This is a genomic window from Flavobacterium sp. KH_001, from assembly GCF_057840745.1.
This window is the reverse complement of sequence record NZ_CM174520.1, coordinates 2,364,529-2,479,871: the sequence shown is the minus strand read 5'-3', so window position 1 is coordinate 2,479,871 and position 115,343 is coordinate 2,364,529. Positions and strand designations below refer to the sequence as shown.

85 protein-coding genes, 2 tRNA genes, 3 rRNA genes, 1 pseudogene and 1 riboswitch (2 of these 92 only partly in view) are annotated in these 115,343 nt (G+C 34.5%); of the genes and pseudogenes, 50 read left to right on the top strand and 41 right to left on the bottom strand.

What is annotated here, in order from left to right; translation table 11 throughout:
• The 4 genes from AC3ITQ_RS10670 to AC3ITQ_RS10655 all read left to right on the top strand — a co-directional run.
• Nucleotides 1-378 carry the 3' end of a hypothetical protein gene (locus AC3ITQ_RS10670; protein ID WP_489238647.1) on the top strand. 867 nt of this gene lie to the left of the window's left edge, so 378 of the gene's 1,245 nt are visible here — the last part of the coding sequence; its start codon lies off the left edge, out of view; the stop codon is at nt 376-378.
• Between the two features lie 11 nt (nt 379-389).
• Nucleotides 390-1,262: a DUF2911 domain-containing protein gene (locus tag AC3ITQ_RS10665; RefSeq protein ID WP_476019380.1), complete on the top strand. Its 873-nt coding sequence runs from the start codon at nt 390-392 to the stop codon at nt 1,260-1,262.
• Nucleotides 1,263-1,681: 419 nt separating this feature from the next.
• On the top strand, nt 1,682-1,906 hold the full coding sequence (locus AC3ITQ_RS10660) for a DUF305 domain-containing protein (RefSeq protein ID WP_291286684.1): 225 nt from the start codon (nt 1,682-1,684) through the stop codon (nt 1,904-1,906).
• 25 nt (nt 1,907-1,931) lie between these two features.
• Complete coding sequence (locus AC3ITQ_RS10655) at nt 1,932-4,439, top strand: multicopper oxidase domain-containing protein (protein WP_489238645.1); 2,508 nt, start codon at nt 1,932-1,934, stop codon at nt 4,437-4,439.
• A 442-nt stretch (nt 4,440-4,881) separates the two neighbouring features.
• Here AC3ITQ_RS10655 and istB read toward each other — a convergent pair whose 3' ends face one another.
• Both istB and istA read right to left on the bottom strand, forming a co-directional pair.
• On the bottom strand, nt 4,882-5,619 hold the full coding sequence (istB, locus tag AC3ITQ_RS10650; RefSeq protein ID WP_489238643.1) for an IS21-like element helper ATPase IstB: 738 nt from the start codon (nt 5,617-5,619) through the stop codon (nt 4,882-4,884).
• Between the two features lie 12 nt (nt 5,620-5,631).
• A complete protein-coding gene (gene istA / locus AC3ITQ_RS10645) occupies nt 5,632-7,179 on the bottom strand; it encodes an IS21 family transposase (RefSeq protein ID WP_291286681.1) in 1,548 nt (515 codons plus the stop codon).
• Nucleotides 7,180-7,333: 154 nt separating this feature from the next.
• On the opposite strand from istA, the gene AC3ITQ_RS10640 reads away from it, so the two are divergent.
• A complete protein-coding gene (locus AC3ITQ_RS10640) occupies nt 7,334-7,975 on the top strand; it encodes a sensor histidine kinase (RefSeq protein WP_291286680.1) in 642 nt (213 codons plus the stop codon).
• Here AC3ITQ_RS10640 and AC3ITQ_RS10635 read toward each other — a convergent pair.
• The 15 genes and pseudogenes from AC3ITQ_RS10635 to AC3ITQ_RS10565 all read right to left on the bottom strand — a co-directional run bounded on the left by AC3ITQ_RS10635 (nt 7,966) and on the right by AC3ITQ_RS10565 (nt 26,244).
• Nucleotides 7,966-8,307: a hypothetical protein gene (locus tag AC3ITQ_RS10635; RefSeq protein ID WP_291286679.1), complete on the bottom strand. Its 342-nt coding sequence runs from the start codon at nt 8,305-8,307 to the stop codon at nt 7,966-7,968. The genes AC3ITQ_RS10640 and AC3ITQ_RS10635 overlap by 10 nt on opposite strands.
• Nucleotides 8,308-8,347: 40 nt before the next feature.
• A riboswitch (Fluoride riboswitch) is annotated at nt 8,348-8,419 on the bottom strand.
• A gap of 358 nt (nt 8,420-8,777) precedes the next feature.
• Nucleotides 8,778-10,871, bottom strand: a complete 2,094-nt coding sequence (locus AC3ITQ_RS10630; RefSeq protein WP_291286678.1) for a heavy metal translocating P-type ATPase — start codon at nt 10,869-10,871, stop codon at nt 8,778-8,780.
• A 20-nt stretch (nt 10,872-10,891) separates the two neighbouring features.
• Nucleotides 10,892-11,569, bottom strand: a complete 678-nt coding sequence (locus AC3ITQ_RS10625) for a DUF1345 domain-containing protein (RefSeq protein ID WP_291286677.1) — start codon at nt 11,567-11,569, stop codon at nt 10,892-10,894.
• A 259-nt stretch (nt 11,570-11,828) separates the two neighbouring features.
• Nucleotides 11,829-12,728 (bottom strand): bestrophin family protein, encoded by a 900-nt coding sequence (locus tag AC3ITQ_RS10620; RefSeq protein WP_291286676.1) that lies wholly within the window; start codon nt 12,726-12,728, stop codon nt 11,829-11,831.
• A 90-nt stretch (nt 12,729-12,818) separates the two neighbouring features.
• Nucleotides 12,819-13,286 (bottom strand): MgtC/SapB family protein, encoded by a 468-nt coding sequence (locus tag AC3ITQ_RS10615; RefSeq protein ID WP_291286675.1) that lies wholly within the window; start codon nt 13,284-13,286, stop codon nt 12,819-12,821.
• A 198-nt stretch (nt 13,287-13,484) separates the two neighbouring features.
• Nucleotides 13,485-14,117, bottom strand: a complete 633-nt coding sequence (locus tag AC3ITQ_RS10610) for a phosphatase PAP2 family protein (RefSeq protein ID WP_291286674.1) — start codon at nt 14,115-14,117, stop codon at nt 13,485-13,487.
• A 261-nt stretch (nt 14,118-14,378) separates the two neighbouring features.
• Entirely contained in the window at nt 14,379-15,095 is a 717-nt protein-coding gene (locus AC3ITQ_RS10605; RefSeq protein ID WP_291286673.1) for a hypothetical protein, read from the bottom strand.
• Nucleotides 15,096-15,238: 143 nt separating this feature from the next.
• Nucleotides 15,239-15,571, bottom strand: a pseudogene (locus tag AC3ITQ_RS10600) (YnfA family protein).
• The gene (locus tag AC3ITQ_RS10595; protein WP_366046704.1) at nt 15,568-16,095 is read right to left on the bottom strand and encodes a class I SAM-dependent methyltransferase; all 528 of its coding nucleotides are present in this window, start codon (nt 16,093-16,095) and stop codon (nt 15,568-15,570) included. The pseudogene AC3ITQ_RS10600 and the gene AC3ITQ_RS10595 overlap by 4 nt, the downstream one beginning before the upstream one ends.
• A gap of 99 nt (nt 16,096-16,194) precedes the next feature.
• Nucleotides 16,195-17,463 carry an efflux RND transporter periplasmic adaptor subunit gene (locus AC3ITQ_RS10590; RefSeq protein WP_291286672.1) on the bottom strand — a complete coding sequence of 423 codons (1,269 nt, stop codon included), beginning with the start codon at nt 17,461-17,463 and terminating at the stop codon, nt 16,195-16,197.
• 11 nt (nt 17,464-17,474) lie between these two features.
• Complete coding sequence (locus AC3ITQ_RS10585) at nt 17,475-21,797, bottom strand: CusA/CzcA family heavy metal efflux RND transporter (protein WP_291286671.1); 4,323 nt, start codon at nt 21,795-21,797, stop codon at nt 17,475-17,477.
• Between the two features lie 101 nt (nt 21,798-21,898).
• A complete protein-coding gene (locus AC3ITQ_RS10580) occupies nt 21,899-22,225 on the bottom strand; it encodes a DUF6660 family protein (RefSeq protein ID WP_366046701.1) in 327 nt (108 codons plus the stop codon).
• A 396-nt stretch (nt 22,226-22,621) separates the two neighbouring features.
• Nucleotides 22,622-23,503 (bottom strand): diacylglycerol/lipid kinase family protein, encoded by an 882-nt coding sequence (locus AC3ITQ_RS10575; protein ID WP_291286670.1) that lies wholly within the window; start codon nt 23,501-23,503, stop codon nt 22,622-22,624.
• On the bottom strand, nt 23,503-25,383 hold the full coding sequence (locus AC3ITQ_RS10570; protein ID WP_291286669.1) for an LTA synthase family protein: 1,881 nt from the start codon (nt 25,381-25,383) through the stop codon (nt 23,503-23,505). Before AC3ITQ_RS10570 ends, AC3ITQ_RS10575 begins: the two co-directional genes overlap by 1 nt.
• Nucleotides 25,384-25,920: 537 nt before the next feature.
• A complete protein-coding gene (locus AC3ITQ_RS10565) occupies nt 25,921-26,244 on the bottom strand; it encodes a DUF6660 family protein (RefSeq protein WP_366046699.1) in 324 nt (107 codons plus the stop codon).
• Between the two features lie 304 nt (nt 26,245-26,548).
• On the opposite strand from AC3ITQ_RS10565, the gene AC3ITQ_RS10560 reads away from it, so the two are divergent.
• The 3 genes from AC3ITQ_RS10560 to AC3ITQ_RS10550 are packed head-to-tail and all read left to right on the top strand — an operon-like array spanning nt 26,549 to nt 29,391.
• Nucleotides 26,549-27,718, top strand: coding sequence for a di-heme oxidoredictase family protein (locus AC3ITQ_RS10560; protein WP_395433569.1), 1,170 nt, complete (start codon nt 26,549-26,551; stop codon nt 27,716-27,718).
• 3 nt (nt 27,719-27,721) lie between these two features.
• A complete protein-coding gene (locus AC3ITQ_RS10555; protein ID WP_291286666.1) occupies nt 27,722-28,162 on the top strand; it encodes a Rieske (2Fe-2S) protein in 441 nt (146 codons plus the stop codon).
• Nucleotides 28,159-29,391, top strand: coding sequence for a hypothetical protein (locus tag AC3ITQ_RS10550; RefSeq protein WP_291286665.1), 1,233 nt, complete (start codon nt 28,159-28,161; stop codon nt 29,389-29,391). Before AC3ITQ_RS10555 ends, AC3ITQ_RS10550 begins: the two co-directional genes overlap by 4 nt.
• A gap of 74 nt (nt 29,392-29,465) precedes the next feature.
• Here the strand turns inward: AC3ITQ_RS10550 and AC3ITQ_RS10545 are convergent, their stop codons facing one another.
• The 3 genes from AC3ITQ_RS10545 to AC3ITQ_RS10535 form a co-directional block, all read right to left on the bottom strand.
• Nucleotides 29,466-29,633: a heme-binding domain-containing protein gene (locus tag AC3ITQ_RS10545; protein ID WP_291286664.1), complete on the bottom strand. Its 168-nt coding sequence runs from the start codon at nt 29,631-29,633 to the stop codon at nt 29,466-29,468.
• A gap of 307 nt (nt 29,634-29,940) precedes the next feature.
• Nucleotides 29,941-30,558 (bottom strand): heavy metal-binding domain-containing protein, encoded by a 618-nt coding sequence (locus AC3ITQ_RS10540; RefSeq protein WP_291286663.1) that lies wholly within the window; start codon nt 30,556-30,558, stop codon nt 29,941-29,943.
• An 8-nt stretch (nt 30,559-30,566) separates the two neighbouring features.
• Nucleotides 30,567-31,007 carry a DUF3347 domain-containing protein gene (locus AC3ITQ_RS10535; protein ID WP_291286662.1) on the bottom strand — a complete coding sequence of 147 codons (441 nt, stop codon included), beginning with the start codon at nt 31,005-31,007 and terminating at the stop codon, nt 30,567-30,569.
• Nucleotides 31,008-31,113: 106 nt separating this feature from the next.
• Here AC3ITQ_RS10535 and AC3ITQ_RS10530 point away from each other — a divergent pair, with 106 nt between their 5' ends.
• The 8 genes from AC3ITQ_RS10530 (at nt 31,114) to AC3ITQ_RS10495 (ending at nt 36,239) form a co-directional block, all read left to right on the top strand.
• Nucleotides 31,114-31,446 carry an ArsR/SmtB family transcription factor gene (locus AC3ITQ_RS10530; RefSeq protein WP_291286661.1) on the top strand — a complete coding sequence of 111 codons (333 nt, stop codon included), beginning with the start codon at nt 31,114-31,116 and terminating at the stop codon, nt 31,444-31,446.
• 10 nt (nt 31,447-31,456) lie between these two features.
• Nucleotides 31,457-31,942, top strand: a complete 486-nt coding sequence (locus AC3ITQ_RS10525; protein WP_291286660.1) for a GNAT family N-acetyltransferase — start codon at nt 31,457-31,459, stop codon at nt 31,940-31,942.
• Between the two features lie 93 nt (nt 31,943-32,035).
• Nucleotides 32,036-32,509, top strand: coding sequence for a DUF6428 family protein (locus AC3ITQ_RS10520; RefSeq protein WP_291286659.1), 474 nt, complete (start codon nt 32,036-32,038; stop codon nt 32,507-32,509).
• Nucleotides 32,510-32,554: 45 nt separating this feature from the next.
• Nucleotides 32,555-33,169: an arsenate-mycothiol transferase ArsC gene (locus AC3ITQ_RS10515; protein ID WP_291286658.1), complete on the top strand. Its 615-nt coding sequence runs from the start codon at nt 32,555-32,557 to the stop codon at nt 33,167-33,169.
• Between the two features lie 2 nt (nt 33,170-33,171).
• Nucleotides 33,172-34,248, top strand: coding sequence for an ACR3 family arsenite efflux transporter (arsB, locus tag AC3ITQ_RS10510; RefSeq protein WP_291286657.1), 1,077 nt, complete (start codon nt 33,172-33,174; stop codon nt 34,246-34,248).
• Between the two features lie 20 nt (nt 34,249-34,268).
• Nucleotides 34,269-35,003, top strand: a complete 735-nt coding sequence (locus tag AC3ITQ_RS10505) for a metallophosphoesterase family protein (protein ID WP_476019350.1) — start codon at nt 34,269-34,271, stop codon at nt 35,001-35,003.
• A 138-nt stretch (nt 35,004-35,141) separates the two neighbouring features.
• The gene (locus AC3ITQ_RS10500) at nt 35,142-35,603 is read left to right on the top strand and encodes a Crp/Fnr family transcriptional regulator (protein ID WP_489238639.1); all 462 of its coding nucleotides are present in this window, start codon (nt 35,142-35,144) and stop codon (nt 35,601-35,603) included.
• Nucleotides 35,604-35,666: 63 nt separating this feature from the next.
• On the top strand, nt 35,667-36,239 hold the full coding sequence (locus AC3ITQ_RS10495) for a hypothetical protein (protein ID WP_291286654.1): 573 nt from the start codon (nt 35,667-35,669) through the stop codon (nt 36,237-36,239).
• A gap of 514 nt (nt 36,240-36,753) precedes the next feature.
• On the opposite strand, the gene AC3ITQ_RS10490 is transcribed toward AC3ITQ_RS10495, so the two are convergent.
• The 8 genes from AC3ITQ_RS10490 to AC3ITQ_RS10455 all read right to left on the bottom strand — a co-directional run bounded on the left by AC3ITQ_RS10490 (nt 36,754) and on the right by AC3ITQ_RS10455 (nt 51,701).
• Complete coding sequence (locus AC3ITQ_RS10490) at nt 36,754-37,185, bottom strand: hypothetical protein (RefSeq protein WP_291286653.1); 432 nt, start codon at nt 37,183-37,185, stop codon at nt 36,754-36,756.
• A 1,169-nt stretch (nt 37,186-38,354) separates the two neighbouring features.
• On the bottom strand, nt 38,355-38,522 hold the full coding sequence (locus tag AC3ITQ_RS10485) for a hypothetical protein (protein WP_489238637.1): 168 nt from the start codon (nt 38,520-38,522) through the stop codon (nt 38,355-38,357).
• Between the two features lie 122 nt (nt 38,523-38,644).
• Entirely contained in the window at nt 38,645-39,343 is a 699-nt protein-coding gene (locus tag AC3ITQ_RS10480) for a DUF1826 domain-containing protein (RefSeq protein WP_489238635.1), read from the bottom strand.
• A 260-nt stretch (nt 39,344-39,603) separates the two neighbouring features.
• Nucleotides 39,604-40,158: a porin family protein gene (locus AC3ITQ_RS10475; protein ID WP_489238633.1), complete on the bottom strand. Its 555-nt coding sequence runs from the start codon at nt 40,156-40,158 to the stop codon at nt 39,604-39,606.
• Between the two features lie 371 nt (nt 40,159-40,529).
• On the bottom strand, nt 40,530-41,039 hold the full coding sequence (locus AC3ITQ_RS10470; protein ID WP_489238631.1) for a DUF3575 domain-containing protein: 510 nt from the start codon (nt 41,037-41,039) through the stop codon (nt 40,530-40,532).
• A gap of 119 nt (nt 41,040-41,158) precedes the next feature.
• Nucleotides 41,159-42,295: a helix-turn-helix domain-containing protein gene (locus AC3ITQ_RS10465; protein ID WP_489238629.1), complete on the bottom strand. Its 1,137-nt coding sequence runs from the start codon at nt 42,293-42,295 to the stop codon at nt 41,159-41,161.
• A gap of 340 nt (nt 42,296-42,635) precedes the next feature.
• Nucleotides 42,636-43,793 (bottom strand): type IX secretion system outer membrane channel protein PorV, encoded by a 1,158-nt coding sequence (porV, locus tag AC3ITQ_RS10460; RefSeq protein ID WP_489238627.1) that lies wholly within the window; start codon nt 43,791-43,793, stop codon nt 42,636-42,638.
• 141 nt (nt 43,794-43,934) lie between these two features.
• On the bottom strand, nt 43,935-51,701 hold the full coding sequence (locus AC3ITQ_RS10455; protein ID WP_489238625.1) for a S8 family serine peptidase: 7,767 nt from the start codon (nt 51,699-51,701) through the stop codon (nt 43,935-43,937).
• A 596-nt stretch (nt 51,702-52,297) separates the two neighbouring features.
• Here AC3ITQ_RS10455 and AC3ITQ_RS10450 point away from each other — a divergent pair.
• The 4 genes from AC3ITQ_RS10450 to AC3ITQ_RS10435 all read left to right on the top strand — a co-directional run bounded on the left by AC3ITQ_RS10450 (nt 52,298) and on the right by AC3ITQ_RS10435 (nt 57,563).
• Nucleotides 52,298-53,893, top strand: coding sequence for a tetratricopeptide repeat protein (locus tag AC3ITQ_RS10450; RefSeq protein ID WP_489238623.1), 1,596 nt, complete (start codon nt 52,298-52,300; stop codon nt 53,891-53,893).
• A 166-nt stretch (nt 53,894-54,059) separates the two neighbouring features.
• Nucleotides 54,060-55,304, top strand: a complete 1,245-nt coding sequence (locus AC3ITQ_RS10445) for a hypothetical protein (protein WP_489238621.1) — start codon at nt 54,060-54,062, stop codon at nt 55,302-55,304.
• A 14-nt stretch (nt 55,305-55,318) separates the two neighbouring features.
• Complete coding sequence (locus tag AC3ITQ_RS10440) at nt 55,319-56,329, top strand: NHL repeat-containing protein (RefSeq protein ID WP_489238619.1); 1,011 nt, start codon at nt 55,319-55,321, stop codon at nt 56,327-56,329.
• A gap of 214 nt (nt 56,330-56,543) precedes the next feature.
• On the top strand, nt 56,544-57,563 hold the full coding sequence (locus AC3ITQ_RS10435) for a proline-specific peptidase family protein (RefSeq protein ID WP_489238617.1): 1,020 nt from the start codon (nt 56,544-56,546) through the stop codon (nt 57,561-57,563).
• 514 nt (nt 57,564-58,077) lie between these two features.
• Here the strand turns inward: AC3ITQ_RS10435 and rrf are convergent.
• From rrf to AC3ITQ_RS10405, 6 genes are all read right to left on the bottom strand, one after another.
• Nucleotides 58,078-58,187 (bottom strand): 5S ribosomal RNA (rrf, locus tag AC3ITQ_RS10430).
• Between the two features lie 128 nt (nt 58,188-58,315).
• Nucleotides 58,316-61,196: ribosomal RNA gene (locus AC3ITQ_RS10425) — 23S ribosomal RNA — on the bottom strand.
• A 136-nt stretch (nt 61,197-61,332) separates the two neighbouring features.
• Nucleotides 61,333-61,406, bottom strand: a tRNA-Ala gene (locus AC3ITQ_RS10420).
• A gap of 108 nt (nt 61,407-61,514) precedes the next feature.
• Nucleotides 61,515-61,588, bottom strand: a tRNA-Ile gene (locus tag AC3ITQ_RS10415).
• Between the two features lie 123 nt (nt 61,589-61,711).
• A 16S ribosomal RNA gene (locus AC3ITQ_RS10410) occupies nt 61,712-63,225 on the bottom strand.
• Together the 16S, 23S and 5S rRNA genes with 2 tRNA genes alongside form the textbook arrangement of a ribosomal RNA operon.
• A gap of 1,031 nt (nt 63,226-64,256) precedes the next feature.
• A complete protein-coding gene (locus AC3ITQ_RS10405) occupies nt 64,257-65,270 on the bottom strand; it encodes an LLM class flavin-dependent oxidoreductase (protein ID WP_489238615.1) in 1,014 nt (337 codons plus the stop codon).
• 172 nt (nt 65,271-65,442) lie between these two features.
• Here AC3ITQ_RS10405 and AC3ITQ_RS10400 point away from each other — a divergent pair, with 172 nt between their 5' ends.
• The 4 genes from AC3ITQ_RS10400 (at nt 65,443) to AC3ITQ_RS10385 (ending at nt 70,710) form a co-directional block, all read left to right on the top strand.
• A complete protein-coding gene (locus AC3ITQ_RS10400) occupies nt 65,443-65,958 on the top strand; it encodes a DUF2975 domain-containing protein (RefSeq protein WP_489238613.1) in 516 nt (171 codons plus the stop codon).
• A 2-nt stretch (nt 65,959-65,960) separates the two neighbouring features.
• Nucleotides 65,961-66,167, top strand: coding sequence for a helix-turn-helix domain-containing protein (locus tag AC3ITQ_RS10395; RefSeq protein ID WP_072975024.1), 207 nt, complete (start codon nt 65,961-65,963; stop codon nt 66,165-66,167).
• Nucleotides 66,168-66,284: 117 nt separating this feature from the next.
• Nucleotides 66,285-67,169: an ABC transporter ATP-binding protein gene (locus tag AC3ITQ_RS10390; RefSeq protein WP_489238611.1), complete on the top strand. Its 885-nt coding sequence runs from the start codon at nt 66,285-66,287 to the stop codon at nt 67,167-67,169.
• Between the two features lie 4 nt (nt 67,170-67,173).
• Nucleotides 67,174-70,710, top strand: coding sequence for an ABC transporter permease/M1 family aminopeptidase (locus AC3ITQ_RS10385; protein WP_489238609.1), 3,537 nt, complete (start codon nt 67,174-67,176; stop codon nt 70,708-70,710).
• A 28-nt stretch (nt 70,711-70,738) separates the two neighbouring features.
• On the opposite strand, the gene AC3ITQ_RS10380 is transcribed toward AC3ITQ_RS10385, so the two are convergent.
• Entirely contained in the window at nt 70,739-71,974 is a 1,236-nt protein-coding gene (locus tag AC3ITQ_RS10380) for a polysaccharide deacetylase family protein (RefSeq protein WP_489238607.1), read from the bottom strand.
• 210 nt (nt 71,975-72,184) lie between these two features.
• Here AC3ITQ_RS10380 and AC3ITQ_RS10375 point away from each other — a divergent pair, with 210 nt between their 5' ends.
• Nucleotides 72,185-72,970: an alpha/beta hydrolase gene (locus tag AC3ITQ_RS10375; RefSeq protein ID WP_489238605.1), complete on the top strand. Its 786-nt coding sequence runs from the start codon at nt 72,185-72,187 to the stop codon at nt 72,968-72,970.
• Here AC3ITQ_RS10375 and AC3ITQ_RS10370 read toward each other — a convergent pair.
• Nucleotides 72,967-74,940, bottom strand: a complete 1,974-nt coding sequence (locus tag AC3ITQ_RS10370; protein ID WP_489238603.1) for a sigma 54-interacting transcriptional regulator — start codon at nt 74,938-74,940, stop codon at nt 72,967-72,969. The two genes, AC3ITQ_RS10375 and AC3ITQ_RS10370, sit on opposite strands and share 4 nt — an antisense overlap.
• 209 nt (nt 74,941-75,149) lie before the next feature.
• Here AC3ITQ_RS10370 and AC3ITQ_RS10365 point away from each other — a divergent pair, with 209 nt between their 5' ends.
• The 11 genes from AC3ITQ_RS10365 to AC3ITQ_RS10315 all read left to right on the top strand — a co-directional run bounded on the left by AC3ITQ_RS10365 (nt 75,150) and on the right by AC3ITQ_RS10315 (nt 89,356).
• Nucleotides 75,150-77,591: a tetratricopeptide repeat-containing sensor histidine kinase gene (locus AC3ITQ_RS10365; protein WP_489238601.1), complete on the top strand. Its 2,442-nt coding sequence runs from the start codon at nt 75,150-75,152 to the stop codon at nt 77,589-77,591.
• 51 nt (nt 77,592-77,642) lie between these two features.
• The gene (locus AC3ITQ_RS10360; RefSeq protein ID WP_489238599.1) at nt 77,643-78,986 is read left to right on the top strand and encodes a sigma-54-dependent transcriptional regulator; all 1,344 of its coding nucleotides are present in this window, start codon (nt 77,643-77,645) and stop codon (nt 78,984-78,986) included.
• Between the two features lie 385 nt (nt 78,987-79,371).
• The gene (locus AC3ITQ_RS10355; protein WP_026985832.1) at nt 79,372-79,653 is read left to right on the top strand and encodes a DUF7674 family protein; all 282 of its coding nucleotides are present in this window, start codon (nt 79,372-79,374) and stop codon (nt 79,651-79,653) included.
• A gap of 151 nt (nt 79,654-79,804) precedes the next feature.
• Complete coding sequence (kdpF, locus tag AC3ITQ_RS10350; RefSeq protein WP_072975519.1) at nt 79,805-79,882, top strand: K(+)-transporting ATPase subunit F; 78 nt, start codon at nt 79,805-79,807, stop codon at nt 79,880-79,882.
• 129 nt (nt 79,883-80,011) lie between these two features.
• Complete coding sequence (kdpA, locus tag AC3ITQ_RS10345; protein ID WP_489238597.1) at nt 80,012-81,733, top strand: potassium-transporting ATPase subunit KdpA; 1,722 nt, start codon at nt 80,012-80,014, stop codon at nt 81,731-81,733.
• A 7-nt stretch (nt 81,734-81,740) separates the two neighbouring features.
• Entirely contained in the window at nt 81,741-83,774 is a 2,034-nt protein-coding gene (kdpB, locus tag AC3ITQ_RS10340; RefSeq protein WP_489238595.1) for a potassium-transporting ATPase subunit KdpB, read from the top strand.
• Nucleotides 83,775-83,868: 94 nt separating this feature from the next.
• On the top strand, nt 83,869-84,420 hold the full coding sequence (locus tag AC3ITQ_RS10335) for a K(+)-transporting ATPase subunit C (RefSeq protein ID WP_489238593.1): 552 nt from the start codon (nt 83,869-83,871) through the stop codon (nt 84,418-84,420).
• Nucleotides 84,421-84,833: 413 nt separating this feature from the next.
• The gene (locus AC3ITQ_RS10330; RefSeq protein WP_489238591.1) at nt 84,834-85,910 is read left to right on the top strand and encodes a porin; all 1,077 of its coding nucleotides are present in this window, start codon (nt 84,834-84,836) and stop codon (nt 85,908-85,910) included.
• A gap of 151 nt (nt 85,911-86,061) precedes the next feature.
• A complete protein-coding gene (locus AC3ITQ_RS10325) occupies nt 86,062-87,189 on the top strand; it encodes a sensor protein KdpD (RefSeq protein ID WP_489238589.1) in 1,128 nt (375 codons plus the stop codon).
• 203 nt (nt 87,190-87,392) lie between these two features.
• On the top strand, nt 87,393-89,111 hold the full coding sequence (locus tag AC3ITQ_RS10320) for an ATP-binding protein (protein ID WP_489238587.1): 1,719 nt from the start codon (nt 87,393-87,395) through the stop codon (nt 89,109-89,111).
• 50 nt (nt 89,112-89,161) lie between these two features.
• Nucleotides 89,162-89,356 (top strand): hypothetical protein, encoded by a 195-nt coding sequence (locus AC3ITQ_RS10315; RefSeq protein WP_489238586.1) that lies wholly within the window; start codon nt 89,162-89,164, stop codon nt 89,354-89,356.
• A gap of 306 nt (nt 89,357-89,662) precedes the next feature.
• Here AC3ITQ_RS10315 and AC3ITQ_RS10310 read toward each other — a convergent pair whose 3' ends face one another.
• Entirely contained in the window at nt 89,663-90,436 is a 774-nt protein-coding gene (locus tag AC3ITQ_RS10310; protein ID WP_489238584.1) for an XRE family transcriptional regulator, read from the bottom strand.
• Between the two features lie 84 nt (nt 90,437-90,520).
• Between AC3ITQ_RS10310 and dinB the strand changes: the two genes are divergently transcribed.
• The 7 genes from dinB (at nt 90,521) to AC3ITQ_RS10275 (ending at nt 98,933) form a co-directional block, all read left to right on the top strand.
• Entirely contained in the window at nt 90,521-91,702 is a 1,182-nt protein-coding gene (dinB, locus tag AC3ITQ_RS10305) for a DNA polymerase IV (protein WP_489238583.1), read from the top strand.
• 2 nt (nt 91,703-91,704) lie between these two features.
• Complete coding sequence (locus AC3ITQ_RS10300) at nt 91,705-94,764, top strand: DNA polymerase III subunit alpha (RefSeq protein ID WP_489238581.1); 3,060 nt, start codon at nt 91,705-91,707, stop codon at nt 94,762-94,764.
• A 50-nt stretch (nt 94,765-94,814) separates the two neighbouring features.
• Nucleotides 94,815-96,194 (top strand): exonuclease domain-containing protein, encoded by a 1,380-nt coding sequence (locus AC3ITQ_RS10295; protein WP_489238922.1) that lies wholly within the window; start codon nt 94,815-94,817, stop codon nt 96,192-96,194.
• A gap of 69 nt (nt 96,195-96,263) precedes the next feature.
• Nucleotides 96,264-97,040 carry an exodeoxyribonuclease III gene (gene xth, locus AC3ITQ_RS10290; protein ID WP_489238579.1) on the top strand — a complete coding sequence of 259 codons (777 nt, stop codon included), beginning with the start codon at nt 96,264-96,266 and terminating at the stop codon, nt 97,038-97,040.
• A gap of 9 nt (nt 97,041-97,049) precedes the next feature.
• Nucleotides 97,050-97,676 carry an alpha-ketoglutarate-dependent dioxygenase AlkB family protein gene (locus tag AC3ITQ_RS10285; protein WP_489238577.1) on the top strand — a complete coding sequence of 209 codons (627 nt, stop codon included), beginning with the start codon at nt 97,050-97,052 and terminating at the stop codon, nt 97,674-97,676.
• 156 nt (nt 97,677-97,832) lie between these two features.
• Nucleotides 97,833-98,294 (top strand): DUF1810 domain-containing protein, encoded by a 462-nt coding sequence (locus tag AC3ITQ_RS10280; protein ID WP_489238575.1) that lies wholly within the window; start codon nt 97,833-97,835, stop codon nt 98,292-98,294.
• 234 nt (nt 98,295-98,528) lie between these two features.
• Nucleotides 98,529-98,933, top strand: coding sequence for an MFS transporter (locus tag AC3ITQ_RS10275; RefSeq protein WP_194659027.1), 405 nt, complete (start codon nt 98,529-98,531; stop codon nt 98,931-98,933).
• A gap of 242 nt (nt 98,934-99,175) precedes the next feature.
• Here the strand turns inward: AC3ITQ_RS10275 and AC3ITQ_RS10270 are convergent, their stop codons facing one another.
• Nucleotides 99,176-100,594 (bottom strand): APC family permease, encoded by a 1,419-nt coding sequence (locus tag AC3ITQ_RS10270; protein ID WP_489238573.1) that lies wholly within the window; start codon nt 100,592-100,594, stop codon nt 99,176-99,178.
• Nucleotides 100,595-101,312: 718 nt separating this feature from the next.
• On the opposite strand from AC3ITQ_RS10270, the gene AC3ITQ_RS10265 reads away from it, so the two are divergent.
• The 5 genes from AC3ITQ_RS10265 to AC3ITQ_RS10245 all read left to right on the top strand — a co-directional run bounded on the left by AC3ITQ_RS10265 (nt 101,313) and on the right by AC3ITQ_RS10245 (nt 105,356).
• The gene (locus tag AC3ITQ_RS10265; RefSeq protein WP_489238572.1) at nt 101,313-101,696 is read left to right on the top strand and encodes a DUF5958 family protein; all 384 of its coding nucleotides are present in this window, start codon (nt 101,313-101,315) and stop codon (nt 101,694-101,696) included.
• A 103-nt stretch (nt 101,697-101,799) separates the two neighbouring features.
• On the top strand, nt 101,800-102,234 hold the full coding sequence (locus tag AC3ITQ_RS10260) for a hypothetical protein (protein ID WP_375031189.1): 435 nt from the start codon (nt 101,800-101,802) through the stop codon (nt 102,232-102,234).
• A 206-nt stretch (nt 102,235-102,440) separates the two neighbouring features.
• The gene (locus AC3ITQ_RS10255; protein WP_194659038.1) at nt 102,441-102,779 is read left to right on the top strand and encodes a hypothetical protein; all 339 of its coding nucleotides are present in this window, start codon (nt 102,441-102,443) and stop codon (nt 102,777-102,779) included.
• 767 nt (nt 102,780-103,546) lie between these two features.
• Nucleotides 103,547-104,971, top strand: a complete 1,425-nt coding sequence (locus tag AC3ITQ_RS10250; RefSeq protein WP_489238570.1) for a sensor histidine kinase — start codon at nt 103,547-103,549, stop codon at nt 104,969-104,971.
• Nucleotides 104,961-105,356 carry a response regulator gene (locus tag AC3ITQ_RS10245; protein ID WP_489238568.1) on the top strand — a complete coding sequence of 132 codons (396 nt, stop codon included), beginning with the start codon at nt 104,961-104,963 and terminating at the stop codon, nt 105,354-105,356. Before AC3ITQ_RS10250 ends, AC3ITQ_RS10245 begins: the two co-directional genes overlap by 11 nt.
• Here AC3ITQ_RS10245 and AC3ITQ_RS10240 read toward each other — a convergent pair.
• Nucleotides 105,353-106,495, bottom strand: a complete 1,143-nt coding sequence (locus AC3ITQ_RS10240; protein WP_489238566.1) for a C40 family peptidase — start codon at nt 106,493-106,495, stop codon at nt 105,353-105,355. The two genes, AC3ITQ_RS10245 and AC3ITQ_RS10240, sit on opposite strands and share 4 nt — an antisense overlap.
• Before the next feature lie 246 nt (nt 106,496-106,741).
• On the opposite strand from AC3ITQ_RS10240, the gene AC3ITQ_RS10235 reads away from it, so the two are divergent.
• Nucleotides 106,742-108,133: a Kelch repeat-containing protein gene (locus tag AC3ITQ_RS10235; protein ID WP_489238564.1), complete on the top strand. Its 1,392-nt coding sequence runs from the start codon at nt 106,742-106,744 to the stop codon at nt 108,131-108,133.
• Between the two features lie 129 nt (nt 108,134-108,262).
• Here the strand turns inward: AC3ITQ_RS10235 and AC3ITQ_RS10230 are convergent, their stop codons facing one another.
• Complete coding sequence (locus tag AC3ITQ_RS10230; protein WP_489238563.1) at nt 108,263-110,527, bottom strand: aconitate hydratase; 2,265 nt, start codon at nt 110,525-110,527, stop codon at nt 108,263-108,265.
• Nucleotides 110,528-110,648: 121 nt separating this feature from the next.
• A complete protein-coding gene (locus AC3ITQ_RS10225) occupies nt 110,649-113,420 on the bottom strand; it encodes a bifunctional aconitate hydratase 2/2-methylisocitrate dehydratase (RefSeq protein WP_489238561.1) in 2,772 nt (923 codons plus the stop codon).
• 434 nt (nt 113,421-113,854) lie between these two features.
• Between AC3ITQ_RS10225 and AC3ITQ_RS10220 the strand changes: the two genes are divergently transcribed.
• Nucleotides 113,855-115,343, top strand: the 5' portion of a protein-coding gene (locus tag AC3ITQ_RS10220; RefSeq protein WP_489238559.1) for an XrtN system VIT domain-containing protein. Its footprint extends 1,007 nt past the window's final position; 1,489 of the gene's 2,496 nt are visible here — the first part of the coding sequence; the start codon lies at nt 113,855-113,857; its stop codon lies beyond the right edge, outside the window.

The window sequence follows — 115,343 nt, the reverse complement described above, 5'->3', positions numbered from 1 at the left end:
CTTGGGAAATTCCCTGAGCTGCCTACTGACAAGGACACTCAAAATACCATCAAGCTAATTGATGTGCTGTGGTTCGAAAAAGGCACAAACAAAATTATAGGAGCCTTTGAAGTAGAAAAGAGCACTAGTATCTACTCCGGCATCCTTCGCCTGTCTGATCTGTATTTCAGTATTTCCAGCGGTCATGAAGTTTTTTACATAATTATACCAAATAACCGTGAAAAAGATGTAGTTCTCCAACTAAATAGACCCGTAATTAAAAACTCAAGAATGAACATAAAATATATCCTGTTTTCCGAATTAAGAGCCAATTGCGATGCAATATGCAAATTTGGTACAGACCATTCAATAATGGAAAAAATAGCAAAATCAATTTAAAATTAAAAACTATGAAAAAAATAATTCTAATCAGCTTTATTGTTCTACAATCATTATCTCTTTCTGCACAAGAAAAAGTTCAAATTAAACTTACTCCTGCAAGTCCGTCAGCATCCTTTCAACAAGAGATAGGAAACTCAACAATCAAAATGGCCTATAGCAGGCCTTTAGTAAGAGGACGAAAAATATTTGGTGAATTGGTACCCTTTGGCAAACTCTGGCGCACAGGTGCGAGCGACTGTACGACTATAACTACCAATGAAGATATTGCCTTTGGAAATAATATTTTAAAAACAGGCACTTATTCTATATTCTCAATCCCATCAGAAAATGAGTGGACTATCATTATAAATACTGATACTGCTTTACATGGAGAAACTGGCTATGATGAGAAAAAAGACGTTATGCGTTTTACAGTTCCCTCAGAAAAGGCACCTAACTTCTATGAAACATTTACCATAGAGCTAAATGACATTAATAGCAAAGGAGAAGGTTTCCTGAAAATAACTTGGGAAAATACCATGGTTAAAATCCCAATCAAAAGTAAAGCTGACCAAGAAATATTAGCCTTAATAGACAAATATATCGTTAAAGAGAAAAGTCAAAATGCTACTTTATTGTTTCAGGCGGCAAATTATTATTCTAGTACCGGCAGAGCAAATAACCAAGCAATATCCTGGTTAGTGGATGCTGAAAAGTTGGAGCCTGAAAATTTTTATTATCCGGCTTTAAGACAAAAAATATCGATAGAGCTCAAGGACTATCCAGGAGCCATTGGAGCTGCAAAAAAAGCACTAGCGATTGCAGAACAGAAAAAAATGAAAAATGTAGAGAAATTGAAAAACCAGATTGCAGAGTTGGAGTTATTACTTAAAAATAAATAACGATAATAATTTATAACAATATCATATTAAAATGCAAAAGCATAAATAATAACCCCGTACAATTTTAAGCAGCTATCGTGTTGTATGTATTAGACTTGCTTTGCTCAGGGAGATCGATGAATTTAAGTAACTTTTAAATAAAAAAATCATGAAAACGGAACACCCGACACTGCATCATTCAAAAGAGTCAAACTCCAAAATGTACAAAAAATTAGCCCTTATGATAGTATTATCATTTTTTTCTATGTATATACTAATGTATTCGATGGTTGATGTTTTTGCTAATGTAATTCCCAATGTAAACCAGTTTTACATGGTAGCAATAATGACTATCCCAATGCTCATAATTGAGATTATTGTTATGGGCAGCATGTATATGAATAAAAAGAAGAACATAGTCTTACTTATTGCAGGCGGGGTTGCCACAATCATTTTTTTTACCTGCATCAGGCTTACAAGCTGCTGTTGGAGATAAACGGTTCTTAAAATCAATGATACCTCATCATGCTGCAGCAATTCTCATGGCTCAAGAGGCTTCTCTTCGAGATCCTGAAATAAAACAACTGGCTCAGGACATTATTAAAGCACAGCAGGCGGAAATTGTACAAATGAAAGCCAAGTTGAATGAAATGAAAAAAAAATAGAACGATATTCTCTAAAAAAAGCAAAATGAAAAATATACTGACAATACTCGTAGTTATGATGCTCCCATCCCTAATTCAGGCTCAGGATATGAAAGGAATGGTGATGGATAAAAAACAATCCAAAGAAGAGTCAAGACCCACAACCTACACCTGTCCGATGCATCCTGAAATTCACGAATCCAAACCGGGAAATTGTCCAAAGTGTGGGATGAAACTAGTTCCGGAAAAAACAATATCATCTCACAGAGACAAGCCAGAACAGGTTTCTAAAAATCAAATGGACCAAGAGCACACATCAGCACAGGACAGCAGCAATGGTACGAACACTCAAAAAAAAGTTGCAGAGAATAAATCGCAACCCCGTGTAGTCCGATATGATCTCTATATAAGAGATACAATTGTAAATTTCACAGGAAAACCCAAAAGGGCTATTGCTGTTAATGGGCAAATACCCATGCCTACCCTTACTTTTACAGAAGGTGATACTGCTGAAATTTACGTCCACAATGAGCTTGATGAAGACACTTCTCTTCATTGGCATGGCTTATTCTTGCCTAACCAATACGATGGCGTGCCAAATCTAACTCAAATGCCAATTAAACCTCATACCACCCATTTATATACTTTCCCTATTATTCAAAATGGTACGCACTGGTATCATAGTCATACGGAACTACAAGAACAAATAGGCATGTACGGCTCTTTTATTATGAATAAAAAAACGGATGATCCAACTTTCCGCAAAGGAATAGACGATTTGCCATCTGTTCCAATAGTACTGAGTGAATGGACAGATATGAAACCTGAAAATGTACACCGACTACTGCACAATGCATCAGACTGGTTTGCTATTAAAAAGGGAACCACACAAAGTTATGCAGAAGCCGTAAGACAAGGGTATTTTAAAGACAAAATTAAAAATGAATGGAAGCGCATGAATGCCATGGACGTTAGTGATGTTTATTATGATAAATTTTTAATCAATGGGAAAAATGAAAATCAGCTTTCTCAATTTAAAGCAGGTGATAAAGTCCGATTACGCGTTTCCAATGGAGGTGCATCAACCTACTTTTGGTTAACCTATGCCGGCGGAAAAATTACCGTTGTGGCCAATGATGGAAATGATGTAGAACCCGTTGAGGTCGATCGGTTAATTATTGCTGTTTCTGAAACCTATGACATAATTGTAACGGTTCCATCTGATAAAACTGCTTATGAATTTTTGGCAACACCGGAAGACCGTACAAAATCTACCTCCCTGTATATTGGCAGTGGTGTTAAGCAATTAGCGTCGCCTTTGCCAAAGCTTAAATATTTTGAAGGAATGAAGATGATGAACGGTATGATGAAAATGAATGGAGATCTGGATGATATGGGAATGAGTATGAGCCTCAATAAAATGGATATGAATGTAGTAATGTACCCCGAAATCACTGGTGAAACCAAGCCTAAAACCACTACAAAAATAGATGGTATGAAAATGGATGCTGAGCAATACAATGCCAATGCACTTTCAGATATTACAACCCTGAATTATGCAATGCTAAAATCGCCAAAAAAAACAACACTCCCTGAGAATGCCCCTGTTAAAGAACTAAAATTTGAACTTACAGGGAACATGAATCGATATGTATGGAGTCTGGACAATAAGGTGGTTTCTGAATCCGATAAAATATTAATTAAAAAAGGCGAAAATGTACGCATCGTTTTACATAATAATTCTATGATGCGCCATCCCATGCACTTACATGGACATGACTTCAGAGTCCTTAATGGCCAAGGAGAATATGCACCGTTAAAAAATGTGATTGATATAATGCCAATGGAAACAGATACGCTGGAATTTAATGCTAACGTAGATGGGGACTGGTTTTTTCACTGCCATATTTTATATCATATGATGAGCGGAATGGGAAGGGTTTTTACTTACGAAAATCAACCCGCCAACCCTGAAATACCAAACCCAAAATTAGCACAACGAAAACTTTTTGCAGACGACAGGAAATTTCATTTTATGGCAGAGAATGATTTTGCAACCAATGGAAATGATGGTGAAGCAATGTATCAAAGCACGCGTTGGAATATTGGAACAGAATGGAGATTAGGATACAATGACATGCATGGTTATGAAACTGAAACACATATTGGACGCTATATTGGAAAAATGCAATGGTTAATGCCTTTTATTGGATTTGACTGGAGATATCGAAGAATGGGAGAAGATGTACAGGAAAGAAATCTCTTCGGACAAAACAATACAAAAGATAAACGTGCAGTAGTAAGTCTGGGTGTTAACTACACCCTTCCTATGTTAATAGTTGCGCAAGCTGAAGTTTTTACTGATGGTAAAGTCAGATTACAGTTTGAACGTAAGGACATCCCTGTTTCTAAAAGACTTAGAATGAATTTAATGTGGAATACTGACAAGGAATATATGGCAGGACTACGCTATATAGTTACCAGATGGGGTTCCCTATCCTCGCATTATGATAGTGATATGGGCTTTGGTGCAGGTTTTATTTTAAATTATTAAACTTTTCAACTAAAAAAAATAGCAAACAACTTTACTTGACCAGCCTTAAAAGGGCTGGTCTCTTTTTATAACTAAATACATTTTTTAACTGCAAGTATATTGTCATAAAAATATTTTCAAATACAATAGAACGTTACTTCTCTTAGAACTCTTTAAGACCAGATATTGTCCTATAGACAGGCCGACCGAGAGCTGTATACAGAGTTTTGTCCCATGGCTCCAAATGATAGGGCGCATCATGGATCAGTTCCACCAAAAAAGTTCATAATCCTTATTTAGGCTGTAAAAACCAGTGATATTGACCACCTATTTTCAATTTAAAGTGACCACCAAGTTTCAGTTTAAATTGACCACCTAATTTCGGTGCAAAGTGAGCACCTCTATTTATTTCAAAAAACTACTTTTTTCATTTGTTAATTTATATTCAAATATAGATAAATAACTATCCCTTATTTATGCTTTTTTTCTTCCTCATAGATTCTCCGTGCAATTCAACCCTGTACGATTGATGTATTAACCGGTCTAAGATCGCATCTGCTATGGTTTTCTCCCCAATGATATCATACCATCCCTGAACTGGTATTTGTGATGTTACTATGATAGAACCGTTATTATGCCTGTCTTCAATGATCTCTAAGAGTGTAATTCTGTTATGATTGTCGAGCGCTTGCAGTCCAAAATCATCAAGTATTATAACATCCTGTCTTTGTATTTTAGCAAGTTCTCTTAAGTAAGTGCCGTCTGCTTTTGCCATTTTTAACTTTGCAAACAGTTTTGAAGTATTAAAATAACTTACTTTATATCCTTCTATACAGGCCTGATAACCCAGAGCTGTTCCTAAAAAACTTTTGCCTACACCAGTACTTCCGGTTATTAAGACATTTTCGTTCTTTTCAACAAAACTGCACTCTGCAAGACGAAGTATAAGGTTTCTGTCAATATTGCGTGACTCATCAAAATTAATACTCTCAATATTGGATTTGTAGTGGAAACGTGCATTTGCAATACTTCGTTCAATGCGTCTGTTATGTCTTTCATCCCATTCGGCATCTATCATCATTGATATAAACTGATCAAGTGTGTAATGATCAGTTTTACCACTTTCAAGGGCTGTTTTAAATGCATTATGCATTCCATGAAGCTTCATTTGCTTCATTTTTGTTACAGTAGATTCATTCATTGTATATTGATTTTAGTTAAAATAATGTTTTCCTCTAATGTTATTGTGCTCAGGAAGATCCTGCTCTTTTTCCTGTTCAAATGGTATTTTATCCAGACTGTTCTCTAAGATGTTGTTTATAGTTTTAAAATTGTAAATTTTAAAGTCCAGTGCGCGTTTACAGGCATTTATTAATCTTTCTTTGCCTACCTTTTTTTCAAAAGATAATATTCCTAAACAGCTTTTATATGCCTGTTCAGGATGGCTTCTGCTATCGAATATATGCATAATATATTCTCCTACTGCCGGATCAATGCTGTTGGCCCATTCAATAAATCTAAAGGCACTCCATTCTGATACAAATTGATGTGTACTTGCAAGATGTTCAGGATTTGTAGTATAGATATAGGGTTTAGGATTTCTGCTGTGAGTAGCTATACGATTGTATTTGAAGTAAATTTCAACTGTTGATTTTGTGTACAACAGCTTTACTTTTTTCTTTAAATATTGATAAGGTACACTATAGTAGTTTTTGTCCTGGCTTAATTGGACGTGTCCGTTTTGCATAACTGTTGCCATTGAATGATATTTAATTTCAAAGCGTTCCTGAGGGAGTGGCTGTAATTCATGCTTCTCGTCTTCAATAAATAGCTCAAAACGGGAGTATGGACGCCCTGTAAGTTTTCTGTTATTATGATCATCAAGTAAGTACCATATAGTTTGATTTAACTCTTCTATGCTAAAGAATTCTATGTCCTTTAAATTTGCATAAATTCTTCTATAGAGTATTTTAACTGCTCCTTCAACCAGAGACTTATCCCTTGGCCTATAGGCTCTAGCAGGCAGAATAGTGGTTTCATATTGTTCTGCTAAATCTGCAAGAGTTTCGTTAATGGTGGGTTCAAAGCGACTGCTTTTGATTACGGCAGATTTTAAATTGTCTGGCACAATTGCAGCAGGAGTACCTTCAAAAAAGCGTATCGCATTTTCTACTGAAGCAACAAAATCTTCTTTTTGCTGGCTCATAGAAGCTTCAGCATAAGTATATTGACTTGCACCAAGAATAGCTACAAAAAACTGTACTTCCTTGACTTCAGATGTTGATTTGTCAATAATTGAGAGTGTCTTTCCGGCATAATCCACATACATTTTATCTCCAGCTTTGTGAATCATATGCATCACAGGATTGACTTTATTACTCCATTTGAAGTAATGGAATCTAAATTGAGAGATTCTAAATCCATCCGGATTTAAAGAGAGATAACGCTCCCACATGCCATACATGGTTACGCCTGTTTTCTTTAATTCCCGTTCCATTTGTGGAAAGAACTCATAGACCTTTTGCATCCTTGGAGTGGTAATCTCTTCTGTGCTTTGAGAAAAAAGAGTATCTAATTCTGCATCTGTTTTTTGATTAATCGATTCAAGACTTAATCCAAGTACTTCAAATAAAGAGATGTATTTCTTTACGGTATTTCTGGAAAGAGATAAATACTTGCTAATAAACAATTTGCTCTTACCGCCACAATGTAATTTAATTACTTTTCTAATTTTATTCATGTTTATTGTATTATTTGCCATAGTCTGTAGTTTTATTACAGATCCATGGTTAAACAACATGAAAAAGAAGTAGTTTTTTGGTGGTCACTTTGCACCGAAAATAGGTGGTCAGTTTAAATTGAAATTAGGTGATCAGTTTGCTCCGAATCGGGTGATCATTTTAAACTGAAAATCTATGGTCAATTTGACCGTTTTTTCCAAATTTGTTGAGAATGCTGCACATGAGCCCCAGACACCTCTTGCTTTGTTTCAAAACAAAATCGATGTTTTATTTCAGATGGAACTCAATAAGGAACAGACACAGGTCTTGGGATCGTTAAGCAGGGATGTGGCCAAGTTAAACCGATTGAACAAGAACCTGCTGCTGCTTTCCAAAATTGAACACGAAATTTATCTGGAAAAAAATATAATTTCGATTAACGATCATATTGAAAAACACCTTGAATTTTTTACCGAACAGGCAGATCTTAAAAATATAGCAATAAATCTGCAGACTTCCGAAAAACTACAGATCAGCGGAAATCCAATCCTTACTGAAATTTTAATTAACAACCTTGTACATAACGCTATAAGACATAATCGAAGTAACGGCACCATAATCATAAGAATAATAAAAAATGAACTGCTTGTCTTAAATACAGGTGATGATAAGCCGTTTCCTATTGAAAAACTATTTAATCGCTTCTTTAACAGTGGATCCCCTTCCAAGGGCAATGGACTTGGGCTCTCCATCATAAAAAAGATTTCTGAGCTTAGCGGCTGGAAAGTCAATTACTCCTTTTACAATGATTTTCATTCTTTCATCATTCATTTCTGACGATCAGTTTCATATCCCAGACGGCAGAAACATATATCTGGACTGAGATTGTAAAATTCTTCCAGCAGCTGGTTGTTCCCTTTTACTACACTGGTGCCCAAATAATGATAAGTAAATCCGATAATAAGACCTCCTAAAGGAAGCAGCGCCATAATCCAGAGATGATTTTCACGATAATTGGTAACGAAATCTAAACTGACAAGAAAAAAAGCAGAGGCAGATCCTACGCATATACTAATTACAGCAGCAAAGAAAATCCATTTGAAAAGAAAAAAAAGATAAGGAATTTGTTGTATTGAAATAATACGGCGGGAGAAATTTTGTTGGGTCATATTCTCTTGAATAAAATGAATACATATCTAGTGGCATAAGCAATTACTAGACGTCATCAGCTCCAATAATATTGGTGGGCGGTTCAAGGCAGACATCATTGCCGTATTGTGCTGTGAAAATAATCTTTTATTTTGATTTAAGGCAATTATCGATTTTAAATTAATAACTTTTTTTACAGAAAGAAAACAACAACATTAAAATAACTTTACCCGATCATAGGCAGAAAAATCAATAGAAATAAAGGGACTGAAGATTTGCCGAATCATCAATAAAAATCTATACTACCAAACCTACTGAACTTGTCAAACTCCATGAGTACTGTTTTGGCAGGTATCTTCTTTTTCTTTTTTGGACAGCATTTCTGCCTTTCTTGAATGTTTTTCTGATTTATTGCCCAGCGGATAAAATAAAACAATCCGTGCCATAAGTAAATGACACGGATTGTTTTGAAAATAGATTTCCTGATGTTCTAGAATTTCATCCTCTGAATCCTTACTGCGTTAAGTATTGCCAATAGTGCCACACCTACATCTGCAAATACGGCTTCCCACATGGTAGCCAGCCCGCCGGCACCCAGAATTAAAACGACCGCTTTTACGGCAAATGCCAGACCAATATTCTGATAGACAATCTGTTTGGTCTTTTTACCGATGTTTATAGCTGTGTATATTTTAATAGGCTGGTCGTTTTGAATTACAATATCAGCCGTTTCAATAGTAGCATCACTGCCTAAACCGCCCATTGCAATTCCGGCATCTGCTAAAGCCACAACAGGTGCATCATTTACACCATCGCCGACAAAAGCAATTTTTAAATTTTGAGATTTAAGTTCCTCTACTTTTTCGACCTTATTTTCAGGCAGCAAATCGCCATAAGCCTGATCTATATTTAATTCTTTGGCAACAGCTTCTACAACTACTTGTTTATCGCCCGACAGCATTACTGTTTTTACATTTATGCTGTGCAGACTTTGAATTGCTTGTTTTGCATCTTCCTTGATTTCGTCTGCAATTAGAAAATAGCCGGCATATTTTTGATTGATGGCAACAACAATAATTGTAAACGGTGTATTATCAATTTCGGCATCATAGCTGATATTGAATTTTTTCATCAATTTTACATTTCCTGCCAGGATTTCGTTTCCATCCACTTTTCCTTTTAGTCCGTGTCCTGCAATTTCTTCCACATCGGTGACATTCACATTTTTTTCAGCACCTTTAGCATATTCTATAATTGCTGTTCCAACAGGGTGTGTTGATTTGGTTTCGAGTGCTGATGTGTATTTAATTAAATCAGCTTCGGGAACACCAACGGCTATTACTTTTTGAACTTTGAAAACACCTTTGGTCAGCGTTCCTGTTTTATCCATTACTACTGCTTGAATAGCTGCCATTATGTCGAGAAAACTAGATCCTTTAAATAATATTCCGTTTTTACTTGCTGCGCCAATTCCTCCAAAATATCCTAATGGAATTGAAATTACTAACGCACAAGGACAAGAAATAACCAAGAAAACTAATGCTCTGTACAACCAGTCTCTAAATACATAATTATCAATAAAAAGCATTGGAAGCAAACAAATTCCAATTGCTAAAAACACAACAATAGGCGTGTAAATTTTAGCGAATTTTCTAATAAACAATTCTGTTGGTGCTTTTTTAGCTGTTGCGTCCTGCACCATTTCAAGAATTTTGGATAATTTACTATCGTTGTAGGCTGTAGTGACTTCAATTTGAACAACAGTATTTAGATTAATCATTCCTGCAAGAATTGTTTCTCCTTTTTGTTTCGTGTCAGGTTTACTTTCTCCTGTTAAAGCAGCTGTATTCAAAGAAGCCGTGTCTGAAAGTAATTTTCCATCAAGAGCTACTTTTTCTCCCGGGCGCAATTGGATAATTTCTCCAATAGTTATTTCGGACGCTTTTTTAGAAATACTATTTGCCCCTTCAATTACCGTAGCGGTATCTGGTCTTTGATCCAATAATAATTTAATGTTCATTTTTGCTCTTTGTACTGCCAGTGTCTGAAATACTTCGCCAACTGCATAAAATAACATTACTGCCACCCCTTCCGGATATTCTGCAATAATGAATGCGCCAATAGTTGCAATGGACATTAACAAAAACTCTGAAAAAATATCGCCCTTACGAATGCTTTCAAAAGCTTCTTTAATTACAGGGAAACCTACCGGTGCATAGGCAACTAAATACCAAACAACACGCACCCAGCCTGTAAACCAAGTTTGTGGAAAATAGTTATCAAAACCAATAGCAATAAGCAACAATGCAAAACTTATTACAGCTGGTAAAAACATTTGAAACGCCGTTTGGTCACCACTAGAGTGGTCGTGACCGTCATCATCTGAATGTTTGTCATGGTTGTGACCATCGTTATTGCTGTGTGCGGCTTTTACTGGTTTTTCATCAGCACAGCAACTGTCTTTTTTAGTTTTGACTTTGATATTTTTATCTGCCAGATGATTTATTTTTTCTTCTTGCGTACAGCAAATTTGTCTGCCTTTTGCATCATATTTGTGTATATGATTTGAGTCTGTATTTTTCATAATTTTATTTTTTTAATTTGTTATTTTAAATTAGAAATTGCACTTATAGTGAGTGCCACTATAATTGTGTTAAATAGAAATGATATTAGGCTATGCATTAAAGCAAATCTTCTAATAGTTTTTGAAGTTATAATAACGTCAGATACCTGAAAGGTCATACCAATTACAAAAGAAAAGTAAGCAAAATCTAGATAATCAGGTTTTGTCTTACCCGGAAATTTGATTCCTCCAATGCTAGAACCTGTGTTGAGTTCGTTATGATCGTGGTATAAATGGGCATAACGAATTGTGAAAGTGGTATGCAAAAGTAACCAAGAAAATACTACTGGTGATAAGGATATAATAGAATGAAATAGTTTGTTTTCGGTTATATTACTAGTCTGATTAATAAGTGACAAAGTTCCAAAAAGACTTAATACAATAGCAATAATTACAATACTAAAAATAGTTTTGAGGTTTTCGTCTTGTTTAGCAACAATGTGACATAATTCATTTTCATTAGTTGAGAAAAAAAGTATCCAACAAAAAAACAAACTAGTCATACAAAAAGTATCCCAACTCAATATAATTTTACTTTGGTTGTCAATTTTAAAAGTGAATAATATAAAATATACAATTAATGCAAATAGTATAGAAATAATTAATCTAGTAACTCCAGAAATTTTTTCAATCCAGTGATATTTTATTTTATTTTCCATTTTAAATTAAATTATCTTTCCTGTTAAAAGGAATATTTAAAAGTGAACAAAGGCAACTATTGTAAAATACTCTAAAATCTACTAATCAAAATCCTTAAAAAATATTCATTTTTGATTTTTTTGAAAATTATTTTTGAGCTACTTAACTAAATTTGTAATCATAAAAGCGTACTTTAAAAGTTTAAATAGAAATGCTAAATGTTTTAGTTTTTTAACTGTTTTTCAAATCCTATTTTTTGATTATTTGTTTGCTATAAATTTAATTTTTATAATATTTTTCGAATCGCATATTTTCTTTTTGATAATTTACTTCTCCTATAATTTGATTGATATTATTTTCTATGGTATTACAAATTGTTGTCATAGGAATATCAGTAGGTATATTTTCAAATGGATCTTGCATTATTATAGCTGTTTTTTCAAATGCGATAAACATTAAAGGAATTAAAGAGGTTAACAAAATTTCAGTAATAATATCTATTTCACTTAAACCAAAAGGTAATAAGGTCACAAATAAGTAAATTAGACAATGAATTAAATAGCTATAATTTTTTGGGAAAACTGTATTTTTTATTCTTTCGCACTTACCCATAGCATCCGTTAATCTAGCTATCGTTGTATCTATTTGTACTTGTTGATTTGAATTTAGTGTATATTTTTCTGTGATAAAATGCAAGTTTTCAGAATGCTTTTGTATTAAAAGCAGTGGGATATTATCTGCTTGTAAATTATGTGCCGTTAAATATTGCTGCACTTTACTAGAAGTTTTTTGTACTCTCAAAGATTCTGAAAGTGTGTAGCACCATATTATTTGTCTCTCTGCAAATATTTTAATTTCAGATTTTCGTTCTTCACTATTAGGATTAGGTATAAAGAGCATTATTTGCCTAATCAAGGTTCTGGAATCATTAACAATTTCGCCCCATACTTTTCTGGCTTCCCACCATCTATCATACGATTGAGCAATTCTGAATGCCAATAATAATGATATCATTGTGGCTATAACCGTTGAAATAGTAATTGGGATATTTATTAAAACCCCAACAGGGCTGTGATCAAATAAACTTGCAATTATTGCATAGGATATGATCAACACAATTTGCCATTTGAGCCCTTTTAGAAAAAAAAGAATGGCTTTATAGTTGTTTTTTATCAGCATAAGTAGGTTAATTATATGGAAAATAAAATCTTTATAGATTTGTTAAATTCATTCCCAAGTTGATGTTGTGTTTTTTTAAGGCCTCATTTATCAGTTGTTCTCGTGCTCTTCTCCATGTTTTTTAATCATTTTTTCTTTCCATTTAATGTACCATTTCAAATGGTGTAATGAAAGTAAAAAGTACAATGCTACAGAACCAATTATTGCTATAATAAACATATTTAGCCCTATAGCAACTCCAACAGCTGAAGTACACCATACTGTTGCTGCAGTTGTTAAGCCATGCGATGTTCCTGCACTAGAATTACGATAAATAATTCCTGCACCAAGAAAACCAACACCCGTTACAATATTTGCAATTACTCTTGAAGTGTCCACTGGATTATTTACCAAATGTGCAGTTATTGATGTAAATAATGTTGCGCCAATACAAACTGCTGCATAGGTTCTTATTCCTGCATCATGACCGTGCTTTTCTCTGTCTAAACCAATAAAAGCCCCTAACAAAAAAGAAGCAATCAATTTAGATACAATAATTAATTCGGCATTTATGTCCATAAATTTATTTCTATTAATTAGTTTAATTTTTAAATGTGTATTGCTTTATTGTCCGTTGTCATGAATTTTATGATTAATTTTTATTTGAGTTTACAAACAAAGCTATTTGCCGTTTAGATCATATTTGTGTTGATGTTTTATTTCAAATAGATTATAATAAAAAATAAACTTAAAGTCTGCTAATAATCTAAATTATAATTATTCCCAGAGCTGTGGGATTTTTTTACTATGTTTTTTATTAATCCATTTATTCAATTTATAGCAAAGATAAGCTGATCCGCTTCCTATGATTGCGCCAGCTAACACGTCACTTGGATAATGAACACCCAATGCCATACGAGAATAGCTAACTGCACTTGCCCAGGCAAACGAAGGAGCAATAATGTACCATTTTGGATACGCCATACTCAAGGATGTGGCAGTTGCAAAAGCTAAAGAAGCGTGCCCTGAAGGAAAGGAAGAACCAGTTGCTGTGGTTGCTTGCTCAATATCAGAGTAAGTTTCAAAAGGTCTGTCTCTATTTACTGTTTTTTTTAAAGCCAATGTAATAAATCTTGAAACGAGCAAAGTTTCCCCAACAAAGATCGCCTTCTTTTTGACTGTACTGTCTTTCATAATCAATCCAACAGAGTACATAATAACAGGAGTCGCAATGCTTACAGGAGTTAGACTATTTGTGACTACTTTTAATGCTTGATCTTGTGATTTGTTTCGGTTTAGATTGATATTTCTTAAAAAATCAATATCTGAATTCTGTGCATTTGCAAAATTCAGCAACAACAATAATATTATTGAAGTGGTTACTTTAAACAGATATACATTGTTTCTCATTGTCTTATTTTTTTGAACAAAAAATTAAAACGCAAATGAACTAATACTAAACAGTACACATTTACTATGTCCTCTTATTAATGGTTGTTATCATCATGGTCTGAATATTTTCCTTTTTTATTATAAGTTAGAACAACAACCACTTTTATTATTTATCTTTTCTTCCTGTGTGCAACAAAGCTGTTTGCCGTTTGCATCGTATTTGTGTTGATGTGTCATAACAGTTATTTTGTTTTATGTTAAAGTGAATCAGTGAAATATTTAGTGTACATATAGAGTTAACGCATATTTATATCTGCTGTTATCAAAGGGTTTACCGTTGTATTCTCCTTTAATACCATCTTTATAATCTACATCTATAATAAACATACCTTTTGAATTTGGGATAGTAAAAAAACCATTTTTATCTGTTTTTACTTCCTCCGATTTACCTTTGTCATTAGTAATTGATATTGATTTATTTGCAAATTCTTTATTATCGAGAACTAATTGGAATTTTTCTTTTTTAACGATAATATCTATTTTTCTTGTTTCAAAATTTGCGAGTTGTGAATTTTTTATATTTCCAACATTATAATTTGCTTTTAAGTTTTCAAAAGGTCTAATAATTCCCAAGCCGTGTTTTGTCCAATCTTGAACTGCTCTTGAATTTTCTTTCATCATTATAGTGTAAATTCCATCGCTAGTTGGAACAAAACTTGCTTTGTAACAATTGCTGTCTCTTTGCAAAATCAAATCTTGTTTTACTCCTTTTGAGTCCAAATAATAGGCAGTAAACGATTCCATATTTTTAAAGAAATGTTCTTTGCTTTCTCTCAATCCCTTTTCAAATTCCCCAAAATATAAATATACCGTGGCTGTATCATTTACTTTGCCATTGCCTTTTACTTCAAGCCAATACGAATGGGCAAAACAATTTTGAGAGAATAAAAAAAGAGTTAGTGCTAATAAAACAGTTGATTTTAATACGTTTTTCATAATTTTTTTTAATAAGTTGTTATACAATTTCCGTGAAGTTTAATTTCCAAGTCCAATTACTAATCCCTCGAAAGCAAATAAGGGAAAAGTCTTATTTCTTACAATTTATCAGTATTTAACGTTAGTTTTATATTCTTATTTTGTTATTTTCTTGGCATAAATAAAATCACCGCTATACCAATGAGTATTATTGCAGTTCCTATCCAATCGTATTTGTCGGGTTTGAAATTATCAATCTTCCATGCCCACAACAGCGCCATAACAATGAAAACACCTCCATATACAACATAATATTTTCCAAAAGAGGTAGTTTACAAAGTCATTACGTATCCATATAAAGCAAGAATTATTGCTCCTGTAACACCATACCAAACGGATTTTTCTTCTTTCAGCCAAAGCCAAACAAGATAACCTCCGCTAATTTCACATACACCTGCAAGAATAAAATAGGCTGTGATTTTTATAGCAGAAATCATATCGTTTTTTTAAATCCACAAAATTGAAAATTTTGAATGGTATCAAACGGTGTAATATGATTTTCAGTAAAGCATTTTATAACTTCAAAGTTTTCTTTAAAAGTATTTTTCATCGAATTTTCAGAATATTGCTTTATTTCTAATCCGCTACATTTCAAAGGTCCATTTTCAGAAAAAGTGCCTAGTAAGAAATTTCCATTCGGAGCGATTGCATTTTCAACTAAAGCTACATATTTGCTACTACTTATTTCATCGGTCAAGAAATGAAAAACAGCTCTGTCGTGCCAAAAATCAAATTTTATATCGAATTTGAATTCGGTTATGTCTGAAACAATCCAATGCACCAAGTTGGCTTTTTCTCCTAATCTATTTTTAGCTTTTTCTAATGCTACTGCTGAAATATCCAAAACCCAAATGTTTTGATAGCCTTTTTCTAATAATGCATCTACGAAATTACTATCGCCACCGCCAATATCAATGATATTGGCGGTTTTTGATAGGTTTAAACTTTCTAAAAAATCCATTGAGATTTTGGGATACTTTTGTGTCCAACTCACTTCGTTTGTTTTTTTGTTGTGAAAACATTTTCCCAATGTGATTTTTTATTTTCCATAATACAATTACTAATGTTCGTGTTCTCCACCACCTTTCGATGCGGATAGTAAATAGAAAGCACCTTTGGTTACAATTTTTGCATCGGCAGGGATTTCTTCCACAAATTTCACTTCGGTATAACCTAAATCCGTAGTTCCAGGTACAACTTCAATTGCTTTGAAATGAATTTCGTTGTGTCCTTCTTCTTCGCCTGCTGTTTCTTCAGAATGTGCTTCGCCTTCTTTATGCGCATGAGCTTCAGGTTTTTTAGCTGTAGCCTTTTCTTCGTGTTCTTCCTGAATGTAAACAAAATATTTATCGCCATTTTTTACTACAGCATCTTTTGGCAGGGCAGGAACAGTGGCATTTTTAATACTGATATTGGCAGAAACATACATTCCCGAAATTAAATCCTTGGAATCAGCCGGATTAATTTTGGCGTGAACGGCTACGGTTTTACTTTCGTTTGAAAATGATTTATTGATCCCAAATATTTTTCCTTTTATAGATTTATTTCCTTGATTTGTTAAGATGAAGTCTATCGTTTGTCCTACGGCAATAGATCCTAAATCTTTTTCATAGACATTCAAATCCAAGTGCATTTGGCTATTATCAACTACTTCAAAAAGTGTAATTCCTGTTTCGGCAAATGCGCCTTTGGCAATATTAATTTTCCCAATATAACCTGATATCGGCGAAACTATTGGTACCACACTTGATCCTTTAGTACTCATATTCAAAGCCTGTAATTTATCTTTAGATGCTTTAGCTCTTGCTTTTTCAATTGCTAATTTTGCTTTTACTTCCTGTAGCAATTTTCTAGGATTTACATCTTGGTCGCTTAATGTTTTCTGACGATTGTATTCTAATTGCAGGTATTCAATATTGGCAATAGCCGAATTATAATTTTCCTGCATTTCAACTACTTCCAGGTTTTGAATGGTAGCCAATACTTTTCCTTTGTTTACATAAGTACCTTCAAGAACTAAAATATCTTTAACCGTTCCACCAATTAAAGTAGAAACATTTGCCATATTTTGTGGTGGAACTGTAGTGTATCCATTGGCTTTAATCACTAAATTCAAATTTCTATTTTCTACAGAACCTGTTTGAATTCCAACAGTTTTGTATTGTATAGCAGTTAATGCTACTTCATTTTCTGATTTTTCTTCTTCGTGAGCTGCTTCTTCTGTTTTCTTTTCTCCACAAGAAGTAAGAAGTAAGAGGCAAGAAGTAAGTAGTAAGAGTGTGGTTTTAATCTTGATATTTGAAATTGTATTTATCTTTATATTTTTCATTGTAGAAATTATTAATTGTTAGAAATGGATGGGAATTGTAATTGAATGGCACTTTGATTGTAAGCATTGGTAGCTTCGGCATTTTGTTTTTTGATGTCGATAGCCTGATTCAAAAAACTAATGTACATCCAATAACTCATATCGCCATTAGCATAACTTTTTTGCGCTGTTGCAATAATCTGTTCTGCATATTGCAGACCTTCTTTTTGATAGTATTCTAATGCTTTTTGTTGTTTTTCGAAATCATTTTTCAATTCCTGCATTTTTAACTTCAAAGCCAATTTATTTTTATCCAATTCTAATTGGGATTGCGAAATACTAATGGCTGATGCTTTGGCTTTAGCTGAATTTACACCACCAAATAGAGGAATTTGCAAACCTGCGGTAAATCCTTGAAAATAAGATTTGGTATCAATGGTTTGTGCAAAATAACCCAATCCTAATTTTGGAGTTCGCATTGCTTTAAACGTATTGGCTTCTTTTTGATACACCGAAATTTGTTGTGTATAATAATCACTTACTAAAGTTGCTGCTTTAGATTGGTTTTCATCCGACAGCATTGAAAACTTCATTGGTGTTGCACTATCCGGTACAATATTATCTTCGGTTTGAATAAAAAACTGCAATTGCTTTTGATAAATTGCCAAATCAAATTCGAGTTGTGCTTGCTGGGTTTCAATTTCTTTCGATTTTGCTTTGGCACTGATTACTTCAATTTTTCCACTTTCGCCTGTTTCAAAACGAAGTTCTGCATTCTTCAGAAATTTAGAATAAATATCCAATAAATCTGTATTTAGCTTTTGAATAGTAACGCCGTATAAATATTGATAGTAAGCGATTGATACCGCTTTTTCAATTTCAAATTCGGATAATGCTTTTCGCTTTTCTGCTAGCTTTACCAATTCTTCCTGCAATTGTCGGTTGGCTTTTGTAATTCTTCCTATTGGGAAATATTGTTGTATAGAAACATTACTGTCATAATACTTACTATTAAATTGCCCGCCCTGGTACTGTATTTGCAAAGGATCTGCCTGAAAGGCAGTCTTTTTCAGCACCGTTTGTTTTTCAATTTCCTTATCGGCAATTTTTAAATCGATATTGTTTGTTTTTGCCATTTCTATTGCTTTTTGAAGTGAAATAGGCTGACTGTTTTGAGCAAAAGAAAAACTACTTATCAATAAAACAATTGAGGTAACGAATGAAGTTTTTATTTTTTTTCTTCTTCCTTTAATTCCTTTCTCAAAGAGTAAATATAAAATTGGTAAAACAATCAATGTCAATAACGTGGCTGATAATAATCCGCCAATAACTACGGTTGCCAATGGTTTTTGTACTTCGGCACCACCGCTTGTTGATAATGCCATTGGCATAAAACCTAAAGAGGCTACAGCAGCTGTCATTAAAACAGGACGTAATCGTGTTTTTGTACCCATTAAAACTCGTTGCAATGGATCGGTTATTCCTTCGGTTTTTAGCTGGTTGAAATAGGAAATCAATACAATTCCATTTAGCACTGCAATTCCGAAAAGGGCTATAAATCCAATTCCTGCCGAAATACTAAAAGGCATTCCTCGCATCCACAAGGCAAAAACACCACCAATAGCTGATAGTGGAATAGCGGTAAATATTAATCCCGCCTGCTTCATACTATTGAATGTAAAAAATAAAAGAACCATTATTAATCCTAATGCAATTGGCACCGCTACCGAAAGTCTTTTAGTAGCTTCAATTAAATTTTCAAACTGTCCGCCATAGGTTACGTAATAACCTGCTGGAAGTTTAAAATCTTTGTCTAATTTTTGCTGAATCTCTTCGACAACACTTTTAATATCACGACCACGAACGTTTAATCCAACAGTAATTCTACGTCTACCATTTTCACGGGAAACCTGAACAGGACCTTGTTCATACGAAACCGTTGCTACTTGTGAAAGCGGCACTTGTTGACCATTAGGCAGAGGAATAAAAAGGTTACTTACATCAGTAATATCACTTCTATTAGTAGCATTCATTCTTACTACTACATCAAATCGTTTGCTTTCTTCATAGATTTTACCGGCACTTTCTCCTGCAAATGAGGAACGGATAATTTGATTGATATCAGTAATATTCAAACCGTATAATGCTATTTTATTATAGTCGTATTTTACAGTAATTTGCGGCAATCCGGTTACTTTATCGGCTTTTAAATCGCCCACACCTTCAATTTTATTGATTTTGCTTATTAACTCGGTAGCTTTGTTTCCTAAAGTTTCTAAATCATCACCAAATATTTTAATGGCAATATCACTTCGGCTTCCTGTCATTAATTCGTTGAATCGCATTTGGATGGGTTGCGATACTTCTATATTGGCACCTGGAATGGCTTCCATTTCTTCTTTCATTGCATTGGCTAAATCTTCCCAGTTGTCATAATCGCCAGTCCATTCACTTTTGTCTTTCAATACAATAATCATATCTCCACTTTCAATTGGCATTGGATCGGTTGGTATTTCGCCGCTGCCTATTTTAGTCACAATCGTTTTTATTTCGGGGAATTTTGCTTTTAGAATTTTTTCGTATTCTGTAGTCGTTTTTACCATTTGCGAAAGCGAACTTCCTGTCATAATAGTAGCATTAATAGCTAAATCCCCTTCCTCAATTGTTGGAATAAACTCGCCACCCATATTTTGAAAAATTACGATTGCCAGGACAAATAATCCTAATGAGATTGCCAGAACGGTTTTTTTGAAAAGTAATGCTTTTTCAAGAAATGGGGTATATATACCCTCTAACCAAGCCATCATACGGTCACTGAAATTAGATTTGTGTTCTGTATTTTTGGATAAGAACATGGCACTCATCATAGGAACATAAGTCAAAGAAAGAATAAAGGCTCCGATTACAGCAAATCCTACCGTCATTGCCATAGGTTTGAACATTTTACCTTCTGTTCCTACTAATGCCAGAATTGGCAAATAGACAATTAAGATAATGATTTCCCCAAAAGCAGCACTATTTCTAATTTTTGAAGCAGATTGATATACTTCTTCATCCATTTCAGATTGGGTTAAATCTTTTTTTCTTTTGAGTTTCTGCAAATGATGCATAGTGGCTTCGACAATTATGACTGCGCCATCGACAATAATTCCAAAATCGATTGCTCCAAGACTCATCAGGTTTCCGCTGACGCCAAAAGCGTTCATAAGTATAACGGCAACCAGCATCGAAAGCGGAATTACGGAAGCAACGATTAATCCCGCACGAAGATTACCAAGAAATAAAATCAGTACAAAAATTACGATTAATGCTCCTTCAAGTAAATTTTTCGTTACCGTTCCAATGGCATTATCGACTAATTTACTTCTATCAATAAAGGCTTCGGCAACAACTCCCTCGGGCAGGCTTTTGTTAATCTGAACCATTCTTTCTTTTACCCTTTCGGTTACGGCTTTTGAATTTTCACCTTTCAGCATAAGGGCCATACCACAAACAATTTCGCCTTTCCCGTCTTTTGTAGAAGCTCCATAACGCAAGGAAATTCCTTCTCTTACTTCTGCTACATCACGTACTAAAACAGGTGAACCATTTCTATTTTTGACTACTACATTTTCTAAATCTTTGATGCCGGTAGCCATACCAACACCACGAATAAAATAAGAATATTGGTCTTTTTCGATATAAGCACCACCTGTATTTTGGTTGTTTTGTTCTAAAGCATCAAATATTTCTGTGATGGTTACTCCAAGACTATTTAAGGTATTTGGATTTACCGCTACTTCATATTGTTTTAATTTTCCACCCCATGTACTTACTTCAGCTACGCCTTCAACTCCCTGTAATTGAGGAATGATAATCCAATCCTGAATGGTTCGCAATTTTACGGCATCGTATTTGTCTTCATAGCCTTTTTTGGCATAAACATCATATTGGTAGATTTCGCCCAAACCTGTAGAAATAGGGCCTAAATCTGGTTTTCCTGCATATGCCGGTATGTTTTCTTCGGCTACTTTTAGCCGTTGTGAAACTTGTGCTCTGGCCCAATAAATATCTACATCGTCCTTGAAAACTACGGTTACTACCGATAATCCGAAACGAGAAATGCTTCGCAATTCGATTACTTTGGGAATTGTTTTTACAGATTGTTCAAGAGGATAGGTAATTAATTGCTCTATTTCCTGACTTGCCAATGTGGGGGCAGTAGTAATAATTTGTACTTGATTATTGGTTACATCTGGCAGAGCATCCAGAGGTAAGTTTTTAAGAGAATAACTCCCCCAGGCTATAAGCACAAGGGTAAATAAAAGTATAATAAACTTGTTCTTTATACTAAATTGTATGATTTTGTCTAACATTGAAAATATTATAATGAATTAGAAATTAGCAAATAAATTATCTGCTATTATTTGTGAAAAGGTCACAAGATTCTAACCCCGTCCAAAAAGACGGGGCATCATTATGCTATTTGAGGTGGTTGCCAAATACTTCCGAAGAAATTGGAAGTAAAAATTGATTTGTATGTAGGTAATTGTGTTTTAATACCATTAGAAGGTATTGGAAAGTCAATAATTATAGATTGCAAAAAAGTTGTCATTTGTGAACCACAACAACTGCAAACACAAAACGGTGAACATAAATCATTTTCTTTATCGTGAGAATGTTTTTCGTGGTTTGAAGCTACTTCTGTTTTACCATACACTGAACTATCTACTTTTATATCTGCACAAGGCATACACGAAAGTAGAAGTAAAACAATTGATAATATGAAGATTGTAAATTTCAAGCTATAAAAGTAATAATTTTTTATTTATTATAACTAATTATTTCCAGTGAAACTCAAAATAGTGAATAACCTTTGCTACTATTCCTATTAACAATATTAAGCACACTAAAATTATCATTAAAACACGAATCACAGCGTATGCTGTAATTGGCTTTTTAGATTTAGTTTTGGGTTGATATTTTGGTTTGTTCTGTTTTTTTGTTCTTTGTTTTGCCATGTTGAAATGTGTAATTAATTTAAAATCCAAGAAAATACAGGGATTAATTTCAGCAGAATTATTTTCTTTGTCTTTACCATATCAGATGCTGAATTTTACAGGCTTTATCAGCAATCCAGGTTAATCGTGCAAAATACCTAAATATCATTTTACTTGTTATTTCTTATTTCTTTTAAAGCTTAATGCGCCAGAACCTCCAGACCGCTTTTTATTACTGCTATTTCAATTTTATTGGTTTTTAAGTTGTGTGATTCGCCGTCAATTTGTATGTCCAGGAAAATTTTCTCCGGCATCTCTATATGTAATTTCTCGATTAATATGTGTCTTGCTTTTTTGAATTTTTCAATTTTATTGGTTAGCACGCACAGACCAAAAAGTATCTTATCGAGAAAACTTAGTTTTGGGACAACCACTAAATCCAAAAGACCGTCATTTAAATTTGCATCAGGTGTAAGGGTCATTCCATATCCCATTTGATTTGAATTAGAAATAAAAAGCATAAAGGCATTTGTATCGATAATTTTACCGTTAAATGAGAGTGTTGCCTGAATTGGCTTAAACTCAATGCTGGATGCTATTGCAGCCCGGAGATAAGAAATCAAAGTTCTCTTATTGTATCTCTCATATTTCTTTATGATTAATGCATCAATTCCAACACCAGCGTTGCTGAAAAAATAGTGCCCGTTTATTTTTCCAACATCAATAAATCTTGTTCTGCCCCTGCGTATAATTTCGGCTGTTTTTTCCAGTGATCTTGAAATACTTAGATTTGAAGCCAGACCATTTCCAGAACCAACCGGAATAATTCCAAACTTAATTTCAGTATTGATCAGACAAGATGCGACTTCGTTTATAGTGCCGTCCCCGCCGCATGCTACAACATAGTGGGGCTTTTTGACAATTGCATTTTGGGTCAGTACTATGGCGTGTCTTTTATAATTTGAATAATCTACTTCAATCTTATAAATGCTCTTTGGAAAATATTTTTCTAATTCGGTTTTTCCGAAGTTGTGTTTTCCCGTACCTGATATTGGATTGAGAATAAAATGAATGGATATCATTATTTTAGGAGTTTGTTGGTAAATAAATAATCGGCAGTCTGATACCATGAAATTGTTTCATTAAGAAAAGCTTTATCCATTGGTAGTGTTTTTAGACTATTATCGGTTTTGTTCCATTTATAAAAAGTCTGCTTTTTCTGATCGGATAAAATCATTACTTTATCTTTTTTCATTAAGGCTAGTTTTCTATATGTTCCTATCAGGGCCCGTTGTTCAAAATTTGATTTCAATACATTTTTACCAAAGAAGTTGCTTTCATAGCTCCAATTCATCATTGCAAAAAAAGTTGGAAAAAAATCTATTTGAGAACATTGCTTATTCACTTTTTGATTCAGTTCTTTTGGAAAATTTACTATAAAAGCCGGAATATGGTAATTGGCCACATCTATTTCATCTTTTCCGGCACTGCTGGCGCAATGGTCCGCAATGATTATAAAGACAGTATTTTTGAACCAGGGTTTCTTTTTAGCCTCCTCAAACATTTTTTTTATGGAATAATCAGTATATTTCACAGCTCCTTCTCGGCCGGTTCCCGATGGAATATCTATAGTATTGTCCGGATAGGTAAATGGCCTGTGGTTCGAAGTTGTCATTACAAAATTGAAAAATGGTTTATTTCTCCTGTAATGTCCATCAGCTACTCTAATCATTTTAGAATAGATGTCCTGATCACAAATTCCCCAAGCGTTTTCGAATGTTACTTCATCATCGTCAATGTTATTTCGTATTGTCCTGATTTTATCACTCAATACACTGCCGCGGCCACGATCGTAAATTGTAAAGCCATTTCCTCCAAAATAGGAGTTCATATTATCAAAATAACCGTCGCCTCCATAAAAGAAATTAGTGCTATATCCTTTTGTTTTAAAAACATTTGAAATGGTGTATAAGTTTTGATTCTCAGGACGTTTGACAATACTTTGCCCCGGTGTTGGAGGAATACAGAGCGTCACTGCTTCCATACCGCGGACAGTTCTGGTTCCTGTGGCATATAAATTTTCGAAGAAGATGCTTTTTTGTGCTAAACTGTCTAAAAATGGTGTTATATTTTCTGTGTTGCCAAACTCTTTCATAAAACTTCCACTTAAGCTTTCTACCAGAATAAAAACTACATTCTTCTTACTTGGCTCTTTGTTGGTAGTGTCTGTTATTGTTCTATGAATGGATAATCCTTCTATTTCGTATTTACTATACTTATCTTTTAATTTATTTCTGACAACATTAAAAGCCTCTACATTTTTGACTGAAGTATAGAATTCATTATATGCCATTTGATTGTTTCTAAACGCTGCAAAAAAAGAATAAATACCCGATTTTGAAATTTCAGAATTATATCGGTTTTTAGACCATTCTGCCTGCTCATTTGTAATGAAAAATGTAAAAAATAATGCTATAGCAATTCCAGCGGATAAGGTAATAATTCTGTCTTTAATACTTACCCTGGATTGGAATGTGCTTTTAATAATATTTAATTTGTAAAAAACAAAAAGTATGATTGAAGTTATCATTAAAACACCAGAAACAAGCATTGGTAATGGATATGATTCCTGTATATTGGCAACTACTTCATGAGTGTAAATCAAATAATCTACAGCGATAAAGTTAAACCTTGTTTTGAATTCATCCCAAAAGGTAATCTCAGCAAAAAAAGTAAAAACTAATATAAAAATTATTAGAGAAGTGAAAAACCAAACTAAGGTTTTATCAAGCCATGATCCAATCCATTTATTAGGAACAATAAAGTAATAGAGCAGTGAAGGAATTAAAACATAGCTAATAGTGCCTATGTCATAAAACAATCCAGTTAACAATGTTCGAATAATTACAAACAAATTAAGAGAAACCTCGTCGTACTGCCAAATAATGAGTACTATGCGCATAATGAACGAGAATGCAAGGAACCAAAATAAAAATGCAAAAAGTAAATTGTAACGCGGTGATATATTGATTTTATAGAACATAATTTACAGTAGAATTATTTAAATTAAACCTTTCAGAGTTTTTTTTCTTTTCCTATTTTATCTCTTAGTTTAGGGGATTTTTGAAAGGTATATTTTTGATTATTTGAGATGCATTTCCTTTGTAATGACCGGTACAAAGGACAATAGCATTAAAATTTTCAAGATTTGTGATTTTTACTATTATTTAAAAATTAATAATCGTAAAACTGCTGTTCAATAACTTAAAAACAAGTGCTGGTATTCACGCAATAATTTTACCTTCAATTGCAATACTGCATAAGGCAAAATAGAATTAAGGCAAATAAAAATATATAAGCTTCTTGATAAAGCTCAATATTAAATTTTGCCAAAGGCTGGAAATATTACAATGAATTAAAAATCAGCTAAAGTAGCTTTGCTTTTATTTGTGAGCAATCACAATCTGACCCGGATCTCGAAGTGTCGGGACGGACTTTATTATACTATCTGAGGAGGCTGCCAAATACTTCCGAAGAAATTGGAAGTAAAAATTGATTTATAGGTAGGCAATTGTATGTTAATTCTTTTAAAAGGTATTGGAAAGTCAATAAGTACCTGCGACAAATTTACCATTTGCAAGCCGCAGCAGCTGCAGATACAAAACGGCGAACATAAATCAAGCTTATTGTTATGAGAATGATCATCATCATGGCTGAAACTGGATTCTGTTACAGTACGCGAAACAGCTGCTTTCATATCTGCACATGGCATACACGAAAGTACTAACAAGATAATTGATAATATGGTATTTGTAAGTTTCAACTTTGCAAAAGTAAGTTTTTTTTTTTAAATCCCTGATAATTATTCAAGATGAATACTAAAACATTACATTATCCTTTTCATTATCGCACGTAAATAAGATCAGCAGACAAAGGTTTCTGCGGCAATTTTTTCTTTTTTTATTTTTATATATGTGGTTTTGTCATTTGACTTTTATTATTTACAAAATATAAAATATTGTGCCTTAAAATATTTTAAGAAAAACAATATTATTCTAAATATTTTTTTAGCTTTGTCTAAAAATTAAACCATGTGTTATTTAAATATTTTTTTAAGAAAATCTTTCTTGCTGCTAATCTTATGTTTCTCACTATTATCTTGTGATACAACTTATGTTGAAATACCCGCTGATGACCAACTACTGGACGGTCCAGTCGATGGTTTGTCTTATTCTGAAGCTGCGCAGTTCTTAAGAGGTGATGCAGCTGTAAACGAAGTTTTTACACGCGAAACAGGCCTGGGACCAACATTTGTTGGAACGAGCTGTATAATTTGCCATGCGGGTGATGGAAAAGGACATTTATTTACCACCCTTACCCGCTTTGGACAAATCAATGAGACTGGAAATCTGTTTTTAAATCAAGGAGCCCCACAGCTCCAAAACAGGGCACTTCCGGGTTTTTTACCCGAACAAATTCCAGCCGGGGCAACATTCTCCAAATTTACCCCGCCGGCATTTACAGGACTGGGTTTTCTGCAATATGTTTCAGATGCGGATCTCGTAGCAATGGCAGATCCTGACGATAGTGATGGTGATGGCATTTCAGGGGCTGTAAATTGGATTACTATACCCAATTATTCCATTCCAGCCCCCACGGCAATAATCCAAAACGGTAAATACATTGGGAGATACGGAAAAAAAGCATCCGCCTTTGATTTGCTGCATCAGACAGTTAACGCCTACAATCAGGACATGGGAATAGCATCCTTTTACAATCCCATAGACCATTATTCTAATTTAGAGATTGATCCTGAGATTCCAACTTCCAAAGTCAACGATGTTGTTTTTTACCTAAGTACCTTAAAAGCCCCAATTCAGCGCAATCAGAATGATGCCGGTGTTATCCGCGGTAAAAACATATTTGCTCAAATTAATTGTGCGGCTTGTCATAAAAGTGAGCTCAAGACAAGTTATGCTCCTGTAAACTCCCTTTCTTATAAAACTTTTGCCCCTTACACTGACTTGCTTTTGCATGATATGGGAAGTGCATTAGACGATGGTTATACAGAAGGAAGCGCCAAAACCTACGAATGGCGGACACCGCCACTTTGGGGAATCGGCCTTTCAGAAAATTCACAGGGAGGAAACTTATTTCTGATGCATGACGGCCGTGCAAAAACCATTGAGCAGGCCATAACATTGCATGGCGGCGAGGCGCAGCAAAGCAGAAATGCATTTGAAAAACTTTCCACACAAGACAAAGAAGCTTTACTGAAATTTATAAAATCATTATAATCAATGGATCGAAAACAATTTTTAAAAACATGCGGTTTTGGATGCCTGGCAGCATTAACCGGAGCAACTTTATTACAAAGCTGTGCTTCTTCCCAGATTCTATCAAGAGAGATCAAAGACTCTGATCTTTTAGTTCCCGTTTCTGATTTTATAATACAAAAGGGAACAAAAACAGAATTCAAAAAATACATCATCATTCAAAATGAAATATTAAAAGCCCCGATTTGCGTGTATCGATTTAGTGCAGAGGATTATTGCGCCATGTTTATGCTGTGCACGCATCAGGGCGCAGAATTACAGGTTTTTGGAGATAAACTCCAATGCCCTGCGCATGGAAGCGAGTTTAGCAGCAGAGGGGTTTTAGAAAATGGGCCTGCTGAGAGAGATCTTAGAAAATTTCCAATAGCAATTGAAAACAACTTCCTGAAAATATCCCTGAAATGAGAATAAAACCAACTTATATATTCCTTTTTACACTTCTTTTTAATTTAACTTCTTTTGCGCAAATTGATCCCAGTTTACTTAAAAGAATACCTAAAGATACTGTAAAAAACATCTTAAACATGGATGCCCTGTACAACAGACCGGCATTGAATGCAAACAAAACACCAATTTCTATTGGTGGGTATCTTGAAATAAACTGGCAGAAACTGACCACGGACGGAGTATCGGAAGGCCATCAGTTTCAAGCCAGAAGACTGTCTGTTTTCATCTCATCAGCTATTAGCAAAAGAGTAAAGTTTTTAAGTGAAATTGAATTTGAAGATGGAGGCAAAGAGATTGCAATCGAATTTGCATCTGTAGATGTTGAATTTGATCCTCTGGTCAATTTAAGGGCCGGAATAATTTTGAATCCGATTGGCTCCTTCAATCAAAATCATGACGGGCCTAAATGGGAATTTACCGACCGCCCAATTTCATCTACCCAGATGCTGCCCGCCACCTTTAGTAATGCCGGAGTGGGGCTTTTTGGGAAAAAATACACAAAAAACTGGATGTTTGGCTATGAAGCCTATTTATCAGGGAGTTTCGATAATTCTATAATTGAGAACACCCAGAATAAAACTTTCCTGCCCGCGGCAAAAAACAACCCCGAAAGATTTGAGGAAATAAATAGCGGTGAGCCCTTATTTACTGGAAAAATAGCCCTTCGAAACAGTAAAATAGGCGAACTGGGAATTTCATATATGGGAGGGATTTATAACAAATTTCAGGATGACGGAATTGTTGTTGACCAAAAAAGACGGGTAGCTGTTTTCGCCCTGGATTTTAACACGACACTGCCAAAAATCAAAACCTTTATCACTACAGAATTTGCCTGGATTTATGTTGATGTACCCCAGACCTACTCCCAGCAATTTGGAAACAAACAAAGGGGGGGCTTTATAGATATTGTACAGCCCATCCTGAGAAAAACAATGCTGGGATGGGAAAAAGCAACCGTAAGCATCGCCTGCAGATTGGAATACGTGGATTGGAATGTGGGAAAATTTAAAGAAACCGCAGGCAATATTGGTGAAGATCTATGGAGTATAATGCCCGCCATTAGTTTTAGGCCCACCTCTCAGACCGTAATCCGCCTAAACTATCGCTATTTAAAACAAAGGGACATTTTTTCTAATCCGCCATCCATTACGGATGGGTTTAATATGGGAATATCAACTTATTTTTAAGCTGTACATAATTAAATAAAAAGCCTGTAGATTTAAAGGTATTTTGTTCACTTTTACCTGCTTTATAATTCAGTCTAATTTATTTCCTTGTTTTCGTTTCTAATAATCTCCCACTCACTAAAATTCAAATCCTTCTTCCCCTGGGGAATATGGCTTTCCATGAAAAGTCGTGCAGGCTGAATGTAGAAATACCGCGGATACTGGGTGTTATTGCTATGGCAGTAATAGCAGGAAGTCTGCAAGATTGATTCGATATTTACAGGAATTTGATAGACTTTAGAAATATGGATTGATAAAACCTGTCCGTAATCGGAATTTAGGACAGGCTAATAGAATTGCATCAGCAGAAAGATAATTAACCCAATAAAAAGAATCTTTCTGATGAATTGTTTCATTATAGAATGTTTTTTTTATTGATCCGCAGTTGCTCTTTTTTGATCTATAATAGGGTTTTGTGATCTCTTTTATTTCACTGATCCATAGAGCTCGTTTGCCATAGGGCAGTAATCCTTTATTGCTGCCATTGACAGCATTTTCGTTATTAGATTCCTATTTTTTATCCGATCCTTTTTCAATCATTTCCATTCCGCATTTTGTACATTTCCCTTGAGTTTCAGAAACCGATCCGTCCATAGGACAAACATATTTTGTCACCGTTTTACTCATAGCCTGACTTCCTTTTTGGGCATGGGTATCTATTTTTTCAGTGACTTTTACCATTTCCATTCCGCATTTGGAACATACACCGGGTTGGTCTGAAGTTGCCCCATCCTTCGCGCAGACATATTTTGTCACGGTTTTACTCATAGGCTGGCTTCCTTTTTGAGCATGGGTGTCTATTTTTTCGGTAACTTTTACCATCTTCATGGCACATTTAGAGCAGTCCCCTGTTTGATCAGAAGTTGAACCGTCCATGGGACACACATATTTTGTCACCGTTTTGCTCATAGGCTGACTTCCTTTTTGAGCATTAGTATCTATCTTTTGAGTCGTTTTTGTTAATTTCATGCCACATTTTGGACATAATCCAGAACTTGGGTTCATCGCCTCAGGATGTGAAGGGCAGATATAAACTATTTTTTGCTCCTCATTTTTTGCAGCTGTTTGTGCTGTTGCGGTTAAATTAAATGCAAAAAATGCATTTAATATGATAAGTATTGCTTTCATCTTTTTTTCTATTTAATTATTTCTACAGTTTTACCACAACCCAGCATTTGGGAACCGTAGTAAGGATTTTTAATTGTGTTCTCTTTGCTCAGCCAGTTTGTCTTTTGCATCGGGCAGTATTGGTAATAAACGGCTTCTGAAGTTTTTATCAGGGTATACATATTTTTAGACAAAGGATTGAAAAATTCACGGTGCTTTTTAATATCCTGTGTAGCTGAAATACTATTAGCTTGTTGACTCATATCTTTGGATACTTTCATCCAGACCATATGTTCTTCTGTTTTTAGCGTTTCCATTTTTACGGAAGATATTGCGGTCAATAATTCTTTTGAGGCTGACGCGGCAGCTTTACCATCTGTTTTTACCAGTGCATCTTTCAATAGGAAATAATTATCGAAAACCGCTTTGAGCTGCTCTTTATCTCTTTTTGCTAGAGTTTCTACAAACAATTGCTTTATTTTAGACTATTAAAACAAATTGACCTAAAATAAAAAATACTATAAAGGCTTATTATTTTAAATATATATCGTAATATTGCAATATAAATATAAAACGATGGGAGCTACAAAAACAGATCACTTTACAGATAATCAAAACGAATTAGCAATTTTAGCTAAAGCTTTAGGACATCCTGCACGTATAGCAATTATGGAATATCTGTTAAAGGTAGACACTTGCATTTGCGGAGATATAGTTAACGAATTACCTCTCTCTCAGCCAACGGTTTCACAACATCTTAAGGAACTTAAAAATGCTGGCTTAATAAAAGGAAGTATTGATGGTAACTCTATTTGTTACTGTATTAATGAACCAGGATTAGAAAAAATAAAAGGCTTTTTCGAACATATTACAGCTCATCTTGAAAAAAAGAGAAACGAATGTTGCTAATCTCATAAATATGAAAATCAGAAAACTATTGGATACCGATTGGCAGCAGGTTAGATTAATTTATGAAAAAGGCATAAATACCGGAAACGCTACTTTTCAGACCACTACACCAACTTGGGAAGACTGGAATAATTCGCATCTTGCTACTTGTAGAATTGTTGCTGAAAGTGATGATTTGCTTACAGGTTGGGCAGCACTTACTCCTGTTTCTTCACGATGTGTTTATGCGGGTGTAGCCGAGGTAAGCGTATACGTTGACACTGAACATTCCGGCAATGGAATAGGTCTTGCACTTTTAAATGAGCTTGTTCATCTGAGTGAAGCCGAAGGTATATGGACTTTACAGGCCGGTATATTTCCTGAAAACGCAGCAAGTCTGCGCATCCATGAGAAAGCTGGATTTAGAATATTAGGCATTCGCGAAAAAATAGGGAAACAAAATGGAATCTGGAGAGATACTGTACTTCTGGAAAGACGAAGCGAATTGATTAAATAATTACAAATAATATAAAAGCATAGATAAATCAATTTTTGCTCATGCTTTTGCTATATAAGGATAAAAGATACAAATTTTTAAAATACATAAATTATGAAACTTTCAGAAATTAAAAAAGTACTTAATACAGTTGAGGCTGTAAATTTTGAACTGCCAAACGGAACTTTTGTGCCGGAATATTTTCACGTAACAGAAGTTGGTTTGATCACTAAAAATTTTATTGACTGCGGTGGGGTAGTCAGAAAAGAAACGGTTGTGAATTTTCAGCTTTGGGATGCCAATGATTATGAACACAGACTAAAACCTCAAAAATTAATTCACATCATTGAACTTTCTGAAAAGGTTTTAGGGATTGAAGATCATGAGATTGAAGTAGAATATCAGGACACCACAATTGGCAAATACGATTTAGATTTTAATGGTAAGAATTTCATTTTATTAAATAAACAGACGGCGTGTCTGGCTCAGGATCAATGCGGAATCCCATCAGATAAATCTAAGATAAAATTATCCGAATTAAATGCTGACAGTACAAATTCATGCACACCTAGCGCAGGCTGTTGTTAATTTTTAAACTATAATCTAAATATTTATTTTCAATACAGAAAAACTATGTTATTTACAGAAATAAAAAACACGATTAATTCATTTGATTTTAATCAAATCTCCGCAGAACGTAAAACTATCCTGCAGCCATTAGTGGATTACATCCAAAACAAAGCAGAAAATAAACAAGAGATTAGACTTAATTTAATCTGTACACACAATTCCAGAAGAAGTCATTTATCTCAAGTCTGGGCACAGACTGCCGCTGCAAACTATGATATAAAAAATGTTTCATGCTATTCGGGAGGTACTGAAGCTACTGCCTTATTTCCTATGATTGCCGAAACTCTGCAGCATTCAGGATTTAAAGTAAAAAGTCTTTCAGAGGGTAAAAATCCCGTTTATTCAATAAAATACTCATCGAATGAACTTCCTGTAATCGGGTTTTCTAAAGCTTATGATGACGATTTTAATCCTGAGAGCGAATTTGTTGCTATTATGACCTGTTCACAAGCCGATGGAGGATGTCCATTTATTGCAGGCGCAGAAAAACGCATACCAATTACTTTTGAAGATCCAAAAGTATCCGATAATACTCCACAACAAAAACAAGTATATCAAGAGCGTAGTCTTCAAATCGGAACTGAAATGTTTTATGTATTCTCACAAATCAAACAATAAAAATGTCAGCAAATAACTGTGCCCCCGTTGCGGAGCGAAAGAAATTAGGTTTCCTTAATAGATTTTTAACCCTGTGGATTTTCCTCGCTATGGCTCTTGGTGTAGTAATAGGTTATTTTATTCCGTCTAGTGGAAATTTCATCAACTCCTTTTCAAGTGGAACAACAAACATTCCCTTGGCTATTGGACTTATTCTTATGATGTATCCCCCCTTGGCAAAAGTAAAATACGAGCAAATGGGACAGGTTTTTAGAAACACTAAAATTTTAGGTGCTTCATTGTTTCTAAATTGGATTGTTGGACCAATTTTAATGTTTTCTTTAGCCCTGCTTTTTTTAAATGGTTATCCAGAATATATGATCGGTGTCATTCTAATTGGATTGGCGCGCTGTATTGCCATGGTAGTAGTTTGGAATGATTTGGCAGATGGAAACAGAGAATATGCAGCAGGTCTTATTGCACTTAATAGTATTTTTCAGGTTTTACTCTACAGTGTCTACGCTTATCTCTTTATTACCGTTCTGCCTCCATATTTTGGTTACAATGGGTTTGAAGTTAACATAAGTATTGCTCAGATTGCCGAGAGTGTTGGGATATATTTGGGAATTCCTTTTGCATTAGGAATAATCAGCCGATATGTTCTAATTGCACTAAGAGGTTCAGAATGGTTTGAAACTAAATACGTACCTTTTATTTCACCAATTACACTTATTTCATTGCTCTTTACAATTATAGTAATGTTCAGTCTTAAAGGCGAGCTGATTGTTCAAATCCCTATGGATGTTGTACGCATCGCTGTTCCACTAGTAATTTACTTTACTTTAATGTTTATTATAAGCTTTTTCGTTGGAAAATATTTTGGTGCTGATTATTCAAAAGCTACTGCTATAGCTTTTACCGCTACTGGAAATAACTTTGAGCTAGCCATTGCAGTAGCAATTGGTGTATTTGGAATAAACAGCGGTCAGGCATTTGCGGGAGTTATAGGGCCTTTAGTTGAAGTGCCTGCACTTATTGCATTAGTTAATGTTGCTTTCTGGTTCAGAAAAAAGTATTATAAAAAACCAGTTACCAGCTAATAATTGTTTTAATAGTGCATATGAGAATTGCAATAATATCAGATATACATGCCAATTTTCCGGCATTAGAACAAACTTTGAAAAGCATTGAAGAGCAGAATATTGACGCTGTTTACTGTTTAGGAGATTTAGTAGGTTACAATCTATGTCCCAATGCGGTAATCAATGAAATCCGTAAAAGACATATTCCTACACTTGCGGGAAACCATGATGTAAAAGCTGTAGATATAGACAATGAAGGATACAACGACTCAGAAAGTTATGCTTATCAAATTGTTGGTAAAGAGCAGATAAAATATCTTTCTGCTCTGCCTGATCATATTAAATTGGAATATCAAGCAGCTGATAAGCTAATCAAGATTTTAATGGTACATGGCAGTCCCTATAGTAATAAGGAATATCTACTTGAGGATAAAAAAGAAAATGATTATACTAATATCTTCCTTGACTGTTGTGTTGACATAATTATCTGCGGACATTCGCACAAGCCGTATCATCGTATTATGGAAAACCCTAATAAGAAAGGCAGTTATTTCCATGCTATAAACGCGGGATCAGTAGGCAAGCCTAAAGATGGAAATCCCAAATGCTGTTATGCGGTAATAACTATCGACAAAAGCAGTAATTTCTCAAGAAAAGATGGTGTAAAAGTCGATTTTATCAGAGTTGGCTATGATATCGAAAAAACAGCCCAAGCCATTGAAGAAAGTCCACTGCCAAACGTTTACGCACTTATGCTTAGAAAAGCATATTAAGAGTTGTCATAATAAAATCATTTATGGAAAGTTTTAATTTTTTTTTTAAATAGTATTACTCCTATAAGCAATCAGGAATTTGAAAATTACAGCCAATATTTTAAAAGCCATCGTTTACCCAAAAACAGCTATTTTGCATTGCAGGGTAAAATATGTCAAGAGGTAGCTTTTATAAAGAAAGGAACATTAAGAACTTATTATACTAATGAAAAATCCGAGGAAATAACCTCTTGTTTCTGTACGGAAAATAACTTAACAACATCATATAAAAGTTTTGTTTCCCAGCAGCCTTCAGACCTATCAATTCAGGCTATTGAAGATACTGAGCTTTTGGTTATTACCTACGCGGATCTACAAAATCTGTATAGGCAAAGTAATTTTTGGCAGAATATAGGAAGAGTAATTGCAGAAAGACAATACATGGTAATGGAACAGTATGCCAGTGTTTTGTGCAATGAAACCGCAAAAGAAAAATATTTACGACTGCTAAAAGAACATCCATCAATTCTAAACAAAGGATCCATAAATGATATTGCCACTTATCTAGGAGTAACCCGCAGGACACTTAGCCGGATTCGAAAAGAAATTACTGTAAATTGAGGACATTTGTCCTTTTAATGATAATTACCAGCTGCTACTTTTGCTTTAAAATTAATTAAACAAATGGAAACAGCAATTATCATTACCACAGTTTTACTTTTACTCTTTTCAGTTCTGGCTCTCTACGACGGATTTTATCTTCACATATTAAAATATAAGCTTCATAACAATTCCGAAAGTAAAACAGAGCATTACACACATACAATTAGGGCAATATTCTTTCCTTTAATTTTGTACTTTTTATTCTCAAATCAAGACTGTAATATAAGTTTTGTAATAGGTCTAATCATTGTAACTCTTGATATTCTAGTTATGGCGATCGATGCCTTCATAGAAAAAGACAGTAGAAAATTTATGGGCGGGCTGCCACGATGGGAATATATTCTTCATCTTTTTGTCAATGGATTTCATTTTGCATCAATTGCAGTTTTCCTGTCTATTAAACTACACTATGAAAATAATCAAATGGCAATTTTATCTAATATTGTTCAATATCAAAACTATAAAATATTCCATACTATCGTTATTAATCTTTTGCCTGGTGCAATTTTGATTGCTCTGGTGCACTTGCTTTTATGTATTCCAAAAACAAGAACTCATTGGAATAACTTAAGAAATAAAATTCAATGCTGTTAGTTTATATAATCTTCTTTTAGCTATAAAAAAGTAATATCCATTCTCATTAGAAAGAACTTAAACGAGCCTCTAAAACTCGCACCAGTGGTGCGAGTTTTAAATTGAATGAATATAAATCAGTATATTTAAGCCTTACTGTCAAACGTTGAAAAATCAAATGCTTTTACTTCTAAACCTCTGTGAGCTTGCTTAAAATATGGAAATTTTGAAATAAAAGGTTTGAATTTTCACCAAAGTATTCACAGTATACTTTATCCTTTAACTTATTAATCAATAATTCAGTAAATATTTATATGGGTAATTTCTCGGTCAATAATTGACACACATTTATTTACTTCTTATCTGTGATATTGTGTTAATTTCATACCTTTGAAGTTAAGTGTTCCTATAGGCGACCGTTACTTAACCTTGTATTTACTGGATAATTCATAAAGTCATCGAACCCTCTTTCTCCACATAAAGACAAATAAAGGTACTGTCTTTTGTTTTTTATGTGATAATTATTTTATAGTTGTTACATTCTAAATCCTCTTTTTTGAGAAGAAAGTTTTTGTTGAGAAAATACTGAAACCTGAGCAATGGCTTCCTTTAATGTCGGAATTGAACTTATTGAAGGGTTTTTTAGTTCCGATTTTTTCAAAAGTTGTCCGTATCGGTCTTTACTTGTAATTTCCATTTTTTGTATATCAAAACCGTCGTTTTCTTGTCTTACCCAAAAATTGCATACAATACTCGGATTATCATCTCCTGACCATTGTAGATAAGTCGATAGTAAAAAGTTTCCGTCTCTATCAGATCTTTCTTTACCATTGTTACAGGCTTCCATATATTCGGTAATGCTTTCTTTCAACTTTCCCGGATAGGCTACTTGTGTTTGAAAGTAACCATTAAAGCCTTTGTCTATGAGAATTTTTTCGAATGCTTCTAAATCAGGTAACTGTTTCATAATTTTAAATTTTAGTTATTTACTAGATATCCTTAAACTCAAGGGGATTTATATTCCATACAATTAGATGTGCTTTGTATCAACCCCATGTAGGCTAGTTGAAACTTTTTATAAACTCCGGCAATCAAATAATTTCATTATTAAACCTCTGTCAACTCGCTTAAAACTTGAAAATCTTCAAATAAAAGGTTCGAATTTTGTACCAAGGAGTTCACATCTTGGTACAAGTCAGAAAGCATCTGATTTATCCTTTTTTTTACTATCTAGAGTCTAATAAAATAACAGCTGTAATCGAAGAGCTTCATTTATTTAGGTGATTCAACGTTCCATTCCTTCAGAAGTGAGCTTTTCTGGAAAAATTGAACCAATTATATTTCTCTTAGTTCCATTGTTTCTTCTTCATATAAAGTTGCAGTTATGAAATGAATAATCACTTTTTAGTAATAAATAGTTACTTGACTTTATTACGTTCAAATCTTATAGTTAAACTGTTAGTAGTTTATTTATTAGACGATTGATATTTATTTTATACTAAATGGGTTATGAAGTACCGAATGTAGTGTACACCCAAAACAAAGTTGATACACCTAATTTCTAAATATCAGTTAAGCATCATTAATACTAACAAATCTTTATAAAACAGATATTGGAATACTCATTTAAAAGATATTCCATATATTTACATCGTAATAATTTAATACGCTGTAAGTTAAGTGACCCTATAGGTGACCCTTGATTAAATAATATATCACAATCCTTGTCTTTGCTGGAATTGACATAAAATCAGCGGAACCTCTTTCTCCGCAAAAAGCACCTCAATGAGGTGCTTTTTACATTTTAGTACTTTTCCTTACTTTGCAAAATGTAGTTAAGACGAATCAAGTCATAAATCTGAGGAGCAGTAAAATTTACACATCCTAAAAATATCACAGACACTATTAAACTTTTGAAATTCATTCTTCCTGATCTTTTTTTAGTAGATCACTTTGAGATGGTTTTTACTAATAATTCTAAATAAACTTTAAATCTGTATTTTGAGAAAAAAGGTTAGTCAGAGGAAGAGTTCACAAAAAAAAGGAACAGAAAATTGATTCCTACTCCTTTTCATTAACAGTTAAGTCCAGAAAGACTTTTTATTTTCAGGCGTTTTTTCATAAAAACTGTAATTATTACAGTTTTACCGTTAATCCAATTCCAGGAGAGAATCCAGAAACATTACCGCCGGCAATCTCGACATAAACACCCCATTTATTGTTCCAAAACCAGCGTCCGCCAAATTGAAGACCAAGGTTAATATCACTTTCATCAACGGATATCTCCCTTTTCTTTTGTAACATGTTCCCTTTATTTAAAATTTCAAGTTTCTTTAGTCCTTAAGATATTGGTTTATTAGCAAATGAATTCAGTTTTTAAGGATTTTAAAAAAAAATCCGCCACTGAATTATCTCAACAATTTCCTTTAACAAATCAACAATAACCGATATTCTCCTTCATTTTCTAATGGCGCTCTATGAATGCAAGGTAATACTTGTTGTTTTGGGTGATCGACAGCCAGCCTCCAAAGATGTCCTACCCCTAAATTAGTCGGTTCTACATTTGCATGTACCTGATAATGTAAATCAAAATAATTCTCCTTCAAAAAGATTTCAAATTCTTCCGATGGTCCATTATGCAACTCTTTTAGCTTTGCCCGGATTTCGGGAATTAATATTTTTTGCTCAGCCTCCGAATTAGAAATAATATCACTTGCTGCTCCATGATAGGTACATAAAAAAGTGTCTGTTGCAATAGGCGAACGATCAACATGAAACGAGTACACATCAGTGGATATGAAATCAAATTCATCATCACGCTCATAACACTTTACTAAATTAAGAGAGGGCGAAGCGCCAAAATCAGTTAATAATTCTAAATCATTTAAAATTATATTCCTTGCTATATTCCCTTTTTCGGATAGTTGAAGCGCGATTAGATCTTCAGGAGAAACTTCCGTTATATTTTCCTTTAAACATAGTTGGCATACAATCTCGTTAAAATCGCCATCCAAATTTCTGTACCAGCATAACGCATTTATTTCTCCCCTGAAATCGGTATTCACAAGGTCAGAGAAAGTAGATACCATACCAATTTGACTACTGGCAGAAAAGATATTACTCATAGTATAATATTAAGAGACTAGTTACTTCATGTATTACAAAAATATATAATAGTATCTAGTTACGGTATTTTTATGGCTTTAAACTTTTGGAGTTGTTGCCTTTTTCTTTCATAAAAAGCTAAGATGTTTCTAGTATTTATAGCAATATTTATGGTCTAATCACAGAACCAATATGGATCATAAAAAAACCTTATTCAAAAAAGAATAAGTTTTTTTTAGTTTAATTATTTACATTTTTTAAGTGATGAAATTATTAAGTTTTAGAAAAAGAAATAACCCACAGATAATTGAAGTACTCCGTTTTTATTTTTAGCGGAATAACCCTCTACATTATTAATATCAGTTAATCCCAGATTATATCTTACACCAAAATTAAGACCGTTTTCAAGTTTATAGCCTAAACCAAAATTAACACCAAAATCAACAGTATTAAACGAATCTTTTACATCTGTTTTCTCATTTTTAGCAGCAAGTAAAAAACCTATTTGCGGTCCGGCTTCAACGCTCAATCCTTTTGTTACATAATATTTTCCCATTAAAGGAACATTCAGATAACTTAAGGCAATTGTATTATCATTGAAACTATACCCCTGCCCGGAATACATTAATTCAGGTTGAAAAGAAAACTTATCTGAAATAGGAATTTCTGATAAAACACCAAAATTAAATGATGTTACAGCATCGATACCATTGGTATTATCTCCGCTGATAGTTGCAAAGTTTAAACCTCCTTTGGCACCAAATTTAATCTCTTGGGCAGTAACATTTGCAAATCCTAAAACTGTAACAACAGCTAGTAATAAAATTTTTTTCATAAAAAGTAATTTGAATTATTTGAATCCAAAATTCGTTTAAGAAAAATTAGAAAAGGTTTCAAAAGCTTAAAATTGTACAAATTGGTACCTATTTGCTGGTATTTTTATATTTATTTGGTATTTGACCAGTAACTTTTAAATGTTTTATAAAAAGTTGTTTTGAAACCCAGATTCTAATTCGTCGATTGGCGCGTTGCCCCGTTAACACAAAGTTGTTTCAGGTTAGTTATCCAAAATAAAAAAGCTCCAGATTTCTCTGAAACTTTGTCTTAGTAGCGGGAAGCATTAAAATAGCTAACCAATTTATGGATGATTTTTAAAAAGTTGCAATAAGAATTTGACTTCTTTTTTACATTGATTCATACGTTTTGTTAAAATCGATATCCAGCACTCAGTCCAAATTTTGCAACAATAGTATGATCTGTTTTATCTGCATTGAATAATAGACCCCCATAACCAACATTCGCTTCAAAAAGAAATCCGCTTTTACTGACCCATTTCCAGCCTCCACCAGCACCGAAAGCAAAATCAATAACATCTGGATTTTCAGTATATATAGAATGATCTTCTGAAGCGTATATTTTTTTGCCATCTATTGAAGTCAGCATTCCAAATCCTTCAACAAACCAGCCTGATGCATATTTTTTACCGAAATATCTTCTGTAATACGGAGATATTGAATAATTTAGATCATTTTCATTCTTTGTATTGTCAAACACATAATAAAAAGAAAGTCCTAATGACGAATTATGATTTAAATGTCTTTCGTAACCAACCTGAAAAGATTGCCATAAAGGAGCAAGAGCATTTAATTTAATTTCATTATTTTTCTGATAAGGATCAGTTTCATTTTGAGCATTGACAGAATGAAAGGCAAACAAAATGATCAGTAGTAAAAAGTTTTTTTTTCATAAAAGGTGATTTGAATTATTTTAATTCAAAATTCATATAAGAAAAATTAGAAAAGGTTTCAAAAGCTTAAAATTGTATAAATTGATACCTATTTACTTGTATTTTTAAACTCATTAGGTGTCTGGCCTGTAACTTTTTTAAAGGCTTTATAAAAAGTGGTTTTTGAAGTAAACCCAGATTCTAATCCCATCGTCAATAAATTGTAGTTTTCATATTCCGAATTTGAGATCATTTCCTTGACAGCTTCAACCCGATAGTTATTTATGTAATTGGCAAAGTTGTCTCCTGTGATCGTATTTACAATTTGTGAAACATAGCCCGCGCTTATGCCTAGTTTTTCAGCAACTTTTTCTCTGTTTAATGTACTGTCAGTATAAATGTGCTGCTCTTTACAGAGAAGCTCCAGTTTTTGAAAATAAAGATTATCTGCCGTGATAGGCTCCCTATATTCTTGTAACGTACTATTGTCTACAATTTGAAGATTGCTATACGAAAGAGTTAAATCTGTATTTAGAAAATTATAAACAGCATCTTTGTTTTTGGCCAGTTTGTATTTGTAAATACCTATATAGGCTGTCCAGTGAATTAAGAATGTTGCAGATAAAGCCAAAATACTCATAGTAGAAGAAAGATCAAATGGAATAAATAAGCTGGCCAGATAGATAATAAGAAAAGCGAATAACAATGAAGTAACAATTGTTAATAAGGTAATTATCCATTTTTTTTCCTGTGTATCTTTTAAATATTTTATCATAAAATAAGAGTAAAGCGACAGGAATGGAATGAAGGTAATGGCTAAGAAAAGATGGATCAAACCAAGTATTTCGATGAGACCAATGCCTGACTCAGGAATAGTATAAATTCCGGCAACATGATCAAGATCTTGTGCAATAGTAAAGACAGCGGAATAGGCAAATGGAATAAAACACAAATATTTTTTTTGTTTGCTTTTTACAGTATCATCGATCCGGTTTATAATAAAAATAAATAGGAAAGCAGGAATTAGAAATACCCACTCGATGTGGTCAATAAAACGAAGAAATGGATAAGGAGTAAAGGCGTCTTCGACCTCAAAAACATGATTCAGTAAAATAATTGAAAGCGTAAATAGTAAGTATGCCAGATATTTATTTGAATTACTATTGAATAAAGAAGACTTTAAAATAATTAAGCCTAAGACTATCCCCTGAAAAACCGCAATATTTAAAAGTGTTGTATATATCAATTTTTTAATATAAAAGTTATTTTTAAGATTTACTTTGGGGTATAATGGTAATTAGTTGTTTTTTAAAACATAGCTTATTTCATACTAATTTATAAAGCGAATTTATATTAATGCTGATGACTTTCTTAAGGGATTAAGAAATGATTAACTAAAATGATTAATAAATTTTTATAAAAAATAATAGAGGTGATCGCTTTTTGCAACAACAGATAAAAGACTTATTCTTCAATTTTAAAAAAATACCCCCAAAATAGTCTGTAACTTTTTGGGGGTATTCATTAAATGAATCTCTTTAGAGATTATATGCTAGAATTTCAAATAAGGAGAAGAATAATCCCTTTTAATTATTTTCGCTTTTTTCCGTTTCATCTATAGGATCTGCAACTTTTTCATCTATGTTAAAAGATAGTGAAAATCGCATTACATTATCTAATGGACCATTTTGCTTAGATGTAGAGCTTAGATATGAAAAATCAAAATTGGCTTTCTTGTATTTAAATCCAGCGCCAAGAGTAAGGTATTTACGATTTCCTTTTTCACTGTTTTCATTAAAATATCCTGTTCTAAAGGCGAACCTTTTTTGGTATGAATACTCCATTCCAAGTGCCCAGGTAACTTCCTTAAACTCTTCACTTAAGCCATCCTGAGCATCGGTAAATGAACTAAACATTCCTTTTACAAAACCTGTCTCCTGATATTGCACATTCGTTTGGTTATCCTGTGGTGAGGGAACCAGCAACTTATTAAACTCTATCGAAGTTGCCAATGTATTATCCTGATCAAAGATAAAATCAAATCCTCCACCCCATTTCAAATTAGCAGGCAAAAAACTTTCAGTTGATGCATCACCATTGTATTTTAATTTTGGTCCAAGATTTGAAACATTAAATCCACCTCTCCAAATACCGTTAAATTTTTTAAAAGCCATTTCCGGCGATTGGTAGAATCCTGAAACATCTACAGCAAATGAACTTGCCGCGCGGGCATCCGGATCAGCTTCCTGAATTTCTAAATTAGAGTGAATATATCTTCCGGCAACGGACATTGCGAAGGTTTCACTTAATTTTAAGGAATAAGATCCATCAAGCGAAAATTCATTTGGCTTCACAATTTGCCCGGGATCATCCTCATTTTGTTTGAATACAGTTTCTCCTAGTCCAAAATATCTTAAACTGAATGCATAGGTACTTCTTTCGTTGATTTTATTGAAGAAGTTTAAATTTAATAAACCAATATCATTCGACAAAGAAGTCATATAGGGCGTATAACTCATTCCTATACCTAGTTTACTTTCAGAAAAAGGATATTTCGCGGCATTCCATTGCTGGGAGTAAACATCAGCTGATGTTGCCACTCCCATATCTCCCATACCAGACGCCCTGGCATCTGCAGAGATTTGTAAAAAAGGAACTCCGGTAACAATCGGCCTAATTTGTTCTTGTGCGAGTAAATTTCCAACTCCAAAGAGAAGTGAAAATAAAAGAATTATTTTTTTCATGTGTATCTGTTAATTATTTTTTTGATTGAAACTACAATATGCCCGCGATACAATTCTAAATGTTTGTAAAGAAGTGGAACGTTCTAAAAAATTAAGATTGTACCGCTAAGCATTTTGTTAATTCATCTTATTTTTACTCCTTTACCTCTTTATAAATTTGAATACTGAAGATGTACCTTCCTTTCCGCTCACATTTAAGAAATAAGCTCCTGGTGGTAACGCACTCAAGTCAAACTGACTATAGGTTTGAAGCTGTACATCAGCAACAGTAAATTTGCGAACAGTTGAACCGTTGAAGGCTACTACTTCTACAACAACATCTCCTGCCCAGCGGCTTGTCCATTTAATATTTATTGCATTTACAACCGGATTAGGGAATATGTTAAGCTCCATAACTTCTGATTGATTTACAATAACCGTTACACGTTGCTCAACACTCGCTCCATAAATATCTGTTGCTGTTAATATTAATTCTGTTTCTCCATTAGAAAGACTTTCAACTGTAAACCCATCTGCAGTTGTTACTACTGATGCAATCGAAGAATCTACCATACTTGCCTGAAAAGTCAACGCATCTCCATCCGGATCACTAAAATATTTATCAAAAGTAAAAGCCTCTTGTACAGATAATCTATTAAACATTATTGATTGTGCACCAAGTGCTAAAGGAGTTTTATTATTTACTACTGCAATTTTTATTTGTTGTACAGTACTTAATCCAAAAATGTCTGTTGCTGTTAAGGTCAATATTGTTTCACCTGCACCATGTGTTTCAATTACAAATTGACCCAACTCCTGGCCTATTGTTACAGAAGCAATATTTTCGTTTGCTACGGTAGCGTTGAATGTCATTTTATCAGCATCCGGATCCGTAAAATAATCCGCGAATTGTCTCACATCAAAATAATTCAATTTAGAATACACTAAATCTTCTGACTTAATAACTATCGGAGCTCTATTGGTTTTTAATACCTTAACTTCTAACGACATTTCTGTTGCTGCACCAAGTTCGTCAGTTGCAGTATACTTCAATGTATATGTTCCGGCAGTTTCATAACCCGGAGTCAGTTTTATTGCCATTTCTCCGGCAGTCACTTCAAATGTTGCCCATGCCGGTGCATTTGGAGATGTAACTGTAATCGCATTGCTTTCTTTATCGGCCAAGCCGATTTTTACCACTACTTCAGAAGCTTCATTAACTACAGTAACTTCTGCAGGCACATTAGAGAAAACTGGAGCTTCATTAATATGTAAAGTAACAGGAACCTGACCAACTGTATTTACAGGATCATTTGTTCTTATCTTTAAAACTGCATGTTGATCTCCACGCGCTCCATTTGCGGCAGTAAAGTCTAACTGAACTTCTTTTTTTCCGCCAGGAGCAACAGTTCCCTCAGTAATTCCATTCATAGTAACCCAGGCATTAGAAGTAAATTTCTCTTCTCCGGCTCTTACCATCCAACCAAAACCAGGATATAAGGCCGCATCCTGCAAATCATACCATTTACCTTCACTATCAACCAGTGTATATCTACCAGGCGTGTTTGTAATATTAGCAACTGCACCTTGTACAAAAGGCAATTCATATGGATAAGTGATCACAACGTAAAAATCTTCATTTGGATAAAGCCCTTTAGGCTCTTTAATAGGTAATGTTACCCATGCCCCATTTTTTCCACCTTCGTAAACATAATCAACAGAACCTTGGTCAATTATTGTTGCATCTGCAACAGAAGAACCACCTGCACGTATTTCGTAAGCAAGAGTTCCTGCTGGTTTATCCATACCAAACATAAAAGTTTGAAAATGTGACAATGTAAAACCATCTTTTCCCGCATTAAAACGTGTTGCTGCCGTAAAAGGCTCGCTACCATCATAACCAAAATGAGTATCTGCAGCAGTATTCTCTTCGTGGGCCAAAACTCTATTAAAAGTAGGATCAGCATATACAGCAGTTCCACCAGTAGGTACAGGGGAAGATCGTACTAAAGAAGCAGCTTTGGCAGTTTTTGCTTTTTTTGCCATTACTTCTGAACGTGAAGTACTACCAACTGCAGCTTTTCTTAGATAATCAATGCTCAATTCATATTTTAAAGTACCTCCTCCATTGCTATTTTCAAAAGTCGCAAATTGTGTATCTGTGTCTGTTAGATAATTAACGACACTTTTAACTTCGTTAGTTTGAACTGCTAAAGATGGCGGTAAGATAACTTCCGCTTTAATTGGAAGCAGCATTTTCGCTACAGTTGCATTGCTTTCAATAACAACATGATCACTTACAGAACCAGCTGCCGTAGGGGCATATGTAATTCTGAATTTAGAGTTTTCACCTGGCAATATCGAAGCATAAGTACCAGCAAGGTCATTTATATTTGCCCAGCTCCAATAACCTCCTCCAAACCAATCTTCAAAAAAGGCATAGGTTTCAATAGTATATTCTGCAGAACCGCTTTCTGTAGAAATAGTAGATATAGTAAGCTTTTCAGCACCTGTATTTTGAACTAAAAATTCTTTAGTATAGCTCATGGCAGGATTAACCATTATTTCGCCATAATTAATTTCTACAAGATTTGAAGCAATAATAGGCGCTCCGGTAACTGTTAAATTAATTGGTTTTTCAAGCCATTCCTTGCCTGGAACATTAGTACGTAATTTTAATTTAGAAGAATACTCTCCTGCATAGATATTACGAGCGTCAATATCAATCTGAGCATTTAAAGTAGTTCCTGCCGGAATTACTAGTTTTTCTGCTGGATTAATTATATAAGCTAAACCTGTTCCGTGATTAACATTTGCGTAATTTGAGATGGCTACAAAATCGGAATGATCACCATTCTGAAGTCCGATAGCAGTTAGATTCGTAGTTTGGTCTATAGTTCCATTCACTTTATATTGAAACTTCATCGTTCCATTTTTATAAAAGATAACTTCAGCCGAAGTTGGATCTCCCAATCCTCCAAAGAAATTAGAAAAATACTCCCATGAAATAATAATCTTTTCCGCATCGCTGTAATAGAAAACACCAACTTCATCTGCCGGATACGTTGTTGTATCAAAGGCAGCAAATGTCCAATAAGGCGCAATTAGTGTTTTAAATAAATCTGTCGGAATCATATCATTCATTGCAGCACTAGCATCTGGCGCATCAAATGTTAACAATCCGGTAGTACCAATTTGAATATCCGAATACTCTTTACCATAAAAATTAATTGGCCATGGCAAAGTCATTTTATGCCAATATTGCTCAGCATCAAATATATCATCAGCTAATGGAAGCTGAGTTCCTGTTTTACGGATATCAATCCATTGATAGTTTGTTCCATCATTAAACATTTCGTAATTATAAGTATAATTCGGAATAATCGATGAAGTAGCTATTGGTAATGAGGCAGTAAGCCAATTTGTTCCTGTTGCCACTACTTCAAGATCAGCTATACCAGTATTCTCAATTTTTAATGGAAATTTGGCAGTTTGACCGTGTTGTAAAGTTGTCGTTAGTGGATTTAAATCCGTAACATTTATACCAGGAGGATCTAATACTTTTCCAGAAAGTGTAATAGTATAACTACCTCCTTTGTTATCTGTAATTCGCAATACATCTGCTAAAGCAGCAACGACGTCTGTAGGCATACTTACATCGTATACTTTACTAAGTCCAGGTGCAATAGTTGCTGCTGTTTCTCCAGTAACCTGAAATTTATTATCGTCTAAAGCAAAGCCCGTTAAGGTTACAGCTGCTGTACCATTGTTTTTAATGCTAAATTTTCTTGACGCAATAGCTCCCTGAAATACATCGCCAAAATTAATCTCTGTATGAGACACAGTAAGTTCAGCTTTTCCTCCACTTGTGATATTAATTTGAATTAAAGGACTTACTTGCATATTTAGTGGATCTGTAGATACAACATTCAAATATCTGTTGATCATACCCTCATGCAAAGCGGCAGTCTCCATAACAACATCCAGCTTCGCAGATTCACCAGGCAATAAAATTCCGCCAGCATTACTTATAGAAGTAATCATGTCTGGTCCCGGATAATCAAATCCTAAAGCCAATCCATTATAAATTTTTGCTGGTTTAGAATAATTGCTAATTAAAATTCCATCTGTCTGTGCATAATCTTCAATCAAAATATTTAGATAAGCCAAATCTTGCTCAGAAAAAGTAATATTATCATAATAAAAACGAATATTACCATCTGCAAATAAAACCATTTGCGCTGTTAGGGTTCCTGAATATCCATCAGAAAGATTTGTGTATTGAACAATTACCTTGTCTGGTTCTACTTTATAATAAACAGCACCACCAGCAGCCAATTCAACAAAAGTCCCTAAAGGCGATATGTATCCTTTAGGCGAATATGGTGCACTACCTAAATCCGGTGCATTAACCGGCCTAATTGTATCATCAAAGGTTGTAAACCCTCTATAACTGATGAAAAGTTTATTCATTTTTTCAGCATAGTAAGGGAAATCAAATCCCATTTCAACAGGATAATATCTGTCAGCCTCTGCTTTAAAATAATTTGTAATATCAGTTCCAGAACCTGAAATATCTTGATATTGATAAGTTAACGGCGAACTCTCTGTTGGATAATTTGTACGATACTTGTACCCGTATTTATGGTAACCGCCTTCCCAAGTTTCACTTGTTCCAGATTGATCGTAAGTTGGAATAAAGTATTTAAGCGCAGCCTGACCTTCGTTTTTAACCGTAACTGAAGCAGTTACCTGATCGCCTAATGCAATATTGTCAATCAATTGTGTCATTGGTTCAACCACTATTTTGGCAGGTTCAGAACTTACTCCAAATAAAATAACTCTTAATGTTTTAGCACTACTAGTAGAGCTCAACGTTAAAAAACCATTGTCGTTTCCTATAGTATTTGGTGTATATTTTACTTTCAGCAGCACTTCACTATCTGCAGCAATTTGATATGGAACTGAACTGATAAGCTCAAAATTCGGATTAGAAATGGCAACCGCAATATTATTAAAATTACCTAATCCTGTATTTTTAACTACGAATTCCATTTCCTTGGAAGTGCCTTTAAAAACACTTGCAAAGTCTAGTTTTTCAACAGACGTAAGAACAGCTTGCTGACCAGATACATTTACAGTAACTGGAAGTCTTAATTCTCTATTTGTTCCATCATTAGATTTTAAAATAGCATTTGCATGATAAGTACCATTTATCAATTGAGATGCATCAGCAGAAAGATTTGCTTTTTGCGTAGTATTTCCGTTTAATTCTCCATTAGAAGGATCTAAAGACAAATATTCTCCTAAGTATTTATTTTGACTGCTCGCAATAGTGAACCAGGCAAAATCATTGCTATCAAGAGCTACGCTTAGAGGTCCCCAAGTTTGTCCAACATCAAACGATATGAAACTATTATCAGAGCCTTCTGCCGAATTTTCATAACCAATAGTTAAAGGATAAAGATTTCCTGCAGGAATATGCATAACCACCCAAAAAGTTTCTCCCTGCTGAAAATACAATTGCTCATCTAATGTAACATACGCATAACCTTGAGCAGCACTCCAAGGTGTATATTCCTGTGCATAAACTAGATTTTCTTTTTTAAGCTGAGTTCCTTTATAAACTTCAAAAACCACAGGACCTAATGCCGGATCTACTTGTAAATAACTCACAATTTGTGTCAGGTTGAAACCATCAGTTTCGCTTACAAAATATTTTGTAGCAGCCGAATTTGGAATATTGATGTCTGTATCCCCAATAAGATCTGTTGGATAATCACAAAAAGTTTTGTTTTGAGGAGTAAATTGAGAAGTTTTAGCAGTTACATCTTTAGATAATGATGCAGCCTTCAACTTCTTTCTACCTACTTTTCCTATAGATACAACTTTTGTTGTTTTCGCAGAAGGATATTTTATATTTGTTGCAGAATATGAAAGAGAGGTTTCTTTATGACGAGCTGAAAACTCCCATCTCAATACACCTTCTCCATTGTTTAAGATTGTCATTTCATGAGCCCCTTTAAAAGAAGTATTGGCATCAACATCAATCACTATATCTTTGCTATTGTCATCAACATTTATTTTTGGCCCATCATTGGTAGTGCCTTCAATTATATTTGACAATTCAGATAAATTATTCCATCTGTCTCCAGAAATCACGGTAAAATAATAATGAGTAAGTCCCAAAAGTCCGTTAACCGAATGTGTTATCGTTTCTCCAGGCAAAGCTGTATTTTTAATAATATCATATTGCGCCGACCCAATATTACTTTTTGTTATAGGCGAAGTACTGTAATAAATACGAAAATCAACAGGTTGCGTATCATCTGTATCTGTTGGAACGGTCCATGATAAATTGGCAAATTCCTGGGCAATTCCCGTTAAGGCTAAATCTGTAATAGCATTTGGTGCAATACCCAGATCATTTTGAATGGCCAAAAATGCATCAATATGACCTGAACCCAGCTTTCCTTTATAATCTGGATTTGGAGTATCAATATCAACAACACCCGTCACCAGTTTCTTTCTAAGAATTTCAGGAGTCATTTGACTTTTTCTATTTGCTAAAGCCAATGCTGCAATACCAGAAACGTGAGGACAAGCCATCGAAGTTCCCTGATAAAAACCATATTGATTTTTTGGCAACGTACTTAAAACTCCATTTTTAGCGCCAAGATCTGTCTCTCCTCCCGGAGCCGCAATATCAACCCAGGTACCATAGTTAGAATAACTGGCTCTTTCCCAATTAGGCCCAATTGAGCTTACGCATAAAGTATTTTCATAGTGACCAGGATACCAATCACCATCTGAGTTACTGTTTCCTGCTGCAAATATTACTATACCACCTTTCATAGGGCTATTTGCGTAATCTCCCGCTTCGGCGATAAAATAATCTATCGCATCTTTAATCGATTCATCAAAATTTCCAGGTGCAGTGTAGCCCCAACTGTTTTGAGAAATTACAGCGCCATTATCAGCTGCATAAATGTAGCTTTCTTCAAAGCTTCCGCCACCTAAAGTTTGTGTCGACATGATCTTAGATCCGTCATTATTTCCACTACCTCCTGCAACCCCTGCAACACCAATATTATTATTATTTACCGCCGCAACTGTACCCGCAACGTGTGTTCCATGAGGTTCAGGGTCTATTTTACCACTATTTTTGTCAAAGTTCCAACCATGAATATCATCTGTGTAACCATTTGCATCATCATCAACTCCGGCAACCCCGTTAAGTTCTGCTAAATTTGTCCAAATATTTGCTTTAAGATCGGGATGCTCTACGTCTACTCCCTGATCATGTATCGAAATAATAATATTCGGGTTCCCTTTGACCACATCCCAGGCTTTAAATAGATTTACATCCGAACCATTTGGATATCCAGTTTGTCCAGTATTATCATAATGCCATTGATCGCCTAGTTTAGGATCATTAAAATAAGAAGCCGCAGAAGCTTTCTTCTTATTAGTGTTAATTTTAACTGCTGTAAAATTATAATCTGACAGTACTTTTTGCTTTTCAGTTTCTGCTGTCTCTACTTCGGCAATTCCTTTATATTTTTGAACTGCTTCTTTGACACTCTGGTTAGCGTCAATATCTACAACATACCACAAATCAAGTTTGTGCTTTCGTAATTTTGCCTCCAATCTGGGATTAGGATTTTCAGGAAACAGCCTTCGCATTTTTTTTGCTCCTACATTTGCAGAAACTTTATCAAAAGCCTGAATTCCTGTAGAAAGTTTTTTCCCTGTAGTAAGATTCATTTTCTTCAAGGTCGGAGCTAACTGTTCTGAAAATTTAATTTTCACAGAACCTTGTTTGATGCCTTCCTTAAAAGTCACTTGTTGACCAAAAGAAAAAACTGACCAAAGCGAAAAAATAAAAAACGATAAAAACCGAATTCCTTTTTTGTAATAATTTGTCATTAAAGTTGTTTTTTGATTAGTTAATAATAATTTAATGTAAAGCGCAATAACCATTCTTTATACTCTTTTTCAAATAATGAAATGTTCCTAAAAAGTTAATTATTGAAGAAAAAAATTAAATCTTTGAGCGCAAGAATATGGAAAATTCAAACAGTTAAGATTTAAAGAATAGTTACATTATATATATAGCTAAAAATCAGTGATTACATTTGTATAACAACAAACACTAACTAACTATTAAACAATATATTAACAAGCACAAAATAATAATTATATACAGTTAAAAAATGGAGATCTAAAGGGTTAAAACCCTTAATTTATAATATAATATTTACTAAAAAAATCCTATTAAAAATCAAAATACGAGCTTAGGGTAAATATATAGAACTAAAGATGTGAAAGTTGCCTTGGTAGAAAAATGACCATAAAATTTTACACAAATATTTTGTGCTTTTGAGAGTAAAATGTATTTTCTTTAAAGTCTAAAGAAGTGATCAACTAAAACTCGAAAATTATTCATAGTTTAGCTAACAAAATTAATCGAATTGAAGCGTTTTTATTTTTATATAAGTTTTTTTATATTTTTCTGTGAAGCGATGTTTTCACAAGATCTTAATCGTTTAAAACTTGAATATCAGAACACTTCTGATCCTGATAAAAAAGTACGTTTACTGCTTCAAACAGGATACCTGCTCGAAAAAAAAGATTTAGATTCTGCGCTATTCTATTACAAAAAAGCTTTGCTTTTTGAAAAAAAAATTACCGATACCGTATTAGCCAGAGTATATTCCAGAATAGGAAACGCCAATCTTCTTAAAGGGAATATTGATGTTTGTCTTGATTATCAATTAAAAGCATTAAAATTCTACGAACTCTATCCGCCACAGCAGGATGTCATTCGAGTTCATAACAGTATTGCCCTTGTTTATTTTTATCAAGCCGACTTCGAAAAGGCATTAGTAAAATTTAATCAAGTCAAAGCTTTATTAGATAAAAATATTATAAACGATTCCATAAAAGCTCACCAAATTAAAGGAAAAGTACTTAATAATATTGGTATCATTTATGACAATAAACATCAGGAAGATCTTGCTCTAGAGTATTTTATGCAAGCATCAACCCATAGCAAAAAAGCACTCGACAATGAAAATTTATCTTCAGTATATTCCAATATGGGCATCATCTACCTTAAAGGAAAACGCTATGATCTGGCTGAAGCTATTTTTATAGAATCCCTTAATTTACGAAAAAAGGATAATAGCATATTAGGGTTGTGCAAATCCAATTATCATTTAGGAAGGCTTTATAAAGAAAAAAAACAGTTTGATAAAGCAGAAGAATATTTACTTACGAGTCTCAAATACTGCAAACAGGCAAATTCATCATCATCGCGCGCATCTGTATTGGATGAGCTTAGTCTTGTAATGGCAGGAAAAGGAGATTATAAAAATGCGTACAATTATCATGTTGCTTATAAATCTTTAAGCGATAGTCTATTTAATAAAGAAAACCAGCAAAAAATTACCCGTGCAGAAATGCAGTATAAATTTGATAAAGAAAGTCAATCTGCAAAAATCGCTCAAAATCACAGAGAACTTGTTTATTCGATTATTGCAATTGTTTTGATTTTAGGAATTATCATTGCAATCATTATGTACCGACTGCAGGAATCGAAGGCTAAAATTCAGCAATTAGCCAAAGAAAGTGCCGAATTGAGCAACAAAGACCTTTCGCTAAGGGAAGATAGTTTAAAAAGAGAGTTAGAATTTAAAAATAAAGAGCTTACAACCAATATCATGTATCTCTTAAAAAAGAATGAATTCAATTCTGAGATTTCAAGCCGTTTGATGGAATTGAAAAAGCAGATGAAACGAACCGATCAGGACATTATTCAAAAAATAATCGTTGACATTAAAAATGCTCAGGATGATGATATTTGGAAAGAATTTGAAGTTCGTTTTAGCCAGGTTTATAATGACTTTTACGAGCGCCTAAACATTAAATATCCCGATTTAACCCTAAATGAAAAAAGAATCTGCGCCTTTTTGAGGTTAAATATGACCACCAAAGAAATTTGTGCGCTAACGCGTCAGTCCTATAATAGTCTTAACGTGGCAAGAGCAAGGTTAAGAAAGAAGCTGAATATTCAAAATGAGGATATCAATTTGGTGACTTTCTTAGAAAACGTATAAATCATTAAACCAATCTATTATTACATTATCTTCTCTAAAAAGTTCATGAAGTAGGTATATGTGTTTTTTAGTTTTTAAACGATTTTTAATTTAACATAATTTTTATGACATTTGTCTTTTAAAAATATTTCCCAAAAAAATAAAAAAACATTTTAAACTAACCTACATGATTAAGAACGCCCACAAATGGCTTTTTAGCATTTTGCTATTAGCAAACTTCTTCTTTTTTACTAGCTGTGAAGATGGAGATGATGAGACAAATTACCAACCAAATTATGCGGCAAGTATTGACGCCACAAATTTACCTTCTGGAAATAAACCAATGACAATGTTTGAAGATACAGAAAATTCTTCAAAAATGTACGATAATAATGATCGTTGGTTTAGAGTAAATGAACCTTTACAAGTTATACAGAAAGGAAAAGATTCAGTACAAATATCGTTGTACTCTCCTGTTGGACTTAGCGATGTAAAAATTTACGCTAAATTACCCAACTACAATAAGCGATTTGTAATTTATACCTTTTCAAAAATTCCAGCTTTTCATCGCTCTTTTCACAAAATCCCTTTAACTACAGGTAAAAACGATTATTTATCTGAAACAGGAGAACCTGTTACAATAGACAAAATCGAAGGATTTTCTTCTGGAGGCATTGAGTTTTCAGTGGAATCAAGCGATCCCTTATTCGCAAAATTCAAAAAAATAAAATCTTCACGTTTGGTTAAATTTAGCGATTCTTATCATTTAAATAATCCCGCAGATGATCCAAACAAGTATTTGCCGATGAATCCGGCTTTGGCGAAAGAAGCCATCACTATGATTATTAATTTTTCATATGCCATTAGTCATCCGTTGTACTATGACACCTTTATGAATTTTGACCGATATAAAAAAGAACAAGCCGCAACAGCAGGAACTGCTATAAATGGTGCACTCAACTGGCATGGAAATGCTGATGACGTTGATGGTGTTTATGACTATTTAACCAAAACCCAAATCGAACAAGCTTATACCACTTATATTGATAAACGACAACTTAATATGGCCATGGTTGGCGGAGGTTCTGCCTGGGGAGGCGGTGCTTTAGCCTCGCAATGGGAATCTGGTTATGTTACCGGTCACTGGAAAGGAGAAATGTCAGTTTGGTCACATGAATATTCACATCACAGTGGTTACAGCCACAGTAGTAATTTAGCCAACAGTGGTGAAGGTGGTGGGCAACAGGAAATGCTAACTCACTTCTATAAGTATTTGATCTATCTAAACGATCTTCCATTCACAGATCCTGAGATACTCAAAACGTATGCAAAAACAAACTATGTGACAGGTGTCTATAAAAAGCCAGTTTTTACAATCGATCAAAAAAATCCATTTTTAATAAAATATAAAGGAGAAGGAAAATGGAACTAAAAACTAAAATAAGCATGAATAAAATACCCTTAATACTACTATTACTTTGCCTTATTACCAGTTGCAACAAAGATTCTGACTCAGAAAATAACGGTACAACGTATAACTATTATTACCCTACTGATGAAACAGTAATCACAGCAAGCGAAATTGGTGCCGGAACTGGGACTTTTGACCCAAAAGGTATTGCTGTAGCCAACAATAAATTATATATATGTAATGGTGATGTATTAGAGATTTTTGATGCTACAACTTTAAAATACATCAAAACAATTTCAAACTATACTAAAGGCACAACCACAATTGCACTTACTAAACTTTCTTCTGTATCTATTGATAATGGGAGAATTTATGTAGGAAGTGTTGATTCAAGACTTTTTGTATTTGATGAAAGTACAACTGCAGGAATTAGTACAGTTGGAAACGGAAAATGGTGGAATACCTTCGTACACGTTTTTGGCGTTGTGGTAAAAGACGGGCTAGTATTTGTTAAAGAAAAAGAAACCTCTATAAAAGTTTTTGAAACATCACAAATAACAGAAAACAGTAACTGGGATCTAAAACCAATAGCCAAATTAAATACCTTAAACGGTTTTGATCAAGTCTATTCATTAGATGTAGTCTCAGGAAATTTGATCGTTGCAGGAAGAGATGCAAAAAGCTATTTGTATTACAACATTGCAAATATTAAGGCTAATGCAGCAAATTCATTAGTCGAACCAATCAAACCGACAACTGCCCCTTTTTCTGATGCAAAACCTATTGCAATTTCTTTTAGTGAAAATTGGACTATTACAACAGAAAATGTTGGAAGCGTAAACTATCTGCGTCTTTACCCTAAAGAGGAATTTATGAATAAAAATTATTCGCCAAGGATTAATGCTAATGATATTATGGGAGCAAATCCTTTTGGAAGTGTTGTTAGTATAGCCCAATTCAATGATCGTATTTTTTTATCGGATAACACCAATAAAAGAATTAGAGTGATCAAACTTAATAGCTCTACGATTACTGAACAAAAGTAATCATGCTAAAAACATAAAAAATCAGTAAAGCATAGTAGTTATCGTTAACAATAAAACAAGCCCAAAAATATATAATATATATTTTTGGGCTTGTTTTTATTAAGGAAAGGTTTATTGTAAAACAGCAATTAATTAAGGCTATTTAGAGTTTAAATATAATTCGTAATTTAGTTACAAATCTAATTAATCGAACATCCCCTTAAACCAACAAAATATGCGTTATATTCTTTTCCTAACAATATTTCTTCTAACCATTTCATGTCAGAAAGAAAATAAATCACAAACACTTCAGGATTATTTTATGTACAATCACAAAAATGCCGTTGAATCCGCTGGCGTACAAATGATTCCTATCAAGACACCAGTTGGAGAATTTAAGGTTTGGACAAAAAGATTTGGAAATAATCCTAAAATAAAAATATTATTGTTACATGGTGGTCCAGCCATGACACATGAATACATGGAATGCTTCGAAACTTTTTTCCAACGTGAAGGATTTGAATTTTACGAATATGATCAACTCGGTTCTTACTACAGTGATCAGCCAAAAGATAGTAGCTTATGGACAACTGACCGATTTGTAGAAGAGGTTGAGCAAGTTCGCAAAGCCATTGGAGCTGACAATAATAACTTTTATGTCTTAGGAAATTCATGGGGAGGGATTTTGGCAATGGAATATGCATTAAAATACCAAAAAAATCTTAAAGGCTTATTGATTTCAAACATGGTAGCAAGTGCCCCAGAATACGGCAAATATGCAGATGAAGTACTAGCAAAACAAATGAAACCAGAAATTCTTGCTGAAATCAGAGCATTGGAAGCTAAAAAAGATTTTTCAAACCCTCGTTACATGGAACTATTGATTCCAAATTTTTATAAAGAGCATTTATGCAGATTAGCACAATGGCCAGATGGTTTAAATAGGGCAATTAAACATACAAATGGTGAGATTTACACTATGATGCAAGGGCCGAGTGAATTCGGAATTAGTGGACGTTTAGCGAAATGGGATATAAAAAATCGTTTAAAAGAGATAGAAACTCCAACTTTAATGATTGGTGCAAAATACGACACTATGGACCCGAAAGCTATGGAAGAACAAAGTAAATTAGTTCAAAAAGGACGCTTTTTATATTGTCCAAACGGAAGTCATTTGGCAATGTGGGATGATCAACAAGTATTTATGAAAGGAGTAATCGCATTCATTAAAGATGTTGATACTAATAAATTTTAAAAATTATTATTAAAAAAACATTTTTCAAAAAACACTTAACCACTGAAAGCAAACACTTTATATAAATAAAGTTTTTAGTAAAATAACGTTTATTAAAAGATTTTTTTTGGCTTTTCCCGACGGGCCCGGCTGTCCGCTATATCTTTTGCGATAGTGGCTTCAGTTTGGGAAGAGGTTCAGGGTATCGCAAAAGGATGCCGCTCCCATCCCTAACGCGGTTTACTGGAAACAAGTAGTTAAATTTTCAGAAGAAATTCCAACTTTTAAATTCCAAATTCAAATCCAGAGTACTACATAGTTTTATTTTCAGAAGAAATCAGGTACAGCAACTGCTATTTAACCGCAAAGCTTGCAAAGGATTACACAAACTTCGCAAAACTATTAACACAGCTTTGCGAACTTAAACAGGTGTGTTGTACACACCGATAATAAAAACCTTTGCTTTGTTTGCGGTAAAAACATAAAGTATTGTAAAACAAAAAACCCCGTTTCGTTAGAAACAGGGTTTTAAAAAGAAAGGCGACGACATACTCTCCCACATAACTGCAGTACCATCTGCGCAGGCGGGCTTAACTACTCTGTTCGGGATGGGAAGAGGTGAGCCCCGCCGCAATAACCACCTTAAGGTCGTTTTGCAATGGGTAACCAGCTTTAGCTGATCAACATTACACAATATCTTAACATACTGAGATAAAGAAAAAAGTATTGATTTAGAAAGTTTCTTCTCCCGACCGGAGTCGGGAGAAAAGGGTGTACATAAGCTTACGGATTATTAGTACTACTCGACTATGACATTACTGCCTTTACATCTATAGCCTATCAACGTGGTCATCTTCCACGATCCTTAAAAGAAATCTCATCTTGTGGTGGGTTTCGCGCTTATATGCTTTCAGCGCTTATCCCTTCCAAACGTAGCTACTCTGCGGTGCCCCTGGCGGGACAACAGATACACTAGAGGTTTGTCCAATTCGGTCCTCTCGTACTAGAATCAGATCCACTCAAATTTCTAACGCCCACAGTAGATAGAGACCGAACTGTCTCACGACGTTCTGAACCCAGCTCGCGTGCCACTTTAATGGGCGAACAGCCCAACCCTTGGGACCTTCTCCAGCCCCAGGATGTGACGAGCCGACATCGAGGTGCCAAACCCCCCCGTCGATATGAGCTCTTGGGGGAGATCAGCCTGTTATCCCCGGCGTACCTTTTATCCTTTGAGCGATGGCCCTTCCATGCGGAACCACCGGATCACTATGCTCTACTTTCGTACCTGATCGACCTGTATGTCTCTCAGTCAAGCTCCCTTATGCCATTGCACTCTACGCACGGTTACCAAGCGTACTGAGGGAACCTTTAGAAGCCTCCGTTACTCTTTTGGAGGCGACCACCCCAGTCAAACTACCCACCAAGCAATGTCCCCCACAATATGGGGTTAGGCCTCAGATAAACAAAGGGTTGTATTTCAACAATGACTCCACAACGCCTGGCGACGCCACTTCACAGTCTCCAACCTATCCTACACATCATTTATCCAAGGTCAATACTAAGCTATAGTAAAGGTGCACAGGGTCTTTTCGTCCCACTGCGGGTAAACGGCATCTTCACCGTTACTACAATTTCACCGAGCTCATGGCTGAGACAGTGTCCAGATCGTTACACCATTCGTGCAGGTCGGAACTTACCCGACAAGGAATTTCGCTACCTTAGGACCGTTATAGTTACGGCCGCCGTTTACTGGGGCTTCAATTCAATGCTTCTCCGAAGATAACATCTCCTCTTAACCTTCCAGCACCGGGCAGGTGTCAGGCCCTATACTTCATCTTACGATTTTGCAGAGCCCTGTGTTTTTGATAAACAGTCGCCTGGACCTCTTCACTGCGGCCAGCTTGCGCTGGCGACCTTTCTCCCGAAGTTACAGGTCTATTTTGCCTAATTCCTTAGCCATGAATCTCTCGAGCACCTTAGGATTCTCTCCTCAACTACCTGTGTCGGTTTACGGTACTGGTACTAATTACCTGAAGTTTAGAGGTTTTTCTTGGAAGCCCTTAGGCGCACTATCTCTTTGTCCGAAGACTCCGAGTACTATCGTATTTCCCCAAGATCTGTGGATTTGCCTGCAGATCTTATAGGTAGGTACTTCAACGAACTATTCCGTCAGTTCGCGGCGCTTTCATCACTCCGTCACCCCATCACAGTAATTAGTAGTACGGGAATATTAACCCGTTAGCCATCGACTGTCCCTTTCGGGTTCGCCTTAGGACCAGACTAACCCACAGCTGATTAGCATAGCTGTGGAAACCTTAGTTTTTCGGTGTGCGGGTTTCTCGCCCGCATTATCGTTACTTATGCCTACATTTTCTTTTCCAGCCAGTCCAGCATACCTTACGATACACCTTCAACCCTGCTGGAATGCTCCCCTACCACTTACAGTAAACTGTAAATCCATAGCTTCGGTAATACGCTTATGCCCGATTATTATCCATGCTCGTCCGCTCGACTAGTGAGCTGTTACGCACTCTTTAAATGAATGGCTGCTTCCAAGCCAACATCCTAGCTGTCTGGGCAGACAAACCTCGTTCTTTCAACTTAGCGTATATTTGGGGACCTTAGCTGATGGTCTGGGTTCTTTCCCTCTCGGACTTGGACCTTAGCACCCAAGCCCTCACTGCTGAGAAACATTATATAGCATTCGGAGTTTGTCAGGAATTGGTAGGCGGTGAAGCCCCCGCATCCAATCAGTAGCTCTACCTCTATATAACTTAAATTCAGCGCTGCACCTAAATGCATTTCGGGGAGTACGAGCTATTTCCGAGTTTGATTGGCCTTTCACCCCTACCCACAGGTCATCCGAAGACTTTTCAACGTCAACCGGTTCGGACCTCCACTGTGTGTTACCACAGCTTCATCCTGCCCATGGGTAGATCACACGGTTTCGCGTCTAACACTACTGACTAAAGCGCCCTATTCAGACTCGCTTTCGCTACGGATCCGTGGCTTAACCACTTAACCTTGCCAGCAACGTTAACTCGTAGGCTCATTATGCAAAAGGCACGCCGTCACCCCACGAAAGGGCTCCGACCGCTTGTAAGCGTATGGTTTCAGGATCTATTTCACTCCGTTATTCACGGTTCTTTTCACCTTTCCCTCACGGTACTGGTTCACTATCGGTCTCTCAGGAGTATTTAGCCTTAGCGGATGGTCCCGCCAAATTCAGACAGGGTTTCACGTGCCCCGCCCTACTCAGGATACCACTATCTATTATACTCGTTACCCATACGGGACTATCACCCTCTATGGTGTCACTTTCCAGTAACTTCCGGTTCCTTGTACATAAAATGTCGTGGTCCTACAACCCCAACAATGCCGTAACATCATTGGTTTGGGCTAATCCGCGTTCGCTCGCCACTACTTACGGAATCACTTTTGTTTTCTTCTCCTCCGCCTACTTAGATGTTTCAGTTCAGCGGGTTTGCCCACCTATCGGTGTACTATGTCTTCAACATAGTGGGTTGCCCCATTCAGGTATCTACGGATCAATTCGTGTGTGCCGATCCCCGTAGCTTTTCGCAGCTTATCACGCCTTTCATCGCCTCTGAGAGCCAAGGCATCCCCCATACGCCCTTATTTTGCTTATTGTACCAATCTTAAATTTAATTAAGACCGTTTTTTTTTGTTTTCTACTATAAATAGTAAAAAACGCTTTCTACTTTTTATTATTTTCTTATCTCAATATGTCAATGAACTTTTATTTACTATCTTCACAGTAAATCAGTGGAGAATAACGGAGTCGAACCGTTGACCTCCTGCGTGCAAGGCAGGCGCTCTAGCCAGCTGAGCTAATCCCCCATTTTTCAATCTTAGATTGTAGAATTCAGATTTTAGATTTCTTAATTCTTCTCTAATTTCTTTTGGTGAATTCCAACTTCCAGAATTTCCTTTTTTTAAGTTAAATAGTAGTCCCGGGCAGACTCGAACTGCCGACCCCTACATTATCAGTGTAGTACTCTAACCAGCTGAGCTACGAGACTCTGTTTTACTTAAAATTTATTATTTGAACTAACAGCAAGAGTAAAATAGTCTTAAAATTAAAAACCTATAAAGCTTCTTCTTTTTTCCCCATCGTGTATTAATACTAACAATTGGGGCTCTAGAAAGGAGGTGTTCCAGCCGCACCTTCCGGTACGGCTACCTTGTTACGACTTAGCCCTAGTTACCAGTTTTACCCTAGGCAGCTCCTTGCGGTCACCGACTTCAGGCACCCCCAGCTTCCATGGCTTGACGGGCGGTGTGTACAAGGCCCGGGAACGTATTCACCGGATCATGGCTGATATCCGATTACTAGCGATTCCAGCTTCACGGAGTCGAGTTGCAGACTCCGATCCGAACTGTGACCGGTTTTATAGATTCGCTCCTGGTCGCCCAGTGGCTGCTCTCTGTACCGGCCATTGTAGCACGTGTGTAGCCCAAGGCGTAAGGGCCGTGATGATTTGACGTCATCCCCACCTTCCTCACAGTTTGCACTGGCAGTCTTGTTAGAGTTCCCGACATGACTCGCTGGCAACTAACAACAGGGGTTGCGCTCGTTATAGGACTTAACCTGACACCTCACGGCACGAGCTGACGACAACCATGCAGCACCTTGTAAATTGTCTTGCGAAAGATCTGTTTCCAAACCGGTCAATCTACATTTAAGCCTTGGTAAGGTTCCTCGCGTATCATCGAATTAAACCACATGCTCCACCGCTTGTGCGGGCCCCCGTCAATTCCTTTGAGTTTCATTCTTGCGAACGTACTCCCCAGGTGGGATACTTATCACTTTCGCTTAGCCACTGAAATTGCTTCCAACAGCTAGTATCCATCGTTTACGGCGTGGACTACCAGGGTATCTAATCCTGTTCGCTACCCACGCTTTCGTCCATCAGCGTCAATCCATTAGTAGTAACCTGCCTTCGCAATTGGTATTCCATGTAATCTCTAAGCATTTCACCGCTACACTACATATTCTAGTTACTTCCTAATAATTCAAGTTTAACAGTATCAATGGCCGTTCCACCGTTGAGCGATGGGCTTTCACCACTGACTTATTAAACCGCCTACGGACCCTTTAAACCCAATGATTCCGGATAACGCTTGGATCCTCCGTATTACCGCGGCTGCTGGCACGGAGTTAGCCGATCCTTATTCTTACGATACCGTCAAGCTACTTCACGAAGTAGTGTTTCTTCTCGTATAAAAGCAGTTTACAATCCATAGGACCGTCATCCTGCACGCGGCATGGCTGGATCAGGCTTGCGCCCATTGTCCAATATTCCTCACTGCTGCCTCCCGTAGGAGTCTGGTCCGTGTCTCAGTACCAGTGTGGGGGATCTCCCTCTCAGGACCCCTACCCATCGTAGCCTTGGTAAGCCGTTACCTTACCAACTAGCTAATGGGACGCATGCTCATCTTTTACCGTTGTGACTTTAATTACAAAATGATGCCATTTCGTAATACTATGAGGTATTAATCCAAATTTCTCTGGGCTATCCCTCTGTAAAAGGTAGATTGCATACGCGTTACGCACCCGTGCGCCGGTCTCTAGTTCCGAAGAACTATACCCCTCGACTTGCATGTGTTAAGCCTGCCGCTAGCGTTCATCCTGAGCCAGGATCAAACTCTTCATCGTATATTGTTTGTTCTAATAAATCAGAACTAATTATTATTCGAATCAGTCTCTATCGGTTCTTTTATAAATCTCTCGATTATCTTACTCTTTATTCTTTTGCTCTAACATCTCTGTTAAAGCGGCTGTCAATTCAATATGTCTACGAACGTGTCTTTCAATCTTGTTTCGCTTGTCTCTCAAAGCGGGTGCAAAAGTAGAAAACTTATTTCTAACTGGCAAATGTTTTTTGAAGTTTTTTTTGAAAAATTTTCGTTTCAATTTCCTCTTCTTATTTACCAATCTATCAATGAACTTTCCGTGTTTTGCGGGGTGCAAATGTAACATCCGTTTTCAAATCTCACAAGCTTTTTTGAATCTTTTTTTGAAAATATTTTTTCAGTATTAATTCGTATGCTTGTCAGTATTTCAGTGAACGTCTATCGCTGTTGCGGGTGCAAAAGTAGCACCTTTATTTACATTTGCAAGCCTTTTTATTATATAATTTCAATCTTTTTTATAAGTCACTGGTATAACGGTTTTTATACTACAAAGTTTTTTTAGCGTTTTCTGGGTTTTGGCTGGATTTGCCTGTTTTGGGTGGTTTTGCCACAAAGGCACCAAGGCGCAAAGTTTTAATTCTTCCCTTTTATTGGGTTTACCTGCTTTTGAAAAAAATGCTCAAAGCTGGGTTTTTCTTTGTTTTCCCGGGTTCTTATGAAAATAATATAGCGGGAAGTCTTCTTCTTTCTTCCGGAAAACGATTATCTTCTTCTGGAAACAGCTCCCCTAGCCCCGATAGAAGTGGAAATCCTTTTGCTTTTTTCTTTAAAAAGCAAAAGATTGAAACGGATAGCGGGAAATAGCTCCTGATTAAAAAATAAATTCCAAATCTGAAAAGGCTTTCGCTACCCTCAGCTGACTCATTCATTACTCTTTGTATATTATAGTATAACTCGTCCTTATATATATGTATAAAAACAAACCCGACAGCTTTTGTAAAACTGTCGGGTCGATCTAAAATGTACCTTATATATAATAGTAGAAAAATGTACTTATATATGTATACTATTTAAACTATCAATAACTTCTTTGGTAATTTGTATACTTTTTAGCTTTGCCTGATGATCATAGATTGGACTTGTAACCATTAGTTCATCTATTTGAGCGTAGTTAATAAACTTTTTAAGATCGATTTCTAATTGCTCTTTATTTCCTGTGAACGTACAAGCGGTCATTTGATTGACATGGAAACGTTCTTCTTCGCCCATGATATCATCCAATGACGGAACCGGCGGCTGCAGACCTTTTCTATCGCCGCGAATTAAGTTTAGAAACATTTGATACAAACTGGTTGAAAGTAATTCAGCCTCTTCATTTGTATCTGCTGCAATGATATTAACGCAGGCCATTGTTTTTGGTTTGTCTAAAACCGTTGACGGCTGGAAATTTTCGCGATAGAATTCAAATGCCTGAATCATTTGTCGTGGTGCAAAATGTCCGGCAAACGCATACGGCAATCCATAAGCAGCGGCCAAGGCAGCACTTTCCATACTTGAACCTAAAATCCAGATGGGGATGTTTTTACCTTCGGCTGGAAAAGCGCGAACTTTTGCTGTCGCATTCTCTTCAGAAAAATAATCCTGAAGCTTGGTTACATTTTGAGGGAATCTTTGCGCCTGCTCAAAAAAGTCTTTTCGAATGGCTTCGGCAGTGGGCTGATCTGTACCAGGCGCTCTCCCTAAACCTAAATCGATTCGGTTTGGATAAAGCGTTTCCAAGGTTCCAAATTGTTCTGCTACTACTAAAGGAGAATGATTAGGTAACATTATTCCGCCAGAACCAACACGGATATTTTTAGTATGACCTGCAATATATCCTATTAAAACAACTGTTGCCGTACTCGCAACGTGTGCCATATTATGATGTTCAGCCAGCCAAAAACGCTTATAACCTAAATTATCAGCCAACTGCGCTATGTCTTTTGTTTTTTGAAATGTTTCAGTGGCGTTGCTATCCTGAGTAATAATAGCGAGTTCTAATATGGAGATTGAAATTGGTTTTTTCATATATTTTTTACTTTATACAAAATTACTTCATTTATACTGATGCCTTTTATTTTGCAGTGTTAAGAGAATTATAATATTTTCTGCGTGACAAAAAAATACAAAAAATGATAATTAATTATTGTTTTACGATAATTAATTATACATTTGCGATATCATTCTAACTTTTAATTAAATGAAAACCACTCATATCGTTTCCAGAGTTTTATTTTATTTTACCCGATTTTTGTCTGTTGTATATTTTGGACTGGCAAGCTACTCTCTTCTAACCTTAATTACAGGCTGGAGCCTGACCTTTAAAGACGGTGGGAAATATTTTCAGGTTTGTTATCCGTTTACTACGCATCCGGTAATGCTTGGTGATTATAATCTTCCGTATATCCTTTTTGATTTTTTAGCTCCTCTGAGTCTTTATGGACTTTTCTTTTTGTTAAGTAGTAATGTTTTTAAGCTTTTTTACCAGCCTAAATTATTCACTCAAAATGGTATCCAGCATTTAAGGCGTTTTTATTTATCGAATTTGCTTATCCCAAGTATTGTGCTATTAATTGCTTTCTTTTTTGTACCGTTAGATAATGAAGTTTCAATTTTTATCGTACTGCACGGAATGCTTGGTGTTTTCGCTTACTTTCTTGCAGCAATTTTCAAACAGGGGTTAAACCTTCAGAACGAACAAGACTTATTTATATAACTATGCCAATAATTGTAAATGTTGATGTAATGCTTGCCAAACGCAAGATGCAAAGTAAAGAATTGGCAGAAAAACTTGAAATCACTCCTGCTAATTTATCGATACTTAAAACTGGAAAAGCGAAAGGAATCAGATTTGATACCCTGGAAGCCATTTGTAAAATTTTGGACTGCCAGCCTGGCGATATTCTGGAGTATGTAAGCGAATAGCGCTCTTTTAAATCTAAATCTTATTGACATAAAAATCGGCTTTTATAGGCCGACTGGCATTCTATTGCCTATTTTTTTCAAAATCATCATTATATAATCATCTAAATCAATCACAAAATGAACAGTTTATCAATCAAAAATCTCAGTAAAACTTACGAGAACGGTGTTAAGGCAATTGACAATTTATCGCTTGAAATCGGGAATGGAATGTTTGGATTGCTGGGTCCAAACGGCGCAGGAAAATCTACTTTGATGCGAACTATCGCTGCTTTACAGGAACCAACATCTGGAATAATTGAATTTAACGGAATCAATATTCTGGAAAATCCCATGTTTATTCGGGAAAACCTAGGTTATCTTCCGCAGGAATTTGGCGTTTATCCAAAAATCTCTGCTTATCGTCTATTGGATCATTTGGCCATTCTAAAAGGTATTGTCAACAAAAAAGAAAGACATGACCAGATTTTAAATTTATTAAATCAGACCAATTTACTTCAACATAAAGACAAAGCAGTGCATTCTTTTTCTGGCGGAATGCGTCAGCGCTTTGGAATTGCACAGGCTTTGTTGGGAAATCCCAAAATTATTATTGTCGATGAACCAACCGCCGGACTTGATCCTGAAGAAAGAAACCGTTTTAATAACCTTTTAAGTGAAATTGGCGAAAGTATTATTGTGCTTTTATCCACTCATATTGTTGAAGACGTACGTGATTTATGCACTAAAATGGCCATAATCGCGAACGGGAAATTGATTTTAGAAGGAAATCCGAATGATGCTGTCGATTCTTTAAAAGACCAAATCTGGATGAAAGCGATTCATAAAAATGAATTGAAGGACTATAAAAACAACTTCAACATCATTTCATCTCATTTGAATTCTGGAAAACTTAATATTCATGTTTTCTCCCATCAGCGTCCTGATTCCGGATTCGATTTAATTTCTCCTGATTTAAGCGACGTTTATTTCAATGTTTTATCTCAAGATCAACTTAAAAAATAGTCCTATGTTTTCTAAATTACTTCAATTTGAATGGCATAACAATACCAGAAACTGGACTTTTTATGCTGCTTTTATACTGTTTCTGATATTTGGCTTTTTTGTAAGTGCTTTTGCCAATTTCTCTTTTTCTGGGGCTTATAAAAATAGTCCTTATGTTTTAACATACGCAATAGGCCTAATTTCATTGACCATCATATTTTCGATTACCATACAAGTTGCACAAAGTTTTTTGAAAGAATACGAAACTAAATTTGATGCCATTATTTTCACAACTCCAATTTCAAAATTCAATTATTTGGCAAGTAAATTTACTATCGCCTTTGCTATTGCTTCACTTTCCTTTTTGATGTTTATTCTTGGAATGCTATTTGGACATCAAATGTCATGGCTTTCAAAAGACGAAATTGGTTCTTTCGAACTAATCAACTATTTCTGGCCTTACCTTATAATTGTTTTACCCAATATTTTTCTATGCCTTTCGATATTAACCGCTCTGGCGTGGACAACGCGAAGCAAATTGATGATCTATGTTGGTGGCTTCTTAATTTACATCTTATATATTGCAGGATCTTTGTTTTCTAACTCTCCTATTTTTGCGAATGCTTCTCCATCATCAGCCACGCAAATGTCTTTTGCTGCAAAAATAGATCCTTTTGGTTTAGCGGCTTTTTTAGAACAAACAAGATATTGGACGTCTATTGAAAAGAACAACAATTTGCTTTTATTGACTGGTAATTTTTTATTCAACCGAATACTATGGCTGGGTATTTCTCTTCTTTTAGTCTTTATTTCTTATAAAGTTTTTTCCTTTAGAAAATCGAAAACCAAAAAAAGCAAGTCCAAAAAAGTAGAATTTGGCAGCATTTCTTTTTCTGCGGAAGCACCAAAACAAATAGAATTTAGAAGTTTCAAACATAATATTGCTGTTTTGCAAAGCAATATCAAAATGGATATCTTTTTGATTGTAAAAGGAATTCCATTTATACTGATTCTCCTTTTATTTTCCGGACTCTTATTAATTGAAATTTCAGATGAAATTGATGGCGGAATTCGGTTAGCCGAAAATATAACCAATACCGCTTTAATGATCAGTACGATAATGGATCGTTTGCCTTTCATTTTAATCTTGATAATTCTTTTTTACAGCAGCGAATTAGTAAACAGAAGCGAGAATTCAAAATTTGATATGCTCGAAAACACAACGCCATATTCACAAATAATGGTTTTGATAGCAAAATTGATTTCAATTTTCTCTATTGCACTAATTATCATTGGCGTTTCTATTTTAATAGGATGTAGTTTTCAAATCATTAATGCAAATGCTCCAATAGAATTTGGGTTATACTTTTCGATGCTGTATTATCTCGGACTTCCCATTTTACTGATTTCGATTTTAGTTGTTTTTATTCAAACTCTCATTAAAAACAAATATTTAGGACTTTCAGTTGCAACACTTACGGTTGTTTTAATTAGCTCCGGAATTGGGGATCAATTAGGAATTTCACATCCTTTACTGAGATTTGGTGATGCCTATAAAAGAGAATATTTTGATTTGAATGGTTTTGGAAAATATACTTTTTCGTTTCACATTTCGATGTTATACAACATTGGGCTAGCATTAATTCTAATAGTCTCTACTTCTATTCTATGGAAACGAAATAGTTCGATTTCGCAATCATTTCGCCAAAATTCATTTAATGCGATTCAAAAATCAATTTTCATTTTGGGAATTCTTCTTTTTATTGGTTTTGGAAGTTACCTTTTTTACAAAACAAATATTGAATATCCCTATATAACCCAAGAAGATCAAAATAATTGGAGCGAACAATACGAGCTGAGCCTTAAAAAATATGCTCCTTTAGCACAGCCAACCATCACGTCTGTGAAGAGTACGGTAGATTTATTTCCAGAAGAAAATCGCTATGAAGTTTCGGGATCGTATGAATTAATCAATAATTCAGAAAAAGCAATTGATAGTTTACTCCTATATATCGATCGAAATTCGAAACTGACTTCTATTAAAATTCAGAATGCAGAAAAATTACAAGATGTTTCAAACTTTAACCATTATTGGTATCGCTTAAGAAAACCTTTGAAACGGCATCAGAAATTAAAAATGAACTTTTCATTTACCTCAACCTGGTCGCCGTTTAAAGGACATACGGCTTTTAATTCTATAATCGAAAATGGTTCTTTCATGCGAATCAGCCGTTATTTTCCAACTTTTGGTTATCAGGTTTCGAACGAAATTGAAAGCAAAAAAGAACGTGAAAAAAGACATTTACCAGCTCAGACTCCGCTTAAAAAATTAGAGGATAAAACGATAATTCCGCATGATTTTATTGATTATGATGCAATTGTTTCAACTTCAAAAAAACAAACCGCAATTGGTGTGGGAGATTTAATTGGAAAATGGAAAAAAGGCGATCGCAATTATTTTCATTACAAATCAAATCGAAAAATTCCGTTTCGTTTTGCTTTCGCTTCCGCGGAATATCAAATTAAAAAAATCCTTTATAAAGGAATTTCTATTGAAGTTTATTACAACAAAAGACATTCCCGAAATATTAAAAAGCTGATCAGCGGTATACAAAACACGATAGATTATTGCCAAACCAATTTTGGAAAATATCCTTATAAAACTATACGTTATGCCGAAGTCTCCGCTTTCGCCGATGGATTTGCTGCGACTTCTTATCCATCAACGGTTTTTATGAAAGAGAATTTTGGTTTTTACAGCGATTTGTCGAATATAAATAAAGAAGATGTTATCAACCAATTGACGGCACACGAACTATCGCACGAATGGTGGGGAAATTCCCAGATTGCGCCGGAACAAAAAGAAGGAAGCTGGATTTTGACCGAAACTTTAGCACAATATACCGAGTTGATGTTATATGAAAAAGAACACGGTTTAGAGAAAGCTTTACAAACCTTAAAAATTCATTTAGATCTATATTTAAGCGCCAGAAGCTACGATCGGGAAACTTCTCTTTATAAAACAAATTACGAAACACCTCATTTACCGTACGACAAAGGAATGCTTGTTATGCATCAATTGCGACTTTTAATTGGAGAAGAAAAAGTGAACCAGGCTTTGAAAAATTTTCTGAATCATTATAAATATCCGAATCAAAGCCCCGATTCTGAAAATTTATTAAAGGAGATTTATGCTGTAACAGATCCTAAATTGCATTGGAAATTAGATGAAATGTTCAAGAAGATTATCACGTATTCGTCAAAAATAGTATCCGTTGAAAATCAAAAAAAGAATGGATTTTATGAAGTTTCATTTAAAGTTAATTCTAAAAAATATAGAGAAAATGCTATCGGAGAACGAAAATTGATTCCGAATGACGATTTAATAGATATTGGGATTTATGACGAAAATGGAAAATTATTTTGTTACGCTTTCAATTCAAAAAGCAATACGATCGAAGGAAAGATTAAACTCAAAACCAAACCTCAACTGATTGTTGTAGATCCTTATTTAAAAAATATCGATACTTTTATTAAAGACAACGAAAAGGAAATTAATTAAAAAAAGGGCTCTAATAATAGAGCCCTTTTTATTTCAATTGAATTGTAATCAGTTTATGTTTTGATTTTCCATCGTCAGTAATTTTAAAATCTGTTTGCTTTGATTCAATTTCAAATTTTGAATTTGAATCAACAGCTAATGAAATATCTTTGTAACGAAAGGTTTCAGGAATTTCAGGAAGTTCAATTGTTACAATACCTTCCTTATTATTTTGTTCAAAATGAATTTTAATTCGATCGCGAAGCCAGATATATTCGTAAACTTCCTGCCAAGGCGCCATCCAGATTGAATCGTCTCCTTTTACACCATATTTGGTGGCAATAGTAGTCATGCAATATTTGAAATCAGGAAAACGCATGCTTAAATTCCAAAGATTTCCATTTCCAGTTCCGTGCGTAAATGCTGTATACCAAATTGGATTTGGTAATTTTGATATAGAATCCAAACTAGATAAAAAATGATCCATAGTTTTAAAACTGAGAGTATCTTTTGAGCTTTGGACAAAAGTTCTGGCGTAAATCATTTTATCTAGATTTACTTTTGAATCTACTTTTATAATTGGCTGAATACCTTCAAAAGAGGCTACAGAAAGTAAACCATTTGCAAGAGCATTTTTTTCATATTCTAAATAATATTTTGGGTCGCCTTCTCCGCCAGGAACAACAAAATGTGACATTGTAAACCCTAAATTTTGTTGTATTGACGTGGTATTTTCCGTCACTTCCGTCAAAAAATTAGTGCCGTGTTTGGTTGCATGATGAAAACCGTGATTAAAAATATCCCAGCCTGCATTGTACATTTCTTTTACTTCTGACCAGGAAAGATGTCCGCGATTTGCCGGTAAATCTCCGATCGCTCCTCCATTAATGGCCAAACCTAATTTAAATGGTATTTTATTCCCTAATCCATCTGAATAAAAAAGTCCTTTTGAAACTGTTCCATCTCCACCCTGATCGTTTTTCCATTCGTTAATCATTGGCGGGCTAATTTTTCCTCCATTAAATAATGGAAAAGCCGTTAAATAAGCTGATCTATAACCGTCATCAACTGTAAAACTATAGGCTAAATGTTTGTTGAACTTTAAAGCAGCAGCTTTTACTGTAACTTTTTCAGCTGATTTTAATTTTATTTTGAATGAAATAGTTTTTGTTTTTGAAGAATCGGTTTTGAAATCGGAATTACTTCCAAAACAAAAAAATGATGAATTAATTAAAAGAACAATGGTAAATAAAAATGCTTTCATTCGTAATTCTGGTATTTTCATTTGAAAGGTCTGATTTAGAGTTTTTAAAGATACTGTTCTTGAGAAAAATTCTGTATGAAAAAATGATATTTCAATAGTGCAAAATTTCATTTAACGATATATAATAATTTTTATCGTACAAAATTCAAACAAATCTTTTAGAATCAACACTTTACAAATAAGGCATATGCTTTGCTAATTTTTAGATAGCCAAACTCAAACTATCTTATTATGTACCTTTCTAATACAAAAACCATTGTGTTTATTACAGGAGCATTTGTAAGCCATTCTTGTTGGAAAGAATGGATCGTTTTTTTTGACAGTAAAGGATATAAAACGGTTGCGCCACCATGGCCACATAAAAATGATTTGCCAGAGATTTTAAGAAAAGAACATCCAAATTCTAAAATTGCTTCATTGCGTTTATCAACTTTAATTGATTATTACATTGAAATTATAGAAAAGCTTCCTGAAAAACCTATTTTGATTGGACATTCGTATGGAGGTCTTTTAACGCAGTTATTGGTTCAGAAAGAATTAGCTTCGGCTGGAATCTGCATTCATTCCGTTCCTCCGCAGGGAATGTATACCACTAAGTTTTCCTTTTATAAAGCAGTCTGGAAACCTTTGGGCTATTTTACTTCCAGAAAAAAAACTTATTTAATGACTTTTAAAGAATGGCAATTTGCCTTTACAAACGACATGCCTTTTGAAGAGCAAAAAGAATCTTATGAAAAATTAGTTGTTCCTGAATCCAAACAAGTTATGCGCGATGCGCTAAGCGATACAGCAAAAATCAACTTTAAAAAAATACATGTTCCGCTATTATTTTTGTCTGGTTCAAATGACAATATTATTCCGTCCTCTCTCAACTATTCTAATTTTAAAAAATACAAAAACATTCATTCGATTACTTGTTACAAAGAATTCAAAAACAATAATCATTTTGTTTTAGGGCAAATAAATTGGAAGGAAGGAGCCGAATTTATTGCCAATTGGCTGGAAAAAATCAATTAATTCAATTCTCTTTTAATTTCCAGTTTTTTGATTTTCGAATTTAAAGTGGACGGATGAATGTCTAAAATTTCAGCTGCACCACCTGCTCCTGATATTTTCCCGTTACATTTTTTCAGAATATACAATATATAATCTCTTTCGTTCTCCAAAATTGTTTTTATAGAGAAGGATTCACTACCTTGTTCTGCATGCATTTTTGAAGAAGTCGAAAGTTCAATTTCCTTGATTGTATTTCCGTCAGTCAATAAAATGGCACGTTGCATTACGTGTTCCAATTCTCTAATATTTCCCGGCCAATTGTAATTTATAATCTGTTGCAAAGCAAAATCAGAAAGATTTGGTGCTTTTCGACCCAATTTCTCACTATATACTTTTATAAAATGATGTGCCAAGTCCGGAATATCTTCTTTTCGTTTTTTTAATGATGGAACTAAAATTGGAAAAACATGCAAACGATAGTACAAATCCATTCTGAATCTTCCGGCTGCAACTTCTTCTTCAAGATTTTTATTCGTAGCTGCAATAATTCGAACATCAATTTTCATTGAAGATCTTCCTCCAATACGTTCAATTTCTCGTTCCTGCAAAACGCGTAACAATTTTACCTGAAGTTCCAAAGGCATCTCCCCTATTTCATCCAGAAAAATGGTCCCTCCGTCAGCCAATTCAAACTTACCAATTCTCTTATCTACTGCACCTGTAAAAGCTCCTTTTTCATGACCAAAAAGCAATGATTCAGCCAGGTTTTCAGGAATCGCCCCACAATTAATAATAACTAGAGGTTTTTCTTTTCGAGGCGATAAAGCATGAATACTTTGCGCTATTTTCTCTTTTCCGGTACCACTTTCGCCTAAAACCAAAACCGATGTATCTGACGGCGCCACTTTTCTGATATAATCAAAAACTGTAATCATTTGAGGGCTATTACCAATAATTCCTTCAAAGCCAACCAATTTATGTAACGGTTTTACTTCTTTAGCAATAGCTTCTTTTTGGTCTTCCCCAGAAACTGTTTTTGGAAACATTTTAGTAACAAATTGCGCAAATGTATTTTCCAGGTTCGCCAAAAGTTTTAAGGTTTCTGTCGAATAAATATTAAAATTTCTGCTATAAAAATTAAAATAAAATCTTTGAATTGTTTCAATTGGAACCGGAAATACCAAGTATGATTTAATTCCGAAATTATGAGAAATCAGACTCTTTATTGGCGCTACCTGGAAATTATTTATCAAAGACTCTTCACTATAGATAATAGGTTCTAAATCTATTTTTGATTTTTTATATGTTTCATCTAATTCCTTAATAGAAATATCAGCAATTTTTGAGAATTTTTCAGGACTGATGATCTGGTAATCGTCTATATTTCTACGCATGATTCCGAGATTTGCATAATGCGTGGTGTTCGCAAAACCAACTTCTGCATAATCAAACGAAATATAATTTTGTATCATTCTTCCGAATGATAATAATGCATTTTCCCATTTAAGATTTGAATTTAAAATCTCATTCATATCTCTTTGTAACTGCATTTGTTGCATTAATTGGGATTCTAAACTATATTCCTGACGATAAAAAGCGATTTCAAGAGTGGTTAAAACATCTTGTTCTCTAAACGGTTTTACTATAAATCCGTAAGGCTGTGTAATTTTTGCCTGATCTAAGATTTTTTTACTGGAATTAGCTGATATAAATATAAAACCGATATAATTTTCTTTGAGAATTTGGGCTAATTCTATTCCATTACGATTTCCTTTCAGCATAATATCCAGGAAAACTAAATCCGGTTTTTCAATCTCAATCTGTTCCAAAGCCTGATCAACTGAACGAGCAATTCCGATCACTTCATAATTAGCTTTTTCGAGAATTAACTGCAAATCATGTGCTTCAATAAATTGATCTTCAACGATTAAAATTCGTTTTTTAAAAGTGGTTTCAGAGGATTTGAGGTGCTGGTCAAAAACCGTTTCCATAAATGTGGTATTTTTAGTATTATAATAGCGTAATATATTGGTATAAAATTAGTTAATTATTAGAACTAAAACAGTGAAAATTCAAAATTTAAATCAAAAAAAATATCTTTTATGTGAATTTTCCTGATATTATTCTAAAGAACCATACTAGTTTATATTTATATTTGTTCATCATAAAAAACACCCAAAAACTTAATTCTAAACAAATTATGAAACAAGTTTATGCACTCTGTTTTATCCTTTCAATTGCAATACAATCTTTGGCACAAACTTCACCTTCTGTTGCCAAATATGACTTAAAGAAGAAAAGGCTTTTGATTCAGGCTTGCTCCATCTATTTATTCAACGCCAATCAAGGTGCGATAGATGCAGACAGCTCCGTAGTTTTAGCCTGTAAAGCATATAAATTACCTGTTTCGTTAGCTTATGACGAAGGTTTTAACGATGGATCATATTTGATTGGAAATGATTTGATTGATAAAGGAAACATCGATTCTGCAAAAAAGCTTCTTGCTAAATCTAAAGAGGAGAATCGCATTAAGTTATTGCTTCAATTAGGGAATTTTTATCTTTTCAAACCCGGAACAAAACCAGAGGATCTTCAAAATGCCCAAGCTTATATAAAGGAAGCAGTTGACGTTAGTAATAAAATTAAAATAAAAAAATGGCAACATCAAAGTTTACTGCTTCTTGGGAAATATTATTTCCAGACTGGGAACTTAGCAGAAAGCAAAAAAAACTTTTTACAGGTTATAAGCGAATGCCGAAAAACAGATGATAAAATTGGGCTCGCTGATGCTGTGGATGGATATGCAACTCTTTTATCAAATCTAGATCCGGAGAAAGAGAAACGACTACAAGAAGCCGTTTCTCTTTATGCTTCCCTAGGGTTGGAAGAAAAAAGAATAGAGTCTTATATGAAAATTACGACCATCTATTTTTGGACAGGGAGAATCGATGAAGCAAAAAAGAGACTACATCAAAATTTAGCTGATTTGCGAAAAATTAATTTCACACATCAGCAATTTGCAGAAACCACAATAGTTTATATTGACTTGTATCAGCAAAATATGAAAAGCGCTATGTATTATGCGCTAAAAAGCGTAAAAAGAATGGAGGCTGAAAAAGACTACACTTTAGGAGATATTTTTTATATGCGATTAGGTGATGTTTATAATTTTATAGGTCATAATGAAGAAGCATTGGAACTATATCGAAAAAGTATTGAAATTGGACAGCAAACCTTAGATACCGGTACTTGGTATAAAAGTTTTTATGGTGCTGTTGCTGCTTTATCACTTAAAGGAAAAAATAAAGAAGCTATTGCCTACATAAATTCGCTAACAGCAGAATATCCTCCAAAAACTATTTTTGACAAGATGTCTGTGGCTTATATAAAAGCCAATTGCTATGAGGCTATTAAAGATAATCTTCAGGCCGAAAAGTATTTTAATGAAACGGATTATTACGCCAGACAATTAAATAATCGTGAAACCTTTAGAGAAATTGTTCACCAATATACCATGATGTCTTTATTTTATATAAATATAAATAAAGTTCAGAAAGCAAAATTTTACACAGATAAAATATTTGCGCTTTTTAAGATCAATAACGCAACTTATAATTCAGAGGCATTTCAGCGTTTATTGTACAAAACCGACTCTATTAATGGAAATTATAAAAGCTCATTAGCCCATTTTCAAAACTTCAAAAAAATAAGTGATTCACTTCATGGAAACACTAAAAATAAACAAATTGAAGAATTGAAAATAGCATATCAAACTAAGAATAAAGAACAAAAAATTGCACTTTTAAACGACCAATCGAAACTACAGGAAAGTGCATTACAAAAATCAAAACTCTTAAATAATTTGGTGATTGGGTGTTTGATTTTGCTTTTAATCACGATTAGTTTACTTTATAATCGTTATCGATTAAAACAACGAAATCATGCTAAATTAGAATTAAAAGAAAGAGAAATCAATCAAAAAAACCTCAACTTGAGACATTTATTAGATGAGAAAGAATGGCTATTGAAAGAGATTCATCACCGTGTGAAAAACAATCTTCAGACCGTTATAAGTCTGCTCAATTCGCAATCGGCTTATTTGGATAATGATATGGCTTTATCTGCCATAAAAAACAGTCAGCACAGAATTCATTCGATGTCATTGATTCATCAAAAATTATATAATTCTGAAAATATTGCGACGATTAATATGCCGAATTACATTAAAGAATTGGTCGAATATTTAAAAGAGTCTTTTTCTCTTGCACAAAGAATTCGTTTTGAAGTAAAAGTCGCTCCTTTAGAATTAGACGTGGCTCAGGCTGTTCCACTTGGACTTATTTTGAATGAAGCCATTACGAATTCAATTAAATATGCTTTTCCGAATGATCGAACAGGGATGATTTATGTGACGCTCGAAGCAATAGCAGAAAATCGATATTTATTAACCATTTCAGATAACGGAATTGGAGCTGAGACTGATTTTACAGATACAAAAGCAAACTCATTCGGGATGAGTTTAATAAAGGGGTTAAGCGACGATTTAGAAGCAAAATTTACGATGGAAAATAATAACGGGACGATTTTAAAAATTGAATTTTCGCAAGAATTTCCGATAAATCAAAAAAGGCAAATGATTTAAAACCTAAATTTGTATCACGAAAATAAATTTCGATACTAGCCTTTTCCTCAAATGACACACAAAATTTTAATTATAGACGACGAAGAAAAACTTAGAAGTCTGCTGGCACGTATTATAAAATCAGAAGGATTTGAAGTTTTTGAAGCTAAAGATTTAAAATCAGGTTTTAAAAAACTGGAGCAAACTGAAATTGATGTCGTTCTATGTGATGTAAAATTACCTGATGGGAATGGTGTTGATTTTCTTCAGAATATAAAAAACAGTTTCCCTTTAGTAGAAGTTATTTTGTTAACCGCTTTTGGGAATATTCCAGATGGCGTTCAGGCCATGAAAAATGGTGCTTTCGATTATATCGTAAAAGGCGATGATAATGATAAAATTATTCCGCTTCTTTATAAAGCTGTAGAAAAAGTACAGTTACAGAAAAAAGTACAACAACTCGAAAAACGAATTGGCGATAAATATTCTTTTAATACCATTATTGGAAAATCTAAAGGAATCGAACAAGTTATTGATTTAGCACAAAAAGTTGCCAAAACCGATTCGACTGTTTTATTAACTGGAGAAACCGGGACCGGAAAAGAGGTTTTTGCACAAGCGATTCACGAAAACAGTAATCGTGTTGGAAAATCTTTTGTAGCACTAAACTGCAGTACTTTCAGTAAAGAAATTCTTGAAAGTGAACTTTTTGGACATAAACAAGGTGCTTTTACTGGTGCATTAAAAGATAAAAAAGGTTTTATTGAAGAAGCAAACGGTGGAACCTTATTTCTAGATGAAATTGGCGAAATGCCAATCGACCTTCAGGCCAAATTGTTACGTGTTTTAGAAACCAGCGAATATATTCCGGTTGGTGATACAACTCCAAAAAAATCAAATTTCAGATTAATTGCGGCAACAAACCGTGATTTAAAAACAGAAAGTGATGAACACCGTTTTCGTTCAGACTTATATTTTCGATTGAATATTTTCGAAATTAAATTACCGTCTTTGCGAGAAAGAATCAAAGATGTTTCGGTATTGGCCCATTATTTCGTGAAGCAATTTTCTGAAAAAACAAACAAAAAAACTTTAAATATTGCCGATGATTTTCTTCAGAAATTAGAAAATTATTCCTGGCCGGGAAATATTCGGGAACTTAAAAACATTATTGAAAGATCTGTTATTTTGAGTAATGGCGATACTTTAACCTCAGATGTCTTGCCTTACGAAATGCAGCATCAGCCTGAAAAAGCAACAAAATCGATGTCAGCTTTTTCTATGCAAAGTATTGAAAAATTGCACATTCAGAAGGTTTTAAATTATACAAAAGGCAATAAGGCTGAAACAGCGCGATTGCTTGAAATTGGAATTGCGACGTTGTATAGAAAATTGGAGGAGTACGGAATTCAATAATAAATTTAAAATTCCAATCACGATAAATTCCAAATTCCGATTTAAAGCTCCAGAAGAGCAAAATGTTTATAGCAAATATAATTGGTTTTGATTGAAGCTCCGGCGGAGCGATATTCTAACGTTTGTTTCAATCTAAAACATGCCACCCCGATGGGGATTTATTATCGAACGTTAGTTTTCTATAAATATGACGTCCCACTGTGACTTAAATTTTAAAATTAAATATCCTATCATTTCAATAAAAGCTTATCAAAATGATAGGCTTTTTTTATGCCTTTTTTTTGGCATAAAACTACATTCCTTTTATTGACAGCACTTTAGCTATACCTCAAATTTTTCGGAACATATTTTGGCATAAGGAGGAAGAACATAAAAATTCATTCTCATGAAAAATCAAGTAACCTCAATCTACAAACAAGCTGAACGCTTTGCTGAGATAACCAAAAAATCTATTATTTCTGGAAATATTGTTCGTGCCAAAAAATGTCTGGCACTTGCTGAACGTCTATTCATTAGCGGAAGCATTGAAACTAAAAATGCTATTTCTAATGTGTATGTTTTCTCCGTTTCTTCTTTTATGGAAGTTCGTCACTGCAACATTTCACATCTTTTTCCACAGACGCTTAAAGCGGAATACATCAAACAAGTTAATGCTTCAGGCGTATAAAAGTTTAATCGGTTAATTGTTTAATCGGATTATAAATCTAAACTCTTAAATCTAAAATAACATTATGATTACTTTTCTTTTACTCGCATTGGCCGTTGTGCTTTTTGCCATTTGTTTTAAATCAGTTGAATTCTTTGAAAAAATCTAAATCATGACTGCATTATTTATTATTTCCATCGCTGTTTTTGGCTATTTGGTTTATGTATTAATTAAACCTGAAAAATTCTAAAAAATGAAAAAGTCACAGTCAGGAAAAAAGCTATTACTATATGTTTTTGCGGCTTGGACATTAGCCTTTATAACGCTTATCGCATTTTTATAAAAGCCCAACTTTTATTTAATTTCTAACAAACAAAATATGAACACAGAGTTATTTGGTGTCATTAGCATTTTTATCATTTCGATAGTTTTAGCAATTCCAATAGGGAAATATATTGCTAAAGTTTATTTGGGAGATAAAACCCTTTTTGACCCGATTTTCAATCCAATTGAAAAATTTATTTTTAAAATTAGTGGCATCAATTCCACTGAAGAAATGAACTGGAAACAGCATTTGAAAGCGCTTTTAAGCGTGAACATGATTTGGTTCTTTCTTTGCTTTTTTGTCTTGCTTTTTCAGGGATCGTTATTTTTAAATCCCGATAACAATCCGTCAATGACACCCGATTTAGCCTTTAATACAGCTATTTCATTTGTAGTAAACTGTAATCTACAGCATTATTCAGGCGAAACCGGACTTTCTTATTTGTCACAAATGGTTTTGATGTTCCTGCAATTTGTTTCTGCTGGTGTCGGAATGGCGGCGGCGGCAATGATTTTTACTGCAATGAAAGAAAGAACCACAGATAAATTGGGGAATTTCTATAATTATTTCATCAAAAGTTGTACTCGTATTTTGTTACCACTTTCAGCTATTGTAGCAGTTGCGCTATTATTTAGCGGAACTCCTATGACGTTTGAAGGAAAAGATACCATTACAACTTTACAGGGTGATTCAGTACAAGTTTCACGCGGTCCGGCTGCAGCTTTTATTGCTATCAAACATATCGGTACAAACGGTGGTGGATTTTTTGGAGCCAATTCGGCACATCCATTAGAAAACCCTACTTATTTTACTAATGCGGTTGAACTTTGGGCACAATTGATAATTCCGTTCGCTATGATTTTTGCTTTAGGTTTTTATCTAAAGAAAAGAAAACTATCCTACGTAATCTTCGGAGTAATGACAATTGGTTTTTTACTCCTTGTCATTCCAACTGTTGTCAGTGAGCTTAACGGAAATCCAGCCATAGAAAAAATGGGAATTGCTCAGGCAACCGGAGCGATGGAAGGAAAAGAAGTTCGGTTTGGTCCAGCGATTTCAGGATTCTGGAGTATTGCTACAACCGTAATTTCTACAGGTTCTGTAAACAGTATGCACGATAGTTCGATGCCGATTTCCGGAGCTATGCAATTGCTAGCTATGATGGTTAATGCCTTTTATGGAGGTTGTGGTGTTGGAATCCTGAATTTTTATATTTTCATTATTTTGGCTGTATTTATTTCCGGATTAATGGTAGGTAGAACACCTGAATTTTTAGGAAAGAAAATCGAAGCACGGGAAGTTAAAATCGCAGCTTTTATTGCGATTCTTCATCCATTATTGATTTTAGCAGGAACAGCGATTGCTTCTTATTTCGCTGCACATGATACTGCAATGGGCTATTGGTTTAGCGGAAACGCTACAGGCTGGCTGAACAATCCTGGCAATCACGGATTCTCGGAAATGTTATACGAATATACTTCGAGCGCTGCCAACAACGGTTCTGGTTTTGAAGGTTTAGGAGATAATAATCCCTTCTGGAATATCACTACAGGAATTGTGTTGCTGTTAAGCCGTTTCATTCCGATTATTGGACCATTGGCAATTGCCGGATTATTAGCTAACAAAAAATACATTCCGGAGAGTGCAGGAACTTTAAAAACTGATACTACGATTTTCGGAATTATGGTTTTTGCCGTAATCGCAATTATTGCTGCCTTATCATTCTTTCCAGCTTTGGCACTTGGTCCTTTAGCGGAGTACTTTACTTTAAAATAATCTAAAAATGACAACTAATAAATCCGCATCATTGTTTGAAAGCAAACAGGTAAAAGAAGCCTTAGTGCAATCTTTTATCAAGCTGAATCCAAAATTGATGATCAAAAATCCGGTAATGTTTACCGTAGAAATTGGAACTGCCATTATGTTTGCTGTTTGTGTTTCCATTTTGATGGGAGCAACAGATCATGGCAGTTTTACTTATAATGTAATTGTGTTCTTAATTTTACTGGCAACACTTTTGTTTGCCAATTTCGCCGAAGCTATTGCCGAAGCCAGAGGGAAAGCACAAGCCGACAGTTTACGAAAAACACGTGAAGAAACGCCTGCAAGACAGATTTTACCAAACGGAGAAATCAAAAATATCAGTTCTTCGCAATTGAAAAAAGGAGATATTTTCGTTTGTGAATCTGGCGATTTAATTGCAACCGATGGTGAAATTATTGAAGGATTGGCAACTATCGACGAAAGTGCGATTACCGGAGAAAGTGCTCCTGTTATTCGGGAAGCTGGTGGTGATAAATCATCTGTAACCGGAGGGACAAAAGTATTGTCTGATAAAATTAAGGTAATCGTAACTTCTGAACCTGGCGAAAGCTTTTTAGATAAAATGATTGCTTTGGTTGAAGGTGCAAGCCGTCAAAAAACGCCAAACGAAATTGCCTTAACCATTTTATTAGCCGCATTTACCTTAATCTTCGTTATTGTGTGCGTTACGCTAAAACCGTTTGCCGACTATGCAAATGCACCCATCACAATTGCGGCTTTTATTGCTCTTTTCGTTTGCTTGATTCCAACAACAATTGGTGGGTTACTTTCTGCTATCGGTATTGCCGGAATGGACAGAGCATTGCGTGCCAACGTAATTACAAAATCTGGAAAAGCGGTAGAAACTGCAGGAGATATTGACGTATTGCTTTTGGATAAAACCGGAACCATCACTATCGGAAACAGAAAAGCGACCAGTTTTTATCCTACAAAAGGAGTTTCAGAAGAAGATTTTATAAAATCTGCTGTATTAAGTTCACTAGCAGATGACACTCCGGAAGGGAAAAGTATCGTGGAATTGGCAGGAGCCGAAACTGCCAATAAATTATCAATTGAAGGTGCTACTTTAATAAAATTTACCGCAGAAACCAGAACTTCCGGAGTTGTTTTAAAAGACGGAACTAATATTAGAAAAGGTGCTCAGGATGCTGCAAAAAACATTGCTGCTCAGGCAGGAAATAGTTTTCCTGAAGATACTGCACAAAAAGTAATCGACATTTCTTCAAACGGAGGAACGCCATTAGTGGTTATTAAAAACGATCAGGTTCAAGGTGTTATCGAATTACAGGATATCATTAAAACCGGAATGAAAGAACGTTTTGACCGATTGAGAAAAATGGGTGTAAAAACGGTAATGGTTACTGGTGATAATCCGTTAACAGCTAAGTTTATTGCCGAAGCTGCGGGAGTTGATGATTTTATTGCCGAAGCGAAACCTGAGGATAAAATGAACTACATCAAAAACGAGCAAAATCTTGGTAAATTGGTTGCCATGATGGGAGACGGAACAAATGACGCTCCTGCCCTAGCCCAAGCCAATGTTGGTGTTGCCATGAACAGTGGAACTCAGGCTGCTAAAGAAGCCGGAAACATGGTTGATCTTGATAATGACCCGACGAAACTTATTGAGATTATTGAAATTGGAAAACAGCTTTTAATGACTCGTGGAACTTTAACTACTTTTTCTATTGCAAATGACGTTGCGAAATATTTTGCTATTGTTCCTGCTCTTTTTATTACTGCGATTCCTGCGCTTCAAGGTTTGAATATTATGCATTTACATAGTCCGGAAAGTGCCATTTTATCAGCGGTAATTTTTAACGCGATTATCATTCCGATCTTGATTCCATTAGCATTGAGAGGTGTTGATTACAAACCAATCGGAGCAAGTGCAATCCTAAAAAGAAATCTTTTGATCTATGGTTTAGGCGGATTGATTATTCCATTTATTGGCATTAAATTGATTGATTTACTTGTTGCTTTATTTATGTAAATAAAAGTGCTAAGGTTCTGAGACGCTAAGGTGCTAAGTTTTTTTCTTAGTCCCTCAGAACCTTAGAACCTTAGAACCTCTAAAAAGAAAAAAAATGAAAAATATATTCTCATTATTAAAATTGACGCTGCTTATTGTTATTCTATTTGCAGTTATTTATCCTCTTGCGATTTACGGAATCGCACAAATGGCTCCGAATCAAGGAAAAGGAGAAACTGTTTCGGTTAACGGAAAAGTGGTTGGATACCAAAAAATTGGTCAGAAATTTGATAAGTCGAATTACTTCTGGGGAAGACCTTCGGCTGTTGATTACAACGCTGCAGGAAGTGCAGGAAGCAATAAAGGACCAAGCAATCCTGATTATCTGGCTTTGGTTCAAAAAAGAATTGATACACTTTTACTAGTTCATCCGTACTTGAAAAAATCTGATATTCCATCAGATATGGTTACGGCTTCCGGAAGTGGATTGGATCCGAATATTTCTCCGCAAGGTGCCTTGATTCAGGTTAAACGTGTTGCTAAAGAACGAAAATTAGCTGAAGCTAAAGTAAAAGCTTTGGTTGAATCTAAAATTAATACAGCCGTTGTTGGTCCTGAAACAGTTAATGTTTTGGAATTGAATATGGCTTTGGATGCGCTTCGCTAAAACAAGGTTCTGAGGTTCTGAGTCGCTAAGGTTCTAAGGTTTTTCTCCTGCAAGGTTTTCAAAACCTTGTAGGTATGACAAAGATTTTCGTCCGTTTTGTCATTCCGACGGAGGAGGAATCTCCACGAGTAGCTCGACAAAGATTGGCGAGTTTCTTTGAGGAGTGTCTTGCGGGGATTGCTTCGCCAGTTCACTATCGTTCGTGTCCTCCTCCGTCGGAATGACAACTAGATGGGAAAATTAGAACTGAAAAACGTCCTTTTACCCTGAGTGCCCTAGCCCTGATGGGAGGGAAAATCCTTTTGTGCCGGGGTTCGGCACAAAAGATTGGAAGGAACAGCAGGAAATAGCTCCTTAAAAACCTACTAATAAAAATTAATACGCCTTTTTTACCCCAAATAATAAAAACAAAAATGAAAAAAATAATACTTACTGCTTTAATCGCATTCGGTTTTAGCAATTTACATGCACAAGAAGAATCGAAAAGTCCGTTAACGTTTTCAGGATATGTAGACGTTTATTACAGCTATGATTTTGGGAAACCGGATAACCATACACGCCCTGGATTTTTTTATAATTATAACCGAAGTAACGAAGTGAACCTGAATTTGGGTATGGCAAAAGTGAATTATACAAAAGATAATATTCGCGGGAATTTTGCTTTAATGGCTGGAACTTATGCACAATACAATATGTCGGCTGAACAGGATTTATTGAAAAATGTATATGAAGCGAATGTTGGTGTGAAGATTTCGCAAAGTCATAATTTGTGGATTGATGCGGGAATTATGCCAGCGCACATTGGTTTTGAAAGTGCGATTGGAAAAGATTGTCCAACTTTGACCCGAAGCATTTTGGCTGAGAATTCTCCTTATTATGAAGCGGGAGTAAAAATTGGCTACACCTCTGAATCCGGAAAATGGTATTTGGCCGGAATGTATTTGAATGGCTGGCAACGTATTCAGAAAGTAGACGGAAATCATACGCCTGCTTTTGGAACGCAAATTACGTATAAACCAACAGACAAAGTGGTTTTGAACTGGAGTACGTATGTTGGAAATGAGCAACCTGATGTCGATAAAAAGTGGCGTTATTTCAACAACTTTTACGGACAATTTAAAGTAACAGACAAAACAAATATTACGGCTGGTTTTGATGTTGGATCGCAACAATCGGCTAAAAACAGTAACAAATATGATACCTGGTTTTCGCCTGTTTTGATTCTACAATACAAACCGACAGATAAAATTCAGTTGGCTGCACGTGGCGAATATTACAGTGATGAAAAAGGTGTAATCATCGCAACTGAAACACCAAATGGTTTTAAAACTTACGGATTTTCAGCTAACTTTGATTACTTAGTAACTGATAATGTAATGTTTAGAATTGAAGCCAGAAATCTTTCGAGTAAAGATGAAATATTTACAAAAGATAATCTTCCAACGGATACGAATGCTTGTGTAACAACATCTTTGGCGATTAGTTTTTAAACATTAAAATTATTTTTTTACCATTAAGATATTAAGAAAGTTAAGCTTTGTCTTAATGAGCTATTTGAGAAAATTAAGCTTGGCCTTTATTAACTTAATATCTTAATGGTTAAAAAAACTTTGCGACTTAGTGCCTTCGTGGCAAAACCATATGGAACAGAAAAAAGAAAATAACGCACAGCACTTTCTTGATTTAATTCAGAAATCACGGAAAGGAAAGTTTAAAATTTACATTGGGATGAGTGCCGGTGTGGGCAAAACTTATCGTATGCTTCAGGAAGCGCATTCGTTGTTGAAGAATGGAATCGATGTAAAAATCGGTTACATTGAAACACATATGAGGAAGGAAACGCATGAACTTTTAGCTGGTTTGCCTGTGATTCCACGGCGAACCATTTTCTATAAAGGGAAACAGCTGGAAGAGCTGGATGTACAGGCGATTATCAACCTCAGACCTGAAGTTGTGATTGTTGATGAATTGGCGCACACGAATGTTGAAGGAAGCAAAAATGAAAAACGCTGGCAAGATGTTTTAGAAATTTTAGATGCGGGAATCAATGTGATTTCGGCAGTTAATATTCAGCATATTGAGAGTTTAAATGAAGATGTAAAACGGATTACTAATATTGATGTTCAGGAACGAATTCCGGATAATGTTTTACGTCTTGCTGACGAAGTGGTAAATATAGATTTGACATCGGAAGATTTGATTGCGCGTTTGAAAGAAGGAAAAATTTATACGCCGGATAAAATTCAGACCGCTTTGACTAACTTTTTTAAATCGGATCAAATTTTACAATTGCGTGAATTGGCTCTGAAAGAAGTAGCAAGCCAGGTGGTTCGAAAAGTCGAAAATGAAGTACCTCAACTGCATGCTTTACGCCATGAGAAACTTTTGGCCTGCATTAGCAGTAACGATAAAACGGCTAAAATTGTGATTAGAAAAGCGGCGCGATTGGCGAGTTATTATAATGGAAGCTGGTATGTTTTGTATGTAGAAACACCAAAAGAAAGCAGTACCAAAATTGCATTAGACAAACAAAGACATTTGATTAATAACTTTAAACTGGCCGTACAACTCGGCGCTGAAGTTATAAAATTAGAAAATAAAAATATTGCTGATGCGATTTTAATAGCGGTTGAAGAAAAACAAATTACAACTGTTTGTATCGGAAAACCGCATTTGAATTTATTTAAAGTAATTTTGTCTACAACAATTTTCAGGCGTTTATTAAATCGCCTGTCTTTATCGAATGTGGACCTTGTTATTCTGTCTTAAATTTTAAACCATATAAGTTATATAAGTTCATTTTAATTAGGGACGTTGAATTTAACCGCAAAGCTCATTTAAGTTTTTGCTTGTAGCAAGGACACAAAGCTTTCTTATATTTTCTATTCTTTGCCTTAATGTTGCGCATCGTTATATTTTCTTATATCACTTATATGGTGAAAAAAAAAAAATTAAATGTTTAAACAAACATCATGAGAATTAAAACCAAATTGAATCTGGGCGTTGGATTGTTATTTTTAATGATCATTATACTTTCGTTAGTGAGTGGCTATTCTGTTTTTTTGATAAAAGCAGACACGGAGAATATTCTGAAAGCGAATTATAACACGCTGGAATATTCGCGAAATATGATTTTGTCTTTGGATGAAATTAAAGAAACTCCCGATAGTAAAATTCATGTTTTCAAGGAATATCTTGAAAAACAGACTCAAAATGTTACCGAACCCGGTGAAAAAGAAGCAACGGCTAAACTTGAAAATGATTTTTCGATTTTAGAAAAAAACAGTTCCGATGAAACCATAAAAGCGCAAATCAGACAGGATATTTTTGCCATTATGAAACTCAATCTGGACGCTATAAAACAGAAAAGTGACATTGCCAAACATACCGCAGAAAATGCCAATTTATGGATTGCCATTGTGGGAAGTTTATGCTTTTTAATCGCTTTTAACTTATTGGTTAATTTACCAAATAACATTGCTAATCCGATTAAGGAATTAACTCAGAGTATCAGGGAAATTGCCAATAAAAACTATTCGGAGCGGGTGCATTTTACCAGTCACAGCGAATATGGCGATTTGGCAAAATCATTCAATACGATGGCGCAAAAACTTCAGGAATACAACGACAGTAATTTATATAAGTTGTTTTTTGAGAAAAAGCGACTCGAAACGCTTATCAATAATATGAACGATCCTATTATTGGTTTGGATAATGAAGGTATTGTTTTATTTATGAATGATGAAGCACTGAAGATTATCGGAATGAAATTAGAAGATGTTATCGGAAAATCGGCTTTTACTCTGGCCTTGTCAAATGATTTAATTCGGTCTTTGATCGTAAAAGAAGAAAATGATTCTCCTAAAAAACAACCGCTTAAAATTTACGCACACGGAAAGGAAAGTTATTTCGAGAAAGAAATTCTAAATATTACGATAATTCCAACAGGCGAAGAAAAAGAAATTAATATTGGTGATGTTATTATTCTGCGAAATATTACTCTTTTTAAAGAACTCGATTTTGCCAAAACCAATTTTATTGCGACTGTTTCACATGAATTAAAAACGCCAATTGCGTCTATTAAACTAAGTCTTCAATTGCTTGAAAATACTAAAACAGGCGACATGAACGACGATCAAAAACAATTGGTCGAAAGTATCAAAGATGACAGTCAGCGATTATTAAAAATCACAGGGGAATTGCTGAATTTATCACAATTGGAAACCGGAAATATTCAGCTCAATATCGAAAAAAGCAATCCACACGAAATTGTAAATTATGCTGTAGAAGCTGTAAAAGTTCAGGCCGATCAAAAGCAAATTAAATTGGTTATTAATGCCGATGAAAATCTGGAAGACGTAAAAGCCGACAGCGAAAAAACAGGCTGGGTTTTGATTAATTATTTGTCGAATGCAATCCGATATTCGTCTGAAAAAAGTACTATTACCATCCAATTAAAAAAAGAAAATAATCAGATCGTATTTCAGGTTATCGACACCGGAAAAGGAATTGATGCTCGTTACAAAGACAAAGTTTTTGATAAATATTTCCAGGTTCCGGGCAGTCAAAAATCCGGAACCGGATTGGGATTAGCGATCAGCAAAGAATTTATTGAAGCTCAAAACGGGAATGTTGGCGTAGAAAGTAATTTAGGATTAGGAAGTACGTTTTGGTTTACGTTGAAGGTTTAGTGTTTTTATTGTTTGAATTACTTTATTTTTGAGTTTTAAAGAAATAGATTATGAATTCTAAAGAAAGAATATCTGAAAAAGATTTACACAAATTAACTCCTGAACAACAATCTTCTATTGAAACGAGTCGAAATCAAATACAGAATAACAAATCTCATAAAAATGATGATGTAATTTCAGAAATGAGAGAATGGTTATTATCTCCAATTTTCATTCGCAAAAACAATAATCAGTCCCGCAAGTAAAACATGAAGAATTAAAATTACCACCCAAGTTCTTTTTTCATTACTTCTTTTGTCAATCCAAAAACCATAAAGAGGAAACTGAAAAATAGCAATCATTAAATTTATAAAAGAAAGGTCTGTATCCCAAATACAAGAAAAAGTTGCAAATGGAAACAGAGCGAAAATTGGCTGATAAAATCCATGTCCACCACCTGCAATAATAATGGAAAACAATAAAAAAAGCGGTGTTAAAACTAAAAATCTTTTTGTCCACTTATACCTTTCAGAATTCATAAAACCTTGTTTATTTAAAGCTAATATAACTTTTTACGTATTCGAAGTATTATTCTTAATCTCCATAACCTCTCTTTTCACTTCCAAAAGCAAATCTTTCATACTTTGTGATTCTGTCTGTTCATGACGTCTATCGCTTCGGCCGATGTTACATTCGTATTCCCATATTTCTAGAATATCTGAAGCTTTCACTTCATAATTCGGATAAAAACGATTGTCTGATTCCAGAACCAAAGCATTCTTTTTGTTTTTGTTGAGACGTTTGTACACCATTCCTTCGGTTTTGGTAATCAGGATATAGGTTTTTCCATCCATAACTTCTCCGAGCCTTTCCACATAACGCCCAATAATAATGGAACCGTCTTCATGTGGTGGCATTGAATCGCCTTCTACAGGAAAACCTCTGTGTTTACCTGGCCCTAAAAACGGAAGCGAAACCTGCTGTAAACTTTCAATATATTCCGGATCAGCATAGCCATTTAGATAACCTGCTTTTGCTTTTTGACTTACAATTTCGATAAAATTTTCTCCGAATCGATCGACCTGTATAGGTAAAATGAGTCGGTTTCCTTCTAATTTTATCAAATTTTCCACATCAATTTTGCGTATATCGACAGACAGTATCAAGTCAATACTCATATGAAAATATAAAGCAATCTGCTTTAAAATATCATACGGTGCTTCTGAAGTTCCGTCTTCGTATTTAACGTATCTTCCTCGTGTAATTTTAAGGTTTCCAGCTAATTTCTCTTGTGATATTTTATGCTTAACCCTTAGTGCTCTAATGTTATCTGAAAATAAGGACATAATTAATTTGTTATAATTTGGAACACCAAATATACAAAAAATTGTTATTATCTGTATTAATTTTGTTGTACAAAAACAAAGGAAATGGCAAGGGCAATTGTACACATGGATTTGGATACCTTTTTTGTATCCTGCGAGAGGCTAACTAACTCAGAGTTAAACGGCATTCCGTTGATTATTGGTGGTGGCGATCGCGGCGTTGTAGCCTCTTGTTCGTATGAAGCACGTTACTTTGGAGTGCGTTCTGCGATGCCTATTCATATGGCGATGAAACTTTGTCCGCAAGCCAAAATCATCAAAGGCGATATGGAATTATATTCGCAATTATCACATGATGTTACGCAAGTCATTCAGGAAAAAGCACCGATTATGGAGAAAGCGAGCATCGATGAATTCTACCTTGACATTACCGGAATGGATAAATTTCACGGAAGTTATAAATGGACCAATGAACTGGCTCAATCTGTAATTAAAGAAACCGGATTGCCGATTAGTTTTTCATTATCCATCAATAAAACCGTTTCTAAAATTGCTACCGGCGAAGGCAAACCAATAGGAAATTTAGAAATTCCGGAAAACGGTGTGCAGGCTTTTTTGAATCCGTTATCGATTCAAAAAATTCCGATGGTCGGGACAGTGACTTTTCAGCTTTTATCGCGAATTGGTATTCGAACTATTCAAACATTATCTGAAATGCCTCCTGAAGTTTTACAACAGATGATTGGCAAAAACGGATTGGATATTTGGAAAAAAGCCAACGGAATCGATAATACTCCCGTAGAACCTTATACCGAAAGAAAATCAATTTCTACGGAACATACTTTTTCTCAGGATACTATCGATATCGCAAAACTCAAAAGAGTACTTATCGGAATGGTCGAAAAACTGGCTTTCCAATTGCGATCAGAACAATGGCTGACCTCCACTATTACGGTTAAAATACGCTACGCCAATTTTGATACCGAAACCAAACAATGCAAAATTGCCTACACTTCAGCAGATCATATTTTAACCAAAAATGTAATGGAACTTTTTGAAAAATTGTACCAACGCCGTATGCGATTGCGCTTAATTGGTATTCGCTTTAGCGGATTGGTTCGCGGTACCTATCAAATCGATCTTTTTGAAGATACGGAGGAAATGTTATCGCTTTATGAAGCTATGGATAAAATGAAAAGCCGTTATGGTTTTGATGCCGTAATGCGCTGTGCCGGAGCCATTTTTAAGCCTAATAATAAGGATGAAATTTTAAAACGTAAAAAATAATCATGTATATCAACTGTCATTCCTATCATTCATTACGCTACGGCACAATTCCGCTTAAGGAATTGGTTGACGAGGCTGTTTTGCATGGCGTAACCGAAATGGCATTGACGGATATTAATACCGTCACCGGAATTTATGATTTTATAAGAGAATGCTATAAAGTCGGAATCAAACCTCTTGTTGGAATGGAGTTTCGCTGTAATCATCAATTTCGATATATTGGTTTGGCTAAAAATGCTGAAGGTTTGGGTGAGATGAATCGGTTTTTAACAGATCATAATTTCAGCGGAGAAGCTTTGCCTTTAATTGCTCCCGAATTTGAATCGGTTTTTGTGATTTATACTTTAGAAAATGCTCCGAAAACGCTTCGTGAAAATGAATTTATCGGCATTCGGACAGATGAAGTTTCAAAGCTTTTTACATCAGAACATAAAAATCAAATTTCTAAAATGGTTGTGCTTCAACCGGTAACTTTTAGAAATAAAAAAGAATTTAACCTGCACAAAATTCTGCGTGCGATTGATACCAATATTATTTTATCAAAATTGACAGAAGCTGATTATTCCAGAACTTCTGAAAAAATGTTGCCTTTAGAATCGCTTTTGCCTTTCTATGAAAAATACCCTGAAATTATTGCCAACACACAGAAAATTATTGATTCCTGTGATTTTCAGTTTGATTTTTCAATTAAAAGAAATAAAAAATTCTTTACCGGAAGTCGTGAGAGCGATCTTGAAAAATTAACAGAATTGGCCGAAATAGGTTTTGAATGGCGTTATGAAAAAGAAAATACAATTGCTCGAAAACGTGTAGAAAAAGAATTAAAAGTTATTGACCAATTAGAATTCAGCGGTTATTTTTTAATCACTTGGGATATTGTCCGATACAGCAACAGCCAGGGATTTATGCACATTGGGCGTGGAAGCGGTGCCAACAGTATTATTGCCTATTGTCTCGGAATTACCGATATCTGCCCAATCGAACTCGATTTGTATTTTGAACGTTTTTTAAATTTAAATCGAAAAAGTCCACCCGATTTTGATATCGATTGGAGCTGGAAAGAGCGCAACACCATTTTAGAATATATCTTCGATAAATACGGTCGTGATCACGTTGCTTTTTGCGGCACCAATGTCGAGTTCAAACACCGATCTATTTACAGGGAAGTCGGAAAAGTGTTTGGCCTTCCAAAAGAAGAGTTGGATATGCTGGCTAAAAATCCAAAACAGCTACACGAAACCAATTCTATTGTAAAATTCGTTCAGGAATATAGCGACATGATTGTAAAATATCCTAACCAACGTAGTATGCACGCTTGTGGGATTATCATTTCTGAAGATCCCATTACGAATTACACGCCTCTGGAAATGCCACCAAAAGGATTTCCAATTGTACTTTTTGACATGCATATTGCGGAAGAAATTGGTTTTGATAAATTCGATATTTTGAGTCAGCGTGGTATCGGACATATTGATGACAGTGTAAAACTGATCGAGAAAAACCGCGGAATAAAAGTGGATATTCGCAATACTTCTATTTCTAAAGATGAAGCAGTATGTAATGTTCATTTGGCGCAAGGCAAAACGATTGGCTGTTTTTATATCGAAAGTCCTGCGATGCGCGGTTTATTACGCCGATTGAATTGCGACAATTATAAAGTTTTGGTTGCCGCGTCTTCAATCATTCGGCCCGGTGTTGCTCAATCCGGCATGATGAAAGAATACATTTTCCGTCATAATTATCCGGATCAATTCGAATATTTTCATGAGGTTTTCAAAGAACATCTTGGCGAAACTTATGGCATTATGGTGTATCAGGAAGATGTGATCAAAATTGCTCAGCATTACGGTGGCGTTCCTGCTGCTGATGGCGATATACTACGTCGTGCCATGTCTGGAAAAGGGCGTTCTTTAGAAGCCTTGCAAAAAGTAAAAGATAATTTCTTTGCCTCTTGCGCCAGAAAAGGACATCCTGAAACACTAAGTCAGGAAATTTACCGTCAGATTGAATCGTTTGCAGGATTTTCATTTTGTAAAGCACACTCGGCTTCTTATGCTGTCGAAAGTTATCAGAGTTTGTATCTCAAAATTAATTATCCTGTTGAATTTATGGTAGCCGTCATCAACAATCAGGGTGGATTTTACAGAACTGAGGTTTATGTGCACGAAGCGAGAATGTCTGGAGGGACAATACTAAATCCGTGTGTGAATAAAAGCGAATATCAAACTACGGTTTATGGAAATGATATTTATTTAGGGTTTATGCACCTGCAGGGTTTAGAATCGAAAACGGCAAATTTGATTGAATCAGATCGGAAGAAAAACGGTGACTTTCTTTCTTTGGAAGATTTCATCAACCGAATTCCCATTGGAATTGAAAGCATTAAAATTTTGATTTTTATTGATGCTTTTCGATTCACAGGAAAAACTAAAAATCAGCTTTTAGTGATTGCAAGTTTACTTTTAAACAATTTCAAACCCGAAAACAGAAGTTTGATGTTATTACAGGAACCCGTTAAAGAATATAAACTTCCAACACTGGAACGTTCTCTGTTTGAAGATGCTTTTGATGAAATTGAATTGTTGAGTTTTCCTGTTTCCTGTACTGTTTTTGATTTACTTCAAATTAAATACCGTGGCGATATTATGGCCAAAGATTTAGTAACGTATCATAAAAAGCAGGTTAAAATGCTGGCATATTTAATCTCCAGAAAACAAGTTCCAACCAAAAAAGGAAACATGTATTTCGGCACCTGGATCGATCACAAAGGCACTTATTTTGATACCGCACATTTTCCGGATTGTCTGGCGCAATATCCTTTTCAGGGCGGAGGCTGTTATTTGCTTTTGGGAAATGTTGAAGTCGATTATCATTTCCCAACCATTACTATTATTAAAATGGCGAAAATGCCTTTTATTCCGGATCCGCGGTATATGGATGCCAAAGATCAGTTTAAAACACAGCGTCAGATTAAAGAAGATGTGAGTCCGACACATCGCGAACCGTATCCGCAGGGACATGAAATCAACTTACCAAGACACCGAATGAAATTTCAAAAATAACCACGATGATTTTACAAGAACAAAAACAGGTTTTGCGTTATAGTAAAGAGATGAAAAAGCAAGAATATGCCATAGTAGATATCGAAACCACCGGTGGGAACGCCAGTGGCAGCCGCATTACTGAAATTGCCATTATTATTCATGATGGCGAAAAAGTAATCGACCGATTCGAAACACTTGTTAATCCGGAAAAGGAAATTCCTCTTTCTATTTTTGGATTAACCGGTATTAATAATGCAATGGTCGCGAATGCACCAATTTTTGATGACATTTCAGAGAAAGTACTAGAAATGCTAACCGATCGTGTTTTTGTGGCTCATAACGTTAATTTCGATTATTCTTTTGTGCGTCATCAATTGGAGCAGGCGGGATTTAAATGGACCGCCAGAAAACTGTGCACCGTTCGCGCAGCAAGAAAAATCAAACCAGGATTAACATCGTACAGCTTGGGAAAACTTTGTTATTCGCTAGACATACCTTTAGAGAATCAACATCGGGCTGGTGGAGATGCAGATGCTACTGCCATATTATTTTCCCGACTACTCGAATGGGACGCTGAAGGTGAAATAGCAAAAATGGTCAAGATGACTTCACAAGATCAACGTTTGCCTCCCAATTTACCTCCTGAAGATTTTAATAATTTACCCGAAAAACCAGGTGTCTATTATTTTTATAATCAGCAGAAAAAGGTGATTTATGTTGGAAAAGCGATAAACTTAAAAAAACGCGTAGCTTCTCATTTTAGTGGTCATAAAATCAATCCGCAAAGACAGCATTTCTTGCGAGATATTCATGGAATTTCTTTTGAAGTTTGTGCGAACGAATTAATGGCGCTTTTGTTAGAATGTACCGAAATAAAACAGCTTTGGCCAACCTACAACAGAGCATTGAAGCGTTTTGATGCCAAATTCGGTATTTATCAATATGAAGCAAGAAACGGCTTTAAATATCTGGCGGTTGGAAAACTAACCAAATTTCAGACTTGTATTCATGAATTTAATAGTTTGTATAACGCCATAGATTTACTGAGAAGTCTGTCTGAACAATTTGAAATTGATCAAAGATTCTGCAAATATTCCAGACCTGAAGAAGGAGAATTTTTTCAAAATAATGAAGTCAAAAGTTTGCCGGATGTTTTGTTTCACAACGAGCAGGTCGACAATGCGATTGATTTTTTATTAAGCAACAGACCAACTTTTGCTATTATAGATAAAGGTAGATCAAAAGAGGAACGCAGCTGTATCTGGGTTGAAAACGGGCACTTTTATGGTATGGGTTACATTCCGTTAGATGTCGCAATTACGGATCCATCAGAAGTGAAAAACTATGTTACACAGCATAAAAGCAATCAATACATGGTGCAATTAATTTTTGCTTACGCAGAAAAATATCCGGGTAAAGTGTTCTTTAACAAACAGTTTCTGAAATAAGATTATAAAACCTATCTCATTAAATGCTTAATAATCAGTAAATTTAATATCCAATTAATTAAATGAACCATGAAAATAGCAACATATAACGTAAACGGAGTCAACGGACGCTTAAATGTTTTACTACGCTGGCTTGAAGAAGCCAAGCCTGATATTGTTTGTCTGCAGGAATTGAAAGCGCCTCAGGATAATTTTCCTCTTAAAGCATTTAATGATGCTGGCTACAATGCTATTTGGCACGGACAAAAACAATGGAATGGTGTTGCTATTCTCGCTCGAAATATGGAAATTGAAGAAGTAACACACATTCTTCCCGGAGATGATGAAGATCTTCAAAGCCGTTATATCGAAGCTTTAATTAACGGAATTGTAATCGCCTGTCTTTATCTGCCAAACGGAAATCCTGCACCGGGACCAAAATTAGAATATAAGTTAAAATGGTTTGATCGCCTGGCTCATCGTGCTGAAACCTTATTGAGTTTAAAAACTCCTGTAATACTGGTTGGAGATTTCAATGTGATGCCAACAGAATTGGATGTTTATAAACCTGAAAAATGGGTTAAAGACGCCCTTTTCCTACCTGAAGTTAGAAAAGCTTTTAAGGACATTGTATCACAGGGATGGACAGATGCGATCCGTACACTGTATTCCGATGAGAAAATTTACACTTTTTGGGATTATTTTAGAAATGCTTACGAGCGGGATGCCGGACTTAGAATTGATCATTTCTTACTCAGTCCACAAATAGCTAAAGCTTTGCATTCGGGCGGAGTTGATCGACATGTGCGAGGCTGGGAAAAAACAAGCGATCATGCTCCTGTATGGATTGAAATTGACAAAAAATAAATGCAAACAATGACATTATTTAACGACACCGAATTATTTGCAACTGGTTTGGCAGGAAAAAAAGTGTTTGATATTCCTGATTCTGAATTGATTTTGATTGACAATTTCTTCACAAAAGAAGAGTCTGATCGTTTTTATGAGAGATTACTTCGTAAGACTAAATGGAGAGAATATGAAATGGAAATTTACGATAAAGTATATACCGTTCCCCGAATGATTTCCTGGTATGAAGACAAAGATAATCCCGGAGCAGATCAAAACGGTCCTGACTGGAATTACGAATTGCTTACCATTAGAGGCCGTGTAGAAAAAGAAACACAACGTGATTTTAATAGTGTGCTCCTTAATTTATACCGAGATGGAAATGACGGCGTAGGCTGGCACAGTGACAAAGAACACAATACGGGTCCAAACCCCGTTATTGCTTCTGTAACTTTTGGAGAAACCAGAATGTTCAGGCTTCGTCATAAATTCAGTAAAGAAATTCCGCAAGTCGAAATTCCGCTGCATCATGGTTCTTTTTTGTTAATGTCCGGCACAACAAATAGTTTTTGGCAGCATCAGGTTCCTAAAACGGCGCGAGATGTTTTGCCAAGAATTAATTTAACTTTTAGGCAAACACATCGAAGTTTATGATTTATAAAGGTCTGAAAATGACATTGTTTTCTATTTCGTAACCATAAGGAAAATTCTTCCACAAAAAGTTAAATTACTCATTGCGTGAACCTTTTATTAGGCAGACCTTATCTTTTTTAGTATTTTTGCAACCCTTTTTTAATATTTAATACCATAATGGCTTACTCAAACAATGATTTATCGCGTTTTTTAGATGCGCAAAACAAACTTTATCTTACTGCTCTTTCTGAAATCAAAAAAGGAAAAAAAGAAACACACTGGATGTGGTTCATTTTTCCTCAGATTAAAGGATTAGGAAGTAGTGATACAGCGAATCTTTATGCTATTAATGATCTAAAAGAAGCGACTGAATTTTTAGAACATCCTATTTTAGGGAAACATCTTATTGAAATTTCTGAACTGTTTTTGACTTTTAAAAGAAAATCAGCTGATGGAATTTTAGGAGATTTAGATGCTCGTAAATTACGTTCGTCGATGACACTTTTTTCTTTGGCAGAAAATACGAATCCTGTATTTCAGGAAATTTTAGATGCTTTTTTCTCTGGAGAAACTGATCCTCTTACTTTGAATATTATTAATTCAACTATAAAATCATCTGCTGAAACTGAAATGGTGTAGTAGCCAAATTGTTTCCTGGATTATTTAAATCAAAAGACACTGTTAGAAATAAGCAGTGTCTTTTTTTTTGTTTTTTTGCTACGAAGACGCAAAGACACAAAGTTTACTTTTCCTTCTGACTTTACAATATTATTTTCCCTCCAGACCTTTCCATATTCGTTTTTAGTTCATATTCAAATTTTGATTTTTCAACAGAAATAATTCTATATTCGCATTTATAAAATCAAAAAACTAATGAACGAAAAAATCAAAATTCTTAAAACTATTCATCTTGCTATCTGTGCAGGGGTAATTATTACTTACATCATGCTTGGAGGCTTCTCGATGGAAACATTAAAAATTCCAATTCTTGATTCTTCTTCAATTGTATTTGCAGTCTTACCTTTCCTAGCCATTTTTGTGGGTAACTTTCTATTTAAATCGCAATTAAAACAAGCGGATCAAAATCTAAAAATCGAAGAAAAACTGCCTGTTTATCAAACTGCTTCCATTATCCGTTGGGCAATTCTTGAAGGAGTTGCTTTTGTTATTTTATTTTCAAAACCTGATTTAGTACTATTTGGATTAATTGCTATAGCTTATCTTATCTTTTTAAGACCAACTGAAGATAAGATTAATGCTGATTTTCAAAATGTATAATTTTTTTGAAATGCGCTGAAACTTAACCGCAAAGGGCGCAAGGATTTACGCAAGGTTCGCAAGTTTTTTTTGCCACGAAGACGAAAAGACACAAAGTTTACTTTTCTTTCTGACTGGGAGATTATTTTCTCACGCAGATTTACCAGTTTTTCGATACAAAAAAAACGCCTTGCTATTAACAAGGCGTATTCTATATTTACAAAAAAACTTAGAGTCTTAGCATCTTAGTACCTTAGCAACTTCTATGATTCCTTTGGTTTCGTTAAGTAATAAACTGGGATTCCTGTTAGCATAATCAACACTCCCCAACCACAAGTTGAGAATTTTGTCAATAACAATGAAATACAAATTGCTGATGCAATAATGATGTATAACATTGGTAAAAACGGGTATCCAAAAGCTTTATAGGGTCTTTCGGCATCTGGCATTTTTTTACGTAAGATGAAAATTCCGTAGATCGTTAGAATGTAAAAAATCAATACAATGATGATTACGAAATCTAATAAATCTCCATATTTCCCTGTCAGACATAGAGCCGAAGCCCAGATACATTGCGCCCATAAAGCCCATGCAGGAACACTAGATTCATTTAAAACAGCTGCTTTTTTAAAGAACAAACCATCCTTAGCCATTGTATAATATACTCTCGCACCAGCCATAATTAATCCGTTGTTGCAGGCAAAAGTCGAAATCATGATCATGACTGCAATAATCAATGTCCCGATATTTCCAAAAATATATTGTGAAGCTACAACCGCTACCCTATCTGATTTTGCAGTTGCAATTTCATCAAGTGGAATAACAGCCAAATACATCAAATTGGTCAAAACATAAATTATCGTTACAATAAAAGTTCCTAAAAACAAACTGAAACCAACATTACGTTTTGGATTTTTAATCTCTCCCGCAATAAAAGTGACTCCATTCCAGGCATCACTTGAAAATAAGGATCCCACCATCGCAGCAGAAATTCCGGTGATCAAAGCTGTTCCGCTTATTGGAAGCCATGACCCACTTTCAGCATTATATGAACGTGTTGTCCACGCATCAGCCCAGTTTGCATCCCAAATCGAAGCTTTTGCAGCAAGTGTCAATCCGAAAACAATTAAACCCAACAATGATAAAATTTTGATAATCGTTAAAACGGTTTGCAGAATTTTTCCGTTTTTCACTCCACAACTGTTTATATAAGTCAATAATATAATAGTGAAAATAGACACTAATTGTGCTGCATTGAGTTTGAAAGAACCCAATTCGAATAAAATATTTTCGTCGCTTAACGGTTCATAAATATAAGCGGCAAATTTTGAGAAAGCCACTCCAACGGCAGCAATTGTTCCGGTTTGAATTACGGCAAAAAAGCTCCAGCCGTACAAAAAGGCAATCAGTTTATTGTAAGCTTCTTTAAGGTAAACATATTGTCCACCAGCTTTTGGAAACATGGCACTTAACTCGCCGTAACTTACAGCAGCAATAATGGTAATTAATCCAGAGATGAGCCAAATTAGTGTTAGCCAGCCTGCTGATCCTACCTGTCTCGCGATATCGGCACTTACGATAAATATCCCGGAGCCAATCATAGATCCCACGACAAGCATGGTTCCGTCTAGTAATCCGAGTTCTCTTTTAAAATGTTCTTGGTCTTGTTCGTTTTCTTGCATTTTTTTGGTTTTGGGTTGGTTAAAGATATACTTTTTTTAGAAATCTTGTAATTTCAAATTCCAAATTTTGAAAATTCCCAATTCCAATTAAAAATAAAAACCTTTAATATAATAATTTGGGCATGTCCCGCCGAAAAAGCGGGTCGGGCTATCGGCTATATTCCCGATTAACAAAAACTACGGCTAAAAAGCCTTGTTTTTCTAAATCGGGAGATACCGCCTCTATCCCTCATGCAGGTTTCAGTTTCATAAGAAGATATTCTATTTAAAATTTAAAAGGATATTTCATACTTTAGCTGGAATAATTCGAAAATAAGAAAAATGAATATTGACATTTTACTTTATATAATTTATACAATTCCCCTTTTTATTGTGGGATTTCAAATAGAAAGATTAAACGAGAAAAAGATATTTACCATTTGGATTTCAATTGCAATTCTATTAATTATTACTGGAATATTAATTGAAGACAACTCTAATAATGAAATGAGAAGCTTAAGTTATTTTGGCTCTCAAATGCTTTTTATTTTTTTAATTCTTCAGAAGATTACAAGAAATATTTATTTCAAAATATTCAATAGAGAACCAGAAATTGGAAAATTTCCAAAATATAAAATTGATTACCTATATACTTTTGTAATATCAATCGGAACAATGCTCTTACCTATTCTTATTGATTCTTTTATTTTTAAAAAATTTAATTAAAAGTAAATTCCAAATGGAAGAAATAATCAATAAAATTGCACAAGATAAATTAGATTTTAAAATTGGTCTTCAACAATTATTACAATATGATTTTCAGGAACTTTTTGTGACTTTAAACAATTATATAATCAATTCTATTCCAAATAAAATAGATTATAATACAGAAGCATACCAAAATGCATTAGCAACAATTCCATTAAAACCAACTTATACTCCCATTGTAATTCTAAAAACCTATCCAACTAAAATTGCATTAAGTAAGCTGCCTCTACTTCCAAAAAGTGAAAATATAAAAACAATAACAGCATTGCTTTGGATTTTTAAAATTACAGACACGGAAAGAAGAAATACCGAATGCAAAAATGGTTGTAGGCACTTTTGGCATGAAATTTATTAAAAAACGAAATAGCCTCAGGACTTCAACTCATTTATTTCCAAAATAGTAGAGCTACAAACGCAACCAATTCAAAATTCTTTCATCTTATAATAAACCAAAGATTATGAGAAAGTTTATTACCATCTTAATTACTGCAATTACATTTATTTCCTGCGGTGCCGAAAGTGAAAATAAAGTTCAAAACTCCGATTTTGTTGGAAAATGGAAATGGACCGGAACTCACGGAGGTTTTGCCGATCATTTACACGAAACGCCTGCCTCTACCGAAACTACTCTTCAATTGAATTTAATGAAAAATTACACTTTTACTATACTTAAAGATGGAAAAGAAGTGATGATTGGAAAATATGAACTTACCACGATAAAATCAATTTATACCGGAGAGATGGAAAAGTACATAACATGCGATATGAGCAATAATCCAGACGGCAGATATTTTGTGACAAACGGTATCATTAAAATTTATGAGCAAAATAAACTTTCGATTGATGATAATAACTACGATGGTATTGGTAGCGGATTCGAAAGAATAGAATAGACATAAAAACAAAGCTAGCTAACAAAAAACTGCAAATCTAAAAATTGCAGTTTTTTTATGCTCAAAAATAACGTAGCATTGGGTTAGTGTCAACTTGAAGAATAAAATTTTAACAGTTTACGTCTTCCCGTAACATTATACAATTTCAACTATTTATATTTGAAAATCAAAACTATAAAACTTAACCAACCAAAACTAACCACTTTATGGAAACCAACAATTTAGAAATACCAGATGTAGCAAATCATCATTACAATTATGTAGCAAATTTACTTTTAAACGAAAACAAATCAGCTCACGAAGCTAAAAACCAGCTTGTCGCGCAAGGACTAAGCAATGAAATTGCAGAATTGATAGTAGAAAACGTAGAAATCGAAATACAGGAAGCAAAACACGAAAAAGCCAGAAAAGATATGGTTTATGGTGCATTGTGGTTTTGTGGTGGCACCATTTTAACCTTAGCTGACATTGGCTTTATTTTTTGGGGCGCCATTTTATTTGGCGGTATTCAGTTTTTTAAAGGACTGATAAATGTTAATTCTTAGTTTTCAACGAAATCTAAACTAATTATTCAAAAGAAAGCAATAAACAAAATTAAAAATTAGACAATTTCAAACTCAAAATTTCAAGAAACTGATACGGATCCCAAAGCAAGTTTTGCTAAAGAAGAAATTATAACTAATAAATTTAACAAAGACGATACCAGTCAATATTTACCAAAATAAGCTTTTAAATATAGCTGTAGAACGTTACTATTTTTTTTCATCGAAGCAACCAGAAAAGTATCTTTTCTCAAAATCCTATATTACATAAATAACATTTGATTTCAGATTTAATTGTACCTGAGATGTTATTCCATATATAAATAACCATCCTTATATCTACATAACAAGGATGTTGTATGTGACAATTCCAACAATTTTCAACCACTGAAATAGTTAAACAAAAAAAGGCTTTTTAGAATGTCTTTTTTTACTTTTATAAGATTTATCCAAATTTCAAAGGAAGTTTTTTCTGAATTCAGAGAATTTATAACCAGAACAAAACATCGCTCAAATACTTAATTATCAGATTATTGAAACCTAAAAAACAAGACAAAAAAGAAAATTCTCACTATTTCAATCTAAATCACTTTTTTTTATTAAATTTGAAAGAGATGTCAAAAGTCTTCAAAACTCAGATATTTCATTAACAATTGTTTATTTTTTAAAAAAGAAATCATCTACCCCGAACGATTATTTCAAATATAAAAATTGTAAGATGTTCATAAAGGATTCAGGAAATCAAATTATTAACCAACAAATACAAAACTATGCTGAAGTTCCCTTTTTTAAAGAAATTACGCTTTGCGAATGTTTTCATTCTGTTACTGATTGTATTTGTTTCTTGTGCTCTCTTAATATGCATCAATTACTTTACTATCAAAACCCTGTCTGCGAACAGAGCTTACATAAATGGTGAATCACACTATTCCAAAGGGCAAAAAGATGCTTCGCGCCATCTGATTACCTATCTGTACAACAAAGACCAAAATCAATGGAAATTATACTTGGAAGAACTAAAAGTACCTCAAGGTGACGGAATCGCAAGAATAACACTTTTAAAAGTAGGCGATAATGAAGTAGCCCGAAAAGGATTACTTACAGGACGAAATAAAGAAGAGGACTTAGATGATGTCATATGGTTATTTGAAAACTTTAAGAACGTTTCATTCCTGGCAAAAGCGATAAAAGAGTGGGAACAAGGTGATAAATTGATTTCTGAATTATTTATTATTGGCCAACAAATTAATGCCAAAATAGAGAGAAACATGCTAACCCATGCTGATCAACAAAAATATCTTCAGAAAATTAGCAGTATTAGCGACAAACTTACCATTAACGAACGTAACTTCTCCAACACCTTAGGAGAAGGAACTCGACAAATAAAAAGTTTACTTATTATAACAAACATTTTTTTTATCCTAATGATTGTATGTAGTGTTTGCTTGTATTACTCTATAATGGTAAAACGTCTTATCGTTTCTAAAAAAGAAATCGAAGTTAAAAACGAAAACTTAATGATTGTTAATCATGAACTTGATCGCTTTGTTTACAGCGCATCGCATGACCTTCGCTCCCCTATTACATCATTAAAAGGACTTATAGAAATAACACAATTAGAGGATGATCCAAATCAAATTAAAAAATATCTCAACTTAATGGATCAAAGTCTTGCCAAACAAGATCGCTTTATTAATGACATCATTGATTACTCTAAAAACAAACGATATGAAGTCGTCATGGAACCTGTAAGCCTAATGGAAATATTCGACGAGTCTATTTCTCAACTGATGCATATAGAAAATGCAAACCGAATTAAGTTTACTAAAGAGTTACTCATAGATAAAATTCAAAGTGATAATTTACGTCTAAAAATCATCATTTCTAATTTAATCTCAAATGCCATTAAATACGCAGACAGTAATAAGCAAGAAATGAATGTCTCCATCAAAACCTATTATATAGATGGTTTTCATAAAATCGAAGTGGCTGACAACGGAATTGGAATTAATGATGAATACAAAGACAATATTTTTAAAATGTACTTTGGCACCAACAAAAACAAAGGGTCGGGTTTGGGTCTTTATATAGTCAAAGAGGCGGTAGAAAACATTAAAGGAAACATTTCAGTAAGCTCACAGAGCAATATCGGAAGTAAATTCATAGTAACAATCCCATATGCCTATGCCAGTTAAAAATGTATTTTTATTAATTGAAGACAACCTTATAGATCAGCTTGTCATCAAACAATTACTAAAAAAGGTACTTTGTATAGAAGAAGTACATATAACCAACAATGGTAAAGAAGGCATTGAGTGGCTTCTTGCTAATAAAAGACTCTACCCATCGATTATTATTATTCTCGATGTACAAATGCCTGTGATGAATGGTTTTGAATTTTTGAATGCGAATGCTAAACTAGATAGCGAACTAAAGAAAGATAATCAAATTTATGTACTTTCCTCGACATTAGATCCTGAAGAAATTAAAGAAATCAGTGAAAGTATTTATGTTACCGATTTTTTAGGTAAACCTTTCCCAATTGAAGAATTCAGAAATAAAATTTATCTGAACGGCTAAATTTTTTCTAAAACACGATTTACCTGTGAAAAAGTCCTTTCATAATAAGGCTCTTTAGTCGAAGAGATTATAACACCTCCATGAGTAGAAGAGTGAACAAATTTAATTTCTCCATCAGCTACCTCAATTACCATCCCAACATGGTTAATTTGTCGCCTTCCGTTAGTTCTAAAAAAGATAAGATCACCTTTTTGAGCTTCGCCTGAATTAACTTTTACACCAATTCGGGATTGTTCAATAGAACTTCGGGGTAGTTTAATATCAAAATTACTAAAAGTAGAAATCATTAAACCAGAACAGTCAAAACCAGCTCTTGTAGTTCCACCAGACCGATATCGTACTCCAATATTTTCAGTGGCATTCATCACCAACTGATTAATTAAATCTGAATGATTACTTACTCTTATAACTGTAGAAGTATCTTTTTTAATTTCTGAATTTTCAGCAATTTGCACGTTTTGATTCGGAACCGATAAAGAATCTTTTAAAGTTGGATTTGTTGGCTGCATTAACGCCTGAGCTGCATCAGCCTTTTTTTTAGAAGTACGAATTTTTAAAACATACCCAACAGGTAATTTACCTTTTATAAATGGATTTTGCTTTTCTAATTCCGCAACTGTCAATCCGTATCTTTTGGCAATTGCATATTTTGTTTCTTTAGGCTGGACCTCAACAACTACCTCAACATCCGTTACAATCTTAAGATCATCAATTGGTTTTTCCGAGACCGCTATTGAATTTGATGGAATATTGATTTGTTGACCTGGTTTCAGCCCTTCGGTTTCTAATGAAGGATTTGCTCTTTTTAAATCTTCAACTGAGACGTTGTACTTTTTTGATATTCCCCAAAGTGTTTCTTTAGCCTGAATTTCATGCAAACCCGGAGTAGTATTTGAAACCGTTTCGGTTGATTTAATTTCAGATATCTGGTTAACATTTGGAATCAACAAGATCGAATTTAGCTTTAAAACTTTGGGCGCATTTGGGTTCGCCTTTGAAATATCTTTTGCTTTTACTCCATATTTCTTAGCAATTAGAGTAAGATTTTCTCCTTTTGAGATTTTATGTTTGATATATTTCTCCTGAGAAAAAACACTTACACTATAAAAAAACACTACTATTATTAATCTAAAAACCATTTTATTCTATTTAATCTCCGCTCTCTTAAGCTTAATCTTCTTATTTCAAACTTAAAAAAATGAATTTTGTTTTGAGGGAAAGCGAATTTAACTTTTTTAAGCATAAAAAGCACATTTTTTAACAACTTATTTTATTGAAATTAGCACACACCCTCTTAAAATCGCTTCATCTTTTTCGAAAACATGTATTTTTATAAGAAAAGTTATATCTTTATATTCCACAAACAAACCTTAATCTTAACTATTGTGAAAAAATTAATTCTATCACTCGTGTTACTGCCTTTACTTTCAATTGCACAAAACATTAAAGGCACAGTTGTTTCTGAAAAAACAAACCTTCCAATAGACGATGTAAATATTTCAACATTCAATTTTACTACGACATCATTAACAAATGAAAATGGAGAGTTTAGCTTAAAATTACCTTCAAATTTTAAAGAAAACGATCTTATTGAGTTTTCTCATATCGGATTTACAACTTTAAAAATTAATCTTGAAGATTTAAAAAGATTAAAATTTAAGGTTTCTCTTCCAGAGGAAATGGAAAATTTATCAGAATTAACAATCAGTGCTAATTACGAATTGAAACTAAAATCAAAACTTGCTTTTAATACGCTGACTCCTTTAAAAAAACCAATTGCCTCTTTTGGATCTTGCATTAAAGATGGCAAAATTTATATTGTAGGAGGTAATGAAAGTTACGAAACTGATGCTCTAGAAGCTATAAAAGCAAAAAACATCAACTCTGACGATCCTCGGTTTTTAGAAAAATACTTTTTTGAAATTGCATATCAAAGTTCATCAATTTCCTACCAACCCGATTTGTTAATTTACGATATTGCAAAAGATTCCTGGACAACTTCTGAAGTCAAATTCAAAAGAAGAGCTTTTAACAACCTTAATTATTACGACAATAAGCTTTATGTTTTGGGCGGAAAAAGAATTTCTAAAACCGGAAAATATCAGTATCTGGAAAATGAAATTGAAGTATTTGATCTAACTAAACAAAATATCAAGATTGACAAAACTTACCCTCATCAGGCTTCAAATGCAACTTCGTTTTCTTACAACGACAATATTATTGTCTTAGGAGGCTCAATAAAATCAACAGAAAAAGGGCAAAAAGAATTTACAAACAAGGTACACCTTTACAACATAACTTCTGGTTATTGGTATGAGCTTGCCGGTATGCCAATTGCAAAAGAAACCGCAGGGACAATAATTGATAATAAAATTTATTTAATTGGAGGAAATAATGGAAAACCTTTAGCAAATATCGAAAGCTTTGATTTAACAACTGAAAAATGGGAAATCGAAGGAGAATTGTTCTCTGATTTTGACAATACAGCTGTAACATCTAATAATGGCATTATTTATTTCTTTGGTGACAGAAAAATGTGTGTTTACGATACAAAATCAAAACTGCTTAAAGAATATTTAATTGAACTAAATGTAAAGGCTTCAGCAATGCATTTTTTTGACAATAAATTATATATTGCAGGAGGAAATTCATTTATAAATTATGCGAGTTTATCTACTGCAAATGTATACAGCATAAGTATTGATGAATTTGACAGTACAAAACCAAATAGAATCAAAGTTTTATCGCAAGGATTAAGTTTAGCTAAAAGCAACTAAGTAATTGATATACTTAAATTCTAACCTCTAATAATTTTCATCCCGTCATTTGAATTAATTATCTTTTATTCATAAAACAAAAACGCTCTGTTTTCACAGAGCGTTTTTAGTATAATTAAATCTTAAAGATTACGCTTTTCCAGCGGCAATTAAGTTTAATGCTGAACCTGCAACAAACCAGCCAATTTGACCTGCATTGTATGTATGGTTTGCCAGGATAATATCTTTAGTACCATCTGCATGAAGAAACTCTAATGTTAATGGTTTTCCCGGAGCGAACTCGGTTAAATCAGTAAAATTAATAGTGTCATTCTCCTGGATTTTATCATAATCCGCTTCGTTTGCAAAAGTCAATCCTAAAAGACCTTGTTTTTTAAGGTTTGTTTCGTGGATACGAGCGAAAGATTTTACTAATACTGCTTTTACACCTAAGAAACGTGGTTCCATAGCAGCGTGTTCACGAGATGAACCTTCTCCATAATTATGATCTCCCACAACAATAGAAGGAACTCCAGCAGCTTTATAAGCACGTGCTACAGCAGGAACTGCATCATAATCTCCGGTTAATTGATTTTTAACCGAATTTGTTTTTTGATTGAAGGCATTCACAGCACCAATCAACATATTATTAGAAATATTATCTAAGTGCCCACGGAAACGCAACCATGGCCCAGCCATAGAAATATGGTCAGTAGTACATTTTCCGAATGCTTTGATTAATAATTTTGCACCTGTGATATTTTTACCATCCCAAGCATCAAAAGGAGCTAATAATTGCAGACGGTCCGATGTCGGACTCACAACAACCTGAACTCCTGATCCATCTTCTGCCGGAACCTGAAAACCTGGATCTTTAACATCAAATCCTCTTGGAGGCAATTCATCTCCTGTTGGAGCTTCAAGCCTTACTTCTTCTCCATCTTCATTGATTAAAGTATCAGTTAACGGATTAAAACCTAAATCACCTGCAATTGCCATAGCAGTCACCAATTCCGGAGAACCAACAAAAGCTAAAGTATTTGGATTACCATCTGCACGTTTTGAGAAATTACGGTTGAAAGAGTGAACAATCGTGTTTCTTTCCTCTTTCTCTGCTCCTTCTCTGTCCCACATACCAATACATGGTCCGCAGGCATTAGCAAAAACAGTAGCACCAATTTTTTCGAAAGTATCGATGAATCCATCTCTTTCAATTGTATAACGAACTACTTCAGAACCTGGAGTAATGGTGAATTGAGATTTAGTTTTTAAGTTTTTAGCACTTACTTGTCTTGCCAAAGAAGCTGCACGGGCAATATCTTCGTAAGAAGAGTTGGTACAAGAACCAATTAAACCAACCTGTATTTGCAACGGCCAGTTATTTTTAATTGCTTCTTCTTTCATTTTAGAAATTGGAGTAGCTAAATCCGGAGTAAAAGGACCGTTTAAATGTGGTTCTAATTCAGATAAATTAATTTCGATAACCTGATCAAAATATTTTTCAGGATTAGCGTATACTTCAGCATCTCCAGTTAAGTAAGAAGCTACTTTATCTGCAGCATCTGCAACATCTGCTCTATTTGTAGAACGCAAATAACGACTCATAGAATCATCATAACCAAAAGTTGAAGTTGTAGCACCAATTTCAGCACCCATGTTACAAATAGTACCTTTTCCTGTACAAGACATAGAAGTTGCACCTTCACCAAAATATTCAACGATTGCACCAGTACCACCTTTTACAGTAAGAATACCAGCAACTTTAAGAATAACATCTTTAGGAGCAGTCCATCCCGATAATTTACCAGTTAATTTTACACCAATCAATTTAGGAAATTTAAGTTCCCAAGCCATACCGGACATAACGTCTACGGCATCAGCCCCACCAACACCTATAGCTACCATTCCTAAACCACCTGCATTTACAGTATGAGAATCGGTACCAATCATCATTCCGCCAGGGAATGCATAATTTTCAAGCACTACCTGGTGAATAATTCCGGCTCCTGGCTTCCAGAAACCAATTCCGTATTTATTAGAAACTGACGATAAGAAATCGAAAACTTCGTTACTTTGTGTTTTTGCTCGTGCCAAATCGGTTGCCGCATCTACTTTTGCCTGAATCAGGTGATCACAGTGAACTGTTGTAGGAACTGCTACTTTAGGCTTTCCAGCGTGCATAAATTGCAATAATGCCATTTGAGCAGTTGCATCCTGACATGCTACACGATCCGGTGCAAAATCAACATAATCAACTCCTCTTCCAAACGCCTTCGTCGGATTTCCATCCCAAAGGTGATTGTACAAAATTTTCTCCGTTAAGGTAAGTGGACGACCTACAATCTCGCGTGCTTTGTCAACACGACCTGGCATGTTCTCATACACTTTTTTAATCATTTCAATATCAAAAGCCATAAGTATAATTGTTTTTGTTTTTTTTATTTTGAACACGACAAGATACAAAAAATAGAGTAGCCATAAAAGAAAAAGCCCGAGAATAACTCGGGCTTTTGCATATAATTAACTAATCTGATGATTACATAACTAATAATTTATGAGAAGGTGCAAATCTGGTCAAATTGATACCATCTACTGCAGCTGTATACTCATCTAAAGTTGGAGTTCTTCCAAGGATTGTAGACAATACTACAACTGGTGTAGAAGAAAGCAATGACTCTCCTTTTTTACCTTCAGTATCCTCAACAACTCTTCCCTGGAAAAGACGCGTAGAAGTTGCCATTACAGTATCTCCTTTTGCCGCTTTTTCCTGATTACCCATACAAAGGTTACATCCTGGGCGCTCTAAATACAACATTTTCTCATATTCTGTACGTGCAGCGCCTTTTGGAGCATTGTCATCAAATTCGAAACCTGAGTATTTTTGTAAAACTTCCCAGTCACCTTCAGCTTTAAGCTCATCTACGATATTATAGGTTGGAGGAGCAACTACAAGTGGCGCCTTAAACTCAACCTTACCATGCAGATTTTCTATATTTTTAAGCATCTGGGCAAGGATTTTCATATCTCCTTTATGAACCATGCAAGAACCAATAAATCCAAGATCTACTTTTTTATCTCCTCCGTAGAAAGATAAAGGTCTGATAGTATCGTGAGTATATCTTTTAGAAACATCAACGTTGTTCACGTCTGGATCAGCAATCATTGGTTCGATAATTTGATCAAGATCAACAACTACTTCAGCGTAATATTTAGCGTTTGCATCTGGTTGTAAAGCTGGTTTCTCTGCCGATTTAATCTCAGAAATTCTCTTATCTGCTTTATTAATTAATCCTTGAAGAACTTGCTTATGATTGTCCATTCCTTTATCAATCATAATCTGAATTCTACCTTTTGCAATCTCTAACGATTCAATCAAAGTATCATCCTCAGAAATACAAATAGAGGCTTTTGCTTTCATTTCTGCAGTCCAGTCTGTAAAAGTAAAGGCCTGGTCAGCAGTAAGAGTTCCAAGATGAACCTCGATAATTCTTCCTTGGAATACATTTTCACCACCAAACTTTTTAAGCATCTGAGATTGTGTAGCATGAACCACATCACGGAAATCCATGTAACCCTTCATTTCTCCAACAAAAGTCACTTTTACTGATTCCGGAATCGGCATTGAAGCTTCACCAGTAGCCAATGCAAGAGCAACAGTTCCTGAGTCGGCGCCAAAAGCAACACCTTTAGACATTCTTGTATGAGAGTCACCACCAATAATGATAGCCCATTCATCTATTGTAATATCGTTAAGAACTTTGTGAATTACGTCAGTCATTGAATGATAAACGCCTTTCGGGTCACGAGCCGTGATTAATCCGAAATCGTTCATGAATTTCATCAATTTTGGAATATTTGCCTGCGCTTTTTTATCCCATACTGAAGCTGTATGACAACCAGATTGGTATGCACCATCAACGATTGGCGAAATAACTGTAGCAGCCATAGATTCTAATTCCTGAGCTGTCATAAGACCGGTCGTATCTTGTGAACCTACAATATTAACTTCTACTCGAACATCAGATCCAGCGTGTAATACTTTACCCGGAGTTATTCCAACAGCATTTCTGTTAAAGATTTTCTCTACTGCTGTAAGACCCTGTCCTTCAATAGAAATCTCTTTTGATGGAGCAAATACAAGAGGAGCTTCAATATCTAAAACTTTAGCTGCAAATGTTTGAAGTTTTTTACCAAATACAATTGCGTATGATCCTCCAGCTTTTATAAATTCCATTTTCTGAGGCGTAAATGCCTTAGAAATATCAATAAGCTCTTGGTTGCCGTTATAAAGTTTCTTTGTTTTTGTATTTATTGTAAGTACAGTTCCGGTAGCAACAGAATATGCTTCTTCCAGGATTGGCTCATTATTTTCATTACGAATAACGTTACCTTCTGCATCTAGTTTTTTAACCCAGTTTTTAAGATCTAAACCAATACCACCAGTAACATCAACTGTTGTTAGGAAAATTGGCGAAATACCATTTGTTCCTGCAACGATTGGAGCAATATTAATGAATGGAACATATGGACTTGCTTTTTTACCTGTCCAAAGTGCCACATTGTTTACACCTGACATTCTTGATGAACCTACACCCATCGTACCTTTTTCAGCAATCAACATAACGCTAGCGTCAGGATGTTTTGCTTGTAATGCCTGGATTTCTTCTTGTGCCTGAGGAGTAATCATACATTTACCATGAAGTTCACGGTCAGAACGCGAGTGTGCCTGATTACCAGGAGATAATAAATCTGTCGAAATATCACCTTCTCCAGCAATAAAAGTAACCACTTTAATTTCTTCAACTACTTCTGGCAATGCAGTAAAAAATTCTGCCTTTGCATAGCTTTCAAGAATTTCTCTTGCAATTGCATTATCATTTTTAAATGCTTCTTTTAGACGGTCTGTGTCAGCCTCATAAAGATAAACTTGTGTCTTAAGAACATTTGCTGCTTCTTTTGCAATAGCAACATCATTACCTAGCGCTAAATCCAATAAAACTTCAATAGAAGGCCCACCTTTCATGTGTGATAATAATTCAAAAGCAAAAGCAGGTGTTATTTCTTTAACCTCGAATTGACCAAGAATAATTTCTTTTAAAAATTTAGCTTTAAGACCAGCAGCACTAGTAGTTCCTGGTACCACATTATAAATAAAGAAGTTAAGAGAATCTTCTCTGTACTCATTATTCAAATCTTTAATTTGCTCGATGATATCACTTAATAATTCTGCACCATCGATTGGCTTTGGGTGAAGCCCTTGTGTTTTTCTTTCTCCAATTTCTTGGATGTAATCCTTATAAATGTTCATAATGGAGGTATTTTCTAGGTATTTTTATTTTTTTGTTCGCAAATTTAGCTATTAAAGCCGAGAATTAAAAAAAATATAATAGAAGTCGCCTTTTTAAAAATTATTATTGTTAAAAAACGATTTTGACCGCTTGTTTTTGACAAAACATCAATTTTATATTAAAATAATGAATTATTGGTATTTTAAAATCTTTTCTTTAACAAAGTCGAAATTTGTTGTTAGAAACGAAGTGAGATTTTACATCGTTTTTCACTAAGAATCTTTCTAAATAAGAATTTATAACGTTATAGTTGTGTTTTTTCCTTCTTTTTTAAACATTCATCCGGAAGGGATCGAAAGTCTAAAAAGGCTTTCAAAAAAAATGAAACAAAAATCTTATAATTCAAAATTTCTATTAACTTTGTAAATCAAAGTACTTTTAAAAAAATATAACTATGAAACACAAAATAGAAATTTTAAATTATTACGCTCAAAAACCAGGAGTCCTAATTAGCTTAATAGTCACACTCTTCAGCACTATCTTTTTCATCAGTTCACTTACAAGTAAAGAATTCCATTTCCACAATTCTGAATCTATTGCCATACCAAGTTTAATATTTGAGTTTGTTTACGGAACCGTGCTTTCTTTTTTAATTTTAAGAGATAAGGAAACCTACATTCATCTTACTTCCTTTTTAATATTGAATTGGTTTATTGGATGTTTCAGTCTTAATACTTTAATTCCAATTTTTCAGGATTTGCCTATTTGGGTTTATATTGTAACTTTTACTTTCTGTATTTCTAATTTCTTTATTTACAGAAACTCAGATGAAAGCGCAAATACTCCTTATTACTTTTTCCTTAATGGCCTTTCTTTCACCATAATACTTTACTTCGCACTATATCTTATTCCGGTTATGCCTTATTCCTTTATCGGAATCATTGCATTAGGATTAGGCTTTTATGGTTTGGTTCCCGCCATAGTTATTATTATTCACACACTAACTGTTCTTCGTTATTTAGCGCGAAACCGAATTTACTTTATTTCTTTCAGTGCTGGATTTTCAATTGTAGTAATTAGTTTAATAGTTTTCACAATAGGACTAAGTATTGAAAGCAATAAAATAGCAAAAACCACAATGGTTAAATCCTTTAACAACAATGATGATTTACCCAATTATATTACTGTTTCACAAAACCTTAAGCCTAATTTTTTCAATGAAATATTATTAAAGAAGAACATTGTTTACGTTGGCCCGGATAATTTCTTTTCATTCGGAAATTTCAACACATTCACTAATCAACAATTTAACGAGAGAAAAACACACAATCCTTTTATTAGTATCGCTTACTTATTCTGCAAAGATTCCGGTCTGAGCAATGACGATAAAATAAACATACTGAAATCAAATTTTGATAAAAGATTAGAAACTGAGGAACAACTTTGGAGTGGTGAAGATTTATTTACCAAAAGCATTAAAGAAGATGTAAAAATTTATTCCGATTCTCGTTTAGCTTATACTGAAATCACAATGAATATTTCTGCCGCCGAAAATTCATGGCAAAATCAGGAGGCTATTTATTCTTTTCAATTACCTGAAGGATCCGTTGCTACTTCACTTTCTCTTTGGGTAAACGGAATTGAGCGAAAAGGTATTTTAACTACTAAAGAAAAAGCAAAGAAAGCATACACAAAAATTGTTGGTGTAGAATACCGTGATCCTTCATTAATGCAATGGAAAGAAGGAAACAAAGTTGTAATAAGAGTTTTTCCCATAAACAACAAAACACCAAGAACATTTAAATGTGGCTTTACAACTCCTTTGAAAGTACATGATAATCAAATGAACTATCAGAGTCTTTCTATAAAAGGTCCGAATATTTCAAATTCAGAAACAATTTCAAGAATTCAAGTAGTTGGAAACACAAAAATTGAGGCCAGCA

Coding starts and splice junctions, on each gene's coding strand:
- AC3ITQ_RS10265 (WP_489238572.1), top strand. CDS start 101,313: ATGGAAGAAATAATCAATAAAATTGCACAAGATAAATTAGATTTTAAA.
- AC3ITQ_RS10605 (WP_291286673.1), bottom strand. CDS start 15,095: ATGAAAAACGTATTAAAATCAACTGTTTTATTAGCACTAACTCTTTTT.
- AC3ITQ_RS10655 (WP_489238645.1), top strand. CDS start 1,932: ATGAAAAATATACTGACAATACTCGTAGTTATGATGCTCCCATCCCTA.
- AC3ITQ_RS10440 (WP_489238619.1), top strand. CDS start 55,319: ATGAATAAAATACCCTTAATACTACTATTACTTTGCCTTATTACCAGT.
- AC3ITQ_RS10435 (WP_489238617.1), top strand. CDS start 56,544: ATGCGTTATATTCTTTTCCTAACAATATTTCTTCTAACCATTTCATGT.
- AC3ITQ_RS10525 (WP_291286660.1), top strand. CDS start 31,457: ATGAAAATCAGAAAACTATTGGATACCGATTGGCAGCAGGTTAGATTA.
- AC3ITQ_RS10330 (WP_489238591.1), top strand. CDS start 84,834: ATGAAAAAAATAATACTTACTGCTTTAATCGCATTCGGTTTTAGCAAT.
- AC3ITQ_RS10590 (WP_291286672.1), bottom strand. CDS start 17,463: ATGAAAAATATAAAGATAAATACAATTTCAAATATCAAGATTAAAACC.
- AC3ITQ_RS10620 (WP_291286676.1), bottom strand. CDS start 12,728: ATGCTGATAAAAAACAACTATAAAGCCATTCTTTTTTTTCTAAAAGGG.
- AC3ITQ_RS10380 (WP_489238607.1), bottom strand. CDS start 71,974: ATGAAAATACCAGAATTACGAATGAAAGCATTTTTATTTACCATTGTT.
- AC3ITQ_RS10445 (WP_489238621.1), top strand. CDS start 54,060: ATGATTAAGAACGCCCACAAATGGCTTTTTAGCATTTTGCTATTAGCA.
- AC3ITQ_RS10550 (WP_291286665.1), top strand. CDS start 28,159: ATGAGAATAAAACCAACTTATATATTCCTTTTTACACTTCTTTTTAAT.
- AC3ITQ_RS10555 (WP_291286666.1), top strand. CDS start 27,722: ATGGATCGAAAACAATTTTTAAAAACATGCGGTTTTGGATGCCTGGCA.
- arsB (WP_291286657.1), top strand. CDS start 33,172: ATGTCAGCAAATAACTGTGCCCCCGTTGCGGAGCGAAAGAAATTAGGT.
- AC3ITQ_RS10395 (WP_072975024.1), top strand. CDS start 65,961: ATGCCAATAATTGTAAATGTTGATGTAATGCTTGCCAAACGCAAGATG.
- AC3ITQ_RS10225 (WP_489238561.1), bottom strand. CDS start 113,420: ATGAACATTTATAAGGATTACATCCAAGAAATTGGAGAAAGAAAAACA.
- AC3ITQ_RS10240 (WP_489238566.1), bottom strand. CDS start 106,495: ATGGTTTTTAGATTAATAATAGTAGTGTTTTTTTATAGTGTAAGTGTT.
- AC3ITQ_RS10585 (WP_291286671.1), bottom strand. CDS start 21,797: ATGTTAGACAAAATCATACAATTTAGTATAAAGAACAAGTTTATTATA.
- AC3ITQ_RS10615 (WP_291286675.1), bottom strand. CDS start 13,286: ATGGACATAAATGCCGAATTAATTATTGTATCTAAATTGATTGCTTCT.
- AC3ITQ_RS10355 (WP_026985832.1), top strand. CDS start 79,372: ATGAAAAATCAAGTAACCTCAATCTACAAACAAGCTGAACGCTTTGCT.
- AC3ITQ_RS10260 (WP_375031189.1), top strand. CDS start 101,800: ATGAGAAAGTTTATTACCATCTTAATTACTGCAATTACATTTATTTCC.
- dinB (WP_489238583.1), top strand. CDS start 90,521: ATGGCAAGGGCAATTGTACACATGGATTTGGATACCTTTTTTGTATCC.
- AC3ITQ_RS10405 (WP_489238615.1), bottom strand. CDS start 65,270: ATGAAAAAACCAATTTCAATCTCCATATTAGAACTCGCTATTATTACT.
- kdpB (WP_489238595.1), top strand. CDS start 81,741: ATGACAACTAATAAATCCGCATCATTGTTTGAAAGCAAACAGGTAAAA.
- AC3ITQ_RS10385 (WP_489238609.1), top strand. CDS start 67,174: ATGTTTTCTAAATTACTTCAATTTGAATGGCATAACAATACCAGAAAC.
- AC3ITQ_RS10390 (WP_489238611.1), top strand. CDS start 66,285: ATGAACAGTTTATCAATCAAAAATCTCAGTAAAACTTACGAGAACGGT.
- AC3ITQ_RS10270 (WP_489238573.1), bottom strand. CDS start 100,594: ATGCAAGAAAACGAACAAGACCAAGAACATTTTAAAAGAGAACTCGGA.
- AC3ITQ_RS10450 (WP_489238623.1), top strand. CDS start 52,298: ATGTTTTCACAAGATCTTAATCGTTTAAAACTTGAATATCAGAACACT.
- AC3ITQ_RS10310 (WP_489238584.1), bottom strand. CDS start 90,436: ATGTCCTTATTTTCAGATAACATTAGAGCACTAAGGGTTAAGCATAAA.
- AC3ITQ_RS10335 (WP_489238593.1), top strand. CDS start 83,869: ATGAAAAATATATTCTCATTATTAAAATTGACGCTGCTTATTGTTATT.
- AC3ITQ_RS10250 (WP_489238570.1), top strand. CDS start 103,547: ATGCTGAAGTTCCCTTTTTTAAAGAAATTACGCTTTGCGAATGTTTTC.
- AC3ITQ_RS10570 (WP_291286669.1), bottom strand. CDS start 25,383: ATGCGCATAGTACTCATTATTTGGCAGTACGACGAGGTTTCTCTTAAT.
- AC3ITQ_RS10360 (WP_489238599.1), top strand. CDS start 77,643: ATGACACACAAAATTTTAATTATAGACGACGAAGAAAAACTTAGAAGT.
- kdpF (WP_072975519.1), top strand. CDS start 79,805: ATGACTGCATTATTTATTATTTCCATCGCTGTTTTTGGCTATTTGGTT.
- AC3ITQ_RS10480 (WP_489238635.1), bottom strand. CDS start 39,343: ATGAGTAATATCTTTTCTGCCAGTAGTCAAATTGGTATGGTATCTACT.
- AC3ITQ_RS10595 (WP_366046704.1), bottom strand. CDS start 16,095: ATGGATTTTTTAGAAAGTTTAAACCTATCAAAAACCGCCAATATCATT.
- AC3ITQ_RS10530 (WP_291286661.1), top strand. CDS start 31,114: ATGGGAGCTACAAAAACAGATCACTTTACAGATAATCAAAACGAATTA.
- istA (WP_291286681.1), bottom strand. CDS start 7,179: ATGGCAAATAATACAATAAACATGAATAAAATTAGAAAAGTAATTAAA.
- AC3ITQ_RS10635 (WP_291286679.1), bottom strand. CDS start 8,307: ATGACCCAACAAAATTTCTCCCGCCGTATTATTTCAATACAACAAATT.
- AC3ITQ_RS10325 (WP_489238589.1), top strand. CDS start 86,062: ATGGAACAGAAAAAAGAAAATAACGCACAGCACTTTCTTGATTTAATT.
- AC3ITQ_RS10520 (WP_291286659.1), top strand. CDS start 32,036: ATGAAACTTTCAGAAATTAAAAAAGTACTTAATACAGTTGAGGCTGTA.
- AC3ITQ_RS10320 (WP_489238587.1), top strand. CDS start 87,393: ATGAGAATTAAAACCAAATTGAATCTGGGCGTTGGATTGTTATTTTTA.
- AC3ITQ_RS10455 (WP_489238625.1), bottom strand. CDS start 51,701: ATGACAAATTATTACAAAAAAGGAATTCGGTTTTTATCGTTTTTTATT.
- AC3ITQ_RS10575 (WP_291286670.1), bottom strand. CDS start 23,503: ATGATATCCATTCATTTTATTCTCAATCCAATATCAGGTACGGGAAAA.
- AC3ITQ_RS10230 (WP_489238563.1), bottom strand. CDS start 110,527: ATGGCTTTTGATATTGAAATGATTAAAAAAGTGTATGAGAACATGCCA.
- AC3ITQ_RS10610 (WP_291286674.1), bottom strand. CDS start 14,117: ATGAGAAACAATGTATATCTGTTTAAAGTAACCACTTCAATAATATTA.
- AC3ITQ_RS10505 (WP_476019350.1), top strand. CDS start 34,269: ATGAGAATTGCAATAATATCAGATATACATGCCAATTTTCCGGCATTA.
- AC3ITQ_RS10285 (WP_489238577.1), top strand. CDS start 97,050: ATGACATTATTTAACGACACCGAATTATTTGCAACTGGTTTGGCAGGA.
- AC3ITQ_RS10295 (WP_489238922.1), top strand. CDS start 94,815: ATGAAAAAGCAAGAATATGCCATAGTAGATATCGAAACCACCGGTGGG.
- kdpA (WP_489238597.1), top strand. CDS start 80,012: ATGAACACAGAGTTATTTGGTGTCATTAGCATTTTTATCATTTCGATA.
- AC3ITQ_RS10280 (WP_489238575.1), top strand. CDS start 97,833: ATGGCTTACTCAAACAATGATTTATCGCGTTTTTTAGATGCGCAAAAC.
- xth (WP_489238579.1), top strand. CDS start 96,264: ATGAAAATAGCAACATATAACGTAAACGGAGTCAACGGACGCTTAAAT.
- AC3ITQ_RS10255 (WP_194659038.1), top strand. CDS start 102,441: ATGGAAACCAACAATTTAGAAATACCAGATGTAGCAAATCATCATTAC.
- AC3ITQ_RS10540 (WP_291286663.1), bottom strand. CDS start 30,558: ATGAAAGCAATACTTATCATATTAAATGCATTTTTTGCATTTAATTTA.
- AC3ITQ_RS10370 (WP_489238603.1), bottom strand. CDS start 74,940: ATGGAAACGGTTTTTGACCAGCACCTCAAATCCTCTGAAACCACTTTT.
- AC3ITQ_RS10375 (WP_489238605.1), top strand. CDS start 72,185: ATGTACCTTTCTAATACAAAAACCATTGTGTTTATTACAGGAGCATTT.
- AC3ITQ_RS10495 (WP_291286654.1), top strand. CDS start 35,667: ATGGAAACAGCAATTATCATTACCACAGTTTTACTTTTACTCTTTTCA.
- AC3ITQ_RS10640 (WP_291286680.1), top strand. CDS start 7,334: ATGGTCAATTTGACCGTTTTTTCCAAATTTGTTGAGAATGCTGCACAT.
- AC3ITQ_RS10475 (WP_489238633.1), bottom strand. CDS start 40,158: ATGAAAAAAATTTTATTACTAGCTGTTGTTACAGTTTTAGGATTTGCA.
- AC3ITQ_RS10275 (WP_194659027.1), top strand. CDS start 98,529: ATGAACGAAAAAATCAAAATTCTTAAAACTATTCATCTTGCTATCTGT.
- AC3ITQ_RS10515 (WP_291286658.1), top strand. CDS start 32,555: ATGTTATTTACAGAAATAAAAAACACGATTAATTCATTTGATTTTAAT.
- istB (WP_489238643.1), bottom strand. CDS start 5,619: ATGAATGAATCTACTGTAACAAAAATGAAGCAAATGAAGCTTCATGGA.
- AC3ITQ_RS10315 (WP_489238586.1), top strand. CDS start 89,162: ATGAATTCTAAAGAAAGAATATCTGAAAAAGATTTACACAAATTAACT.
- AC3ITQ_RS10300 (WP_489238581.1), top strand. CDS start 91,705: ATGTATATCAACTGTCATTCCTATCATTCATTACGCTACGGCACAATT.
- AC3ITQ_RS10665 (WP_476019380.1), top strand. CDS start 390: ATGAAAAAAATAATTCTAATCAGCTTTATTGTTCTACAATCATTATCT.
- porV (WP_489238627.1), bottom strand. CDS start 43,793: ATGAAAAAAATAATTCTTTTATTTTCACTTCTCTTTGGAGTTGGAAAT.
- AC3ITQ_RS10625 (WP_291286677.1), bottom strand. CDS start 11,569: ATGGAAAATAAAATAAAATATCACTGGATTGAAAAAATTTCTGGAGTT.
- AC3ITQ_RS10630 (WP_291286678.1), bottom strand. CDS start 10,871: ATGAAAAATACAGACTCAAATCATATACACAAATATGATGCAAAAGGC.
- AC3ITQ_RS10490 (WP_291286653.1), bottom strand. CDS start 37,185: ATGAAACAGTTACCTGATTTAGAAGCATTCGAAAAAATTCTCATAGAC.
- AC3ITQ_RS10245 (WP_489238568.1), top strand. CDS start 104,961: ATGCCAGTTAAAAATGTATTTTTATTAATTGAAGACAACCTTATAGAT.
- AC3ITQ_RS10400 (WP_489238613.1), top strand. CDS start 65,443: ATGAAAACCACTCATATCGTTTCCAGAGTTTTATTTTATTTTACCCGA.
- AC3ITQ_RS10365 (WP_489238601.1), top strand. CDS start 75,150: ATGAAACAAGTTTATGCACTCTGTTTTATCCTTTCAATTGCAATACAA.
- AC3ITQ_RS10485 (WP_489238637.1), bottom strand. CDS start 38,522: ATGTTACAAAAGAAAAGGGAGATATCCGTTGATGAAAGTGATATTAAC.